Below are 113,800 nucleotides of genomic sequence, written 5' to 3' on the forward strand. Positions count from 1 at the left end.
CCATCTGGCTGCACGAGGGCCTGGCCAAGTTCCTGGAGTCGCGCTGGCGCGGCAAGGGCGGCCTGGCCATGACGCCATCCACGCAGGCGCTCCTGGGCAAGCGCGTGAAGGAGGACAAGCTCATCCCCTTCGAGAAGATGCACCCCTCCATCGCCATGCTGCCCACGGCGGAGGACGCGGCCACCGCGTTCGCGGAGGTGTTCTACGCCATCGACTACATCCACGGCACCAAGGGCACCGCGGGCCTGCGCACGCTGCTCCAGGAGCTGAAGGCGGGCCAGCCGGACAAGAAGGCGGTGGAGGCGGCGACGGGCATGCCCTTCCCCCTCTTCGAGAAGACCTGGCTGTCCTACGTGAAGAAGCAGCCCTTCCCGCAGGAGCTGGTGCCGCGCGACGACCGCGTGGTGCTCAAGGAGGACGCCAAGGGCGCTCAGAAGGACAGCGAGAAGAAGGGGCGTGAAATCTCCTTCGGCGGCTTCTCCGAGGTGACCGAGGTCCCCGCGCGCAAGTTCGCGCACCTGGGCGAGGTGCTGCGCGAGCGCAACCGGGTGAAGGCCGCCGCGGAGGAGTACGCGCGGGCGCACAAGCTGGTGGGCGACAAGTACGAGTCGGTGTCCAACAAGTTCGCGCTCGCGCTGCTGGAGCTGCGCCGGCTGGATGAGGCGGAGTCCGTGCTGCGCGGCTCGCTGCGCATGCACCCGGGCTCGCCCTCCACCAACGTGCACCTGGGCCGCATCCTGCTGTTCCGCAAGGACTACCCGAAGGCGAAGACGGCGTACCTGGAGGCGCTGGCCTCGGATCCGTTCGACCCGGAAATCCACGTGGCCCTCACGCGCATCCACGGCGCGCTGGGGGAGACGGCGCTCGCGTCGCGCACGCGCGTGGCCGCCGCCAACCTCACGGGCCTCAAGCCCGACGACGTGGACCGCGCCGCCCAGGCCTTCCTGCGCGCCGAGGACGAGCTGTCGGAGACGAAGAACGTCCCCGCCGGCACGCCCGACGCCCCGAAGCCGGCGCCGGCCCCCGAGCAGAAGGCCGCGCCGAAGCCCGCGAAGTAGCCCTCCTCCCCGGCTGCCAGCCAGCCAGGGCCCTACCTCCGTTCCCTTCCCTCCCTCCCGGGATGCCTAGCTTTCCGGGCACGAGGAGGACGGGATGGCGTTCCCAGACAGTCGTGCGGTGCTGAACGTCCGCTCCCGGTCCCGGGGTCAGTGGCGCTGTCCACTGGCGCACCGGTCCGCGGGCGCAACGTGAATTGGCACACGTCCTCCTCCCCACCCACTGGGTCCAGCGTCGCGCCCTGCTCCAAGGTGCGCCGCGCGGACCGGGTGTGTCCGGTCCACCGACTTGTCCCGCCTCACTCACGAGGCCCTGAAAAGGAGCTGCACCCATGAAGCGCACCCTGCACGGAGTCACCCTCGCCGCCGTCCTCTTCACCGGCGGCGTCTCGCTGGCCCAGAGCGCCACGCCCGCCACCCCCGCGCCCGGCGCCAAGACGGCCACCGCGCCCAAGGGCATGGTGGAGTTCAAGGGCTTCATGGCCCCGTCGGATCCGAAGGCCTTCCTGGAGCGCCTGCACCACATCAACCAGACGGAGATCAAGCAGGCCGAGCTCGCACAGAAGAACTCGCAGAACCCGGACGTGCAGAGCTACGCCAAGATGATGATCGACTCGCACACCACGGCCGACCAGAAGGTCATGGACTATGCGAAGTCGCAGAACATGAAGCTGGCGGAGATGCCCAAGCCCGCCAATGACATGGAGAAGAAGGCCATGGCCGCGGAGAAGGCGGACATGGACAAGCTCCAGTCGCTGAAGGGCGCGCCGTTCGACTCGTGTTACATGGCCGGCCAGGTGGGCGCGCATGACATGGCCATCGGCAAGGTGATGGCCGCGCAGCAGGGCATGAACGCCACGGGCGAGCTGGCCACGATGCTCACCAACCTCACCCAGGAGCTGCCCAAGCACCGCGACATGGCCTACCAGACGCTGGGCAAGCTGGATGATGCCATGGGCGTGGGCGGCGCCGGCATGCAGGGCGGCACCATGGACCACGGCTCCATGAACCACGGCGCCACCCCGCCGAGCACCACGCCCCCGAGCGGCTCCATGGGCGGTGCGACGAAGACGAAGTAATGCAGCAGCGGTGAAGCGTGGAAGCGCCTCCCCTGAAGTGCATTCACGGGAGGCGTCCTCCACGTGCATAGTGCCGGGCCATGTCCCGACTGATTGCCCTGGCCTCCTGTGTCTCCGTGCTGCTCCTCACCGGCTGCTCCAACGACGCCGACGCCATCTGCGACTACCGCAAGACGTGCTTCGACTCCGACCTGGATACCGGCAAGTGCGCCGAGAAGATTGGCGCCTGGGAGGACGAGAAGGAGAGCGAGCAGGACGACCGCCGCGAGCGCACCGCGGAGTGCTCGCAGTGCATCGCCGACCGCACCTGCGCGGAGGTCATCTCCAGCTGCATCGACGACTGCTTCGGCATTCCCTGATGCCTGGGTGAAACCCTGGGGCCTTGGGCCCCAGGGCTCACCTTCCGCCGGACTTCAAGCTACTTGCGCGTCCAGCGGTCCAGCCAGCCCAGCACCTCGTCGTGCCACTGGATGCTGTTCTGCGGCTTGAGCACCCAGTGGTTCTCGTCCGGGAAGTACAGGAAGCGGGACGGGATGCCTCGGCGCTGGAGCGCGGTGAAGGTGGCGATGCCCTGCGTGTCCACCACGCGGTAGTCCTTGCCACCGTGGATGACGAGCATGGGCGTCTTCCACTTCGCGACCTGGTTCACCGGGTTGAACTTCTCGTACGACTCCGGCTTCTCCCAGGGCAGCCCCTTGTGCTCCCACTCGGGGAACCACAGCTCCTCGGTGTCGTAGTAGGCGGCGCGCTCGTCGAAGATGCCGTCGTGGTTCACGAGGCACTGGAAGCCGTCCGCCCAGTTGCCGGCGATCCAGTTGATCATGTACCCGCCGTAGCTGCCGCCCAGCGCGCACCGCTTCGTCTTGTGGATGAAGGGGTACTTCTGGAGCGCGGCGTTCAGGCCCTTCTGCAGGTCCTCCAGCGGCTTGCCGCCCCAGTCTCCGGAGATGGAGTCCGTGAAGGCCTGGCCGTAGCCGGTGGAGCCGTGGAAGTCGATCATCACCGCCACGTAGCCGCGGCCCGCGTACACCTGCGGGTTCCACCGGTAATGGAAGTGGTTGCCGAAGCTGCCCTGCGGTCCGCCGTGGATGAGGAAGGCCAGCGGGTACTGGCGCTTCGGGTCGAAGTCCACGGGCTTCACCACGTAGCCATGCACCGTCTCGTTGTTCCAGCCCGGGAAGTTGAACTGCTCGAAGGCGCCGAACTTCAGGCCCGCGAGCGCGTCCTTGTTCACCTGGGTAAGCTGCCGCGCGCCGGTGCCATCCGCCTTCACCGCGTACAGGTCCGCCGGCGAGTCCAGGTCATCCATCGCGTAGACGACCTGGCCGTCCGCCGCGGGCTGGGCGCCGTCCGCGCTGCCGCCCTTCGTGAGGGCGCGCGGCTTGCCGGTGGCCACGTCCAGGGCGAACACGGTGCCCTGCCCCACGTCATTGGCCGTGGTGTAGAGCGTGGCGCCGTCCTTGCTCCACGCGAGCGAGCCGGCGGAGCGGTCCCAGTCCTGGGTCAGCACGCGCTCCTGGCCGCCCGGCCACGTGCGCAGGATGACGCGGTAGCGGTCGGCCTCGAAGCCGGGGCGGGACATGGCCACGTACGCGAGCGTCTTGCCGTCCGGGCTGAACACGGGGCTCGTGTCCGTGGCGCGGTTCTTCTCCGTGAGCTTGCGCGGCTTCGTCTTGCCGTCGACGGGCGCGAGGAACAGGTCCAGGTCGGTGGACCACGACTCGGTGGGGCCCACGTCGCGCGCGGCGAAGACGATGCCCTTGCCGTCCGGCGTGAAGGTGAACTCCTCCGCGCCGCCAAAGGGCTTGCTGGGCGCGTCCGCGTCCATGCCCTTCATCACGTCCACGGCCGTGCCGCCAGCCACGGGGACGACGAACAGGTGCGAGCGCGTGCCGTCCTTCCAGGTGTCCCAGTGGCGGGCGAAGAGCTGATCATACGCGCGGCCGGTGGTCTTCTTCTTGGAGGCCTCCGCGGCGCGCTGGGTGTTGCACGCGAGGTCCGCGCAGTCAGGGCGCGCGTCCAGCGCCACCGCGAGCTGCTGGCCGTCACGCGACAGCGCGAAGCTGTTCACGTCCAGCGGCAGCTTCGTGACGGGGAGCGGCTCGCCGCCGTCCAGGGGCAGGCGCCACACCTGCGAGGAGCCGCCGCGCGACGACAGGAAGAAGAGGCTCTTGCCGTCCGGGACCCAGACGGGGTCGCTGTCGCTGCTCGGGTCCGAGGTGAGCTGGCGCGGCGCGGAGCCATCCAGATTGACGAGCCACAGGTCGGTGCGGCCGCGGTTCGCCTCCAGGTCGGTGGAGCGCAGGACGTAGGCGACCTGGCGGCCGTCGGGAGAGACGCGCGGGCTGCTGAGCCGGCGCAGCGTGACCAGGTCCTGTTGATTGAACGGATGCGGCGCGGACGCGGGATTCGCGCCGAGCGCCAGGGCCGCGAGGAGCGACAGGGGCACGGGTGGATTCCTCCGGAGAGATGGAACCCGGACCGTGCCCTCGGCAGGACGCACTGTCCACCGATGGATGCGGGCCCGGGTGGAATGGGTGGAAGGCCCTGACGCGCGGTGCTAGAGATTCAGCCCATGAGCGCACCCATCGTTGTCCACATCTGGTCCGACTTCGTTTGACCCTGGTGTTACGTCGGCCTCGGTGAGGTCGAGAAGCTGAAGAAGGAATACGACGTCCAGGTGGAGTGGCACCCCTACTTCCTGCGCCCGGAGACACCTCCGGAAGGGCTGCCGTTGCCCGAGTACGTGCGCCAGGGGATGAAGGACCCCAACAATCCGCTGAAGCTCCGAGCCGCGAAGGCCGGGCTGACGATGGTGCAGCGGGACATCATCCCGTCCACGCGCCGGGCGCACGAGGCGGCGGAGTACGCGCGCGCTCAAGGCAGGCTGGAGCCCTTCCAGGCGGCCATCCTGCGGCGCTACTGGAGTGAGGGTCAGGACCTCTGGCAGTGGGACACGCTGCGGGCCGCGGGCGTGGAGGCCGGGTTGGATCCGGACGAGCTCCAGCGCGTGGTGGAGGAAGGCCGCTACCGGCAGGTGGTGGAGGAGTCCGTGCGCGAGGCCCAGGAGATGGGCATCCGCGCGGTGCCCACCTTCATCCTGGGTGACCGGCTGGCCATCCAGGGCGCGCACGAATACCCGTCGTTCCAGCGGGCCATGCAGCAGTTGGGCGCGAAGCCGAAGCAGCAGGGCTGACGGGAGCTACAGGCCCTTCACCAGGATGAGCAGCCGCGCGAAGGTCTCCGGACCTTCGCCGGCCAGCCCCTTCGCGAAGTCCAGGAACGTGGGCGCCTGCTCCACGTGCTTGGCGACGACCTGGAACGCCTCCACGGCGGCGGCGTCCAGCGCGGCCACGGGTGTGCCAGGAGCCTCCAGCAGTGCCACCACGGCCGGGTGCCCGAGCAGCACCCAGCGAACGACAGAGGCGCGCAGCACGAGCAGGAACACGGCGTTCAGGAGGCTGTCGGCCTCGGTGAACGGGTGGCGCAGGACGTGGTTCAGCGCGTGGTGCAGGAAGTACTGGTGCACGCGCTCGCCATGCAGGGACTCCAGTGCGGAGCGCCGCGCGGCATGGAGTTCCCACGCCTGGTCGGGATGCGTCTCCGCGCCACCGTAGGACGCGCGCACGGCGTCCATGAGCGAGAGGAAGCGCGGGCTGCTCACGGCGGCCTCGCGTGAACGGAGCACGGCGGCGCAGATGCCGGCCCACGGGCCACCGGGCAACTCCAGCGCTTCGAGCTGCGCGCTCAGGGACGCGAGCGTGTCCGCGGATTCGTACTCGCGCAGGACATGCGCGAGCCGCTCTGTCTCCGCGGAACCGAACGCCGTCGTCCCCGGGAAGTAGAAGTCGCCCAGGTCCAGGGCCATGCGGCCCAGCGCGTACAGCCTCGCGGCGTACGGGACCTCGCGGCGGTTCAAGAGCCGCAGCATCGCTTCGCGCACGGTGTCCGCGTGGGCCGTCCACGCGTCGTCTCCGGCCGCCACCTGCCGCGCGACCTGTGGGCGCAGGGCCTGTTCCTCGGGCACGGGCTCGCGCACCAGCGCGTCCTCCGCCAACAGGCACAGGCGCGCTGTCTCCGGACACGCGAGCGACCCGGCCATCTCCACCTGCGCGCCCCAGCGCGTGAGCACTCGCGGGAAGACGGAGCAGCCGTCCGGCAACACCGCTTCACCGTACCGGCGCTGGAGCGAGCACAGCTTCGCTTCGTCCAGGAAGGCGCAGTGTCCGTCCGCGCGCTTGCCCAGGATGCCCGCCTGCTGGCCCGTGGCGCCGTCCGGGTTCGGCGCAATCAGCGCCGCGACGCGCGCTTCGTCCGGTGTGCCCGCGACCTTCTGGCGCAACAGGCTCCAGCGCGACTCGCTGATGGGCACCGTCAGCCCCGCGCAGCAGGTGTCCTCGCACGCTTCCGCGATGCAACGGAAGCGCGCCATGTAGCGGGGGGCGGAGGCGGTCATGAGGCCCAGTCTACTTGCGGCCCAGCGCCTTCTTCACGAATCCCCAGAAGCGGCCCGCGCGATCCTTCAGGTCCGCGCCCCGGCGCTCCTCGGCGGCGCTCACCGCCTCCTTGCTCACCTGGAGCTGCCTCTGGAGCTCCTCCGGCGAGTAGCGCGTGGCGAGCGTCGCCTTGACCTCCTTGCGCGTCGAATACTCACGCGCCTCCACGTGCAGCACGCATTCGGAGTCGAGCTTGAGCGTCACCGCCACGCGCACGGAGCCCTTGGGGCCCTTCGGCAGGCCTTCCATGCGCACGGTGCCCAGGTACTCGTTGGCGGAGATGTGGTTGTCCTCGCCCTGGAAGACGGACAGCTCCATCCGCTCTTCGTTGTCCTGCGACGTGCTGATGGCGAACGAGCGCTGCGTGGGCAGCGGGCTGTTGCGCTCGATGACGCGCTTGAAGCCGCCGCCGGGCATGGCCACGCCAATGGTCATGGGCAGCACGTCGATGAGCACCACGCTGCTCACCTTGTCCACCGAGCCCGAGTACAGCGCCGCGCCCAACGCCACGGCCTCGTCCGCGTTGACGCTCGCCTGCGCGTTCTTGCTGAACAGGCCCTTGAGCTTGTCGCGCACCAGCGGCATGCGGCTCATGCCGCCCACCAGGATGATGTCGTCCACCTCCGAGGCCTTCAGCTTGGCGTCCAGGAGCACGTCGCGCACCACGTCGATGGTGCGGTTGAGCAGCGGGTCGCAGATCTTCTCTAGGTCCTGGCGCGACATGGTCACGCGCAGGTCCCGGGGGCGTCCGCGTCGTCCATCATCAACATGGGGATGTGGACTTCGAACGTGCTGCGCTCGGACAGCGCCATCTTCGCGCGCTCGGCGGCGTCGCCCACGCGCGACAGGGCGATGCCGTCTCCGTTGAACGCGATGCCTTCCTTCTCCTGGAAGCGCTCCAGGAGGAAGTCGACGATGAGGTTGTCGAAGTCGATACCGCCCAGGAAGATGTCGCCGCCGGTGCCCAGCACCTCGAAGACGTTCTTCTCGATGCGCAGGATGGTCGCGTCGAAGGTGCCGCCGCCCAGGTCGTAGACGAGCACCTTCTTGTTGAGCTCGCGGTTGAGGCCGTACGCGAGCGCCGCGGACGTGGGCTCGTTGAGGATGCGCTCCACCTTGAGGCCGGCCATCGCGCCGGCCTTGCGGACCGCTTCACGCTGGGGCTCCGAGTAGTAGGCCGGCACCGTCACCACGGCGCGCTCCACCTTCTGGTTGAGGTGGGTTTCGGCCATCTCCTTGCACTCGCGCAGGATGATGCCCTGCACCTCTTCCAGCGACAGCACGTCGTTGCCCAGGCGCACGGCGGCGCGGCCGGCGGCGTCGGGGGTGATTTCGTAGTGGAAGCGCTCGCGCACCTGCTTCACCACGGCGCTGTCGTAGGGGCGGCCCACCAGGCGCTTCGCGCCGTAGATGGTGTGCGTGGGCCGCAGCACGAGCTGGTTCTTCGCGCGGTGGCTGACGAGCAGCTTGTTCTGCGCGCTCAGCGAGATGACGGACGGGATGGTGTTGTAGCCCTCGCGCGAGCGGAGCACGACGGGACGGCCGTTGGACAGGAGCGCCACGCAGGAGTTGGTGGTGCCCAGGTCGATGCCGATGACCGGCCCCGTGCCGGCCAGCGTCTGCGGCGGCGTGAGGTAGATGGGGCGCACCTGGCCGTTGGCGTCCAGGGCCGGGGGCGTGGGTGCCACCGGCGCGGCGGCGGGCGCGAGCGTCGCGGGGGCTACCGGAGCAGCGGGCGCGGGCGGGGCTTGGCGCACGGAGGGAGGAAGCACGCTCGGCGGCGGCTGTGGCGGCGGAGGGGCCACGGGCCGCGCGGCGGGACGTCCCACGGAGGACACGGGCTCGCGCGCGAGCTCCAGCGGTCCGTCGTCGTCGATGGACAGGTCCAGGTCGAACTCGGCGCTGCCGCCGGACGGACGCTGCGGCGCGGGAGGCTGCGGCGGAACGGCGCGGCCCCAGGACGACGCCGGTTCCTGGGAGAGGCCGGGCGCCGAGGGACGGTTGGCGAAGGAGCCGGGCTCCAACGGCAGCTCACCGGGAGCGTGTGCCGAGGGACGGCCCGCCACGGATCCAGGTTCGCGGCCCAGCCCCGGAGCACGGCCCGCCGCGGATCCAGGCTCCAGTCCCAGGCCCGGCACGGCAGGACGTCCGGCGGCGGATCCGGGCTCACGCCCCAGGCCCGGCGTGGCGGCACGACCGCCAGAGGAGAGCGGCTCCAGTCCCAGGCCTGGCGCGGCGGGGCGACCACCAGAAGAGCGAGGCTCAAGCCCCAGACCCGGCGCGGCGGTGCGACCTCCAGAGGAAAGCGGCTCCAGGCCCAGACCCGGCGCGGCAGGGCGACCACCAGAAGAGCGAGGCTCAAGGCCCAGGCCCGGCGCCGCCGGACGACCGCCAGAAGAGCGAGGCTCCAGGCCCAGGCCCGGCGCGGCGGAACGGCCAGCGGCGGATCCCGGCTCCAGCCCCAGCCCCGGCGCGGCACGGCCGGTGGCGGAGCCAGGTTCACGCCCCAGCCCCGGCGCACGTCCAGCGGCGGAGCCCGGCTCGAGTCCCAGACCCGGCGCGGCACGGCCCGCCGCGGATCCAGGCTCGCGCCCAAGTCCAGGCGCGCGACCGGCGGCGGATCCAGGCTCGCGCCCAAGTCCCGGCGCACGGCCAGCAGCGGAGCCAGGCTCACGCCCCAGCCCCGGCGCGGCGGCACGGCCGGGCGAGGACGCGGGCTCACGCCCCAACGGACGCTGACGGCCCGGCGAGGACGTGGGCTCGCGCGCCAACTCCAGCGGCGCGTCGTCATCCAGGGAGGACAGGTCGAAGTCGAACTCGGCGCTGCCGCCAGAGGGCTGCGCGGGTGCCACCGGTGGCGCCACGGGCATCGCGGCGGGCGGAGGCGGAGGGGCCGCGCGCTGCACGGGCACCGGAGGCACCGGCGCGGCGCGAGGCGGCGGCTCGGGGGAGACATCCGAGAAATCCAGCTCGAACCCACCCGCGTCGCCCGAAGCCGCGCCGTCCTCCACGGAGAGCCCCACTTCGATGGGCACCTCCTCCAGCGGCTCGCCCATCGCGATGGGCTCTCCCACGACCGGAGCCTCGAACTCGAAGTCGAGCCCCGGCAGCGGCTCGTCGCTTCCCGACAGCACGCCCTGCACGGTGGGCGGAGGCGTCCCCGCGATGAGCTCATCCAGCGGGATGTCCACGTCGTTCGCGGAGTCCGCCTGCGCCAGCCCCATGTCCTCGTCGGGCGAGCCCAACGAGAACGGCTCGTCCGCGCCGCCCAGGGATAGCGGCTCGTCCGCGCCAGGCGCGGGACTGGACGGGGCATCCAGATCATCGAACAGCGAATCGAGCGCGGCACCACCCGCCGCGGGCTGCGCGGGCGGCGCGACAGCCGCGGGACGCGCGGGGGCAGCGGCGGGCCGGGGCGCGGCGGCAACCGGCGGCGCGGCCACGGGCGGACGCACCGGCGCGATGCCCGGCGTCGTCAACGGCGCGATGCCTGGCGCTGCCAACGGCGCGATGCCCGGCGCGACCACCGGAGCAATGGACGGCAGCGGCGCGGCCGGCGCGGCACCGCCACCCGGCTTGCGCTGGAGCATCAGGTCCACGAGCGCGCGGCTCGCGGTGTCCAGCTCCTGGAACTGCAACCCCATGCCCGGAGGCCCCGCGGGGTCGTTCACATCGCGCACCCAGCGCACGGTCGCGGTGCCCTGGAGCACGCGCACGCCGTTGGCGATCTGAACATCGAAGCGCACGGGCGTGCCCACCGGCTGCGGCGTGCGCGAGCGGATGAACATGCCCCCGGGGCTGATGTTGGTGGCGAACTCCTCGGTGAAGCTCCCCACGGTCTCATGCTTGAGCTTCACCAACAGACCGACCGACTTGCGGTCCGAGGTACGCCGACCTTGATCCATGGTTCAGCACTGTCGCGTCCGGGGGCCATTCCCTCAAGGGGGTTCTGGCCCCCTGCCCGTCCGGCCGGTGCCCGTTCGAGACCTCCAGGTGCGCATCTGACTTACGTGTATGTCCCCGCTATCCTGGGACTTCGTTTCCCCCAGGAAGAAGTCCGGGTCCACCGGACGGGAGTCCCCCGATGAACGCGGTCCCCCATTTCGCCCCGGCTCCCCTGCATGCGCGGTGGTTGGTGGACCGACGGCATGACCTGCTCTCCACGGTGGGCGGACTGGGCGCGAGCCTGGCGCTGATGGCGTTGCACGTGCTGGGGGGCGTGAGCGGGCCGCCGCTGTGGTGGGCGTGGGTGCTGCTCTTGGACGGGCCGCACCTGTTCGCGACGGTGTCGCGCACGTACCTGGACGCTCGGGAGCGGAAGGCGCGAGCCCGGCTGCTCTGGGGCAGCCTGGCGTGGTTCGCGGCGGGGCCGGCGGTGTTCGCGGCGTCGGTGCTGTCCGGGCAGCGGTGGCCGTTCGCGGTGTTCGTGACGCTGGCGGCGCTGTGGGCGTACTGGCACGTGGTGCGGCAGCACTACGGCATCATGGTGCTCTACCAGCGCAAGGCCGGAGAGCGGGACGCGTGGGACCGGCGGCTGGACAGCGTGACCCTGTACGTGGGGCTGCTCGCGCCGTTCGTGGCGTTCGCGCTGACGCATCCGGGAGCGCGGCGCCGGTTGGGGCTGATGGCGGAGCCGACCTGGGAGGTCGGGGTGGCGCACGCGTGCTTCGCGTTGGTGCTCGCGGTGGTGGGGGTGCTGGCGGCGAGGCAGGTGTGGCGGTGGCGCCGGGGGCTGGGGGTGAACGGGCCCAAGTTGTTGATGCTGGGCGCGGCGCTGGGGCTGACGTCGCTGGTGTTCTGGCCGTCGGTGTCGCGGCGGATGGACTTCCTGATGTTCACCGTGGCGGTGACAGCGTTCCACAACGTGCAGTACCACGGCATCGTCTGGTTCTTTCACCGCAACCGCTACCACGCGGAAGGTGTGGACCGGACCGCGTTCGGCTGGGCGCCGAAGGTGAGCCAGCGCTTCATCCTCTACGCGCTCTGCGGGCTCGCGTTCACGCTGGTGTACCGGACACTGGGCTGCGGCATGGGCGTGCACCCGGGCTGCGGCGCGTTCGACACGAAGCTGGCGCTGGGAAGCAGTGGGCTCACGCTGCGCGACCTGATGGAAGGCTTCATCTGGGGCTTCGCGCTGCACCACTACTTCCTGGACCAGTACATCTGGCGCGTGCGCAAGGACGCGGGGCTGAACCAGGACCTCAAGCTGGGGATGGCGCCCGCTGGGTCGGCGCACGGAGCGCACGGGTGAGCGCGTCGTTCAGCTCGCGCTTGAAGCTCGTGGTCATCCAGGCGTTCGGGATGGCGTCGAAGCCGTGGATGGCCCCGGGGTAGACGTGGAGCTCCACCGGGACTCCCGCGCGGGAGAGGCGGCGGGCGTAGTCCATGGACTCGTCGAAGAAGACGTCGAGCGAGCCCACCGCGATGAAGGCGGGAGGCAGGTGCGAGACGTCCTGGCCGAGCGACGCCGAGAAGTGTCCGGCGCGGGAGTCGGTCGGAACGTAGTCCCCGCGCAGGGACTCCCAGCCGAAGCGGGTGTGCGCACGCGTCCATGAGAATTCGCCCGTTGTCGGGTTGGGGTCCACTTCCAGGGCCGTCCCCGTACGGGCGTCGAGCATGGGGTAGATGAGGATCTGCGCCGCGGGCCGTGGCCCGTTGTCATCGCGAGTGAACTGCGCCAGCGAGGCGGCCAGCCCGCCACCCGCGCTCTGCCCCATGAGGACGATTCGCGACGGGTCGATGCCGAGCGACGCGGCATTCGCGTGGACCCAGCGCAGCGCCGCGTAGGCGTCTTCGATGGGCCCCGGGAACGGCACTTCCGGCGCGAGGCGGTAGTCAACCGAGACGACGACGGTGTCGTGCGCGAGCGCGAGCTCGGCGTCGAAGCCCTCGCCCATGGCGGCGGTGCCCATCACCATGCCGCCGCCGTGCAGGAACAGCACGGCGGGGCGGGGCGTCGTGCTCTGGCCCGGCGGCGTCTGGATGACGAGCCGGACGTCGGGCGCTCCGTTTCGCCCGGGGATGCGCACCTCGCTGCGGAGCGCGGTGCTCTGGGGCGCGATGGACGAGATCATCTGGTCCATGAACGTGCGGCCGTCCGCGAGGTTTTCGCGGGAGAGCCCCGGGAGGAACGGGTGGGCAATGAGAGGGAGGAGGGACGGATCGACGAGATGACGCGTGGACATGGGTGACTCCTGGATGCGGCGGTGTGTGGGGTTGCGATGGGTTTTCAATGCGAGGAGGCCGCGCGGATGACGACCTTGCCGATGACGCCCCCTCGCTCGGACCGCTCGAATGCGCCTCGGGCGTCGGACAGCTCGAACACCTCCACGGGAGGAGGGAGGAGCTCCCGGGTCTGGAACTTCTCCGCGAGCTCCGCGAGGTCCTTGGCGGACGGCCTGGTGACGAGCAGCAATTGCTTCTGGCGACGAAAAGGACCGAGCAGGGTGGAGGCGAGGAGCGACGCGGGGGACGGCTCGAATCCCACGTGCCTGCCGTGAGGCGTGAGGAGGCCACGCGCCTCGGTGAAGGACAGCTTCGTGCTCAGGTCGAAGACGACGTCGAAACGCTCACCGAGCATCGAGAGCGGCCGGGCGCGATAGTCGTGGACCACCTGGGCGCCGTACTGCCGTGCCACGGCCAGGCCGGCGGCGGACGTAACGGCGGTGACGTGCGCGCCCCGCGCCCGGGCGAGCTGAATCAACATCAGCCCCACGCCACCCGTCGCGCCGTTGACGAGGACTCGCTCGCCGGGAGCGACACGCGCGACGTCACGCAATGCTTGAAGCGCCGCGAGCCCCACCATCGAGACCGCCGCGGCCCCGACGTCATCGAGCCCTGACGGAACCCTGGCGACGGAGTTCGCCGCGACCGTGATGAGCCCGGCGAGCGTTCCCTCCCGCATGCTTCCGGGGAAGCCGAACACGCGGTCTCCGACCGAGAAACCCTCGACGCCCGCGCCCACCTCCTCGACGACGCCAGCGAAGTCCGAGCCGGGGGACTTCGGGAAGCGAGCACCGCTGAGCAACTTCAGCGCGCCACGCCGGATCTTCCCGTCGATGGGGTTCACCGAGACGGCTCGGACGCGGATGAGCAGGTGGTGGGCGCGGACGCGGGGCGCCGGCTGCTGGGTGTGCTGCAGGACTTCGGGACCGCCGAAGCGGCTGTAGGTGAGTGCGTTGTTCATGGCCCTCAAGCTACGGGGCGGCATGAATTCGCGGAACTTGATGGTGGGAAGCCCTATTGTTCATGCCGTGAAACTCTCAGCCTTCGACCTGAACCATGTGCGCGCGCTCCACCACCTCCTCGAGGAGGCTCACGTCACACGCGCTGCGAAGAAGCTGGGAATCACGCCCGCGGCGGCGAGCAATGCCTTGCACCGGCTGCGCGTCGACTTCGACGACCCGCTCCTGGTCCGCAACGGAAGGTCGCTCGTGCGAACGCAGCGGGCCGAGGAACTTCGCGCGCCTGCCAAGGAGGTGATGCTGGCGGCCGGGCGGCTGTTCGACCAGGGGCGTCCCTTCGACCCGGCGACCGCGACCTGGGACATCTACGTGACGACGTCAGACCGCGTCGCGGAGCTGCTCCTGCCGACGCTCGACCGTCTTCTCTCCGCGCGTGCTCCCGGGGCTCTGCTCACGCTCCGGACGCAGACGCCAGACGTGGGGGCGTTCCTGCGTGAACACGGTGGGATCGCCATCGTCCCGGATATCGCCAAGGAGCGGGACCTACGCTCGCAGCGCCTGTTCGTCGACGACTTCGTCTGCGTCATGCGCGGGGCGCATCCCCTCGCCACCGGGCGCATGTCCCTGAAGCGGTTCACCGAGTGGGAGCACGTCCTGGTTGCCCCACTCGCGCAGTCGCGCCGTGGCGGCATTGACGTGCTCTTGGAGAAGGAGGGGTTCTCGCGTCGCGTGACGCGCGTGGTGACCACGTTCTCCCTGGCACTGCCGCTCGTTCTAGGCTCGGACCGGCTCGCCGTCCTTCCGCGCAGCTTCGCCTCCGCGCACGCGAAGGCACTCGGGCTCGCGCTTCGGCCTCTACCTGTCCCCATGCCTCCCATCGAGATGCTCCTGGCCTGGCATCTGGGGAACGAGGGTGACCCGAAGCACGCATGGCTCCGCGGACTCGTACAGGACTCAGCACGAGCCGCGGGCCTGGCGACCGCGTAACCTCAAGTTCAGGGCGTCACGAGCCGCAGGAACGCATCCTGGTTCCAGGTGTTCCCCGCGCCGTCGCGCTGCCAGCCGGACACCACCAGCCCGGACTCCGGCGCCGCCACCAGCGTGGTCGTCGCCAGCGAGCACGTGCCACTCTCGCACGACTCCGGCGCCAGCGACTTCGTGCCCAGCAGCGCGCCGTCCGCCGCGTAGCGCGTGACCGTGTTGCCGCACGCCGTGGCCACCGGGCCCGAGGGCTCCACCGCCGCCACCGTGCCCACGGACGTCGCGCCGCACGTGGGCTGCTTCACCCAGCGCTCCTGCCCATCGGCCGTCGCCGTCAGCACGAACGGACCGCCCTCATCCAGCGCCACGCTGTTCCACACCAGCAGGCCCACCGCCTCGCCGGCCACCGCCACCGTGCCGTCCGCGCCCACCGACACGGAGCCCACGCGCCCGTTCACGCCCGGCACCTCGCGGCCCCAGGCCAGCGCTCCATCCGCGCCGAACGCCAGCACCACGAAGCCGCCCGTGCCCTGCGCGTCGAACGTGCGCCCGTCCACCGTCACCGGGCCCACCAGCCGCCCGGCCACCACCGGCGTGCCCGTCCCCGAAAGCGCCACGGCCGACAGGAGCGTGCCCTCCTTCGCGCCGTCGAACGTCTTCGTCCAGGCCACCGTGCCGTCCGCCGCGTAGCGCACCAACTGCGGCGTGTGGGCCTCCGGCGTCCACTCCTCGCCGAGGGCCACGACGCCGCCCGCCGCGTCCGCCGCCACCGCGTAGACCTTCTGGCCCACGCGGCGCTGCCACTCGGGCTCACCGGCCTGCGTGAACTTCACCAGGAAGCCGTCCTGCGCCTCGCCCAGCCCGAAGTCCGCCGAGTACAGGAACGCGTTGCCGGACAGGAACACCGCGCCGTCACTTCCCGTGGAGCCCGCCACGCGCAGGTCCGACAGGCGGTTGCGCTCGAACTCCTTCGCCCACTGCTTCGTCCCGTCCGCCGAATAGCGCGACAGCGTCAGCACCAGCCGCTCGCCGTCCACCTGCTCGCGGTCCTCATCCGAGCGCGGCGTGCCGGACGTCACCCACAGCACATCTCCGCCCTTGCCCACCGCCAGCCCCGCGCCCGTGTCGTCCTGCGGACCGCCCTGCGTGAGGGACCAGGGGCTCGCCGCCGGGGCCGCGGGCTTGGGCGCCTCCGCCGCGGGGGCCTGCGTGGGAGCCTGGGTCCCAGGCGAGGGAGCGGCCGCCTCAGGGGCCGGCGCGGGGACCGGGGTGCCCTGGGCTTCCGCACTGGCGGTCACATCGCCAGTTTCCTCCGCCGAAGCACCACCACAGGCAGTGCTTCCCAGCCCGAGGAGTCCCGCGCCCAGAAGTGCCCACCCGCCCCAGATGACTCGCCGTGCTGAACGCATGCCGTGCTCCCATGCCTGCCCTGCCCCATCGCAGGTGCCTTGGGAACGTAAGCAGTGTGTCCACGGTCCGGCATTCCCCCCTGTCCAGGGGGCATCGAGACAGGCCGGGGGGCAGGCACGGGGCCAGGCGCGGGGCCGGGCGGACCCGTAGGCGTTCCCAGAGGAATACCGGAGCCCTGGAACGGTTGGCACCCCACGCTCGGGGCCCCAGGGCGACGGAAACCGTTGGTCCGCCCCCGCCGCGCCGATTAAGAGAACCCTTCCATGGAAAGCGCCGCCCCCGCCCCTCTTCCCCCGTCCGACGCCACCCCCGAGGACCTGCGCGCCGTCGAGGAGCTTGCCCAGGCCCGCAACGCCATCGTCGAGCAGATTGAAAAGCGCGTCGTCGGCCAGCGGGACGTGGTGGAGCACCTGCTGATTTCGCTCTTCAGCCGCGGCCACTGCCTCTTCGTGGGCGTGCCGGACCTGGCGAAGACGCTGCTCATCTCCACGCTGGCGGACGTGCTCAACCTGTCCTTCAACCGCATCCAGTTCACGCCGGACCTGATGCCGTCGGACATCACCGGCACGGACATCCTGGAAGAGGACAAGACCACCGGCCGCCGCGCCTTCCGCTTCATGCAGGGCCCGCTGTTCGCGAACATCATCCTCGCGGACGAGGTGAACCGCACGCCGCCCAAGACGCAGGCCGCGCTCCTCCAGGCCATGCAGGAGTACCGCGTCACCGCCGGCGGCCGCACGTACCCGCTGGAGCTGCCCTTCCTCGTCTTCGCGACGCAGAACCCCATCGAGCAGGAGGGCACCTATCCCCTCCCCGAGGCGCAGCTGGACCGCTTCATGTTCCTGGTGGACGTGGGCTACCCCACCGCCGAGGAGGAGGTGCAGATCGTCAAGAGCACCACCGCCGGCGCGCCGCCGAAGCTGGAGAAGATCCTCTCCCCCGAGCGCATCCTCGCCCTCCAGGAGCTGGTGCGCCGCGTGCCGGTGCCGGACCACGTGGTGCGCTACGCGGTGGAGCTGGTGCGCCACACGCGTCCCAAGGAGCCCGGCGCGCCGGACTTCGTGGCGAAGAACGTGGGTTGGGGCGCGGGTCCTCGCGCGAGCCAGTACCTGGTGCTCGCGGCCAAGGCGCGCGCCATCCTCAACGGCCGCTTCGTGGCCACGGTGGAGGACGTGCGGGCGCTGGCGAGGCCCGTGCTGCGCCACCGCGTGCTGCCCAACTTCACCGCGGAGAGCGACGGCATCACGTCCGTGAAGCTCATCGACCAGCTCCTCACGGTGGTGAAGGGCTAGGGACCTCCATCCCATGTCGCTGCTCGACGCCCAGACGCTGTCCCGCCTCCAGGGCGTGAAGCTGCGCGCCCGCGCCGTGATGGAGGGCGTGCTGTCCGGCCTCCACAAGAGCCCCCATCAGGGCCAGAGCGTGGAGTTCGCCGAGCACAAGGAGTACGCGCCCGGCGACGAGCTGCGCCACCTGGACTGGAAGGCCTACGGCAAGTTCGACAAGTACTACGTCAAGCGCTTCGAGCATGAGACGAACCTGCGCTCGGTGATGGTCGTGGATGCGTCCGCGTCCATGGGCTACCAGAGCGGCGCGATGTCCAAGCTGGAGGTGGCCAAGACGCTCGCGGGCGCGCTCAGCTACCTGCTCGTGCGCCAGCAGGACGCGGCGGGCCTGGCCGTCATGGTGGGCGGCGCGTTCAAGGACGTGCCGCCCCGCGCCTCCGCCGGTCACCTCAACGTGCTGCTGGACACGCTGGAGCACACGGAAGCGAAGGGCCCCACGGACCTGGGCAGCGCGGCGGATCACCTCGCGGAGGTGCTGCCCCGGCGCTCCACGGTCATCGTGCTGTCGGACCTGTTGGATGAGCGGCAGGAGTCGCTCAAGCGCATCCTGGCTCTGCGGCAGCGCAAGAACGACGTGGCGGTGTTCCACCTGGTGGACCCGGCGGAGCTGACGTTCCCCTTCGACGACCCCACGCTCTTCCTGGACATGGAGGGCGAGGGCCGCATCGAGGTGAACCCGCGCGAAATCAAGCAGAGCTACCTGGAGGAATTCGGCGCGTTCCTCGCGGACGTGAAGGCGAAGTGCGCCGAGGCCGACGTGGACTACGAGCTGGTGCGCACGGACGAGCGGCTGGATGAAGTGCTGCTGCGCTTCCTGGGACGCCGAGGGAGGCGCCGGTGACGTTCGGCAACCCGTGGTTCCTGCTGGGCGCGCTGGGTGCGCTCATCCCCGTGCTGGTGCACCTGTTCGACCGGCGCCGGCCGAGGGCGCATCCGTTCGGGCCGCTCGCGTTCGTGCTGCGCAGCCAGAAGCGCACGGCGAGCCGGCTGAAGCTGAAGCGGCTGCTCCTGTACGCGCTGCGCACGCTCATCCTGCTGGCGATTCCCATTGCGCTGGCGCGGCCGGAGTTCACCCGCGACGCGCAGGCGGCCACGGTGACGCGCGGTCCGGCGGCGACGGCGGTCATCCTGGACGCGTCGCTGTCCATGCGCTGGTCGGACGGCACGTCGAACTTCGAGAAGGGCCGTGACGAGGCGCGCGACGCGCTCAAGGACCTGCTGCCGGAGGAGCCCGCCACGGTGATGGTGTGCACGGGCACGCCGGAAGCGCCGCCGCCGCCGGGCTTCGACCGGGCACGGCTGCGCGCGATGGTGGACGAGGCGAAGCCCACGTACGGCACGGCGGACCTGTCGCGCTGCCTGGACATGGCCGCTCGGTCGCTGGAGGAGAACCCGATGCCGGGCAAGCGCCTGGTGGTGGTCTCCGACATGACGGGCTCCGGCTTCCGGCTGGAAGCGCCGCCGCCCACGGTGAAGGGGCCCACGGGCGCCATGGTGAAGCCGGAGGTCGTGCTGCGCGACGTGGCGTCCGGACGCGAGTCGCTGGACAACCACGCGCTGGTGGACCTGCGGGTGGAGCCCGCGCTCCAGGCGGGGCCGCGCGCGTACCAGTTCACGTTCACGGTGCGGAACTTCGGCACGAAGCCGGCCAAGGACCTGGAGGCCGCGGTGCGCGTGGGCGAGTCCACGCTGGCCAAGGGCTTCGTGGACGTGCCCGCGGGCGGCACGACGCAGAAGACGCTGACGGTGCGCTTCCCGCAGGGCGGCACGGTGGTGGGCCAGGTGACGCTCGCGCCGGACGCGCTGGCGGAGGATGACCGGCGCGCCTTCGTGCTGCCGGTGCCGCGCGGATTGAAGGCGTTGGTGGTGAACGGCTCGCCGCACGCGACGCGCTACCGGGACGAGGCCTTCTTCGTGGACGCGGCGCTCACGTCGCCGGGCTCGCCGGTGGACGTGGTGGTGCGCGACGCGGAGGTGGGGCTGCGCGAGGACTTCAGCGCGTACGACCTGGTGCTGCTGCTCAACACGACGGCGCCGTCGGAGGACGAAGCACAGAAGCTGGCGGCCTTCGTGGAGAACGGCGGCGGACTCTTCGTGAGCGTGGGCGACCACGTGAACCCGGAGGCGTACAACTCACGGCTGGGCAAGCTCCTGCCGCGCCCCCTGCGCCTGGTGCGCACGAGCGCCGAGCGCGAGGATCCGGACGCGGAGACGAAGACGGCGAAGCTGGCGCAGGTGAAGGTGGACCATCCGCTGTTCGCGCCCTTCACGGGCCGCGCGGAGGAGGGGCTCATCGGGGCGCGCTTCTACAAGTACATGCTGCTGGAGGCGGACAGCCCGTCCGCGCCGGGCACCAGCCAGGTGCTGGCCACGTACGAGGACGGGGCGCCCGCGGTAGCGGTGGCGCGCCGGGGCAAGGGGCGCGTGGCGCTGTTCACCAGCACGGTGGACCGAGACTGGAGCGACTTCGCCATCCGCACGAGCTTCCTGCCGCTGATGCAGCGCTTCGCCGCGTACCTCACGGGCTCGCTGGAGGAGCGCGAGGAGGTGCGCGTGCGCGTGGGCGAGACCGTGACGCTGCGCCCGGAGGGCACGCAGAAGGTGGCGGGAGTGCGCGCGCCGGATGGCAGCGAATTGCCGGTGAAGGCGCAGCCGGACGGGTCTTTCGTGGCGGGGCCCACGGTGGAGCCGGGAGTGCACGCGGTCCTGGGCGCGGATGGGAAGCCCGTGGCCGCGCTGGACTTCGCCGCCACGCTGGACCCGGCGGAGAGCGACCTGACGCGCGTGCCGCCGGACACGCTGACGGCCTACTTCGGCGAGGACACGGTGAAGGCCTCCACGGGGGACGCGGACAAGCCCGCGGTGCCGCTGTGGACGTGGCTCATCCTGGCCGCGTGCCTGGCGTTCTTCTTCGAAGGCACCCTGCTCCGGAAGTAGCCCTGCCCGCCCCGGCGGAGCCTCAGCAAAACCTGTCCGACTGTCGGACAGGTTTCCGCAGCTCGGGGCGGACGGCCCTCAACCACGGTCTTCATACCTGTCCGACTGTCGGACTGGTTTTCGCCGCCCGGCTGGACTGGAGCCCCTTCCCGGCCACGCCTCCTCAAAACCTGTCCGACTGTCGGACTGGTTTTCGCCGCCCGGCTGCGGCGGGGACCTCTCCGGCCACGGCGTTCAAACCTGTCCGACAGGTTTCCGCCGCTCGGCGGGAGCGACAGCCCCGGATACGGGTTTCAAACCTGTCCGACTGTCGGACAGGTTTGGACGGGGCTCCGTTGGCGGGGGGCCCAACCTGGAAGTTTGAGGGCAGGCCTGCACCGTGCCCTGACAGGCAGCCGACGCTCGGCATGCGCTCGCAGTGCCCCATGGGCGGCGGGCTCTGCCACACTGCGTGGCCGTGAGCCCTGCTTCCGCCCTGTACCGCGACTGTGCCCGCCTCTTCATGGTGGGCTTCCCTGGCACCCGCATCGACGCCGACCTCGCGGCGCTGATGGACGACGGCATCTACGGCGCCATCCTCTTCAAGCGCAACGTGGGCACCGCGGCGGAGACCGCGGCGCTGTGCCGTGACATCAAGACGCGCGCGGGCCGGCCCTTCATCCTCTCCGTGGACCAGGAGGGCGGCCGGGTGGCACGCCTTCGCGGTGAGCCCTTCACCGCCCTGCCCCCCATGCGCGAGCTGGGACAGCGCGGCGACGAAGCCCTGGCCGAGCGCGTGGGCCGGCTGCTCGCGCACGAGCTGCGCGCCGTGGGCTTCGACTGGGACTTCGCCCCCGTGCTCGACGTGGACACCAACCCGGCCAACCCCGTGATTGGCGACCGCAGCTTCAGCCGTGACCCGGTGGAGGTGGGCCGGCTGGGCGTGGCGCTCGCCAGGGGCCTGGAGGCCGGTGGCGTCGCGTCCTGCGGGAAGCACTTCCCCGGCCACGGCGACACGACGACGGACAGCCACCTCACCCTGCCAAAGCTGCCGCACGACCTGGAGCGCCTGCGCCGCGTGGAGCTGGTGCCGTTCCAAGCCTTCGCGAAGGCAAAGCTCGCGTCGCTGATGACGGCGCACGTGCTGTTCGACGCGCTGGAGCAGGGCGTCCCGGCCACCATGAGCCACCGCGCGCTGCATGACCTGCTCCGCAAGGAGCTGGGCTTCGACGGCGTGCTCGTCAGCGACGACCTGGAGATGAAGGCCATCGCGGACCACTACTCCGTGGCGGAGGCCGCGGTGCAAGGCACGCTCGCGGGCGTGGACCTGTTCCTCGTGTGCCACAAGGCGGACGTGCAGCGCACCGCCATCGAAGCGCTGGTGAAGGCGGTGGAGTCCGGCCGCGTCCCGCGCGAGCGCATCACCGAGGCGCACCGCCGCCTGGACGCGCTCGCCGCCCGCTTCGCGCACCCCGCCGAGGACCGGCTCGCCACGCTGGGCGACGCGGAGCACCGCTCGCTGGCCCAGGGCCTCGCCAGTGCCTTCACCGGCAAGGACCCCACGGAGGTCATGCTCGCGTCGCGTTAGTGGGTGGCGTGCCTGGAGCCCGGATCCGACCCCTGCCCCATGGGCCCCTGAAAGCGGTCCGCGCCGCCCCGGTCCCCGGGCACCGGCTCCTGGGGCGTGGTGAAGCCAGGAGCGCCAATCTGGTTCTGCTGGCCCATGTGGGCTCCGGCTCCGGCGGGCTCGGGCTTCGCCGGTGACCCCTTCGCGTCCGTGGGCGTGGTCGCACCCGAGCCACCCGTTCCCGGCGGCGCGGGCTGCTGCGTGTTGGCGACGCCCTCGTAGGGGCCTCCCGTGCGCGGCATCGTGGGCTTGTCGCGGTTGCAGCCGGGGCCGACCAGCGCGGCCGTCGCGGCGCACACCGCCACCAGCGTCCAGTAATGAAGTCTCTTTGAGTGCATGGCCTGCTCCCTCCAGAAGCCGTCATGGCCTCGACAGAAGGAGTGGCCACCCCGATGCCCGGCCGGGAGTGGCGGGACCTGGGTCCGGACGCCCGCTGGCACGCTGGCCGGCGGGCATCCCTGGACCTGCGTCCAACTACCGGTTCTGCAGGTAGACGGGCGGGCTGACGTAGGTGTACGGCACTTCGAAGCCGCGCGTGCCCTCGTTCGCGGTGGAGACGTTCCAGCCGCCCAGCCCCTGGGCCGCGGGCGAATAGGCCGCCCCGCCGAGCACGCCGTAGCGGTGCGCCATCATGCCGCCCGCGTCGTCCGACTTGGAGTTGTTGGACTTGCCCGCCTTGGCCGGCGTGCGCGGGTCGATGCTGGAGCCGATCTTCTCGATGGTGGAGTTGTAGCCCCGGTCCACCGTCAGCACGTGGGCGGGCAGCTTCGCGGCCGCGTCACCGTGGTGCGCATCCGCGGGGTTCTCGTGGCCCTGCTGCTCGGCCACGTTGTAGACGGCCTCCGGCTGCGTCCCACGCTGCGCGAAGGCATTGCCCCGCGACTCATCCGGCTGCTTGCCGCCCGTCTCCGGCAGCCCGCCACAGGCCGTGCCCAAGAGCACGCCCGCCGCCAGCGCCGCCGCTCCCATCCACCGCTGAATGCCTCGCTCGCGCATGTTCATCGTCTCCGCCATCCCCGAGGAATGGTCATGCCGTCCTCGCCCACCACCGGGCATCCACCCGAGGGCAGGCCCTGCCGGCCGCCCGCTGTCCGGCCCGAGGGCCGACAGGGCTTCATCGTGAACGGCCAGCCCCGCTCGGGAAGAGAGGAGCCAGCCACGGGCGCAGGCATACACGGTCCCGGCCTCCCTGTCCCGCCAGGAGTGCACCGGCGCCCACCCCGCTTCAGGCGCGAGCACCCCTGCGGGCCGCGCCCTTCGCCGCCGGGGCCTTCTTCGCCGCCGGTTTCTTGACAGTCTCGGGCTTCGCCTCGGCCGCCGGGGCCTTCTTCGCCGCCGGAGCCTTCGCCGGAGCCTTCTTGGGAGCCGGAGCCGCGTCGGAGGACGACCCGCCCTGGAGCGTGGCCAGGACCTCCGCGACGTGCCCGGCCACCTTCACCTTGGGCCACACGCGGACGACCTTCGCGTCCGGGCCGATGAGGAAGGTCGCGCGGATGAGGCCCATGAACTTGCGGCCATAGAGGGACTTCTCCCCCCACACGCCGTACGCGTCCGCCAGCGCGTGGTCCGGGTCCGCCAGGAGCGAGAACGGCAGCCCCTGTTTCGTGGCGAACTTCTGGTGGGACGCGACGCTGTCCGGCGACACGCCCAGCACCACCGCGCCGGCCTTCACCAGCGCGGAGTGCTCGTCACGGAAGTCACACGCCTCCGTGGTGCAGCCGGGGGTCGCGTCCTTCGGATAGAAGTAGAGGACGACGTGCCGCCCCTTGAACTGCGAGAGGGAGACGGTGGCGCCGCTCTGGTCGGGGAGCGAGAAGCCGGGGGCCTTGTCACCTGCTTGGGGCATGGGCATGCGTCGGCTCCATACCCAGACCCCGGGGGCTTCTCAACTCCACGCGTGCGTCAGCGACGTCAGTGCGCGCCCTCGCCCGCCGGATGGACCTCTTCGCCCGGCGGGTGGTCGTGGGCCTCCAGCTTGACCAGGTCCGCCTGGCAGTTCTCCAGCACCTTGCGCAGCATGTTGCGCGTCGCGTCCGTGTGGGCCTCGCCCATCTTCTTCGCGAGCGACTCGCACGCGGCGCGCTTGGCCTCCACGTCGCTGGCGCCCTTGCCCGTCGCACCGGGCCGGGCCAGGGGGCGCGGCGGAACCTTCTCCTGGGCGGCCTTCAGCGCGGCCAGGCGCTTGTCGGCCTCCGGACGGGCCTTGGAGTCCTTGGGGACGGCCTCGAACTGGGCGGCGACCTCCGCCCACGCCGGGTCCTGGGCGGCGAGGTTCTTGTTGATCAGCTCCTGGTAGCGATCCTCGGCCTTCTTCAACTGCTCCGGACCGGGGTCGTTGGAGCAGCCCGAGAGCGCGAGCAGACCCGCGAGCAGCAGCGCGGCGGAAGTTCGGGGATGGGCAATGCGCATGGTGTGGGACGTCCTCCTGCTGGCCACAGGGTTAAACCACGGCTAGGGTGCGCCGTCGTGGCTCCCATCCTGCTCGCCTTCCTGCTCGGCCTGACCCAAGGCATGCTCCATGCCCTGGGGCCGGACCACTGCGCCGCCATGGCCACGCTCGGCACCCTGGGCGGCGGCCGGCGCCGCGTCGCCCTCATGACGGCGCTGCGCTTCGCCCTGGGCCACGCGGCCATGCTGGGCGGCATCGCGGCGGTGTGTCTCTTCGCGGGCGTGGGCCTGTCGGAGACCTTCGAGCGGTGGGCCGAGGTGTTCGGTGGCGCGGTGCTGGTGGCGCTGGCCGTCACTGCCCTGCTCTTCCCGCACAGCCTGGACCACGGCCACCCGCACCTGCCCGGCCACGACCGCGAGCCGCACGAGCACGTGCACACCGTGAGCACCGCCGCCGGAGCCTTCATGGCCGTCAGCGGCGTGCGGTCGCTGCTCATCGCGCTGCCCCCGCTGCTGGTGGGCGGAAGCATGAGCCTGTCGGCGTGGACGTACCTGCCCGGCTTCGCGCTGGGTATCCTCATCGGCATGGGCGCCGTGGGCCTGCTGTTCGCGGAAGGCCTGTCGCGCGCCAACGCGCGCATCAGCCTGTGGATCCAGCGCGGCGTGGCGCTGGGCTCCGGCGCGCTGGGCCTGTTCTGGATCGGCTCGCGGCTCGTCTGAGAGAGCCGAGAGCGAGCCGCGCGGCACCGCGAGCGCTTATGAGCGCTTGTCCAGGATGCCCAGCGCCATCATCGACACCAGGAAGCCGTAGACGACGTGCTCCGGGCGGTTGGCGAACGCGAGCAGCTCCGCCACCACGCGGTTGCCGTCAATCTTGGGCAGCAGCTCCGCCTCCCAGCGCTCCAGCTCCACCTCGTTGAGGCCGTAGGCGGGAGCGACGGCGGGGATGAGCCGGTCCTCGGGCTGGAGCAGGCGGCGCAGGCGCTCCGGCTTGTAGAGCTTCTTGATGCCCCGGACGATGAGGTTCGCCGGGTGCACGTCCAGCTTGATGGACTCCGAGGAGGCCTTCTCCTTGAAGCTCATCACATACGTGCCCTCCTCCCAGGAGAAGACCGAGTAGATGATGGCCTTCACCTGCTGGCCCACGTAGTACAGCCGCTCGGTGTCCTTGAGCAGGCCGCGCTCCACCAGCACGTCACCGGTGCGCCGGTGGCTCTGCGCGGCGACGGCGGACGCGTCCTGGAGCTGCTCGGGTTTGATCTTCCCCACGCGCACCAGGAACTGCCCGAAGCGGTCCGCCAGCAGGTTGGAGAGCGCGAACACCGGGGTGCCGTTCTCGAAGTAGACGACCTTCTTCACCTTGCCGCGCTGCACGCCCAGCTCGCCCGTCTCGCGCGACAGGTAGAAGGCGGTGAGCAGCGAGGGCAGGTTGTCCCTCAGCTCGCCCCGGCGGCTGCCCGGCGCGCCCGCGCCCACGGGCAGCGGATCCGGCGGACGGCCCGGCGTGGGGGGCCGCACCTGGGTGGTGGGCACCTTCTGCATGGGCGTGGCGGTGAGGTTGGCGCCGCGGATTTCGGCCGTGAGGTTGCCGCCGCCGGTGACCTTGATGCGGCCGGTCAGCTCCATGGCGTCCTGCGGGCCCTCCTCCTCCACGTCGATGTCCAGCTCCACCTCGAAGGCGTCCTGCATGGAGGCGGCGGGGACCTTCTTCTCCGCGGGCAGGACCTTGGCCACCGCCTCCAGCAGCTTCTGGGCCTCGAAGGGTTTCTCGAAGTAGCCGGCGGCCTGGTACTTCTGGCGCGCCTCGGTGGCGTGCTTGCCGCCCTTGAAGACGCCGGTGATGAAGAGCAGCGGCAGCTGGGGGTTGTCCTTCCGCAGCGTGTCCGCCAGGTGGTAGCCCATCATGTCCGGCAGCAGGATGTCCAAGACAGCACAGCCGGGGGGCTGGGCGCGGGCGGCCTCGATGGCCTGCTTGCCACGGCTGGCGCCCACCACCTCGTACCCGGCGTCCTCGAACAGCTGCGTGAGGAGGGAGAGGAGCTCCTGGTTGTCGTCCACGACGAGGATTCGAGGCGCCATCGCGGGGGGACCGTAGCAGATTCGGGCGCCGGGGCGGCCAGCGTTTCCAGGGAACCCCGGAAGGCCGCCCGCTTCAGAGGATGGATGCAAGCGCCCCGCTGGGGCGTTAGGGTGTCGCCCGCCTCATGCCCTCCCTCTTCTCCCGCATCCCCCCGGCAGGGCTCCTGGCCGGGCTGCTCCTGTTCTCCCCCCTGACGGTCCTGGCCCAGGAGGGCCCGCAGCAGGACGCGGGCCAGCCGGACGATCCGAACTCCCCGGAAGGGGATGACAACACCGGCCGCGTGCCCACGGACTGCCGCAGCACCAGCGACTGCGCGCCGCGCTTCAGCTGCAACGCGGGCAAGTGCAAGTACACCGGCATCCGCCAGGCGGAGACGCAGGGCTGTCTGTTGGGTCCACAGGCGGCGCTGATGGTGCTGGGCGTGGCCGCCGTGGCAGGCTCGCGGCGCCGCCGGTAGCCGGCAGGCCCACTCCCCCCACTCCAAGGAGCGACGCGCGATGCGGCTGGGCCTGAAGGCAAGCAACCTCCTGGAGCGGGTGGCGGACTTCCTCAACCTGGCGCCGCAGCCCCTGGCGCACGCCTTCTTCGGGATGATGGCGTCGCGGACGCTGATGGCCGGGGCCCGGCTGGGCGTCTACGCGGCGCTGGCGGACGGCGCGGCGACGGCGGAGGCGCTGGCGGCGCGGCTCAAGACGAGCACGGAAGGGATGCGAGCGCTCCTGGAAGCGCTCATCGCCTGCGAGGTGGTGGAGCTGAACCGGGGCCGCTTCCGGCTGGCGCCCCGGGCGCGGCGGTGGTTGGACCCGCGCTCGCCGCAGTCCATCAATGCGTTCCTGGAGTTCAACTACGCGCAGTGGGACTGGTGGGGGCAGCTGGAGACCGCGGTGAAGAGCGGGCAGTCGGTGGACATCCACCAGTTCGCTCCGGACGACCCGCGCTGGCGCGACTATATCCAGGCCATGTACCAGTTGGCGCGGCTGGCCTCGCCGGAGGTGGCGGCGGCCATTCCCCTGCCCCGGGGCGCCAGGCACCTGCTGGACCTGGGCGGCGCGCATGGCTGGTACGCGGCGGAGCTGTGCCGGATGCACCGGGGGCTGAAGGCCACGGTGGTGGACCTGGAGGGCAGCGTGCGCGTGGGGCGGGACATCATCGCCCAGGCGGGGCTGTCTCACCGGGTGACGCACAAGGAAGGGGACGTGCTGCACGCGGAGCTGGGCGGGCCGTATGACGGCGTGCTGCTGTTCCAGGTGATGCACCACCTGACGCCCGCGCAGAACGTGGCGCTCCTCAGGCGCGTGCGAGGGGCCATGGTGTCCCGGGGCACGCTGGCGGTGCTGGAGTACCTGCGCGAGGAGCGGGAGACCGAGAGCACGTCCGCACCGCTCATCGGGTTGCACTACTTCCTCACGTCCGGAGCGGCGTCGTACACGCCCGCGGAGGTCGAGGGCTTCCTGGATGACGCGGGTTTCAAGGTGCAGAGCACGCGGCCCATCCGGCATCTGCCCTTGCAGACGTTGATCATCGCGCAGCCGGACTGACGACCCGGCGGTCTGCTTGTCAGACGGTGCTGCTAACCCCACACTTCGGGCATGGCCTATGGCGCGAAACCACTCGAAGGTCCGGCGACCTTCGCTGACATCGAGGCCCTGCCCGAGGGCGTGGTGGGCGAGATCATCGATGGAACGCTGTATACGCAGGCACGGCCGCGTGCCGCGCATGGACACTTCGAGTACAGGCTTCACCGTGAGCTGGATGACGCACTCCAGTTGAGCGGTGAAGAGATGCCGGACGGCTGGTGGATCATGACCGAGCCTGGCATCCGGGTCGGCGGATCTCCTGAGTTCAGTCCGGATCTCGCGGGCTGGCGGCGCGACCGGGTGCCCACCTTTCCCAAGGGGCAGTGGACGGACGTTCCCGACTGGGCGTGCGAAATCCTATCGCCGACCACGCGGGCCTACGACACGCGCATCAAGCGGCCGTTCTACTCACGCATCGGCATCAAGCACCTGTGGTTCGTGGACCTGGACGCGCGCACTCTCACCGTGAGCGAGTTGCGGGATGGCCTCTGGGTGGAGGTGGGCGTCTACGGCGAGGACGATGACCTCATCCGCGCTCCGCCCTTCGAGGAGCGGGACCTGCGGTTGGGCTGGCTCTGGAAGTCGCTTCCGCCTCCGGGCTAGCGCGGCTTCGGCTTCGCCAGGGGTGGAGGCTTCGGCCTGCGCGCGGCCCGCTCGCGCTCGAGTTGCAGCTCGCGTTCGACGACCTCGCGGTGGAACTTCGCGAAGCTCACGGGCTCCAGCAGACGCCGTCCCGGGTTCGGGCCCGCGTGTTCGAGGATGGCGTCGAGCGCGCCCAGCGCCTCCGGGAGGAACTCCTCCCGGAGCAACACGAGGGCGCGGCCCATGAGCGCGGTGGAAACCAGGGCGCGCATCCTCGGGTCCGTGTCCTCGCAGTAGCGCACGTCCACTTCGTCGAACGCCTCCAGCGCTTCGTCCACGTGCCCCAGCCCCTGGAGCGCGATGGCCCGCCCCAACATCGCCGACGCGGTCTGCTCCACCAGGAACGGCTCGGTGTTTCCGTCGTACTCCTTCAGCAGCGCCTCGGACTGGCTCAGCGCCTCCTCGAAGCGCAGCCCCTGGTTGTGGGCGGCGACCACCGCCGTTCGCGCCATCTCCACCGGGATGCGCAGGTCGGGCCGCTGCGCGAACGCCTTGAAGCGGCTCAGCATCCGCTCCAGCCAGTTGCTGCTCATGTCCTCCCGGTCCATCTCCAGGAGCACGCGGGCCCGGTACAGCATCCCCCACGCGACGCCCTCCCAGAGCTCCGGCCTGCGCGGGCTCCAGAAGCGGCGCTCCACCTCGTCGAAGTGGACCAGCGCCTCGTTGAACATCCCCTGCTCCGAGATGGCCGCGCCCCGGTGCCCCAACGCCCGCGCCACCTGGAGCTGGAGCGCCGGCACCTTCGACAGCGTGAAGCGCCGATACACCTCGTCGCAGAGCGGAATCGCCTCCTCCAACTCGCCCGCGCGGATGCACGCGCGCGCCCGGTCCATCTTCGCCTTCGCCTCCACCTCCGGAGGCACCGCGTCTTCAGCGTCCGGCATTGGCGCGCCCGTCAGTCCCCGGCGCCAGCGGCGGCACGTCCCGGCCCTCGCCGAAGCCGAGCGCCCAGAAGCGCGGCCGCACCTCCTCCTTCAAGAGGAGCCGCAACAGCAGGTACTTCGCCTCGTCCTGGCCGTCCCACGCCATGGGGAAGGTGCCGTAGTGCATCGCCACGGACGTTCCCGAGCGCAGCACGTGGTGCGCCTTCAGCGCGTCCTCCGGCCCCATGTGCACCGGGTGCAGGACGCGCGGACGGAAGGCGCCAATGGGCAGCACCGACAGGCGCATGGGCCCGAAGCGCTCCGAGATGCGGTCGAAGTGCGGCCCCAACCCCGTGTCACCCGCGAAGAGCACCGGACCTCCGGACGTCTCCAGCACGTAGCCCGCCCACAGCGTCTCCTCCTGGTCCGTCAGCCCCCGGTTCGAGCGGTGCTGCGCGGGCACCGCCCATACCTTCAATCCCGGGGGCCCACTCTTCGCGGACTGCCACCAGTCCAGCTCCTCCACGCGCTGGAAGCCCTCGTCCAGGAGCAGCTCGCGGTTGCCCAGGCCCACGAGGAAGAGCGGGTGGTGCGCGGCCTCCAGTTGCCGCAGCGTGGGCAGGTCCATGTGGTCGTAGTGGTTGTGGCTCACCACCACGATGTCGATGGGCGGCAGGTCCTCGAAGCGGATGCCCGGGGGCCGCACGCGCTTGGGGCCCACGAAGGACACGGGGCTCGCCCGCTCCGAATAGATGGGGTCCGTCAGCACGTTCACCCCGTCCGCCTGGAGCAGCACCGTGGCGTGGCCGATGAACGTCACGCGCAGCTCGCCCGGGTCCACGCGCTCCGGCGGCTTCGGGCCGGCGGGCTCGTCCGCGTAGTCGCGCCAGGGGCCGCGCTTCTCCTCCATCACGGCGGATATCAGCGTGAGCGGGGACAGCTTCGGCGCGTCGCCGATGTTCTGGAACGACTCGCCGTCGAAGTGGTCCGTCACCGGGCCGCGGTGCACGGTGCCGGCGAAACAGCCGGTGAAGAGCGACAGGGCCAGCACGGGCCACAGCCGCGTCACTTGATGACGATGGTCCAGTCGCATTCGAAGGGCTCTCCGTCGAGGGTGGGCAGCACGTAACGCGAAGCCTGGATGCTGGCGAGCGCCTGCGCCAGCAGGTCCGGGGGCAGCGTCGCTTCCCGCACCTCGCATTGCTGGGGCACGCCGCCCTGCACCAGCCGGCACGTCACGCGCACGTGGTGCTTGCGGCCCTCGCGCCAGTGCTCGAAGGCCTCCTGGAACACCGGGTCATCTGGCGGGCCGCCGCGCACGCGCCGGGGCTCCTTCACGTGCTGGGACAGCCAGGAGCAGGCGTCCTTCACCTGCCCGTCACAGGCCTTGCCCATCAGGGACAACGCGCGCAGCCGCTCGGGGCCCTTCGCGTTCGTGGCCAGCAGCGTGAGTGCCTGGTCGAAGCACTGCTTCGCCGTGCGCACCGTGCAGGCTTCCGTGGAGACCGGAGGCGTGCCCGCGGCGAAGGCGCCCATGGGCGCGGGGCGCATCAGGTCCTCCGCCACGCGCGCGGGGTCACTGCGCCGCTGCCCGCATGCGGACAGCAGCACCAGCGAGAGGAGGAGGGAACGCCAGGTCATGGTGCCATCGTAGACGGCTCGCGCCCGGGAAGGGACGTCAGGCCAACTGGATGGTGGCTGGGGCCTCGTAGAACCAGGTGTCCAGCGCCCCCAGCATCTTGGACCAGCCCTTCTCGGTGCTGTCCTTCCACTTCTCGCCGTCCGGGCCCATCTCGTGGGTCAGGGTGAGGACGCAGTCCTCCCCCTCGGGAACGATGTCCACCGTCACCCGGTCGTAGTCCGGCGAGTACTTCGGCACCGCGAAGGTGAACACCAGCCGGCGCGGCCGCTCGACCTCCAGGTACTCGCCCTCATGCGCCACCGCTTCGCCGTCGCGCAGGTCCGAGAGGCAGAACCGGCCGCCCACCCGCGCATTGATCTCCGCGCGCACCAGCGGCTTCTCGGGCGCCGTGACGAAGAGCCAGCAGCGGGCCTTCCCGGGATGGGTCCAGGCACTGAAGACCTGTTCGGCGGAGGCCTTGAAGCGGTGCGTGACGGTCAGCTTCACGGGGCGGTCGTCGCTCATCGGGGAGGTCCTTTCGGGTGGGGTTGAGAGGTTCAAAGGTCGTGGCGGCGCGCGGCTTCGATTGCCCGTGCCAGGGCGCGTGTCCCGGTGCGCATGTCGTCCGGGCGCACGCCACCAAAGCCGAAGACGAGGCCGGACTCGCGGCGGCGGCCGAGGAAGTAGCCAGACAGGGCGGCGACCTCCACGCCCTTCCGGGCGGCTTCATCGCGGACACCCAGGTCGGACAGGGGGGCGGCCAGGGACGCGCAGACCTGCATCCCGGTGTCGCAGGGCCGGGGCGTCAGCACGTCCGGGCAGTCGGCGCGCAGGGCTTCGAGCAGGGCTTCACCGCGCTCGCGATAGGCCGCGCGCATCCTGCGCAGGTGACGGGCGAAGTGCCCCTCCGCGAGGAACGCGGCGAGCGCGGCCTGCTCCAGCGTGGAGGCGGGCGCGGGCGCGGTGGCGCGCGAGGCGGTGAAGACCTCCACGAGCGAGGGTGGCACCACGAGGAAGCCCAGGCGCAGGCCGGGGAACATCGACTTGCTGAACGTGCCCACGTAGACCACGCAGCCGGCGTCATCGAGCCCCTGGAGCGCGGTGAGCGGACGGCCGCGGTGACGGAACTCGCTGTCGTAATCGTCCTCGATGATCAGCGAGCGGGTGCGTTCGGCCCACTGGAGCAGCGCCATCCGCCGCGCCAGGCTCAGCGTGACGCCCAGCGGGTATTGGTGCGAAGGCGCCACCAGCGCGACCCGTGCCCGAGGCGCACGAGTCAGGCCCGCGCCCACGTCGAGCCCATCTCCATCCACGGGGATGGGCACCGGACGTCCTCCCGCGGAGAGCACGGCGCGCCGGACGCCGGGGTAGCCAGGGTCCTCCACCCAGACGGAGTCCCCCGGGTTCAGCGCGAGCCGGAGCACTTCATCGAAGGCCTGCTGGGTGCCCGCCGTGATGAAGACCTGCGCCGGAGAGCAGCGCACGCCACGAGACACGGACACATGGGTGGCGATGGCGTCACGCAATGGTGCGATGCCCGCAGGGTCCCCCCCGTCGAGCAACCCCGTGCTCGCGCGAGCATGAACGCGAGACACCGTGCGGGCCCAGAGCGCGGTGGGGAACAGGTCCAGCGCGGGAACACCGGGCCGGAACGCGCGAGGCGCGGCCCCGAGGCGCGGAGCACCGACCGGCGTGGACCTCAGCGCCTGCGCGGACGCAGCAAGCCGAGGCCCCCGCGAAGCACTTCGCCCCCGCTCCCCGAAGCCAGAAGCGCGTGTGGCGGCGAGCCGGGAACCCGGGTCCCGCGCATCGGAGCTCGGCCCGCGTGTGGCAGCAGCGAGCCCGGGTTCACGGCTCCGGTCTCCGGCGAGGATGGGCAACTCGGGCGCGACGCGCGTGCAGGAGCCCGCCTGGGCGACGAGGTAGCCCTCCGCCGTGAGCGCGTCCAGCGCTTGGAGGACGGTGCTGCGGGCCACGTCCAGCTCGGTGGCGAGCTGACGGGAGGAAGGAAGCCGCAGGCCGGGTGCCAGTGCCCCCGCGAGGATGCGCGCGCGGATGCCCTCGAAGAGCTGCTCATGGAGCGGCGTGGGGCTCCGTGAGTCGAGCCGCAGGATGAGCGATGACGCGACGCCGATGGAGGTCTTCAACTGGTATGGCCGGTTCTGACGGAAGTGGTCTTCATGACCCTACCAGTTCCCTGGCAAGGATGGCCTCCGCACTCGCACCCCGGAAGCCCTCATGCCGTCCTCTTGCTGCTCGGTCCTCGAACTGCGCCAGTACACGCTGCATCCCGGCCAGCGGGACGTCCTCATCTCGCTCTTCGAGCGGACCTTCATCGAGTCGCAGGAAGCCACCGGCATGCACCTCATCGGTCAGTTCCGCGACGAGGACCGTCCGGACCGGTTCGTCTGGCTGCGAGGCTTCCGCGACATGGCCTCACGGCGCGAAGCGCTGAGCGCGTTCTACGGCGGCCCGGTGTGGAAGGAGCACCGCAACGCGGCGAACGCGACCATGCAGGACTCCGACAACGTCCTGCTCCTGCGACCCATCCAGGGCCTCGCGCATCCGGGCACACCCCGCGCTTCTCCAGGCACGGAGACACGCCCCCCAGCACGGGTGGAGGTGACGCTCTGCCACCTGAAGGCCCCCGCCGCCGAGGCACTCACGGCCAGCTTCGACCACCACGTGCGCCCGGTGCTCACGGAGCTGGGAGCACCGCCCCAAGGGCTGTTCCAGACCGAGTCCGCGGAGAACACCTTCCCTGCCCTGCCCGTGCGCACGGGCGAGCACGTCTTCGCCTGGCTCACCGTGTTCCCGGACACGGCACACCACCGCGAGCACCTTCGCCGCCGAGCCGCCACGAAGGGTTGGGCGGAGCCGCTCCAACCGTGGCTGAGCGCACCCATCGAACACCTGACGCTGTCCCCCACCGCGCGCTCCGAGCTGCGCTGAAAGGATTTGCCCCATGAAGCCCCTTCCCCCCTTGCCCACGGGCGACGTGCACGACTTCGACTTCCTCATGGGCGAATGGACGTGCGTGAACCGGAAGCTCAAGCAGCGGCTGACGGGCAGCAACGACTGGGATGTCTTCACGTCCAGGATGCGCTGCCAGCCCCACCTGGGCGGGCTCTCCAACGTCGAGGAGACCGTCTTCGAGCGGGGCTTCTCCGGCATGGCCCTGCGCCTGTTCGACGCGAGGGAGCGCCGCTGGTCCATCCACTGGATCGACAGTCGCCACGCGGTGCTCCAGCCCCCCGTGCACGGAGGCTTCACCGGAGACCACGGCCGCTTCTACGGAGAGGACACCGAAGGAGGCCGCCCGGTCCAGGTCGTCTTCCACTGGACGCGCCTGGGCAACGACCGGGCCCGGTGGGAACAGGCCTTCTCCCTCGACGGAGAGACCTGGGAGACCAACTGGGTGATGGAATTCACCCGCGCGACGGCCAACGGCTGAACGCCTCCGTGGCTGGATTTCCCACCAGGACGTCCGCTTGAATGCGCTCATGACCCGACTGCTCGCCGTCGTCTCATTGTTCACCCTGGCTGGCTGCTCCTACGTGGGAGTGGGCGCGACGCCCAGGAGCCCGTTCTCGCCCCAGCCCATTGTCTCCAGCCCGGTGGCCATCCAGGTGGGCAAGTCGGAGCCCGAACCTCTTGAAGCACCCAAGGCGGAGGAGGAGAAGCCCTCCACCGCCGAAGCCTCCGACGCTCCCGGCGCGACGCAGTAGCAGCTCGCGGGATTGTGAACGGACCGGCGCGGAATCGGTTCGACAGGCTGGGGCTCCTCGGGAACCATCCTCGCTCCGCCGCCCGCCGCCTGAAGGCGGGCCGTGCTCCGGAGCCACCCGATGAAGCCCCATGTCATCTGCCACATGATCTCGTCCATCGACGGGCGCATCGTCGTCAAGCACTGGCCCGACCCGGCGTCGATGCGCGGTGAGTACGAGCGCACCGCCGATACCTTCGACGCGGACGCCTGGATGTGCGGCCGCATCACCATGGAGGACTTCGCCGCCGAAGGCTCCGTATCCAAGCCCGCTCCCGCGTCGCCCCTGCCCCGCACGGACTTCGTCGCTCGCAAGGACGCGGAGTCCTACGCCATCGCCCTGGATGCCCACGGCAAGCTGAGCTGGGATTCCGGCGCCATCGATGACGACCACCTCGTCGTCGTGCTCACCGAGTCCGTCCCCGACGCCCACCTCGCCCACCTGCGCGAGCGCGGCGTCTCCTATGTCTTCGGCGGCAAGCAGGACATCGACTTCGCCCGCGTGCTGGAGAAGCTCGGAGACACCTTCGGCATCAAGACCGTGCTGCTGGAGGGCGGCGGTGGCATCAATGGCTCCTTCCTCTCCGCGGGCCTCATCGACGAGGTGAGCCTCCTCGTGCACCCCTCCGCCGACGGCCTGCCCGGCACGCCTACCCTCTTCGACCGCCCCCAGGGCTCCACCGGCGCGGGCGCCTCGCTGGAGCTCACCCACGTGGAGCGCCGCGACTCCGGCATCGTGTGGCTCCGCTACCGCGTGCGGCGCTGAGCCCTCACCGGTGCACCCTGCCGAGGAAGTCCCGCGACAGCGCGACGACCTCCTCCAGGTTCGTCTCCAGCGCCCAGTGCCCGCCCTCCAGCAGGTGCAGCTCCGCGTCCGGCAGGTCGCGCAGGTATGCCCTTGCCGAAGCCTCCGGCATGTAGCCGTCCTGCGGGCCCCAGACGATCAACGTCGGCGGCCGGTGCTCGCGCAAATACGCCTGATAGCGGGGGAACCAGTCCAGGTTCTCCTTCAGCCCCTCCATCAGGCCGACGGCGATCTCCCGGCGCTTCGGCGTCCGCATCAGCGGCCACGACAGCTTCCACAGGTCCGGGCTGATCCGTGACGCCAGATGTGGCGCCACCTCACCCAGGAACTCGTCGCGGAAGCCCTCCTCGCTCACGGTCCCGGCCAGCTTCTCGCGCGCCGCCGCGCTGGGGTTCGCCCAGTACGCCTTCAGCGACTGGTACTTCGGCCCGAGCACGTCCTCGTAGATGTCCCCGTTCTGGAGGATCAACGCCGCCACCCGCTCCGGCGCGCGGATGGCCAGCCGCAGGCCGATCTGCGAACCGTAGTCGTGCAGGTAGAGCGCGTAACGCGTCAGCCCCAGCGCCTGCGTGAAGCGCTCCAGGAAGCCGGCGTAACCGTCGAACGAATAGTCGAAGTCGTCAGGCGTGCCGCTGTACCCGAAGCCCGGGTAGTCCGGCGCGATCAACCGCCAGCGGTCCGCGAGCGCGGGCAGGTAGTTCCGGTACTGGAACGACGAGGACGGATAGCCGTGCGGCAGCAACACCACCGGCGCGTCCTCGGGACCGGCTTCCCGGTAGAAGACCTCGACCCCGTCCAGGTCGAGCGTCCGGTGATGGATGGGCGGCAGGGCCATGGGCGTGCGCTCCTTCAAGAGGCACGGCCATGCTCATCCGGGAGCGCGCGGCGCGGCGGTCAAAGGCCGCCAGCGTGTGCGGCCCCCGACAGATGCTTCAGGGGGCGCGCAGCAGCGTGGCGGACTCGTAGAGGCTCTGCTGCTGGAAGACGCCCGCGGCGGAGGTGTCCTTCTCCAGCGTGTCCTGCACGCTCTTGGGCAACTGCGCGTAGAGGTCCTGGCCCAGCAGCCCTTCAATCTGGTCCACCGGCACGCGCGACTCCTGGAGCAGCGGGAGGATGTCCTCCTTCTTGGACGGGCCCTCCTTCGCGTTGGGCACCATGTACGCGAACATCGACAGGTTGCCGTTGGGCAGCTCCAGCAGGACCGTCTTGAAGTTGTGCGTGGGGACCGCGATCTGCCGGTCGGCCTTCGAGCCCGTCGTCTGGAGGGACTCGGGCGGCAGCGGCTTGCCCTTGTCGTCCAGGTACAGGTTGCCCGTGACGATGTAGGCCTTGCCGCCGGTCTCCTTGATCATCTCCGACACGCCGCGCTCCAGCGTGCGCCACACCTGCTGGTTGTGGTTGCCGTGCTGGGGCGCGATGTTGCTCATGTAGTGGCTTTCGTTCATCGCCGCCTGCGTGGGCGAGTCCTCGGCCGGCTTCATGTGCCCCCGGTCGAAACCGGTGTTGTTGTAGTCGGAGTCCACCACGCCACCCTGCTTCAGCTCCGGGTCGCGCACGAAGGTGCTGTCCAGCCGGCTGACATCCGCGGGCGTCTCCTTCACGTCCGCCGCGGACAGCATGTAGCTCACGAACGTGGGCACGTTCTTGTCCGTGTCCATGAGCGTGCGCGAGTACTCCTTCACCATGTTCAGGCCGGGCGTCGCGCCGCTCCCGCCCACGCCCTGGAGCGGATCCACCTCGCCGGCGACTTCCGCCACGCGGCTCTGGAAGGCGGCCATCTGCTGGTCCGGCACCCACTGCGTGTTCGCGGCCGTGCCCGTGCCCTTGGCCTGGTTCGCCTTGGACGCGTTGATGTAGGCCGTCAGCTCGTCGGCGGAGAGCTCCCCGTCGCCGTTGCCGCCCAGGAGGTCCGCGCGCTTCGCCACGGACTGCTGCCAGGGGCTGTCGAAGCTGTCCACCTTCGCGGACTGCGCGCCGCCCTGAAGCTTCGCGTCGAGCGCCGCGCGCTGCTGCTGGAGCGCCGTGGACGTGAGGAACTGCGCGTCCGTGGGCGCGGAGAGGTACGACTCCAGCTCCGCCGCGGAGACCTGGCCGTTCGAGGCGCGGCTTCCGTCAGTGCCCTCGTCCGCCGCGTGCAGCAGGCGCCCCTGCCAGCTTTCGTCCGTCCAGCCGAACTTCTGCTGGAGGTCGGAGATGGCCACCTCCTTGGTGGCGGAGCGCTTCCAGCTACCCCCCGTGGGCGCCACGACATTGGATGCGGGCGCATTGGCGGGGAGGTCCGCCCCGGCGGGCACCGCGGTGTTCGCGGGCGCGGCGGTGGGGGCGGCGGCATTCGCGGGCGTGGGGCGCGGGGTGGAGACTCCCGTCGGGATTCGCAGCGACATGCGGTGAAAGTCCTCGGGGCCGGCGGGGGAGACGATCGGGGAGGGCCCCTCCCTTCCATCGTCGGTGTGACGCGGCGCCCGGTTGCGTCACCCCGCCTTTTTTCTCAGGGGACAGGGCGTTTTTCGGTCCGGCTGGACCCGGCTGTCACTTAATGCCGGACTTGGAGGGGGGCGGAGGGCGGTGTCCGTCGGGCCGGGCGTGCTGGACGGCGTGGACGATGCGGGCCTCTGCCTGGAGTTTTTCGACGACGGCGGCAGGCAGGCGGGCGCGCTCGGCGGCGACGGCGAGGGTGATCAGGAAGGCCTCGCTGACGGGCCCCTGCGTGGAGGCGTTGCGCGCGGCGGGGGTGAAGGCGTGGGCGTCCACCACGGTGCCGGAGGCGGTGCGAACCTTCACCGGGCGCTCCTCGGAGGCGAAGGCGAGCGCGGTCTCCAGGCGGGCGAGGACGGGCCAGGCTTCGGTGGCCACGGGGCGCAGGCGCCCGGACAGACGGTGTCCGGGCGCATCCACCAGGCGTGCGACCCGGCCGCCCCAGTTGGGCACGTGCACGTCATAGACGACGTCCACGTCCAGGGCCTCGGCGAGCTCGCCCTCGGGGAAGTCGGGCACGGGGGGCAGGCCGTGCAGGTGCCGGCTCGCCGCGGCCGGAGCCAGGTCGAGGGAGAACGCGAACCAGGGACGCGAAGCCGCGGGGCCAGATGCCATGGGGACGAGTGTCCCCGGCGCGCGGCGGTGGAACAAGGGCCGGGTCGTGCGGATCCGCGTCCGGGTTCCAGGTGGCTCCAGGCTTTCCGGGTCAGCTCACCACGGCGGCGAGGATGCGCTCGAAGAGCCAGGGCGCGCGGCCCAGCAGGCGCACCACGGGCCTGCGCAGGCGCGGGCGGCGCGCGAGCATCAACAGGCCGTGCGTGGTCCAGGCGTACTTTCGGAACACCTGCTGGAAGGTGCGCTCGTAGGGCAGCAGCGTGTCGCGGCCCGCGCCCTTCGCCAGGGCGTCCGGGAGCAGCGCGCCCAGGGACTCCGCGCAGGCGAAGGCGAGCGTGAGTCCTTCGCCGGTCACCGCGTCCACGTAGCCGGCGGCATCACCGACGAGGGCGAAGCGATCCGCGATGCGAGTGTGGGCCACGCGGGCCAGGGGGCCGGCGCCGCGAGGCTGGGAGTCCGGCTCCGCGCCGGTGAGCTTCTCCGCCAGCCGGGGGAAGCGCTCCAGCATCGAGTCGAAACCCACGCGGCCCGGCACCGTGCCGTCCTCCCAGAGGAACGCGATGCCCACGCGCTCCGCTCCGGCGGGCGTCACGTAGGCCTCGACGCCAGAGGCGAAGTGCACTTCCACATAGGGGGTCCAGGGCACGCGCCGGAAGTGGCGACGCAGCCCGTAGCGCCGGGGCATGTCCTGCTCGACGTCCAGGCCCTCGGCCTTGCGCAGCGGTGAGTTCAAACCGTCCGCCGCGACGAGGAAGCGCGCGGACACGCGGCCCACGGGCGTCTCCAGCGTGACGCCGTCCGGCGTGCGCACGTGCGACACGACATGTGTGTGCTCGCGCAGGTCCACGCCCACCTCGCGCGCACGGGTCGCCAGCGCGTGGGACAGGGCCAGTCTGCGGACGCCCAGACCACCGGGCGCGGGCAGCAGTCCCTCCGCCGTGCTGCCGTCCTCCTGCACGTAGCGGATGCCCACGAAGGGCGAACTGTCACTCCGGTCCAGGTGCGCGAGCGCGCCCAGTCGCTCCAGCGCCGCGAGGCCGGAGGGCATCAGGCCCTCACCGCACGCCTTGTCCACGGGCGTGGATGCACGCTCCACCACCACCGTGTCCAGTCCACGCCGGGCCGCGGTGATGGCCACCGCGAGCCCAGCAGGGCCTCCACCCACCACGACCACGTCATGCTGCTTCACGTGCTTGGACCTCGTCGGGTCACAGGGCGCGGCATCAGCGTACGCCGTGCCCCGAGCCTCAAGGTGGCCACGCGGAGCACCGCATCGCGACGCATCCCGCTCCGTGCGCTCCGGGCTCCATGTACCGAGGCAGTCACGCGAGCACCACCAGGCTCACGAGTCGTGCTCCGCGCGCACCATCGCCAGCGCGCTCTTCGCCATCTCCACCGCGAGCCCCACCGCGCCCACCTTCTTCGGCGCCGTCAGCTCTCCGGCCAGGTAGCGCCTCAACGCCTCGCTTCTTCGCAGCTTGCCGCTGGACGTGCGCGGCAGTGTCCCCGGCTCCAGCAGTCTCACCGTGTGCGGCTGCACGCCCGTCGCCTCCACCACCGCGGCGCGGATGTCCGCCTCCACCGACGCCACGTCCGCGCCCCGCTCCGCGCGCTCGGCCAGGATGAGCAACGCTTCGTCCTGGCCACCCTCGGGTGTGAAGCCCAGCGCCACCGCGCAGCCCGTGCGCACTCCGTCCACCTTGAGCAGCGGATCCTCGAAGACCTGCGGCGCGTGGTTCGCGCCCCGGATGATGACCAGGTCCTTCGCGCGGCCCGTCAGGTACAGCTCTCCGTCCGCGCTGAAGCCCAGATCTCCCGTGTCCAGCCAGCCCTCCCCCACCAGCGCCCGCCCCGTCGCCTCCGCGTCCTCGAAGTAGCCGCGCATCACCGACGGCCCCTTCGCGAAGACGCGCCCCACCTGGCGCTCCGGCAACACCGCGCCGTCCTCGCCTCGCACCTGCACCTCGAAGCCCGCCACCGGCGCGCCCACGCTCACCAGCGTGCGTGCCCCGTCACGCGCCTGCCCCTCGCGCGCCAGCACGTCCGCATCCACGCCCAGCTCGCGCGGTCCCCGGCCCGCCGGTGGGAACGTCACCGCCAGCGACGCCTCCGACAAGCCATACACCGGCCGCAGCGCCCGCGCGGAGAAGCCCCACTTCTCGAACCGCTCCGCGAAGCGACGCAGCGTGTCCGCGGACACCGGCTCCGCGCCGTTGAGCGCGTGCAGCCACCCGGACAGGTCCACGCCCTGCAGGTCCGCGTCCTTCACCCGCTTCAAGCACAACCCATAGGCGAAGTTCGGCGCGGGCGACACGAAGCCCCGGTGCCGTGACAGCGCGCGCAGCCACAGCGCCGGCTTCACCAGGAAGGTCTCCGGCGGAATCAGCACCAGGCTGCCCGGGTAGTACAGCGCCGAGAGCACACAGCCGATGAGCCCCATGTCGTGGTACAGCGGCAGCCAGCTCACGCCCACCGGCGTCACGCCCGGCGCCACCGGCATCGCCGCCTCCAGCGCAGCCACCTGCGCCACCAGCGCCCTGTGCGTCAGCGCCACCGGCTTCGGCTCCACCGTGGAACCGGAGGAGAACTGGATGAGCCCCAGCGCGTCGGGGGACACCTCCACCTCCAGGTCCTCGTCGCCGTGCAGCACCGCGTCCACCGTGTGACATCCCAGCTTCGGCCGCGCCAGCGCCATGCTCGGGCCCAACAGCAGCCGCACGCGCGTGTCCGTCAGCACCACCACCGCGCCCGTCAACTGAAGCATGCGCGCCGTCGAGCGGTGGTACTCGTCCAGCCGCCCCAGCCGCACCGGCGGATACAGCGGCACCGGCACCGCGCCCGCCAGGAGCGCGCCGAAGTACGCATCCATGAACGCGGGGGACGTGGGCAACAGCAGCGCCACCCGGTCTCCCGGACGCACGCCCAGCCGCGCCAGCCCCGCCGCCGCGCGCTTCGCACGCCGGTAGACCTGCGCCCACGGCAGGGACGTCTCGTGCTCGGAGGCGTCCACGAACACCAGCCCCAGCGACGTGTGCGACGTCGCCTTCAGCATCGCGTTCACCGTGGCGTGCTTCAGCGCCGGCAGGGGCGGCCCCTTCACGGGTGCGCTCCTACGTCCGGCTTCGAGGCCTCGACCCGCGCCGCCACCAGCCGCGCCAGGTCCTCCACCGTCCGCACGCCCTGCGCGTCCTCCTCCGACAAGAGCACCCGGAAGCGGTTCTCCAGCCCCACCGCCAGCACCGTCAGCCCCAGGCTGTCCAGTTGCAGGTCGCGGAGCAGGTCGTGCGCGGGCTCCACCGCGCCCTCGAACTCCAGCTCCTCCCGGGCGATGCGGCGGATCTCCGCCACCGCCTCCGTCACGATGTCAGCCACGGCGAACCTCCGGAATGAAGCGGGGACGGTGGGCGAAGGCCTCGGAGTACATCGCCCCGAGCGCCGCCTCCTCCGCGCGGATGCGCACATAGAGCAGCGCCGCGTTGCCCACCGTGAACACGACCGCCGTCACCCACGCCCCGTGGATGAGCGGCACGCAGAACAGCTCCAACACCACCGCCACGTAGTTCGGATGCCGCAGGAACCGGTACGGCCCGCCCGTCACCGGCGCCAGCCCCGGCACCACGATGATGCGCGAGTTCCACCGGTCGCCCAGCGTCCCGATGGCCCAGTACCGCAGCCCCTGCGCCACCCCCGCGCCCGCCAGCGCCGCCCAGCTCCACGCGCCCCAGAAGGGCCGCTGGAGGCCGAACACCTCCGCGACGCACGCGACGAGGAACAGCGTGTGGAACACGACCATGAACCGGTAGTGCCCCTGCCCCGTCTCCACCCCGCCCCGCGCGAAGGCCCGCGCCGCGTTGCGCTTGGAGAGCACCAGCTCCAACAGCCGCTCCGCGACGAGCAGCCCCATGAAGCCCGCGAACAACGCCTGGGTGCCGGTCACCATCGCACCAGCACCATCTCCGCGCAGAAGCCCGGTCCCATGGCCATCACCACGCCCCAGTCGCCCGGCTTCGCGTCCACCTCCTCCAGCGTCTCCCCCAGCACGAAGAGCACTGACGCGCTGGACAGGTTGCCCACCTGCTTGAGCGACTTCCACGAGCGCTCCAGCGCGCCGGGCTCCAGCTCCAGCGCGGACTCGAAGCCCTCCAGCACCTTGGGGCCGCCGGTGTGCGCCACCCAGTGCTTCACGTCCTTGCGGCTCAGCCCGTGCTCCGCGAGGAAGCCATCCACGTTGCCCCGGATGTGCTCCTTCACCAACTGCGGCACCTTGGCGGACAGCACCACCTTGAAGCCCGTGTCCACCACGTCCCAGCCCATCACCCGCTCGGTGTCCGGATAGAACACCGACCGCGAGCCCACCACACGCGGGCCCGTCGGGGCTCCGGAACCCGGGGCCTCCGCGCCGCGCAGCACCACGCACGCCGCGCCGTCACCGAAGAGGCCGGAGGCGATGATGTTGGGGATGGACAGGTCCTCGCGCTGGAGCGTGAGCGAGCACAGCTCCGTGGCGATGAGCAGCGCCGTCTGCTTCGGGAACGCGCGCAGGTAGTCCGACGCGCGCGCCAGGCCCGCCGCGCCCGCCACGCAGCCCAGACCGAAGATGGGCGTGCGCTTCACGTCCTCGCGCAGGCCCATCCGGTTGACCAGCCGCGCGTCCACGCTGGGCGTGGCGATGCCCGTCACCGTGACGAAGAAGATGTGGTCCACGTCCTTCGGCGTGAGCCCCGCGCGAGACAGCGCCTCGCGCGCCACCTTCTCCGACAGCTCCGTGGCCACGCGGATCCACGCGTCGTTGCGCTGCTGGAACGTCGCGAGCGCCGGGTACTCCTCCAAAGGCAGCGCCAGGTGCCGGCCGCCCACCTGCACGTTGCGGTGCAGATCCTCCAACCGCTCCAGGTTGAAGTGCTTCGTCGCCCACAGGTCGCGCAGCGCCGCGATGAGCTGCTCCTGGCTGGCGTAATGCGGAGGAAGTGCGCGTCCCACCGCGCTCAACGAAGGGGATGGCGAGGGGGCGTGATGGGTCGTGCTGGGCATGAAGTCCTGGAGGGTCCCACCCGGGGAACCGAGTCCTCAGGCTTAATCCCCCGCAGGGCAGGATGCGACGGTGTATCGCCGGACCTGCACGCCCTTGAACCTCGGCGGAGGCCCACACTGTTGCACACGCGACGCCCCGCTCGGCCCCTGGAAGGGCCCTGCATCACCCGAAGGGATAGCCCAGCACGCAGTAGTAGCCGCGGACGTAGATGGTCAGCGCGGCGAACATGTCCGGTGCGAACGTGGTGATGGCCAGGGTGCCGAACATCAGGGCCATCAGCAGCAGGGTGAACTCCGCCGCGGCCTGGCCTCGCGAGCGGGGTCTGCGCAACCAGCGGTAGCCTCTCCACACCCAGCCGTTCATTCGTCTTCTTCCTTGCTCTGGAAGCCGGTGCAGGCGTCGTTGGCTTCGTGGAAGTAGCCGCGCTCTCCCGTCTTCACGTACTCGGCCTCGGGGAAGCCGGTTTCGCTCGCGCCCTGGAAGTACGGCCCACGGCAGCGGTAGGCCCGCATGGGCCAGTTGGCGCCGTAGCCGCTGGACGGGATGAGGCCGCGCTTCATCTGGATCTCCCGGGGCTCGCAGGAGCCGAGGCACCAGTTCGTGTCATCCAGCCAGTACGCCGCCTCCAGCACGTCCCCCGGGGTCATCCGGGTGGCGGTGACGGTGGGAACGCCGGGCTCCTCCACGTGGCGCAGCCGGATGGAGTCGCGGATGTACGCCGCGTCGAAGGGAGAGTCGAGCTGGAGCACCTGCAGCGCGTTGCTGATGGCGTTGACGACGCCCGAATCGGCGGCGCCCGCGTAGACGATGGGACGGACGCGGTCGCGCGTCAGCTGCTCCACCCGGTCGTAGCTCTGGGACGGCCGGTCCCCGTGGCGCCAGGCCCTCCAGGTGTCGTGGTAGACGTAGAAGTTCTCCCGGAAGACCAGGTCCAGCCGCGAGTCGCCGAAGCCCGTGGTGTAGAGGCCAATCGCCTGGGGGATGATGTGATTCACCAGGCGGACCTCCACGTCGACCTGGACCGCGCCGGTTCGGGTGTCCAGCCCCATCCGCCGCGCCATCTGCTCCGGCGTGCTGCCCAGGGCCGCGAGCGTCCCGCCCACCGACCCGGAGGCACCCGCCGCGGCCGCGATGTCCGCCAGTCCCAGGCGCTTCAAGGGTGCGTCCGCGTCCTGCATCCTGGCGGAGAGGGTCACCTCGTTGCGGTAGGCGCTTCCCAGCTCGCCATCCTCCGTGGCGCCGTCCAGGTCCTGGAAGCGCCGAAGGGCATCGCCCGTGATGCCCGTCAGGTCCGAGCGCGCGACGCGCTCGAAGGCGATGAAGCGCGCCAGCTGCGCGGCCTTGAGGCGCGCGCGCTGGACCTCCCAGAAGTAGTTCACCCACAGGAGCAGCGCCACGAAGAGGGGGGCCAGCAGCGCCAGCTCCACCGTGGCGGAGCCCCGCCGGCTCCGGGACATGGAACGCATCAGCCGCCCCTTCCTCAGTACGTCACGCCGTTGAACAGCCATTTCGCGTCCCGGTAGGAGGGGATCAGCCACCCCAGGTTCTCCTCGTCCCAGTGGGTCTGCACGGGCGCCAGGCGCGCGGTCCAGACGGGGTTGAAGAAGTTGGGCTCCTCCTTCCATTCACCTGGCCGGTGGTAGATGGCGCGTCCCACGGACATGGCCATCATTCCGCCGGAGTACTGCCGGAAGTCCTGGGCGAAGGCATCCTGCTTGCCCCCGACGTACTTCCAGGTCATGTCCAGCACGGACTCCTGGATGCCCTCCTGCTGGTTCGTCGTGCCTTGCGACTCGGCGATGCCGGAGTTGAAGCGGCCGGTCCCCTGCTTGCGCAGGAAGTGGTTCCGGCTGAGGTTGTCCAGTTGGAAGACCTCCTTCTGGCTCCCGTCCCCGCCATCGCCACGCTCCGCGCCCATGTCCTTGCTCAGCACCACCATGTTGCAGGGGTAGCCGAAGTGGTTGTGCCAGGGGTCGACGAAGCTGGTGTCGGAGGTGACGAACGGCGTGATGCCCTGCCATGGATGGTGGGCGGACACCTTCTGGTTGCCATACTCCTGATGGAAGCCATTGCGCGCGTCCGCCGCGACGCGGAAATGCAGCTCGAAGACGGTGGCCCAATCGAGGAAGCCCAGGCCGCAGCCGGGGCGCACCTCCATCTTGATGTCATCCGCCGCGAAGAGCTGGTCGTTGCGGTTGCCCTCGAACCGCTCGGAGTAGCTCTTGATTTGACTGTCGGCGGTCTTCTGGACGCGCAGCTCTCCCACGATGAGGCACAGCCGCAGGCTCCACTCGCGCCCGATGAGCACCGGGCCCTCCCCGGTGGCGGTCCAGTCCCTGCGCACCGCGTTGGCCATGCTGCCCATGAGCAGGCGGTACTTGGCCATGTCCGGGTCGGACAGTCGGTTGCGGTTGCGATTGAGGAGCCTGCCTCGCGCCTGCATGCCCGTGGGGTCCGGCCCCATGGTGGGACTGCTGCTGCGGGGACCGTCGTCCAGCACGTGGGTGAAGTTCTTCGCGTTGGAGTGGTTGATGGTGCTGATGTCCGAGTACAGCGCGGGCAACGGCACGTCGCGGAAGCTGGCATTGCGGGCCATGGAGAACTCCACCTCCGCCCGCGGGTCCGTCACGTGGATGCTCTTGTCGCGTTTCGCGTCGCTGTACAGGTCATACAGCGTCGAGGACAGCATCCCCTCCTGGGCAATCCAGAGGGCGATGTTCAACTGGGTCAGGACATTCACCAGGGTCGGGGCGATCTTCTCCACCGTCTTCACCCAGGCCTTGATCATCGCGGAGACGGCCGCGAAGACCGGTCCGATGCCCGGGAGGAGCTTCAGGAACTTCGCCGCGGCCCCGATGGTCCGGTCCAGGTACACCGCGTGGCTCACGTAGGACATCACCGTGAGCATGGCGTTGTAGTGAACGATCATCGCGCGGTTGGTGTACGCCAGGAAGTTGTACGCGCGGGCCTCCTTCACCGCGAGCGTGTAGGCCTGCGCGTCCGCCGCGTCCTGGAGCTTCATCTTCTCATACACGCCATGGCCGATGCTGACGGATGACATCACCGCCACGGCCACCACCAGCATGCACACGGCCCCGAGCACCAGGGCCTGTCCCCGCTCGTCCCGGCGCATCCGCCTGACCATGCCAAACATCCGGTGCCCCTTTCCTAGCCGTCCACCGCGCAGGACACGGGCCCCCGGCCCTCGTCGCCCCGGATGAGGTTGGATTGCATTCGCATGGTGGAGGTGGCGATCACCGGAATCGCGTACGTGTGAGCACTGGCCAGCCTGGCGAGTTCCTTGAAATAGGCCTGCTTGCGCCTGGCCCCTTCCGCCTCCAGGTACTGGGACGCGGAGCCGCCTCCGGGGGCCCGCTGGGTGAAGAAGGTGACGCCCTCCAATTGGCCCAGGGCCTCCCGGCCCATGTAGAAGGTATGCAATTGCCAGTTCGCGAACGGGATGCGCAACTCGTAGAAGTACGTCACCCGCACCGACAGCAGGTTGGCCGCCACGATGGTGGCGTCGCGGTAGTCATCGAAGTCGATCTCCCTGCCGCCCAGGTGCGAGCCATAGGAGGCAAAGAGGCCGCTGTAGGGGCCGGCCCTGGGGTTGAGCACCTCCACGCGCACCCGCTCCAGGGTCGAGTCGGGAAAGCGCTGGTTCCGTTGCCAGTGACTCCCAATCGTATAGGCGTCATGGACCTCCATGGCGTTGAGGAGCGTGTCCGTCCGCCCCCGCCCCCCGGACTCGGGCGGCCCCAGCGTCGGCACGAGCGCCATGTACGCGGCGCTCTTCATGGTCTCGCAATCACCATGATTGACAATGCCTGTCCGGACCGCGCGATAGGCGGCGTACTCGGTCATCAACCTGGCATGGTGCAGCGTGGTGAGCTGGAGGGTGCCCAGGATGAGGAACACCATCAACGGCACCACCAGCGCGGACTCCACCGCGGCCTGGCCCGACTCCCCCCGGCTGGCCGAATTGACCGTTTGCATTTGACCTCCCAGCCTCACACGGGCCGGGAGGGATTGACCAGTCCTTGCCATCAATGCCTGCCTGAAAGGGCAAACCCCAGGCAGACATCTGTCAACTGGCGGAAGCTTGTCTGTCCATGACTTCCAAAACCAATCACCGCCAGGACATGTGGGACTTCAGGCGATGGAGTCCACCACGCCGCCGTCGACCCGCAGCGCGGCGCCGGTGGTGGCGGAGGCCTGGGGTGACGCGACGTAGACGATCATGTTCGCCACCTCCTCCACGCTGGACGGACGGCGGAGGATGGAGCTGGGCCGGTTCGCCTGGATGAAGTCCACGGCGAGGTCCTCGAAGGACCGGCCGGACTTCTCGTGCTCCTCGCGGAACATCCCGCGGACGCCCTCGGAGAGGGTGGGCCCCGGCAGCACGGAGTTGACCGTGACGCCCGTGCCCGCCATGCGCTTGGCCAGGCCGCGCGCGACGGACAGTTGCGCCGTCTTGGTGACGCCGTAGTGGATCATCTCCGTGGGGATGTTCAGCGCGGACTCGGAGGAGACGAACACCACGCGGCCCCAGCCCTGCTTTTGCATCCCCGGCAGGTACGCGCGTGACAGCCGCACGCCGGACAGCACGTTCGCCTCGAAGAAGTGGCTCCAGTCCTCGTCCGTCACGTCGAAGAAGTCCTTCGGCCCGAAGATGCCCAGGTTGTTGATGAGGATGTCGCAGTGGGGGTGCGCCGCGACGAGCGCCTTGCAGGCCTCCGCCGTCCCCAGGTCGCCCGCGAAGCCCTTCACCGTGGCGCCCGGGGCCGCCTCGCGCACCGCCGCGATGGCCCGGTCCACCGACTCCTGCTTGCGGCCGTTGACGATGACCGTGGCGCCCGCCGCCGCCAGCCCCTTCGCCGTGGCCAGGCCGATGCCGGCCGTGGAGCCGGTGACGAGTGCGGTCCTTCCAGTGAGTTCGATGCGCATGGGGTGTCCCAGGAAAAGAGGAGTACGGCTTGAGACCCGTGGGTATGCGGTCCGCGAGCCTCCGAAACAATGGCCACGCCGTGCAAACCAGTGTTCGATGGTTTCGAACAATGGATCGCTTCGACGAGATGGAGCTGTTCCTGGACATCGCCCGGCGGGGAAGCCTGTCCGCCGTCGCGCGGGCTCGGGGCGTGGCGCCTTCCACGGTGACGCTGGGGCTCCAGCGGCTGGAGGCCCGGCTGGGGGTGCGGCTGCTCGCCCGGTCCACGCGGCGGCTGTCGCTGACCCCCGAGGGCGAGGGCTACCGCGCGGACTGCCAGCGCATCCTGGCCGACCTGGCGGAGAGCGAGGCGGGCGTGGGCGGACGCGAGGGTCCCCTCACCGGACTCCTGCGCGTCACCGCCACCAACGACTTCGGCCGCGAGCGGGTGGCCCCGCTGGTGGACGCGTTCCTCCGGCTCCACCCGGGCGTGCGCGTGGAATTGGTGCTGAGCGACGGGGTGCTGGACCTCATCGAGGAGGGCATCGACGTGGCGCTGCGCTTCGGGCCGCTGGCGGACTCGCGGCTGACGGCGCGGCGAATCGTCTCCGGCCGGCGCGTGGTGTGCGCGGCGCCCGCGTACTGGGCCCGCCACCCGCCACCGCGCAAGCCCGCGGACCTGACGCGCCACAACTGCCTGGTGCTCGCGCGTCCGGGCGCGCCGCAGACGAGCTGGGCGTTCCGCGACGACGACGGCCGCGTCTTCCACGTGCGAGTGTCCGGGGACCGGACCGCCAACGACGGCGGCGTGCTGAAGGACTGGGCCCTGGCGGGCGCGGGCGTCGTCCTCAAGTCCACCTGGGACGTGGAGGGCCTGCTTGCCTCCGGCCACCTGGTGTCCGCGCTGGACCGCTTCACGCTGCCGGACATCGACCTGCACGCGGTCCACACCGCCGGGCGCGGACCGGGCCGCCGGCTCGCGGCGTTCCTCGCGTTCCTCGCTGAACACCTTCCCCCATCCCCGGGGCCCGGAGGCGTGGGCCGGCGGCGCGCGGGCCGGAGCCGCTGAAGCCTCTTCTGTCCTGCCAGCAACGGCGGACAGCGCTTCCGACCAGCGTCGATTTCCCAGACAGGCCGGTAGCATCCGGGCCGTTCGCGCGCTGGGGGGATTCGATGAAGATGGTCTGTGTTGGTGGAGGCCCTGCCGGGCTCTATTTCTCGATCCTGGCGAAGCTGTCCAACCCGAGGCACGACGTCACCGTCGTCGAGCGCAACCCCGCGGGCGTGACGTATGGCTGGGGCGTCGTGTTCTGGGATGACCTGCTGGACGACCTCTTCCGCAACGACCCGGTGAGCGCGCAGCGCATTGCCCAGGCCGCGGCGCGCTGGGACACGCAGGAGGTGCACCTGCGGGGCCGGTACGCGACGCACATCGGCGGTTACGGCTTCGCGCTGGGACGGGACCGGCTGCTGGACATCCTCATCCGGCGGGCGAGGGGGCTGGGCGTGGACGTCCGCTTCGAGCACGACGTCACGGACGTCTCCGGGTTCATGGACGCGGATGTCGTCGTCGCCTGCGACGGCGTCAACAGCCGGCTGCGCCAGCGCCACGCCCATCACTTCCAGACGCACGTGGAGGAGGGGCGCAACAAGTACATCTGGCTGGGCACCAACAAGGTGTTCGACGCCTTCACCTTCGCCTTCGAGGAGACGCCCGCCGGCTGGCTCTGGTTCCACGGCTACCGCTTCAACAGTGAGACCAGCACCTGCATCGTGGAGTGCCAGGAGGCGACCTGGAAGGCCTTGGGCTTCGACACGCTGGGACCGGATGAGACGCTGCGGAAGCTGGAGGGCATCTTCCAGAGCCGGCTCCAGGGCAAGTCGCTGTTCAACCAGTTGAAGGGCATGGGCCGGGCGCCGTGGCTCAACTTCAAGCGCATCACCAACGAGCGCTGGTACCACGACAACCTGGTGCTCATGGGCGACTCCGCGCACACCACGCACTTCTCCATCGGCTCCGGGACGAAGCTGGCCATGCAGGACGCCATCGGGCTGGCGCGGCAGCTGCGAACGCAGCCGGACGTGCCTGGCGCGCTGGAGGCGTATGACGAGGAGCGGCGCGCCGCCCTGCTGGCCATCCAACTGGCGGCGCGCAGCAGCTCCGAGTGGTTCGAGAACGTCCCCAGCTACGTGAACCAGGACGCGACCCAGTTCGCCTATTCGCTGTTGAACCGCCGGGGCAGCTCCGTGTGGAGCTACCTGCTGCTCATGGCCAGCCAGCAGCCCTCGCTGCAGGGAATGCTGCGCAAGATCCACCACTCCAAGCAGTGGGTCCGCGAGCAGCGCCGGGGCCGCGGCGCGGTGGTGCTGGGTGCTCCGCCGCCAGCCTAGGGGGCCGTCGCGGCGTCCGGCGGGGGCGGCGTGGCGACGAGCAGGCCGTGGCCCGCGTTGAACTTGAAGACGAACTCCCCCTCGACTTCGGTCGAGGGCACCAGCCCGCCGTTCTTCCCCCAGGACTCCTCGAAGTCATCCCAGGAGTAGATCTCCTCGCGGTTCTCGAAGGGGTTGTAGACGCGCACCGTCCAGTCGCCGTTCCCGTTCTCTTCCACCGCGCGCACGTTCACCCAGTGCGCCACCGCCTTGGTGCTGTCGTCAAAGAAGGTCAGCATGCCGTCCGCGCCCTTCGTGTCGATGTTCACCAGGGCGATGAGCGCCTTGCCGTCATCGAGCATCCGCGCCATGTCCTCCGGCGCTGGCATCGACGCCTCCCCCGACGTGTAGCCCGTCGTCCACCCCCGGGCCTCGTAGACCGTCTCCAGGGGGGTCGCCGTGGTCGTCCCTCCGCCATTAAGGATGCCCGCGCTCGTCGCTCCGAAGGCCGTCAGCGCCTCCTTGGGTGACATGCCCAGGGAGGCGCCCACCGCCAGGGGGCCGCACAGGTTGTAGTGGACCTGGCGCCAGCCCGGGCCCAGGGCCTTCTCCAGGTTGATGTACTGCGCGGCGGAGCCCACCTGCAGGGCGTTGTCGAGCCACTCCCCCACCTGGCCATTGCCCAGCGAGCTGTCCACGCCGAGGAAGGGGTGCTCCGCCACCGCGCCGCCTTCGGGGACACCATTGAAGATGAGCGCCGTCTGTTCGCGCACGGCGGCCTGCCATTCCTGACGGAAGAGGGACTCCCTGCCCTCGGGCGGCAGGTGGTCCCACACCAGGGAGTCCACGGAGGCCGGCGGCGGGCCATTGACGTCGAACTCCGGCATCGGCCAGTTCTCCGCCACCAGCTTCTCGCGGGCGGTCTGGATGATCTCCGCGCGGCTCTCCTTGGGCAGCTTGGTCCAGACATGCATCTCGATGTCGGGCGGACACGTGCCGTTCGCCATCCAGCTGGGAATGGGGGACTCATACGGCGGCGGGGGCGGTGGAGGGGCGGCGGTGGGCCCGGTGAGGGACTCGAACACCCAGGCCTGGGTTCCGTTCTCCAACTCCACGTTCAACCAGGTGCCGTCCTCGGTCTGGCCAAGCACCTTCAGCTTGTCGCCCGCCTTCACGTCCCCGACGTCCGCGAAGTTCGTCCCCGGACCGCTCCGGATGTTCATGCCATCGTTCGGCGTGACCCAGCGCTCGCCATCCGCCACCTGCCGGTCCGCGACGCCAGACAGGCCCAGCTTCTGGATGAGGGCTTCGCGCTGGGGCCCCGGAGGCGTGGAGAGGACCTGCTGCAGCTTGCTCGCGGGCACCGGGACGGGCTGCGAGTAACCCGGGTGCGTCGCCTGCCACTGGCCCAGCGTCTCGTAGCGCACCGTGGGGTGGTTGGGGTCCACCACGGAGCCGTCCGGCCTGCGCACCAGTGCATGGCCCACGCCGTCGCTCGCGTCCCGCATGAGGACGATGGAGTCCCCCGGCCGCGCCAGCCCCATTGCCTTCTCCAGGCAGTTGGCGCTGCCGTCTCCCAACCGCTCCGTGTGCAGGTTGCTCGCGGGCGCGGGCGTGGCGTCGAACGAGGACATCGAGCCGAACGGCTGGGGCTGGGGCGCCGGTTGCCCCTTCCCCGCCGGAGCCGGCAGGGGCTGCGGGCGAGGAGGGACGGCCAGGGGCATGAAGCGCGAGAACTGGATCATCGGGAGCGGCCTCGGAGATGAAGACGTCGTTTCCCCAAGTCACGCGGAGCCGGACCCGAATTGAATTAAGCCGAGTTAAACGTGACGCGAGGCCTTCGACAGACCCTGTCAGACCTGTCTGCTAATTCAGATTCAACTCGAATCAGCCCAAGCCACTGAGGAGCACGCGTCCATGCGCCGTCCCGTCACGGATTGGTATCGCTGGAGCATCCCCTTCGCTGTCGGATTCATCCTGTTCGCGACGGGCGCGCTCGCCCGTCCTGGTACCCCCCCGCCCGCCGGGGCCTCCTGGCGGAGCCACGGATTGGAGCACACCCATCAGCGCCTCCAGCCCGACGAGCGCGAGCCGGATCTCGCCCCCGAGCCACCGCGACAGCAGCGCTCCCCTGACGCCCGGTCGCAGTCCCTGGTGGCCTGTGAGCCGGCTGCCTTCGCGTCCGCCAGTGGCGGCGAGCTGGTCTCACTCGTGAAGGGCTCCGAGGAGGGCTGCCTCAACTCGCTGTTCTATGTCACGGCCCCCCAGTCCGGTCAGATCTTCAACGAGAGCAAGATGGTCACCCTCTCGAACGCTCTCACCGTCAGCGCCTGGCAATACGTGGGCAACAACTCCGCGCGGACGCTCCAGCTCATCCTGTTCCTGCGCGCCGGCTACTTCGTGCAGTTCTACCAGTCAGGCACGGTGGGCGGTTATGGCGCTCCGCTGCGCGACGCCATCCGCCCGGCGCTCGCGGCCTTCGTCGCCAACCCCCACTTCACGGACGTCAACGACGCGCACGGCGTGGTGCTGCGGGAGTTCGTCACCCTCATCGACAGCGCTGGGGAGACCGCCGGGCAGCTGGGCACGCTCCAGGGCCTGCTGGACCGCTTCAACGCCAACGCGGAGCCCTTCTATTACATGAAGGGCGCCATCAACGGCGTCTACCAGGGCCTCTACCGGGGCCACTCCAACGCGGACTTCCTGGCGGCCGTGCAGGCGGACCCGTCCATCCTCGACTCGCTCGAAGCCTTCATCCCCCGCACGGAACACCTGTTGGGCACCTCCAACCAGTACCTCACCCTGAACGCGGCGCGCGAGCTGGCCCGCTTCCTCAGGCACACCGGAACGCTCCGGGACCTGGCGCGCCCCAAGGTGAAGGCGGTCATCGACAACCACTCGATGACCGGGCCCTCGGCGGGCCTCTGGATGGGCGCGGCGGAGATGGTCGACTTCTACGACAAGGCCCACTGCGCCTACTACGGCACCTGCGACTTCCGCCGGACGGTGGAGCAGACGGTGCTCGGCATCACCCACACCTGTGGCGCCACCCTGCGCATTCGCGCGCAGGACCTGACGGCGCCCCAGCTCACGCAGAGCTGCGACCAGCTCGCCACGCAGGAAGCGGACTTCCACGACACGCTGAAGACGAACCGCGTGCCCGTGGCCAGTGACAACAACACGTCCCTGGAGGTGATCGTCTTCGACAGCAGCGTCGACTACCAGAACTACGCTGGCGTGCTGTTTGGCATCAACACCAACAACGGCGGCATGTACCTGGAGGGCAACCCCGCCGCCTCCGGCAACCAGGCCCGCTTCATCTCCTACGAGGCGGAGTGGCTGCGGCCCGCCTTCGAAGTCTGGAACCTGCGCCACGAGTACGTCCATTACCTGGATGGCCGCTTCAACATGAAGGGCGACTTCAACCTGAGCATCAGCCAGCCCACCGTCTGGTGGATCGAGGGACTGGCCGAGTACATCTCCAAGAAGAACGACAACGCCAGCGCGGTGACGCAGGGCAAGACCCAGGCCTTCCAGCTCAGCGAGGTCCTGCGCAACGACTACAACAGCAGCACCGACCGCGTGTACGCATGGGGCTACCTGGCCACGCGGTTCATGTTCGAGCGGCACCCGGCTCAGGTGGGCACCTTCCTCGAGCAGTTCCGCACGGGCAATTACACGGCGTACCGCCAGTCGCTGGATGCGCTGGGCACGGCGAACGACGTGGAGTTCCACCAGTGGATCGACTGCGTCGCGAGGGTCACGGATCCGGGTCTCTGCGTGCCGCCCGGCCCTGGCCCCGGCCCCGGGCCGACTCCTGCCTGCACGGCGTCCAACCCCCAGCAGCTCGACAACGACTGCTACCGGGGCCCGCTGGCCTCCACCGGCACGGTGCTCTACTTCTATCTCTATGTGCCTCCCCGCGCGCGCAACCTGCGCTTCGTGGCGAGCGGCGGCACGGGCAACGCGGACCTGTATGTCCGCGCCGGCACCTGGCCCACGAAGACCGTGTATGACTTCCGGCCCTCCCTCCCAGGCAATGACGAGACGGTGGAGATCCCCTCCCCCACCACCGGCGGGTACTACTACCTCATGCTCGTGGCCAGCACGCCCTACTCGGACGTGAAGCTGGAGGCCCACTTCGACAGGGCGCCCTGACAGGGCCGGGGCGGGCTCCCAGGTGGACCCGAAGCCACCTGGGAGCCCTCCACGGGCGCTACGGAACGACGTACAGGTCGCCGTTCGTCTGGGTGATGGCCCCACCCACGACGTTGTAGACGTCGAAGAGGTCGGCGCTCTTGAAGCTCGCGCCCGCCGGCACCGGGGCCAGCAGGGGCGACGTCGTCAGCTGCGACTGCGTGGTGCTGACGAAGGCGTTGCCAGCGACCATGACCAGGCTGTCCGCGGGCAGGGTTCCGCTGTTCACGCTGGTGTCGGGCCGCAGCCACATGCCGGCGAGCAGCTGGTTGAAGGCGGCCGAGTTGTGCAGCGGCGTGCTGGTGATGTTGACGCTGAGCGACGTGTCACCGGCATTGGCCGCGCTGCTGACCGTGCCCGCGAGGGAGACGAACGGGGTGTAGCCGCCCGTGGCGTAGTGCGTCTGGTTGTTGTTGTTGATGATCAACTGGCCGTACGCCACGCCGCCGTGCTTGAGGAACACTGTGCCCGCGCCACCGTCGGTGTACGTGGCGTTGATGCCCGTGCCACCCCGCGCCTGGAGCTGCGCGCTGGTCGCGGGGTACGGGTAGCCCACGGCCCCCACGAAGCTGGAGGCATCCCCCGTGCTCACCAGCGCGATGCGCCCGCCGCCGCCCGCGCGCGTGGAGCCGACCGAGCTGGAGTTGTACGCATTCGCCCCGTTGGCGGTGAGGGTGCCGTTCCAGCCCGTGGTGTCGAAGCCACCGCAGCGCAGGGAGATGGAGCCTCCCGCCGCGCCGTACTGGGCGCCCGTGGTCACCGCGCCCGCCTTGATGAGGGACGTCCCGCCCAGCGTGCAGACGCCCGCGGCATTGAGCCGGAAGACACCGCCACCGGGGCTGCGGAAGCCCAGGTACGACGGCGAGGCGCCGACCGTGGTCCCCGCTCCGCCCGGATACCGGGGGTCGCGATAGTCGTCGTAGACCATGCCCCGGACCGAGCCGGCCGCGTACCCGCCGCCGACGCCGCCATGGCCCGCGCCGTACCCACCCGCCGAGCCCGTTGCCGACGAGGGACCCGTCGCGCCAAAGCCCCACATCGTCAGCGGAGAGCCCTGGGCATCCATCGCCGCCGGGTAGCCCAGGCCCGCGACGTCCACGGCGCCGCCCGTGAGGCTGAAGGTCTGCGCGAGCGTCATCTGGAGGCTGGACACCTGCGCGGCGGCCGGCGAGGTCTTGAACACCGGCAGGTAGTGCTTGAGGGTGCCCGCGCTCTGCGCGTAGCGCGCCGCCTGGAGCGAGTTGGTGACCAACGTGCCGCCGCTCAAGGTCACGTCACCGGACGCGATGATGGCGGGCACGGTCACGGAGCCCGCGGACACCGTCACGTTGTCCGCGACGAGCGTCCCGCCTCCGATGGGCGGCATGGCCTGCGTGGACTGCACGACGTTCACCGCGCCGGCCGCGTACTCGATGCGGCCCGTCCGGCCGCTCGTCGTGTCGAAGAGCACCAGGCCGTTCACGGTCATCGTGGGCGCGCCGGAATTCGTCGTGTTGCCGGAGAGGACGTGGATGTCGCCGTTGGTCTCCAGGATGGCGTTGCCGAGCACATCCAGGTGGTCCAGCACGTCCACGCTGCGGAAGAACGCGCCGGACACGACGTCGGCGGGTACGGCGCTCGTGGTCAGGGTGCCCACGGCGTTGGTGGTGACGCTCACCAGGTTGGACGGATCCAGCAGCGCCCCGCCCGCGGCGGTGATGTCCGGCCGCAGCCAGCCGCCCGCGAACACACCGTTGTAGATGGAGGACGACGACGGGGTCGTGACCTGGGTGAGCGCGGGGTTGAAGTTCAGCGGCGCGCCCGCGTTCTCGTAGTAGGTCGCGTTGAACATGGTGCTGGCGACCGAGACAGGGATGGCGGTGGCGCCCGTGGTGACGTTCGCCGTGACGGTGCCGGCCAGCGCGGGGAGCCGGGTGGTGCCCTCGTTCTGGTAATGCGCGGGCGAGTTGTTCGCGATGATGAGGTCGCCCCAGGTCAGCCCGCTGTGTTTCAGGTAGAGGGTGCCCGCGCCACCGGCGCCCACCACGTAGCTGGAGTTGGCAGGCGCGCCTCCGAAGGCGTGAACGCGCGCGGTGAGGTTCGTGGGCGGGTAGCTCACCGTGCCCGTCATCGTCGCGGCATCACCGGTGCTGACCAGCGCGATGCGGCCACCGCCGCCCGCGCCCAGCGGAATGGAGGAGTTCCCCGCGCCCTGGCCGCCGTCCGCGACGAGGGTTCCCGTCCAGCCCGTGGAGACGATGGCGCCGCAGCGGAGGTTGATGGAGCCGCCCGCCGCATTGAACGTCGCGGACGCCGCGATAGTGGCCGAACCCCCCAGCACACAGGGCCCCGTGGATGTGATGCGCACCACGCCACCGCCATGGGTGCCCGAGTAGGTGTCATTGGTGGCGCCGGGGAACTTCGGGTCGCGGTAGTCGCCGTAGGTCGTCCCCGCGTTGCCCGCCTGGTTGTTGTTGGCCTGCGAGATGTTCATCCGGTAGTTGCCTGAGCCCATGCCACCGTGGCTGGCACCGTAAAGCTTGCTCGTGCCCGCGAGCGAAGCCGACGGCACGCCGTTCGGACCGAAGCTGACCAGGCCGTTGCCGCTGCACGAGCCATTGGCGAAGCAGGTCATGCCGTAGCCCTTGTTGGTGGTGTTGATGGAGCCCCCCAGCAGGTTCCAGGAGCCGGTGAGCACGTCCAGCTTGAACATGGCGGCGTTGGTGGCCTGGAGGTGCGTCACGGTGCCGCCGGTGATGAAGACGTCACCAAAGGTCTGTCCCACCGTGCTGGCGTCGAACGTGACGGTGCCGCCGGTGATGTAGAGGTTCCGGCCGCCCGCGTTGCTGGACGTGAGGGTGACGGCGCCGGTGGTGATGGTGGTGCCCGCGCTGCCACTGAAGAGCGCCGAGTCGAACGTGACGGAGGCCGTGTCCGGCAGCGTGGTGGTGCCGCTCCCATCCGTGACGGTGGCGGAGAAGGTCGTGGGCACGGTCAGCGCCGTGGAGCTGCGCGCGGTGACGACGTAGCTCCCCGCGCCGGAGTCCACCGCCGTGAGGCACGTCGCGCCCGGAGCGTTCACGGAGCACGCGGAGGTCCCCGTGCCGCCCAGCGTGACCGCCCCATCACTGCTCAGGACCTCCACATGGAGTCCCGTCCCCAGCGGTTCACCGTTCGCATCGCGAGGCGTGACGGTGAGGGTCACATAGGCCAGCCCGTCCGAAGGGGCATTGATTGCGGATGCAAGCAATTGAGGCTGTGGTGAAAGCAGACCCGCGCGCGAGCTCGCGGAGGCCGGCCCACTCTCTTCCAGCGGCGGAGGGGAACAGCTGATCAACGCGGCAAGCGCGAGCGGACCTGCGAATGGCAGACGCATGGGGAATCTCCCTTTGAGTTGGAACAGCAGCCGGCTGGCAAAGCTTCAGCGCGGGCCGCTGGACGTCCGTATGCTTCAGCGGGGCTGCGTGATGGAAGGACCCACTGGAAACATTCTTCACGCAATCGAGTCTTTCCTGACCTGTCCGCAACGCCTGGAGACACGGAACGCACTTGCTTTGAGCCTCGTCCCGCGCGGGTAATGCAAAGGATTAAGGTGCCGCCCCATGCGCGAGTCGTGGACAGGTGGGACGAAGCTCCTGGCGGCGGCGGGCCTCGCGGGCGCGGTGGGCTTCCTCTTCGTCATGGACGTGGGGCCCCGGGAGGCGCGGCTCGTCACCAAGGCGCTGCCCATGGTGTGCCTGCTGCTGTGGCTGTGGCCCGCGCGGGGGCGCCATGCGCGGCTCATCTTCGCGGGGCTGGCGCTGTCACTGCTCGGAGACGTGCTGCTGGAGGTGGGCCCGGACCTGTTCCTGCCGGGACTGGGCGCGTTCCTGCTGGCCCACGTGGGCTACGCCGCCGCGTTCCTCTGCGTGACGCGGCGTCTGGCCCTGGTGCGTGCCCTGCCCTTCCTGCTGCTGGCGGCGGGAGCCACCGTGGCGCTGTGGCCCGGCCTGGGCGGGATGGCTCCGCCGGTGACGGCCTACGTCGCCGTCATCTGCACCATGGGCTGGCGCGCGGCGGCCATGATGGGAGACGTGGCCCTCTCGCGTCGCGAGCAATGGCTGGCGTTCCTGGGCGCGCTGCTGTTCACCGCCAGCGACGGGCTGCTCTCCATCCGGCTCTTCGTCGCACCCCTGCCCGGCCTGGGCTATGCCGTCATGCTGCTGTACTGGGCCGCGCAGTTCTGTATCGCCGCATCCACGCGGGTCGCGCACGCTCCGGCCGCGATGCCTATCGCCTCCAACAGTCCCACCTGACTCCTGGCGGCGCGCCGTACTGCAACAGCTTCTGCTACTGATTCCCCAACCCACCGGCGACGGAGCGCCCCACGACGCTCCGCCTCCGGCGGTCACTCCGGAACTACTGGATCACGCCGATCGTCTCCGAGCGGTCCACGGCCTCACCCTTGGTGGTGTAGCCGGAGTACCAGCCGGTCAGGTTGCTGCCGGACTGGTCATACTGCACGTGGACGTGAGGACCCGTGGCGTTGCCCGTACCGCCCTCGTTGCCCACCTGGCAGCGGTTGCACGTGCGGTCATACGAGTCCGACGTCTTGATGAAGTGCCACAGACGGAACGTCCGGCCGTTGGAGAAGGCGTGCTTCGCCTCGTTCTGCGTGCCGCTGCCCGTGCCGTTGCAATAGACGCCCGACGTGCGGATGGTCACGTTCCAGGACAGCGACGCCATCACGCCCGTCTCCACGCCCCAGTAGTTGCAACGGCCGCTGGAGATGTCCAACGCGCCGTGGAACGTGCCGCTGGAGTAGTACGTCGTCGCCGTCACCGTGCCCGGAAAGGGCGACTTCACCGTGTACGAGTACGCAGCCGCGACCGAGGGAACCGCGAGGGCCAGGATGGCCGCGAAGGCCTTCTTCTTCATGTGACGCATCGGGGGTGTTCCTTTCGGGCCGGCGGGTCCGGCCCCATGAGGTGCCGCTCAACGGACCTGTTGCAGCCGCTGCTTCTCTCTCAGGAGCAGGCCCCACTCCTGAACACCTGATTCCAGGGCGCGGATCCACGCGTCGATCTCCGGCGCCATGCTCGGGTCCACGCTCCGCAGCTTGCGCAGCTCCGGCACGGCGTCCGCGTAGCCCAGCTCCGCGATGCCCTGCACCAGCGCCTTGCGCACCCCCGCGTCCCGCTCGCCCCGGTACATGCCCACCAGCGCCTCGCGCGCGGGTCCCATCTGCGCCGCCGGCACGCCGCCCAGCGCGAGCGCCGCCGAGCGCCGCACGTCCGCGCTCTCGTGGCCCAGCATCCCGAGCAGCTTCTGCCCCGCCTCCTGCCCCATCCTCCGCGTGTCCAGGGACTCCAATATCTTCGCCGTCACCTTCGGATCCGTGGACGCCGTCGCCGCGTTCACCGCCATGTCCGTGGCCGGGCCGTGATGGCCGGAATAGACAAACGCGTTGTCCTCGATGAGGTTTTGCGCCGCCTCCATGCGGACCTCCGGCGAGCCGTCCCGCATGAGCCGCTCATACATGTCCCCCGTCTTCTCCAGCGCGCCCGTACGGCGCATGGCACGGACGGTGGCGGCGCGGACGGACGGGTCCCGGTCCTCCAGCGCGCGGCGGGCCACGGCCTGGATGGCGTCCTTCTCCGCCTCGCGCTCGCTGCGCGCCACCAGCGCCGCGGCCAGTTGCTCCACCATCATCGGGTCCGTCTCCCGGTCGAACGCCGCGTGCAGCTCGCCGGAGGGCAGCGACACGGCGGCCTCGCGCAGCACGGCCTGGAGGTATTCGCGGTAGGCCTTGGAGCTGGAGCCCATCCCCTGGCGGAGCTGATCCATCAGCCCCCGGACCGAGCAGCTCTCCCCATTCAGCGCGGGCTTCGCGGCGGAGGGCGTGGACTGCGCGGTGACCACCGGGGACGCGAGCATCAGCGTCAGGCCACCGAGCGCGCGAAGACCTTTGAGGATGCGAGGCATGCGTCAGGGCTCCTAGTTGTGGCGGTCCATGCAGCCGAAGGGGTTCTGGTCCGGCAGCTCGTTCCAGACGCGGATGAAGTCGACGTTGCCCTGGGCGTAGAGCGTCTCGAAGATGCCGTAGAGGGGCTGGAAGCGCGGATCCACGGTCGCCATGCTCGCCATCACCGGCAGGGCGTCCCGGCCCGCGACGCGCGCGGAGAAGCGGAACAGCGCCCAGCGCACGCACACGGACTGTTCGCGCTGGAAGGCGTCCGTGAACGTCTTCAGCACGTGCTCCTTGTCGGAGGACATGGCCAGCACCTGCGCCGCCGCGTCGCGGCCGTCCTCGTTGCCCTCGCTGCGCAGGATGCGCTCGAAGCGGGCCGAGGCCTTCGCGTCCAGCACGGGCGAGTTGTGCAGCGGCGCCGTCTGCGCCAGGTGGCGGATCTGCTCGTCCGGCGCGTCCGTGGCGATGGTGATGAGCCGGTCGAGATACGGCGACGCGTCCCCCAGGTTCTCCGACTCGCGCGCCATCACGCGGCCCAGCGTGCGCGTGGCGGCCCAGCCCGCCTCGGTGGACGCCGGGTCGCGCGCGAAGTCCGCCATCCGGTCCATCGCGTCCGGCGTCAGGTGCTTCTGCGTGTCGAGCGCGGAGAGCATGCCCGCGCGCCGCTCGATGGACAGCCCCTTGTCCATCCCCGCCTCCAGGAGCCGCGCGGCGACCTGCGGCTTCTGCACCGCGTCCGACCCGCGCAGCCCGGACAGCAGCACCTGGAACTCCGCGCCCTGCGCCTCCCGGGCCCAGTCCATCACCTGCACCGCCTTCTTCGCGTCGTCGCCAATCAGCTCCGCGAGCTTCGACTTCAGGTAGTCGCGGACAATCGGGTCCTTCGACGCAAGCAGCGGCGCGGCCCAGTCGCGGAACGTCTCCAGCGTCACCCCGTCGTTGAAGCGCGCCAGCTCCGGGAAGCACGTCTGGTCCGAGAAGCGGCGCGCCGCGGCCTCCGCCTCCCCCGCGCCGGCTGGCGCCGCCGCCGCGCCCCCACCGCCGCCATGAGCCCCCACGGACTGTGTGGCTTTGACGGGGGCCGCCACCGCGGACGGCGCCTGTGTGCCGTCACCGCCGCGCCACACCAGACCCACGGCCGCCAGAACGGCCACCAGGCCCGCGCCCGCCAGCACCCAGGGCATCCCACGCCGTCTCGAAGGGCCGGATTCGGGCGTCTGGGTCGGAGTGGAAGGAACCATGGGAACCCAAATAACCATGGATTCCTTGTTTCAATCAAGGAAAACAGATTGATTGGATTTTTGCTGGATTTGGCCTGCTCTCCCTCTGGAGAAACCCTCCGCTGACCGCCTGCGTCACCAGAACAGTTCCCCCATTATGGAACGACGCATGAGGCCGAGACACTTCGTGTCGCGGTGACGCAATGACTCTCCGAGTGCGTGTCCGGGGGGATGTCACAAGGCGTTGCACCCTGCGCCCGTCTGCCTTCCTGCCCCCCAAGGTCAAAACAGACACGCCTCTGATGCAAGGGCGTGAAGTGTCCGCGATTCAGTGACCGTGTATGATTACGACCCGTGGTGGCAGGGCCGGGGGGGCTGTAGCCAGCGCATGGATGCATCGGGCGGAGGTGCCCGGGTCGCGCCATGGCTGTGAATGCGTCGCGGGAAAAGTGGCCGGACATGATGAAGAACGAAGCTGGTGCCGTGCGGCGGGAGCCTCCCGCGGTGGGCGTGACGGGTGTGTCCTCGGACCTTTCGGACCGGACACAGGCCGCGGACGTGGAGTCGCTCTTCGGAGCCGCTCCCGCGCCCGTGGAGCCGCCGTCGCGCTCCAACACGGGTTCGTCCACGTGGGACGGGCCGTCGCGTCCGGGCACGGGTGGTGGCACGGGTGACACCGGCAACAACACAAGCCCCTCCATCCAGGGCCACGCGCTGCGCCCGGGCATGCGCCTGCAGCACTACGAGCTCATCCGTGAGCTGGGCTCCGGCGGCATGGGCACGGTGTTCCTCGCGCGCGACGTGCGGCTGGGACGCCGGGTGGCCATCAAGTTCCTGCACAGCGAGGACGCCGACATCACCCGGCGCTTCATCCTGGAGGCGCGCGCCACCGCGCGGTGCAGCCACGAGAACATCGTCATCATCTACGAGGTCGGCGAGTTCACCGGCGGCCCGTTCATGGTGCTGGAGTACCTGCAGGGCAAGCCGCTGACGAAGGTGCTGGGCAACCAGCGCCTGCCGCCCGCGCGCGCGGTGGAGCTGATGGTGCCGGTGGTGAAGGCGCTGGTGTGCGCGCACGAGCAGGGCATCGTCCACCGCGACCTGAAGCCGGAGAACATCGTCGTGACGGACTCGGGCGCCATCAAGGTGCTCGACTTCGGCATCGCCAAGGTGCTCCAGGGCGACGATCCCGCGGAGGCCGCCCCGGGCGGCCCCCAGGTCCAGCCGCGGCTGCACTCGGTGGAGGGCATGGGCGAGGACGTGTCCAACCTCACCCGCAAGGGCGCCATCATGGGCACCATGGCCTTCATGTCCCCGGAGCAGTGGGGCATTGGCGTGGCCGTGGACAACCGCACGGACATCTGGGCCGTGGGGTTGATGCTGTTCCGCATGCTCGCCGGCAAGCACCCGTTGGATCCGCTGCGCGGTCCGCAGCTGATGGTCACGGGCATGCTGGACGAGCCCATGCCGCTGCTCAGGACCCTGGCGCCGGACGTGCCGCAGGAGCTGGCGGCCGTCGTGGACCGCTGCCTGCTCAAGCGCAAGGAGGAGCGCTACCCGGACGCGGCGTCGCTCCTGCGCGCGCTGGAGCCGTTCCTGCCCGGCCGCATGAGCCGCGAGCTGCGCGTGGACGAGAGCCCCTACGCGGGCCTCAGCTCCTTCCAGGAGGCGGACGCGGACCGCTTCTTCGGCCGCACCCGTGAAATCGCCGCGCTGGTGAACCGCATCAACGACCGGCCGCTGCTGGCCGTGGTGGGCCCGTCCGGCACGGGCAAGTCGTCGTTCGTGCGCGCGGGCCTGGTGCCCGTGCTCAAGCGCTCCGGCACGCCGTGGGAGGCGCTGGTCATCCGCCCCGGCAGAAGCCCCCTGTCGGCGCTGGCCAGCATCGTCACGCCGCTGATGAGCTCGTCCACCACCATCGAGGACGACCTGGTGGAGCAGCAGCGGGTGGTGGAGCGGCTGCGCGCGGAGCCCGGCTACGTGGGCAACGTGCTGCGCAGCCGCGCGCGGCGGGAGAAGCGCCGCATCCTGCTCTTCATCGACCAGTTCGAGGAGCTCTACACGCTGGTGCCGGACGTGCAGGAGCGGATGGCCTTCACCGCGTGCCTGTCCGGCATCGCGGACGACGCGACCACGCCCATCCGCGTCATCCTCTCCATCCGTTCGGACTTCCTGGACCGCGTGCCGGAGGACGAGCGCTTCATGGCGGAGCTCAGCCAGGGGCTCTACTTCCTCACCGCGCCCGCCCGCGAGGGCCTGAAGGACGCGCTGGTGCAGCCGGCGGAGCGCGCGGGCTACCAGTTCGAGAGCCCCGCCATGGTGTCCAGCATGCTGGAGCACCTGGACGCGTCCCAGGGCGCGCTGCCCCTGTTGCAGTTCGCCGCCACGCAGCTGTGGGAGGCGCGCGACGTCACCAACCGGCTGCTCACGGAGAGCGCGTACCAGGCCATGGGCGGCATCGCGGGCGCGCTGGCCAGCCACGCGGACAGCGTGCTGGAGAGCCTGTCCACGCAGGAGCGCACGCTGGTGCGCGCGCTCTTCCTGCGGCTCGTCACCCCGGAGCGCACGCGCGCCATCGTGTCCCTGGACGAGCTGCGCGAGCTGACCAAGGACACCGGTGAGATGCAGCGCCTCATCGACCACCTGGTGCAGGCGCGCCTGCTGGTGGTGCAGACCGGCGGCGGCGCCACGGGCGCCACGGTGGAGATCGTCCACGAGTCGCTCCTGCACAGCTGGCCCACGCTGCGGCGCTGGCTGGACGAGGGCCAGGAGGACTCCGCGTTCCTGGAGCAGCTGCGCAACGCGGCCCGGCAGTGGCAGGGCAAGAACTTCGACGCGCACCTGCTGTGGCGCGGTGAGCTGGTGGAGGAGGCCCAGCGCTTCCAGCGGCGCTACCGGGGAGAGCTGCCCCGGTTGCAGCAGGACTTCCTCACGGCGGTGTTCGCGCAGGCGAAGAAGGGGCGCCGGCTGAAGCGGGCGCTGCTCATCGGCAGCGCGACGTTCCTGGGGCTCCTGGTGGTGGCGGCGGTGGTGGCGCTCGTCGTCATCCGCAACGCGCAGCAGGAGGCGGAGAAGCAGGCCCAGGCGGCCCAGGCGGCGGAAATCATCGCGCGCGCCGCCGAGACCAACGCTCGCGGCGCGGAGGCCGAGGCCAAGCAGCGTCTGGCCGAGGTGCAGGCCAAGGAGCTGGAGCGCCAGAAGGCGCAGCAGGCGGCGGAGTCCGCCAACGCGCAGGTGGCCCTGGCCAACCAGGAGCTGCTCAGCAAGAACGACGAACTGGTGTCCGCGCTCAAGCGCGCCCAGGAAGCGCAGCTGCGCGCCCGGAGCGCCAAGAAGCGCGCCGAGGAGAGCGCCGAGTCCGCGCGCGACGCCCGCGAGGAGGCCCTCCGCGCGGCGGAAGAACTCTCCACGTTGCTCAAGCGGGAGAAGGAGCGCGTCTCCCGTCTGCAAAATCAGCTCGGCAGTCCGGTCATCGAGGTCCTGAAGTGAGAAGCATCTTGAAGAACAGGGTGATGAGCAGGTCCGCGTTCGCGTTGTCCATGCTGCTGGCGCTGGAGTCGGTGCCCGCGCTGGCGCAGGAGCCGGCGCCACGGACCCGAACCACGAAGACGTCTCGGGTCACGAAGAAGAAGACCCCCGCGCCGAAGGCCACGGGCAAGACGAAGCTGTCCGGCACCGGCACCTCGAAGCGCAAGCGCAAGCCCGCCGCCGCCGAGGCCACGCCGGCTCCGTCGGACACGCCCCTCTCCGAGTCCCTACCCCTACCCCCGCCTCCCACGCCGAAGGCCGTGGAGTCCCAGCAGGAGCAGGCCAGCAGCACGCTGGAGGGCTCGCAGCCCGGCTCGGACGAGCGCCCCTGGGCCAAGGGCATCTCCAAGACGGACCAGGACGCGTCGCTCGCGCTGTTCGGCGAAGGCAACGCGCTCTTGAAGGAATCCATCTTCGTGCAGGCGGTGGAGAAGTACCGCCAGGCGCTGGCGCGCTGGGACCACCCGGCCATCCACTACAACCTCGCGCTGGCGCTGATGAACCTGGACCAGCCCGTGGAGGTGCACGAGCACCTGGTGGCGGCGCTGCGCTTCGGACCGGCGCCGCTGGAGAAGGAGAAGTACGAGTACGCCCGCAACTACAAGACGCTGGTGGAGAAGCAGCTCGCGCGGGTGGACATCACCTGCGCCACGCCCGGCGCCACGGTGACCCTGGACGGCCAGACGCTGTTCGTGGCCCCCGGCCGCTACGAGGCGCTGGTGCGCCCCGGCGCGCACAGCATCGTCGCGACGATGGCGGGCTACGTGCCCAGCGACCAGAGCCGCACGCTGTTGCCCGGCGAGACGACGACGCTGGATTTGAAGCTCTTCACCTCCGACGACCTCATCCGCTACAAGCGCCGCTGGTCCGGCGCGATGCCCTGGCTGGTGATGGGCGCGGGCGTGGCCGTGGCGGGCGGCAGTGCCTTCCTGCACCTCCAGTCCCGCGACCACTTCCGCGCCTTCGAGTCCGGCATCGCCGAATGCGGGGGCTGCGTGCCGCCCACCCCCGTCGCCGACGAGCGCTCGAAGGGCAACCTGATGCAGACCGGCGCCATCGCCGGGTACGCCGTGGGCGGAGCCGTCATCGTCACCGGCGCGGTGCTCGCCGTCCTCAACCAACCCAAGCCGTATCGCATCGAACCGGGCCAGGAGGCGGCGACCGTGCAGGTCACGCCGCTCCTCGGCGCGGGTTCGGGCGGTGCCGTGGCCACCTTCCGTTTCTAGAGGCTCTCGCATGACACGCGTCTCCCCCTCCTCCATGGCGCGCGCCCTGCTGCTCCTGGCCGCGCCGCTGTTACTCCTCTCCTCCTGCTTCCAGCCCACCACGGTGGACTGCCCCGCCGGCCTGGTGTGTCCGGATGGCCTGAAGTGCGCCGCGAACCAGGCCACCTGCATCTCCACGGACTGCGGCGACGGCGTCATCCAGGGCTCCGAGCAATGTGACGACGGCAACGTCGTGGACGGCGACGGCTGTAGCCGCGACTGCAAGTCCACCGAGACGTGTGGCAACGGCGTCGTGGACCAGGTCACGAAGGAGAAGTGCGACGACGGCAACACCGAGGACGGCGACGGCTGCAGCGCGGACTGCAAGTCCAACGAGCTGTGCGGCAACGGCGTCGTGGACACGGCCGTGGGCGAGAAGTGCGACGACGGCAACAACGCCAGCGGCGACGGCTGCAGCGCGGACTGCCTCTCCTCCGAGGTCTGCGGCAACGGCTACACCGACCCCTCCAAGGAGGAGCGCTGCGATGACGGCAACACCGTCAGCGGCGACGGGTGCAGCGCGGACTGCCGCTCCCAGGAGAGCTGCGGCAACGGCTACGTGGACGTGGCCAAGGGCGAGAAGTGCGACGACGGCAACAACATCAACGGCGACGGGTGCAGCTCCGACTGCAAGTCCAACGAGACCTGCGGCAACGGCGTGCTCGACACCATCAAGGGTGAGATCTGCGACGACGGCAACAACGTCAGCGAGGACGGCTGCAGCGCGGACTGCCGGTCCGCGGAAGGCTGCGGCAACGGCGTGCGCGACGGCGAGGAGCAGTGCGACGACAAGGGCGAGTCCGCCACCTGCAACCTCAACTGCACCGTGCGCGTCTGCGGTGACGGCATCGTCAACCGGACCGCGGGCGAGCTGTGCGACGACAAGGGCGAGTCCGCCTACTGCAACGCCAATTGCACGCTGCGCGCCTGTGGCGACGGCGTGGTGAACACGTCCTCCGGCGAGCAGTGCGACAACCCCGGCCCCGTCAACAGCAACACCTGCGACGCGGACTGCACCATCGCCTTCTGCGGCGACGGCTTCACCAACATCACGCGCGGCGAGCTGTGCGACACGGCGGGCAACTCCCGCACCTGCAACGCGGACTGCACGCCCGCGGCCTGCGGCGACCGCTACCTCAACACCGCGGCGGGCGAGCAGTGCGACGACGGGCCCAACTCCGCCATCTGCGACGTGGACTGCACCCCCACGGCCTGCGGCGACGGCGTCACCAACACGGTGGCGAAGGAGCAGTGCGACGACGGCAACACGCGCGACGACGACGACTGCCTGGGCACCTGCAAGCCGAACCTCTGCGGCGACAGCGTGGTCAACGTCAACGGGCCGGACCGCCCGGAGGCCTGCGACGACGGCAACACCCGGACGGAAGTCGCGTGCGACTACGGCACCGCCAGCTGCGACGCGTGCAGCAGCGACTGCAAGACCGCGCTCGCGCTCACGGGCAACGTCTGCGGCGACAACCTGCGGGACGCCACCAACGAGGCCTGTGACGACGGCAACACCGACACGGAGGACGCCTGCCCCTACGGCACCGCCAGCTGCAAGGTGTGCCGCTTCGACTGCAAGGAGAGCCTGTCGCGCACGGGCAACATCTGCGGCGACAACGCGAGGGACGCGGACCACGAGGCCTGCGACGACGGCAACACCAAGACGGAGACCGCGTGCGACTACGGCCAAGCGAGCTGCGAGAAGTGCCGCGCGGACTGCCAGCAGACCCTCACGCTCCAGGGCAACATCTGCGGCGACAACGTGAAGGACGCCACCCACGAGGTCTGCGACGACGGCAACACCGCCACGGAGACGGCCTGCGCCTACGGCCAGGCCAGCTGCCAGGTGTGCCGCGGTGACTGCAAGGAGCTGGTGTCGGTTCGCGGCAACGTCTGCGGCGACAACGCGAGGGACGCGGACCACGAGGCCTGCGACGACGGCAACACCACCACGGAGACGGTCTGCCCCTACGGCCAGGCCAGCTGCCAGAAGTGCAGCGGTGACTGCCAGACGGTCCTCCCGCTCCAGGGCAACGTCTGCGGCGACAACGTGAAGGACGCCACCAACGAGGTCTGTGACGACGGCAACACCCGGACGGAGACCTCGTGCCCCTACGGCATGGCCAGCTGCCAGGTGTGCCGCGGCGACTGCAAGGAGCTGGTGCCCGTCACGGGCAACGTCTGCGGTGACGGCGTGGCGGATTTCACCCACGAGGTCTGCGACGACGGCAACACCACCACGGAGACCACCTGCCCCTACGGCCAGGCCAGCTGCCAGCGGTGCAGCAGCGACTGCCAGACGCTCCTGGCGCTCGGCGGCAACGTGTGCGGGGACGGGGTGCAGGACCCCAGCGCCGCGAACGAGGTCTGCGACGACGGCAACACCGCCACGGAGACGGCCTGCCCCTACGGCCAGGCCAGCTGCCAGGTGTGCCGCGGCGACTGCAAGGAGCTGCGTCCCCTCACGGGCAACGTCTGCGGCGATGGCGTGCTGGACTCGGCCCACGAGGCCTGTGACGACGGCAACACCAACACGGAGACCGCCTGCGCCTATGGCACGGCGAGCTGCAAGCGCTGCAGCAGCGACTGCCAGACGGTCCTCTCGCTCACGGGCAACGTGTGCGGGGACGGGGTGCAGGACCCCAACCCGGCGAACGAGGTCTGCGACGACGGCAACGCCCTCATCTGCGGCTCGTGCAGCGCCACCTGCAAGGCGAAGACGCTGACGGCGGCGACGGGGACCATCACGGCGACGTCCGGGTCGAACCTGGGCGACGAGGAGACGTTCACCATCAGCGACGGCATCAACACGCCGGTCACCTTCGAGTTCGATCGCAACAACAGCCTCAAGAACCCCGCCAACCAGCGGGTGGCTGTGACGAGCGGCACGTCCGCGGCGCAGGTCGCCCTCCTCATCCGGGACGCCATCACCGCGGTGGATGAGTCGTTCGAAATCCAGGCGTCGGTCGTCGCCAGCTCCATCACCGTGAACGTCTCCCACAAGCTGAAGGGCTCCATCGGCAATCAGGCGATGACGGAGAAGGTCACCAACAACAACTTCAAGGTGAGCGGGATGACCGGCGGCAGCGGCTACGACTGCCCCCAGGGCACGAAGTGCGTGGGCGACGAGGACTGCGCGCTCGACCTGGTGTGTGGGGCCAGCAAGACCTGCGTCGCCCCTCCGGCGCCCACGCCCTGAAGCGGTCTTCCAGCGTGTGACCTCCCTCGTGAAACAGGGAGGCCACACACCTTGACGCACCGGGCCATGTCCTGCGTCACACGCGAGCGGGCCCGGGTGCGCGAGTGGGGGAACGTGCGGTTGACTTCACCGTCGTGGGGGTGGTGAACCGGATGGGCCCCGGGCAGTCGCGGGCCCGGTGGCCCCGCAGCGGTCGTGAACCTCGCTTGCCGCGTCTGGAGCCACATCCATGATGACCCCTCCCCGTCGTCACCGCCGGAGCCCCTGGCTCACGCGGTGGCATCCCCTCGTCGCCGTGGGCTTCGCCTCGGCGCTGGTCTCCTGCGCCTCCCCGGAAACACCTGACGAAGCCCCCGCTCCCGTTCCTTCCGCGCCCGCCGTGGAGGACATCGCGCAGCGCGAGCAGGAGCTGCTCACCTGGACGCTGGGCGCGAAGTACGACGCCACGCAGGCGAACATCACCTTCAACGTGTACTCGTCGCGCGCCACGCGCATCGAGGTGTGGATCTACAAGACGGCCCAGGGCGCGCAGGAGGCCGTGAGCTACGTGATGACGAAGAACGCGACGACCAACGTCTGGTCGAAGACCGTCTCCGTCTCCACGTTGAAGAACAGCTACGGCGTCACCGGCACCGTCTACTACGGCTACCGCGCGTGGGGTCCCAACTGGACGTACAACTCCGCCTGGAGCAAGACGAACAACACGGTGGGCTTCATCGCGGACGTGGACTCCGCAGGCAACCGCTTCAACCCGAACAAGCTCCTGTGGGATCCGTACGCGCTGGAGCTGTCGCACGACCCGGTGAACCCCAGCAACACGGACGGCACGGTGTTCGCGTCCGGTCCGTTGCACCGCTACAAGGACAGCGGCCCGTTCGCGCCCAAGGGCATCGTGCTGGCGCCGGACACCACGGCCACCGGCACCAAGCCCACGCGCGCCTTCAAGGACGACATCGTCTATGAGGTGCACCTGCGCGGCCTGACGAAGCAGGACACCGGCTCCGGGCTGGATGCCGCCTGTCTGGGCACCTACAAGACGGCGGGCCAGAAGGCCGCGCAGCTGGCGGCGCTGGGCGTGACGGCGGTGGAGTTCCTGCCGCTGCACGAGACGGACAACGGCAACAACGACACGGTCGCGAGCACCGCGGGCGACAACTACTGGGGTTACATGAACCTCAGCTACTTCGCGCCGGACCGCCGCTACGCGTGCGACCAGACGCCGGGTGGCCCCACGCGCGAGTTCAAGGCCATGGTGAAGGCGTTCCACGACGCTGGCATCAAGGTGCTGGTGGACGTGGTCTACAACCACACCGGCGAAGGCGGCGGGTGGATCAGCGGCGACCCGAGCACGTACAACGTCATGTCGTACCGGGGCCTGGACAACCCCACGTACTACAGCCTGACGAAGGACATGAAGTTCAACTGGGACAACACGGGCGTGGGCGGCAACTTCAACACGTTCAATCCCACGGCCCGCAACGTCATCCTGCATTCGCTGTCGTACTGGAAGGACACGCTGGGCGTGGACGGCTTCCGGTTCGACCTGGCGTCGGTGCTGGGCAACATCTACGAGCACCAGACGGACACCCACGACGGCTACTTCTTCGACCGTGACAACCCGAACACGGCGCTCAACCAGATCACCACGCAGTTGGATCCGCGGCCGGAGGCGGGTGGCGCGGGCACGGACTTCATCGCGGAGCCGTGGGCCATTGGCGGCAACTCCTACCAGGTGGGCAACTTCCCGGCGAAGTGGCGGGAGTGGAACGGCGCGTTCCGCGACACCTTCCGCAAGGACCAGAACCAGATGGGCGTGGAGAACGTGACGCCGGGGCAGCTGGCCACGCGCTTCGCGGGCTCGTCAGACCTGTATCAGGATGACGGCCGCAAGCCGGCGGCGTCCGTGAACTTCATGGTGGCCCACGACGGTCTCACCCTGAAGGACCTGTACTCGTGCAACAGCAAGAACAACAGCCAGCCGTGGCCCTACGGCCCGTCCGACGGCGGCGAGGACAACAACCACAGCTGGGACCAGGGCGGCAACGCGGCGCTCCAGCGTCAGGCGGCGCGCAACGGCATGGCGTTCATGATGATGAGCGCGGGCGTGCCCATGATCACCGGCGGTGACGAGTTCCTGCGCACGCAGTACTGCAACAACAACGTGTACAACCTGGACTCGAACAAGAACTGGCTGGACTACGCGTGGAGCGCGGACCAGTCCAACTTCCGCCTGTTCGCCAAGAACCTCATCGCGTTCCGCAAGGCGCACCCCGCGCTGCGCCCGGCGTCGTTCTACGCGACGACGGACGGCAACGGGAACGGGCTGGTGCAGCACGCCTGGTTCAAGCCGGACGGCGCGACGCCGGACGCGTCCTACTTCAACAACGCGAGCAACCACGCGCTGGCCTACCGCATCGACGCGTCGGAGTTCTCCGGTGAGACGGTGAACGCCATCTACGTCGCGTACAACGGCTGGTCCGGCACGGTGAACTTCCTGCCGCCCTCGCCCGGCGCCGGCAAGCAGTGGTATCGGGTGACGGACACGTGCTCGTGGATCGAAAGCCGGGGCGCGGATCAGGTGCTGCTCAACCCGGGCAGCTCGGAGCTGATCGCCGCGGGCTACGACCTGTGCGGCCGTGGCGTGCTGGTACTGGTGGCCAAGTAGTCTGAAGTCCCTGGAGGGCCCGGTGCGCTGTCGCCGGGTCCTTCGCGGTGGAGTGGACGGGGAGGCGAACGCTGGCGGGCCCTGATGCCCGTGGCGGGCCCCGCCGGGGACGGAGCGCCATCCTCCCGGGATGGAACGCCACTTCAAGGACGGACGGTTCGAGTTCGCCCGCCTGGGAATGCTGGGCGCCGCGTACCGGGGGCTCTCCGACGCCGGAGAGGTCCTCGTCACGTTGGACCGGATTCCGGACGGGGACCACGAAGCGTGGGTGCGGGAGTTCACCGCCCTGGCCGAGCGGCTGGAGCGACAGGCCCACGCCAGCGCCGCCGACGGGCACCGCGCCAGTGCGCGCTCCGCGTTCCTGCGCGCGAGCACCTACTTCCATGAAGCCTCCGCCTGCGCGCCCGGCACCTCGCGGCCGGAGCGGTTCCGCGCGCTGTGGCTGCGGCACCGGGCCTGCTGGGACCGAGCGGCCGCGCTGTTCGAGCCGCCCGTCGAACGGGTCTCCATTCCCTACGAAGGCACGTCGCTGGAGGGGTACTTCTTCCGGCCAGTGGCGGGTGATGGCGAGCGGAGGCCCACCGTCATCCTGAACAACGGCAGCGATGGGCCGGTGACGTCAATGTGGAAGGACGGCGGCGCGGCGGCGGTGGAGCGCGGCTGGAACGCGCTGACCTTCGACGGGCCGGGTCAGGGCGCGGCGCTGCACCGGCAGGGGCTGCCCTTCCGCGCGGACTGGGAGCGCGTGGTGGCGCCGGTGATGGACTGGCTGCTCACCCGCGCGGACGTGGATCCCCAGCGCATCGCGCTGATGGGCATCAGTCAGGCGGGCTACCAGGTGCCTCGCGCGGTGGCGTTCGAGCACCGCGTGGCGGCGGCGGTCGTGGATCCCGGCGTGATGCGGGTGGGAGATTCGTGGCGCGAGCACCTGCCTCCGGAGATGACGCGGTTGCTGGACGCGGGAGAGCGGGAGACCTTCGATGCATTCATGGCCGAGGGACTGAAGGAGTCCCCCACCGAGCGGGCGGAGCTCCAGTGGCGTATGGCGCCCTATGGAACGCGCTCGCCGTTCGACGCGTACAAGGCGGCGGAGGCGATGCACCTGGACGCGGCGATACTCGCGCGCGTCGGTTGTCCAATGCTCATTACTTCGCCGGACCATGAGCAGTTCTGGCCGGGCCAGTCCGAGGAGCTGCACGCCGCGCTGAAGGACTCCACGCTGCTGCGCTTCACGGAGTCAGAGGGCGCCAGCTGGCACTGCGAGCCCGCGGCGCCAGCGCTGCGGGACGAGCGCGTCTTCGACTGGCTGGAGCGGACGCTGCACACCGCGCGCGTGTGACGGCGGGCCGGTATAAGGCCGCCATGGCCCAGGACGACAGCGCGGTGGTGAAGCGGCTCCAGCAGGAGGACTCGTTCGAGCGGGAGACGTTCGAGGGGCTGGACCTCCAGAACGTCGACCTGGGTGACAAGGAGTTCTACCGGTGCACCTTCGTGAACTGCGAGTTGCAGGAGAGCCGGTGGAAGGAGGCGCTGCTGGAGGCGTGCGCGTTCCAGGGCTGCAACCTGACGCGCGCGAACTTCAACGCCATCCGGCTGCGGGACGTGCGCTTCGAGAGTTCGAAGCTGATGGGCATCGACTGGACGGGCGTGGCGGCGAACCCGGAGGTGAACTTCGAGGAGTGCGGCATGCCCTACAGCTCGTTCGTGGGGCTGGGCCTGCGCCAGACGTCCTTCGTGCGCTGCGTGGCGCGGGAGGCGAACTTCTTCGACATGGACCTGACGGACGCGGACTTCACCGGCGCGGACCTCACCGGCAGCAACTTCCGCGGCTGCACGCTGACCCGGACGGACTTCTCCGGGGCCACGGGCCTGGTGCTGGACCCCGCGCGCAACAAGCTGAAGGAGACGCGCATCCCGCAGGACACGGCGATGTCCGTGGTCCATGAGCTGGGCATGCGCGTGGAGGGCTACCACGCGAAGTCGGGCGGACGCGGCGGGGCGAAGAAGACGGGAGCGAAGCGGTGAGGGACGGCACCCCGTTCGACCCGGTCGCCGTCGCGCGCGTCGCGGTGATGGTGAGGACGGGGCTCGTCGGGCTCCAGCGGATCATCGCCTGGGCGGATGCGTGGGTGATGAAGCTGGACACCCCACCGCTGTGGTTGCTGGAGCTGTGCACGGTGCCCGATGTGGACAGGGCGCTCGGCTTGCTCTTCGACATGCCGGGCTTTCCGTCCCTGACCACCGTCGAGGAGAAGGACGCGTGGGACGCGGACCACCTGGCGGGCCTGCTCCTTCGCCACCGTGACGGAGCCATCTCCTGGGGAGACTTCCTCCAGCGGGCAGGTGAGTACCTGGATGGCGCGAACAGCTCACGGACATGCGAGGCGTTCTTCATGCAGTTGGACCTGCTGGAGCGCATGGGGTTCCCGGAAGACCTGGTGCAGGCCCAGCGCGAGGACATCGAGCGCGGCCTCGTGGACGCACTGAAGCGGATGGAGGCCGCCCATCTGCGGTTCGAGGCGGAGGCGCGCGGGCACTGAAGCCCCAGTGCTCCGAGCACGAAGCAGGTGGCCCCAGGGCATGGACCATGAAGCGCCAGAGTCGCGCAATCCACCCGTCCGGGCGGCCTCCGGTCTCATGAAGCGATTTCACCCAACAGTTGGACAGGGGCTCCGAGGCCGCGGCCTGCTCGTCCGCCCCGGTGCCATCACCCACGGGCTCGTTGAGAACGGGCCCTGGGACGGCTGAAGGCTGCGCTGGCACGCGCTGGCCAAGGTCTCTCTCGCCCACGTCAGGCCGTGCCTTCGGAGCGCTGCACGGCGCGGAAGCGCCAGGCGGCGCTTCCTGAGGGCCCGCGGATTCGGAGGAGGCCGGCTCCTGGCGGACGGGAGCGAAGGCCTCCAGCACGCGGGCGTCGCACGCCTTCAGCAGCTCCGGCAGTTCATGCTGAAGCGTCCGCGCGTCGCGCTCATCCAGAGCCCCCAGCGCGCACCAGGCCCACTCGCGCAGCAACGCTCCGCCCATGAGGGGTTGCAGCCGGGCCGCGCCGCCCAGGAAGGCCCGTTGCAGGGACTGGACGAGAAGCATGTACCCGGGACGCTCGGCCACCCGAGCCGCCACCCGCAGCAACTCGAACTCCATCTGCGCGCACCAGGCCCCCGACTCCCATCGCGCCGCGTCCTGCAACTTGAAGCAGGCATCCTTCACCTGTCCCAAAGCCATCGGGGAGGCCTTCGCGCAGCAGTCGACCAGGAGCTCCACCAACACCTGCCGCTTGAGACTGAAATATCCATCCAGGTGCCACCGGGCATCCGGCGAGCGCGCGTCATGCAGCGCCACGCCCAGGTTCTCCAGCGTCAGTGATTCATCCAGCGCCACCGCGCGCGTCTTGCGCCCGGGGCGCTGCACCACCAGACCCCGTGCCGCCAACCGCCGCAGCGCCTCGCGGATGGTGCCCCGGCATACCCCATAGCGACGTGCCATCTCCGCTTCGGAAGCGAATCTCCCGCTCGGGTGACACCGCCCCAGCGCGATATCGCTCTCAATCAGCGCTTCCACGTACGCAACCAGCCCGCCCCGGTTCATCCCCCGTCCCCCTCTTCGCCTCAGCATCGCCATCCAACCATGGGGGTCTGACATGGTCGCCTGCTGGCAGAGGGCACCCTCCGGCCCCGAGCAATGCAAACCTGTCCGACTGTCGGACACGTTCGCGGGTTCAGGTGTCGTGCGGCGAAAACCTGTCCGACTGTCGGACAGGTTTTGAGTCAGCGCGCCCGGCGGGCCGCCTCCGCCGGTGACGCCGCCTTGCCGTCCGCGAAGTCACCTTGGGCTGGCACGGCTCTCCGTTGGACTCCGAGAGACGCGTATCTCGCGAAGTCCTTTCAGGTCCCTGACCTCCTCGGCGGGCCTCTTGCCAACTGCTCAGGAAGTCCGTCCCGCCAGGCGGCGGCAGGCGGAGGACTTCACCGCGAGGAACACGCGCAGGCCCGGTGTGATGTGGAGTTCGCGCACGGCGGCGTGCGTGAGACGGACCACCCAGTGCACGCCCGTGACGTCCACGTGGGTCGCGCACTCCCCTGCCCCCGCGTCCTCCAGCTTCGTCACCGTGCCATCGAGCACGTTGCGCGCGGAGACGCCGGTCAGCGGTCCGGTGGACAGGAGAATGTCCTCGGCGGGCACGGCATAGGCGGCGCGGATGCCGTGGGGGAGCTCCGGCGCGTCCGGTACCCAGAGGGACAGGCCTTCCGTGACGCGCAGCCGCGTGCCCCCGGACTCGGGATGTTCCAGGGTGCCTTCGAGGATGTTCTCCTCCGGCTCACCGGTGAGCAGGCCTCGCGCCACGGTGCCCAACACCGTGTCCGCAGGGCCCACGGCCTTCACCGCACCGCCGTCCAGGAGCAGCGCCTCGCGGGCCAGGGCCCGTGCCTCACCAAGTTGGTGGGTGACGTAGAGCAGGGGCACGCGGGCTTCGTCGCGCACGCGCAGAAGGTACGGCAGCACGCGTTCCTTCAGCGCGACGTCCAGCGCGGCCAGGGGTTCGTCCAGCAGCAACAGCGCAGGGTCGGTGGCGAGCGCCCGTGCCAGGGCGACCCGCTGTTTCTCACCTCCGGACAGCGTCACCGGATAGCGGTGCAACAGCGGCTCCAGCTCCAGCAGGTGCACGGCTTCGTCCACGCGCGACGGTCGTCCGGCTCGCACGCCGAAGCGGATGTTCTGTCCGGCGGTGAGGTGCGGGAAGAGCAACGCGTCCTGCGGCACGTAGCCCATGCGGCGCGCTTCGGGCGGTACATCGACACGAGCGGCCGAATCGAGGAGCACGCGGTCATCGACTACGACACGCCCTGTTGCTCCTCGCCGCAGACCCGCGAGCACCTCGAGCAGTGACGTCTTCCCGGAGCCCGAACGCCCCAGCACCGCCACCGACGCGGACGTGAAGCGCGCTTCGACCTCCAGCGTGAAGCGCGCCAGGGGCAGCCTGAGTGACAGCTCCATCACGGACGCGCGCCTCCTGCTCGCGTGGCGCCCCGTATGGCCTCCGCGGACACGGGCTCCTTCGAAGCAGGCCCTGCCCTTCCGGGCACACGCGATGCCAGCCCGTGGCTCACTTTCGTGGCGCTCCGCGTAGGCCTCGTCGAAGCAGGCCCTGCCCTTCCGGGCACAGGGGACGGTGTCAGTCCGTGGCTCATGCGAGCCCCCGGGCTCCGCGCCGCCGCGTCACCACTTCGGTCACGTACATGGCCCCGAACGCGAGCACCACCGAGACACCCGCGAGCTTCAGCGCCGCCGCGTCCTGCCCCACCTGCGTGCGCTGGAAGATGGCCAGCGACAGTGTCTGAGTGCTGCCTGGGATGTTGCCTGCCACCAGCACCGTGGCACCGAACTCACCCAGCGCCCGTGAGAACGCGAGCAGCGCGCCCGTGAGCACCCCGCGCCACGCGAGCGGCAGCGTCACCCGGAAGAAGGCGCGCGTGCGCGTGTCCCCCAGCGTGCGCGCCACGGCCACCAATCGTGGATCTACCTCCTCAAAACCCGCGCGTGCGGAGCGCACCAGCAGCGGGAACGCCATCACCGCGCTGGCCAGCACCACCGCCTTCGGCGTGAACACCACCTCCACGCCCAGCGCATCCAGCATCCGTCCCAGCACCGAGTCCCGTGCGAGCAACTCCAAGAGCACCAGGCCCACCGCCGTCGGAGGCAGCACCAGAGGCAGGGCCAGTAGCGTCTCCACCACGCCGCGCCCCGGGCCCTTCCAACGCGCGAGCGCGTACGCCGCCGCCACGCCCGGCACCAGGATGAGCGCTGTGGACAGGGCCGCCACCGCCACCGTGAACAGCACCAGTCCTGTCAGCCCCTCGTCCATCACGGCGAACCATGCCCCTTGGATGAAGCCAAGCGATGCTCCACCCTGCCCGGCTCCAGGCATCGCGGCGAGACACTGAAGCGCGGGAGTTCACGCTCCGCATTCCCTGCAGCCCACGCCGGACCTGGCACAACCATCACAGTACGTCCTTCTGTGTGTCCACGCCGTCCGACATCACCCTCGCCAGCGGCGGAAGCCATGGCGTGACCTTCCGCGTCTACACACTGGCCACATCCCCCGCGCCAGCAGCAACTGTCATGGCGCGACCTTCCGCGTCCGAATGCTGGCCGCATCACCCGCATCAGCAGCAACCGTCACGGAGCATCCTTTCGCGTCCACATGCTGGCGACATTGCGCATGCCAGCAGCAATCGTCACGGAGCATCCTTTCGCGTCCGAATGCTGGCCACATCATCCGCGTCAGCAGCAACCGTCCTGGCGCGACCTTCCGCGTCCGCACGCTGGCGACATCACGCACGCCAGCCACGGACGTCACGGCGCACTCTTTCGCGTCCGAATGCTGGCCACATCACCCGCATCAGCAGCAAAGGTCATGGCGCAACCTTCCGCGTCCGCACGCCGGCCGCATCGCACACGCCAGCCACGGACGTCACGGCGCATCCTTTCGCGTCCGCACGTTGGCCGCATCGCGCACGCCAGCCACGGACGTCACGGCGCATCCTTCCGCGTCCGCACGTTGGCCGCATCGCGCACGCCAGCCACGGACGTCACGGCGCATCCTTCCGCGTCCGCACGTTGGCCGCATCGCGCATGCCAGCCATGGACTTCACGGCGCATCCTTTCGCGTCCGCACGCTGGCCGCATCGCGCATGCCAGCCACGGACGTCACGGGGCTTCCTTCCTCGTCCCGGCTCCGGACTTCGGCGTCGGTACGGTTCGCGGCACTCCTGCATCCAGCGCCGTGCCCGTCACTCCCGCGTCTGGCGCGGCCTTCGCCGTGCTCGCGTCCAGGAAGCCCAGCCTGCGGAACTCCTTCCGCGCTTCTTCGGTCTGGAGGAAGCGCACGAACGCGAGCCCGCCTTGCGGCGACTTGCCCTGCGTCAGCGCCGCCGCCGGATACGCGATGCGCGGCGCATCCTCCTCCGGCACCGTGAACACCACCCGGACCTTCTTCGATTGCGCCGCGTCCGTCGCGTACACCACGCCCGCGTCCGCCCTCCCCGCCTCCACCGCCGCCAGCGCGGCCCGCACGTCCACCGCCGGCACCACTCGCGGCGCCACGTCCGCCCACACGCCCGCCTTCGTCAGCCACGCCTTCGCGTACACGCCCGCCGGCACCGCCGCCGGCTCCGCCAGCACCACCCGCTTGAGCCCCTTCAGGTCCACCGGCCCGGCGACCTTCACCGCCGACTTCACCGGCACCACCACCACCAGCCGGTTGGACAGCAGGTCCACCCGCGAGCCCGCCTGCACGAGCCCTGCCCGGTCGACCGCGTCCATCTTCGCCTCGTCCGCGGAGAGGAACGCATCCGCGGGCGCCCCCGCCACCACCTGACGTGACAGGTCGCTGGACGCCCCGAAGGCGAACCGCACCCGGTGCCCCGACGCCTGCTGGAACGCGGGCGCCAACGCCTCCAGCGCGTCCGTCGTGCTCGCCGCCGCGAACACCAGCACCTCCTCCGCCCGCGCCGACGACACCGTCACCCACACCAGCAGCAATCCCCACCACGCACGCCGCATCGTCCGCTCCTCCCGCCCCCGACCCTCCGGAAGCCGTTCCCGAGCCTACAAGTTGACCTGCCCGCACCCCGCCGCTAATGAATATTCTGTGTCACGGAATATCCATAAAGAGGATGAAGCGCTCTCGAAGGACATCGACCGGATGCAGGAGTTGATGTTCTCGCTGGGTCGTCGCCGTTCACTCCGTGATCCCATCGCCAGCACCTGCGAGCAGCTCCAGTTCACGCCGCCCCAGGTGCATGCCCTGCTGTGGCTGGGCCTGGACGGCTCGCTCACCATGGGCGAGCTGGCCCGGCGACTGGGCGTCACCGAAAAGACCGTCACGGGCGTCGTGGACCGCCTGGAACGCGAAGGCCACATCGTCCGCGAACGCGGAGAGACCGACCGGCGCGTCGTGCGCTGTCGCCTCACCGACAAGGGCAAGCAGACCTTCGGCAAGCTCGACCGCTCCATGCACCGCGCGATGGGCGTGGTGATGGGCATGCTCGACCCCGACGACCGGCAGGCCCTCTTCCGCGTCCTGGAGAAGGTGCTCAGCAAGCTGGACGCGCCCGCGCCGGACACCGCGTCCGGGACCTGAGGCCCTTCAGCGCCCGTCCGGCGCCCGCGCCCACAAGAGGCGCGGGTGCAGGAGCAGCGCGAACGCCTCCCGCACCGTCCAGTACGCCCGGTCCCACGCGCGCATCCGCCCTTCGATGGGGGCGGGGCTCGTGGCGACCTCCAGCCCCTCGCGCCGGAAGCACTGCCTCGCGCGCAGCAGGTGATACGGGTCGGAGACCACCACCACCCGGCGCGCACCCCGCTCGCGCAGCACGCGCGCGCTGAACCGCGCGTTGGCTTCGGTGGAGTGGCTGTCCTCCTCCAGCACGCACGCGGACGCGGGCACGCCCGCCGCCACCGCCAGCTCGCGCATCACCCGCGCCTCGGACGGCGGATGGGCGCCCGCGCCTCCGGACAACAGCAGCCACGGCGCCACGCCCCGGCGGTACAGCGCCACCGCCTGCTCCATGCGCGCCACCAGCGCGCCGGACGGCACACCGCCCGGCAGCACCCGCGCGCCCAGCACCACCAGCGCGTCCGCGTCCGTCACGCGCTCGCGCCGGCCAAAGCGGTCCACCCACCAGGCCAGCCCGAACACGCCGCCCGTGAGCACGCCCGCGCACAGGAGCAGCGCCCGGCGCGCACGTCCGGGTCTGGGAAGAAGGGCAAGGGGCCGCACCGCCGGGAACCTAGTCCTGCACCGGACATCCCGTGGCCCTGTAAACACCTTCAGCAAGGCATTGTGTCCGCGATAACAGGTTTCGCGGAGTGAAGCGGCCGGACAACCCGGTGAATTGTCGCGATGCGTATCGCCCCGGGGTGGGTCTCAAGACACAATGCGCAATATGACCCGGCCGGGGTCCGAGGCGAACCCGGAGCGGCCGGTGGGAGGCATACGGATGGATGTCAAAGGCGTCGCATTCCTGGCACGGCAGACCATGGCGGTGCAGGCCTTCGGCGAACCGGCATGGAAGGCCTTCCTCGCGGAGCAGGCGAAGCGGGACCCCATCTTCGGGCAGTTGATCATGCCCGTCTCACGCATCCCGGCGGACGCCTTCCTGCGCTTCAACGAAGCCATGACCCAGCGCTTCTACGGCGGCGACACCAAGGCCTACTGGCAATACGGCGTCAAATCCGCCGAGTACGCGCTGAGCCAGGGCCAGCTCAAGACGATGTTCGGCAAGGACGACTTCCGCCGCTTCGCCCTGTTCACCCCCGGCATCTGGAAGGGCTACTTCACGGAAGGCGAGCTGACCGCGCAGTTGCAGGGCGACACCGTGGAGCTGCGCATCACCGGCGTGCCCCGGCCGCACATCTACTTCGAGCTCGCGGTGATGGGCTTCGCCGCCGGAGGGCTCGCGTACCTGAGCGGCCGCAAGGAGATCCACCACGAGGTGGTGAAGGGCTTCAGCAAGGGGGACATGGAGGTCCTCTACCGCTTCACCCTGCCCACCCTCGCGTGAGCCTTCAGGGCGCCGAGGCGGCCGTGGCCGTGCTCGCGGGCGCGGCTCCAGCCGGAGCCACGACGACCGGCGCCTCCGCCGGGGCAAGCTTCAGGTCCGCCACCACCGGGTAGTGGTCGGACACGCCCACGCGCAGCACGCGCGTGGACACCGGCGTGAACGCGCCGCACGCCATCACGTAGTCGATGCGCAGCGACTTCAGGAACAGCGGCATCGGGTAGGTGCCCGTCCCGTCGGAGCGGGTGACGCGCGCCACGTCCTGGAGCTGGCGGCGCAAGAGGCGCACCGGGCGCGAGTCCGGGTCGTCGTTCAGGTCCCCCATCAGGAGCCGGGGCCGGGTGTCCTTCGCCAGCAACCGCGAGATGAAGACGCTCTGGCGCACCCGCGCCGCGCCGTTGAAGGGCCGGCGGATGAGGTGCGTGGCGTAGACGCTCACCTCGCGCCCGTCCACGTCCAGCACGGCGTGCGCCAGCGTGCGCGGCTCCGCGCCCTTCGGCGTGGGCAGCGGGTACTGCGCCAGGGACTGGAACGGATGGCGCGACAGCAGCGCGATGCCGTACGCGCCGCCGTACAGCCGCGTGGTGCCGAAGTGCGCGCGGTACTTCAGGCCGGTGAGCGCGGACAGCCGCTCCACCTGGTCCTCGCCGTGCGCGCGCGTGGAGCCCACGTCCACCTCCTGGAGCGCGACGACGTCCGGGTCCTCCTGGCGGATGACCTCCGCCACCTGCGCCAGCCCCTTGAGGCCGGACTGGATGTTGAAGGTCATCACCCGCAGGGCGCCCGGGTCGCGCGCGGGGGCGGCGGCGACGGGGGTGGTGCCCGAGGACAGGGTGGGACGCACGGGACCGGAGGCACAGGCCAGGGTTCCCGCGACGAACAGGGCGGTGAGGAGGGGGCTCGTTCGCGTCATTCGCATCAGGGGGGGCGATGGTAGGCCGCCCGCCCTCATGCTGTCGTCCCGCCCCCCGGGCCAGGCCGGAGGGCAGGCGGGCTCAGGCCTTGCGGCGGCGGCGCGCGGCCAGCGCCGCGAACACCGCGATGAGCACCGCCGGAGCGCCGCTGGTGGCCGCGGAGCAGCCGCCCTCGTCCTCCTCGACGGGCTTCGGGTCGCTGCCGCCGGTGACGACGACGTCCAGCGTGGCGTTGGCGTGCGAGTCACCCGTGGCGGCGTTGTCGCCGTTCACGGAGTTGCCGGCGGCGTACACCTTGTAGGTGCCGTTGGTGGCCGGGGCCACCAGCGAGAAGTCGAAGCGCGCCGAGCCATCGGTGAAGGTCTTGGGCAGCGAGTGCGTGAGCTCACCGCTCAGCAGCTTCGTGCCCGAGCCCGCCGTCAGCGTCGCGCCGTCCACTGCCACGTTCATGCCGGCCTTCGTGCCAGGACCGCCGGTGATGATCAGCGAGTACTGCCCCGTCTGGCCCGCCGTCAGCGCCGTGGGCCCCTCCAGCGTCACCGAGGGGGCGCTCGAACCGCCGCCGTGGCAGCCGGACGCGGTGCAGGACACGCTCTGCTTGCCGCTGCGCCCGTTGATGCCGGTGGAGTTGGCGAACGCGGAGCCCGCGACAAGGCACACCGCGATCGCGCCCACGGACGGAAGAATGGACCGCATGGAATGAACCTCCTGGGGGGAACTCAGGAAAAAGAGGAGGTTCCCTTGTAGCGCAGCGCGGCGTGGAGTGCAGCAGGCGACACTCCCCTGTGACGCGGAGGCAGGGCGTACCGCGACCTACAGTCGGGAGAAGGCGTCGTGGAGGGCCTTCTGGCCGCCGTGCTCCAGCACCTGGCCGTGGCAGACGACGACGCGCTCCACGTCCCACTTCAGCGCACGCCGGAGGGAGGCGCGCACGGCCTCCGGGTCCTTGGTGAACAGGCGCAGGAAGCGCGGGGCGGCGAACCTCCCCAGGACGCCGTCCAGCCACAGGTACGCGCGCAGCTTCAGGCCTTCCGCGTGCGCGTAGTGGAAGGCCAGGTCGGTGACGATGGCGGTGCGGGACGGGCGGTGGAAGAAGAGGAACTCGTTGAGCTGGGGCATGCCGCGCACGTGCATCTGGTCCACCACCGGGACCCAGGCGGGGTCGGGGGTGTCCTCCAGCTCCAGGTCGATTCGCAGCGCCGGCTGCTTCGCGCGCAGCCCCGCGGGCGCCACCACGCGGGCGTCGGGGAAGGCCGCGGCCCAGTCCGGCAGGTGCAGGTGGTGGAAGAGGTTGGGGGCCACGAGGAAGCGCACGGGGCCCAGGGCCTCCACGGCGGCCCTCCGCTCCGGCGTGAAGGCGACGGGCGAGTGCACCCACAGCCCGCCGTCCGGCAGGCGGAGGACCGTCATGCGGCCGCCCACGGGGACGCCGAAGAGGGAGAAGGGGGCGTCGAACACGTGGACGTCGTCGGCGAGCTGGCGGGGCGCGGTGTCAGGGGTCGTGGGCATGGCGGGTCGTTTTCCAAGCACGGACGGCGTTCAGGGGACGAGTCCGGCCTGTGTCCGGCGTTGATTTCCGGAACATCCCGGCGTAGGCAACCCCCACTTTCCATCCCCTAGCAAGGTTCCCAAGCACATGGCCGAGAAGCTCACGCCCCGCGAGAAGGGCTTTTCCGAGTGGTACGTCGACCTGGTCCAGAAGGCGAAGCTCGCCGACTACTCGGACGTGAAGGGCTGCATGGTCATCCGCCCCAACGGCTACGCGCTGTGGGAGAACATCCAGCGGACGATGGACAAGATGTTCAAGGACACGGGCGTGAAGAACGCCTACTTCCCGCTGCTCATCCCGGAGTCCTTCCTCAAGAAGGAAGCCGAGCACGTGGAGGGCTTCAACCCGCAGCTGGCCGTCGTCACGCACGCGGGCGGCGCGAAGCTGGAGGAGCCGTACGTCATCCGGCCCACGTCCGAGACCATCATCAACCGCAGCTTCTCCAAGTGGATCCAGAGCTACCGCGACCTGCCCCTGCTGGTGAACCAGTGGGCCAACGTGATGCGCTGGGAGATGCGCACGCGCCTGTTCCTGCGCACCACGGAGTTCCTCTGGCAGGAGGGCCACACCTGCCATGAGACGGAGGCGGACGCGGAGGAGCGCACGCTGCAGATGCTGGAGGTCTACCGCACGTTCGCGGAGGACTACATGGCCATGCCCGTGCTGCCGGGGCGCAAGTCGGAGTCGGAGAAGTTCGCCGGCGCGCTGCGCACGTACAGCATCGAGGCCATGATGCAGGACAAGAAGGCGCTCCAGGCGGGCACCAGCCACAACCTGGGCCAGAACTTCGCCAAGGCCTTCGACACCACGTTCCAGGGCCGCGACGGCAAGGTGCACCACGTGTGGCAGACGTCGTGGGGTTCCTCCACGCGCCTCATCGGTGGCCTCATCCTCACGCACTCGGATGACGCGGGCCTGGTGGTGCCGCCGCGCATCGCGGCCACGCACGTGGTCATCATCCCCATCGCCGGCAAGGCGACGGACGCGGAGAAGACGCAGGTGATGGAGAAGTCGCACGCGCTCGCCGCGGACCTGCGCAAGGCGGGCCTGGGCGTGGTGGTGGACGACGACGAAACGAAGGGCCCGGGCTTCAAGTACAACGAGCACGAGCTCATCGGCACGTGTCTGCGCATCGAGCTGGGGCCCAAGGACCTGGCCAAGGGCTCGTGCGTGATGGTGCGCCGCGACCTGCGCCAGAAGGAGTTCGTGTCGCTGGACGAGGCCGTCGCCAAGGCCCAGGCCATGCTGGACCAGATGCAGAAGGACCTGTTCCAGAAGGCGAAGGACTTCCGCGACTCGCACACCTTCGAGGTCAACTCCTACGAGGAGATGAAGGCGCGCGCCGAGGACGGCTTCCTGCTGGCGCACTGGGACCTGGACCCCAAGACGGAGGCGCGCATCAAGGAGGAGACGGGCCTCACCACCCGCTGCCGTCCGTTCAGCGTCAAGCAGGAGCCGGGCAAGTGCGTGATGACCGGCAACCCGTCGCCGGGCCGCATCGTGTTCTCCAAGGCGTACTGAGCCCGGGAACGCGTGCGCTGCATCCGCGGGGCTGGGAGGCGACTCCCAGCCCCGTCGTCTTTTCAGCTCGCGGCGAGCAGGCCGCGCTTCCTGGGCAGGAAGGTGGCCACCGGCTCCGGCTTGCCCGCGACGGGCAGCGGGGCGGCGGCCTCGAAGTCGAAGGTGTCCCGGCAGCGCTCGCGCGTGGCGTGGGAGACGAGCACCGGGGCGCCGACCTTCTTTGTCAGGCCCTCGATGCGGCTGGCCAGGTTCACCGCGTCGCCGATGACGGTGTACTCGCGGCGCTGCTCGCTGCCGACGGCGCCCACCACCACGCGGCCGGTGTGGATGCCCACGCCGATGTCGAGCGTGAACTCCCCCCGCGCGGCGCGCTCGCGGTTGAGGGACTCCAGCGCCTCCAGCATGGCCAGCCCGCACGCCACGGCGGCCTCCGGGTGGTCGGGCTGCTCCAGGGGCGCGCCGAAGTACGCGAGGATGCCGTCGCCGATGAACTTGTCGAGGGTGCCGCCGTGGCGGAACACCACCTCCACCATGCGCGACAGGTACTCGTTGAGCAGCGCCACCACCTGCGGGCTCTCCATCCGGTCCGACAGCGTGGTGAAGCCCCGGATGTCGGAGAAGAGCAGCGTCACCTCGCGGTGCTCGCCGGCCTCGCCGTCGGTGCCGCGCTCGGAGATGCGCCGGGCGACCTCCGGGGAGAAGAAGCGGCCCAGCCGTTCGCGCTGCATCTCCTCGCGCACCACGTCCGTCACCAGGCCCATCACCGTGCGGCTGATGAAGAAGGCCACGGACGACGCGAGCACCATCACCAGCACCATGCCGGGCAGGAACTGCGAGGGCTCCAGGCCCGCGCTCAAGGTGAGCAGGGCCACCGCGACGATGCCCAGCGCCGTGGCCCCCGCGACGATGAGCCGCGACAGCGTCACCATGGACACGATGACCACCAGCACCAGGTACACGCCCATGGTGAGCAGCGCGGTGGGCACGCCGTTGTCGGTGGCCGGGATGGCCTGCGCCTGGAGGAAGTAGATGAGCGGCATGTCCAGCAGCGCCACGCCCAGCGCGGGCCGCCGCAGCAGGGCCGGCACCTTGCGCGCCGCCGCCCACAACACCGCCGCGAGCGCGATATAGGCCCCCAGCACGCCGCGCGACACGCTCCAGTCGTCCGCCAGGGCCAGCAGGAGCCACGCGGTGGTGGCACCGACGCGCGTCATGTTGAGCCAGGAGCCGACCTCGGCCCGCCACTCCTCCAACCGGCGTTGCAGGGTGGCTTCGACTCGGGCGCGTGAGAACAGGAACCGCATGTATCAACGGAGGCTACCCCACGCATGGAGCGCTCTCCAGGCGGGGCTCCCTGCGTTAGGGTCCGGGCCCAATGGCGAGCATCGGGCACGTAGCGGTGGGCATGGCGCTGGGGCGTCATGAGACGGGGCCGGGCGCGCCCTGGCGGCGGCGGGTGGCGGTGATGGCGTTCCTGTCCCTGCTCGCCCTGCTGCCGGACGCGGACGTGGTGGCGTTCGCGCTGCGCATCCCCTACGCGGCGACGTGGGGACACCGCGGTGCGTCGCACTCGTTCGTGTTCGCGGCGGCGGTGGCGCTGGCGGTGGCGGCGCTGGCCCGGTGGAAGGGGGAGTCCGCCACGCGCTGGGGGCTCCTGACGTTCGCGGCGGTGGCCAGCCACGGCATCCTGGACACGCTCACGGACGGCGGGCTGGGCGCGGCCCTCTTCTGGCCCTTCTCCCACGCGCGCGTCTTCGCCCCGGTGCGTCCGCTGCCGGTGGCGCCCATTGGCGCGGGCATGCTGTCCGCGCGGGGCCTGTACGTGAGCGGCGTGGAGTTCCTCGTGTTCCTGCCCGCCTGGGTCTACGCGCTGTGGCCCCGGAAGAAGGCGCGCGCGGTGGGGAGCGTCCAGGTTCCCTGAAGGAGGTCTTCACGATGCGCCTGTTCACCGCCGTGACGCTGGGAGAGGTCCTCACCGCCGAGACCGAGCGGGGCATCGAGCGCCTGCGCGCCCTGGCTCCGGACGCGAAGTGGGTGCGGCCGGAGGGCGTGCACCTGACGCTGCTCTTCCTGGGCGACGTGGACGACAGCCGCCTGCCGGAGCTGCGCGACGCGCTGGAGCCGGTGGGGCTGTATCACGCGCCGTTCGTCCTCTCGGTGGCGGGCGGAGGGACGTTCGGCCCGCCGTCCCATCCGCGCGTGCTCTGGGCGGACGTGCGCGGAGACACCGCCGCGCTGAAGGCGCTCCAGGCGGACGTGGCGCGCGCGCTGGAGCCCCTGGGCTTCACGTCCGAGCACGGCGAGTACATCGCGCACCTGACGCTGGCCCGGGCCCGGCCGCCGCGCGGAGACCCGGCGCTCGCGGCGTGCGCGCGCGAGCTGCGGAGCGCGTCATGGGGCGAGGGGCGCGTGGACCGGCTGGTGCTGTTCGAGAGCACGCGGGGCCACTATGTTCCCCGGCTGGAGGTGATGCTGGAGCGCGGCTAGCAGGCGCGCAGGCCTTCCGCCACGGGCACCGCCGCCGGCAGGGTGACGGTGAGCAGCGTGCCGCGGCCCTCGCGGCTCTCCGCGCGCAGCGTGCCGCCCAGGCCGGTGACGATGGTGTGGCTCACGGACAGGCCCAGGCCGGTGCTGTTGGGGCGCGCGGTGGCGAAGGGCTCGAAGATGTGCGCGAGCGCGTCCGGGGACAGGCCCTTGCCGGAGTCCTGCACCTCCACCACCACCTCGCCGTCCTCGCTGGTGTAGGCCGCCACGCGCAGCACGTTGTGCGCGGCGTCCTGGGTGTCCATCTGCTGCAGTGCATTGAGCAGCAGGTTGAGGAAGAGCTGGGTGAGGCGCGCCTCGTCCGCGTCCACCGTGGGCATGTCGTGGAAGTCCCGCTCCAGCCGCGCGCGGTGCTGCAACTCGCCGCGCAGGAGCTTGAGCGCGTTCTCCAGCACCGGCTGCACGGCCACGCGGGCGCGGTGCTCCGGCGGCTTGCGCGACAGCGTGCGCAGGTCCTGCACGATGTGCTTGAGCCGGGTGGCGCCCTCCACCGTCTCGCCCAGCGCCTCCAGCAGGTCGTCCAGGTCCGCGCGCGGCACGGGCTTGCCGTCCAGCAGCGGCTGCTTCAGGCGGTCCATCTCCTCGCGGATGTACGAGAGGTTCGCCAGCACGAAGGCCAGCGGGTTGTTCATCTCATGGCCCACCGCCGCCGCGAGCGAGCCCAGCGCGGACAGCCGGTCCGCCTGGAACAGCCGCGCCTCCAGTTGCTTGCGCAGCGTCACGTCGCGCGCGAACACGCGCAGGCCCGGCGGGTCCCACAACTGCGCGACGGTGAGCTCCCAGTAGCGCCCGTCCAGGTGCACCGTGGGCGGCGGCTCTCCGGGGGGCGCGCCCCGCCACGCCCAGACGATGGCCGCCTTCACCAGCGGGTGCTCGGCGCCCTTCTCCACCAGGTCCTGGAAGGCCGCGTGGGTGGCGGGGTTCGCGTACCGCAGCTCCCCGTCCATGCCCAGCTCCAGCAGCGGCTCCGGGTGCAGCAGCGGGAACGACGCCAGCCGGTACAGCGGGTCTTCCAGCGCGCGCAGGCCGCTGACGTCGCGCACCAGCAGCCCCAGCCGAATGCCCGTGTCCCCGGGCGAGGGCTCGCAGGGGGTGATCTCCGCCGCGTAGACGCGCTCGTCGCCGTTCACGTTGAGCCGGTACTCCAGCCGTCCGTCGGAGCCGCCCTGGAGGACGACCTGGAGCAGGGACATGAGGGGCTTGCTCGCGGCGGCGCCCAGGACCTCCTCCAGCTTGCGCCCCTCCGCGCCGCGCATGCTCAGGCCGAAGGCGCGGCCGGACGGGGACCACAGCCGCAGGCAGCGGCCCTCCGCGTCCAGCTCTCCGGCCAGGTACTCGGCGGTCCCCGTGGGACGCGGGCCGGACGCGGGCGCGTCCAGGCCGGGAGACCGGACGAAGGTCTCCACCCGGAAGGGGCCCATGAGCATCTCCAGGTCCGCGCCGTCGGTGTTCATCCGGGTGAGGACGGAGATGAGCGCCTGCGCGTCCGCCTCCGGCATCCGCTTCGTGAGGATGAGGCCGTCGGCGAGCGTGGGGATGGTGAAGAGGAACGGCGTGAGCTTCGGCGCGTCCGCTCCCAGGTACGTCGTCAGCGTGGCGCGCATCGCGTGCGCGTCCTTGTGGTTGCAGAAGAGCGCGCACAGGTCGGACTCGCCGCGCAGCACCGCGTCCAGCGCCTTGCGGTAGGTGCCCAGGAAGCGCTGCTCGGAGAAGAGCGTGTCCGGGCGCAGGCCCAGCGACTCCAGGTGGCGCACCGGCAGCAGGTGCCCGCCCGTGGAGCGCGGCGCCACCCACGCCACGCGCTTGCCCGCCAGCGTCTCCAGCGTCAGCGGCTCGTCCGCGCGGCAGATGAAGGCCGCGTGGTAGTAGCAGCTGCCGGAGCGCACCGCGCGCAGCACCGCGCGCGCCTGCGGCTCGAAGGCGTTGCACTGCTCGGCCGTGCCCCAGGCCATCTCCACCCGGCCCGAAGCGAGCTCCGCCTCCAGGTACTCGTAGGTGGGCGCCATGGACATCACCACCGGGCGGCCCATCCGCTCCGACAGCGCCCGCGCGAACAGCTCCACGCGCACGTGCTCCCGCACCTCACCGAGGGTCGGATAGAGCAGGCAACGGATGGGCGAGTTCGATGCGGTCACGACGAATTCCTCCGATGAGCCCCCTCTCCCGCACGCACGAATCGCCGGCGCGCGAGTGCCCCGTAACTACCTGAAAATTTCCGGCAATGCCACACTATTCTGGGTTCGCTGTAATAAGTAGATTCCCCAGGTTTACCACGCTCTGACCCAGGGTCGGAAGCGACATCCACGTACCACGAGTGAACCCCGCTCTGAAATGGCTGGCACCCGCGCTGCACTGGGGGTGGGTGGACGGGTGCAACCCATGGAAGGGACGGACGGATGCGCTGGATCGTGAGGGGATTGTGGCTGCTGGCCCTCGTGGTGGTGGGGGCGGCGTGGCTGGTGGGCCGCGGGACGCAGGCGGCGCCGCGACAGGCGGAGGGCGTGGCGGCCAAGGTGCGGACCGGGGACGTGGTGTTCCAGACGTCTGGATCACGCCAGTCGAAGGCCATCCAGGTCGCCACGCACAGCCCGCTGTCGCACGTGGGGCTGGTGGAGGTGACGCCGGAGGGGACGTTCATCGTGGAGGCGGTGCAGCCGGTGAAGCGCACGCCGTTCGCGCAATGGAAGGCGCGCGGGGTGAAGGGGCGGCTGCTGGTGATGCGCCCGCAGGGAGTGGATGACGCGGCGAAGGCGCGGGCGGTGGAGGAGGCGAAGCGTCACCTGGGCAAGCCGTACGACGCGCTCTTCGGGTGGGGCGACGAGGCGATGTACTGCTCGGAGCTGGTGCGCAAGGCGTACGCGGCGGGCGCGGGCGTGGAGTACGGGAAGATGGAGCGGCTGGGCGACCTGGACGTCGCGGGGCTGCGGCGTGAAATCGCGGAGCGCTACCGGGGTCCGGTGCCGGTGGACCTGGAACTGGTGACGCCCGCGAGCCTGGCGGCGGATGCCAGGCTCGCGGTCGTGTACTCGGATTTCCCTCGAGCGCACTAGCGCTTCACGCGCAGGACCTGGAACCCCTTCCCTCCGGTCCCGAAGCCCTTCAGGTTCTCCGCCCGCACCACCAGGTCGCCGTTGGACAGCACGCCCCAGACCTCGGCGCGGGCGAGGACGCCGCTGGTGGTCCGCTCGTAGCTCCGGGCCTCCGTCCACGTCACGCCGTCCGTGCTGGTGAAGAGCCGCGCATAGAGGTCCGACGCGGGCTGCACGTCGCCCACGTCCGCCCTCGCCGTTCCCAAGACGAAGCCGCCTCCCGTCAGCGCCTCCAGCGAGTACGCCGGCCCTGGCAACGTCATCAGCGCGTCCACCCGTCCGCTCGCGTACACGCGCAGGAGCTTCGGGTGCTCGGGCTCATAGAGCGTGGACTGCCCCAAGAGCAGCTCGCCTCCCGACAGCACCGTCCCCGTCACCGCGTTGGCCCCGTAGCCGCCCATCACCTTCGTCCAGGCGCGGCCGCCGTCCGTCGAGCGCAGCACCGCCGCCTGCGCGCTGCTGCTGCCGAACGTGGCCCACAGCACGCCGCGCGTCGCGTCCGCGTGCAGCGCCGTGCCGTGCCGGTGGTCCTGGAACGTCGCGCGCGTAGCCCACGTCGCTCCGCCGTCCGTGCTCGCCCACAGCCGCAGCGGCGTGTTCGCGGAGGTGAACGTCTGGTGCTCCAGGAAGAACACCGTGCTGCCCAGCTCCGCGAAGCTCGCGGGCGACATCGCGCGGTAGCTCCCCAGCGAGGCCACGTCCGCCCACGTGCGCCCGCCGTCCGTGGAGCGCTCCAGGTGGTAGCTGCCGCTGCGGCTCATCTGCGCCAGCAGCGTCCCGTCCTTGAGCGCCGCCATCACCCAGAACGACGCGCCGCCCACGCCCTGCCCTCGCGCGCTGAAGGTGCGCCCGCCGTCCGTGCTCGCCAGCAGCTTCGAGCGGCTCCCGTCCAGCGCCAGCGCGTACACCGTGCCCGCGCCGTCCACGGCCAGCACCTCGTGGGTGGTGTTCGTGAACACCGGCTCCAGCGTCACCGGGCCCTGCGTCCCGGCATCCACCGGAGGCGTGCCCGCGTCCACGCCGGCATCCGTGCCCGACCCTGCATCTGGCGTCCCCGCGTCCACGCCGCCATCCGTGGTGCCCGAACCCGCATCCGGCGTCCCCGCGTCCACGCCGCCATCCGTGCCCGAGCCTGCATCCGGCGTCCCGCCGTCCTGACCGGAGCCGCCGCCACCTTCCGGCTGGCGCGCCAGCGCCACGCGCATCACCCGGCCACTGGAGTTCGCGTCCACCGCGTCGCCGTAGAAGCACGGCACCTCCGTGACGCTGTCCGGCAGCACGTCCAGGGTGCTCAGGTAGCCCTTGAAGCTCGTGCGCGAATCCAGCGTCACCGGGTCGCTGAACACGCCGTCGCGCAGCACCCGCACGCGGATCTCGTAATCCGTCGCCGTCTGGAAGTGATTGTAGAAGACATACAGCGCGTCCCCGATGCGCGTCACCGCGGGCTGCAACGCCCAGTCCGGCGTCCCCTCCACCAGGATGCGCGAGCCGAACGACGTCCCGTCGAAGCGCCGGTAGTACAGCCGCTCCGTCTCGTCCTTGTAGACCAGGTGGATGCCGCCCTTGCCGTCCTCCACCGCGCTCAGCGCCGCGCCATGGTAGATGCCGTCGGAGAACGCGTCCCGCTGCGGCCCCCACGTGTCCAGCGGATCCGCCGCGTCACGCACCCGCATCCGCGTGGGCTCGAAGCCGTCGTGCATGGCCCAGAAGAAGACGAGCTTGGACCCCACGCTCAAGAGCCGTCCCCCGCCCCGCTTGCGCGTGCGCCCCAGGTCCGGCTGCCTCTGGAAGGTCGCGCCGCCATCCGTGGACACCGCCACCACCGCCGTGGCGCCGCCGTCCGACTCCAGCCGGAACGCCTGCACCCACAGCCGTCCCTTCGAGTCCCTCGCCAGCAGCGCCCGTGAGTACGCCGTCGAACTGTCCGCGTTGAACACCCGCACCGCCGGCTCCGGCGTCCAGGTGTCCCCCTCCGCGTCGTAGCGCCACCACTGGAAGTACACGTCGTGCCGCGACGACGCCGCCAGTGAAGGGCCTTCGTACGCGTAGACCATCGCCACGTCGCGCCCCACCGCGACCAGCTCCGCCCGGTCGTGGTGCGACGCATCCGGCTGGATTTCCGCCAGCTTGGAGAAGCCCTGGAACCCGTCCTCGGAACGGAACAGGTTCAGCCCCTCGCCCTCCGCCCCCTGCTGCTGGATGGCCAGGAGCCACGTGGGCTCATGCCCGTTGCCTGTTTCGATCCGCACCGCGTGCCGATGCGCCGGCAGCGTCAGGGCATTGCCCCCGCCGGCCGGCACCATGGGCACTCCTCCCGCCGCCACCACCGTGGTCAGCAGGGCCCCCACCCAGGACATCATGTGATTGTGCGCCCCCTGTCGTATCCCCGCCCGAAAGGTAGGGACGGCAGACCCGGGAGCAATCCGGCGGAGGCGGACCCGGAGGGCCCGGCAATCTCCGCGCGGACAGGTGAACACACCCACCGCGCGACGCCCCCGGGAGTGTTGGGAGCGTCGCGTCGGCGCCCTGCGACTACTTCGCCTTGCGGCGGCGCGGGGCGGTGGTGCCCGCGTCGGTCGTCGTGCCCGCGTCCATGCCCTCGAGCGTGCCCGCGTCGGCGGCCGTGCCGGCGTCCGGCGTGAGGGTGGCGATGGCCGGGGGCGGGTTCACCAGCTTCAGCGAGGTGAGGAACGCGTCCGCCGTGGTGTTGGGGTGGTTGGGGTTGTAGATGACCAGCAGCGTGTACAGGCGCGGGCCCACCAGGAAGTTACGCGCCTTCACCGCGCCGTGGACCGGCGAGCTGACCGTGTAGGCCTTGCCGGGGTAGCCATCCAGGGTGATCTCCGCCTCTTCCTTGAGGGTGCCCTGGACCTCCTTCACGATGCCGTCCCGGCCCTCGTTCAGCAGGGCCTCCGGGGGACGGCTCGCCACCAGCCGCTCCGGGTAGTCCGCGGTGCTGACCGAGTAGATGGTGCCGTCATCGGTGCGCACGGAGAAGGCCGCGGTGTTCACCGTGCTGGAGCCCAGCGGAATCTGCCGGCGCGCCACCTGGGGCTCCATCGGCATCTCGATGGTGAAGCCTTCCGCGGCCTCGTAGGGCTTGAAGGCCGGGGCCGCGGCGGCGGTCTCGGCGCCACCCGCCGCGCCCGGGGTGGGCTCGTTGGGCACGTCCTCGATGGTGGAGGTCGCCTGGGGACCGCCCGACGAGGAGCCGTCGGTCTTCTGCTGGTTGGCGCACGCGCCAGCGATGAGCGCGAGGGTGGTGAGCGACGCGAGGAGGAGGCGGGACAACGGGCGCATGGGCACGCTTCCTGAGAGGGAAGTGGAAGAAAACCAACTGTCTTGTCGGACGCTAGACGAAGTCCTCCGCCGCTGACTACCCGAGTTTCGACGCGGCGCGAGCAACTGCCCGCGCCCCGCCCCCGGAAGCGTCCGGGGGCGGACAACGCGCAGCAGGGCCGGAAACTCGGCGCGGGAGGGCTATTCGCCCAGGTACGCGCGCCGCACCTCGGCGCTGTCCAGGAGCGCCTTGCCGGGACCGGCCATCACCACCTCGCCCGTCTCCAGCACGTAGCCGTAGTGGGCGGCGTTGAGGGCCAGGTGCGCGTTCTGCTCCACCAGGAGCACGCTGACGCCGGTGGCGTTCACCTCGCGCAGCGTGCGGAAGATGGTCTCCGTCACCTGCGGCGCCAGGCCCAGGGACGGCTCGTCCAACAGCAACAGCTGCGGCTTGCTGAGCAGCGCCCGGGCGATGGCCAGCATCTGCTGCTCGCCGCCGGACAGCGTGCCCGCCAGCTGCTTCTGACGCTCGCGCAGCACCGGGAACAGGCCGAAGCCCTTGTCCATGTCCTGGCGCACCTGGGCGGTGTCCTTGCGCAGGTACGCGCCCAGCTCCAGGTTCTCGAACACGGTGAGGTTGGGGAAGATGCCCCGCCCCTCCGGCGCGTGCGCCATGCCGCGCGGCACCAGCTGGTGCGCCTTGAGGCCGGTGATGTCCTGCCCCGCCAGCGTGATGCGGCCCGCGGACGGCTTGAGCATGCCGCTCACCGCGCGCAGGGTGCTCGTCTTGCCCGCGCCGTTGGCGCCGATGAGGGCCACCATCTCGCCCTTGCCCACCGTCAGGGACACACCCCGCAGCGCCTGGATGGCGCCGTAGCGGACCTGGATGCCCTCCACCGACAGGAGCGGCTCGAACGCGCGCCGCTCGCCCAGCACCTTCACCGGCTCGCTCACGCCGCGCCTCCGTGGGACTCCAGGTAGCTGTCGCCCAGGTACGCCTCGATGACCTTGCGGTCGCTGCGCACCTCCGCCGGAGCGCCGCGGGCAATCGTCTCCCCGTGGTCCAGCACGGTGATGCGCTCGCAGATGCCCATCACCAGCTTCATGTCGTGCTCGATGACCAGCACCCCCAGCGAGAACTCGTCGCGCAGCCGGCGGATGAGCACCATCAGGTCCGCCTTCTCACGCGTGTTCATGCCCGCCGCGGGCTCGTCCAAGAGCAGCACCTTGGGGCGCGTGCCCAGCGCGCGGGCGATCTCCAGCCGGCGCTGCTCGCCGTAGGGCAGGTTCTTCGCCTCTTCATCGCGGCGGTGCGACAGGCCCATGACCTCCAGCAGGTGCTCCGCCTGGCGCGTCAGCTCGCGCTCCTCGGCCTGGAAGCCGGGGGTGAGCAGGAGCGCGCGCCACCAGTCGCGGTAGTTGCGCATCGCCGTGCCCGCCTTCGCCAGCGGGCCCATCACCACCGGGTGCAGGGAGCCCTGCGCGCGGCAGGCCACCTTCACGTTGTCCAGCGCCGTCAGCGCGCGGAACAGGCGGATGTTCTGGAACGTGCGCGCGAGGCCCAGGTGATTGATTTGATGCGGCACCCAGCCGTTCACCCGCTGCCCGGCCACGCGCACCTCGCCCTCGGTGGGCTGGTACACGCCGGTGAGCACGTTGAACGCGGTGGACTTGCCCGCGCCGTTGGGACCAATCAGGCCCAAGAGGTCGCCCTGGCGCACGGTGAGGTTGAAGTCCGTGAGGGCCTTGAGGCCCCCGAAGCGGATGCTCACCCCGGACGCCTGGAGCAGCGCGTCCCCAGTGCCCGAGGCGGAGACAGGAGTCACGGCGGCGCTCATGTCAGCCCCTTCTTCTTCCGGGGAAGCCACCGGGGCAGCACGTCCCAGAGCTCCTTCGTGCCGAACAGGCCCTGCGGCCGGGCCAGCATCAGCACGACCAGGAGGATGCCGTACACAGGCATGCGGATCTGATCCACCTTCTGCGCCAGGCTGCCTCCCGCGCCCAGCGCGCCGAACAGCGAGCGAAGCCCTTCGGGCAGCAGCGTGAGGAAGATGGCCGCGACGATGGCGCCCGTGCTGGAGCCCAGCCCGCCCAGCACCACCATGACGACGATCTCCATGGACTTCACGAAGGTGAACGAGCCCGGGTTGATGATGGGCACGAAGTGCGCGAACAGGCCGCCGGCGATGCCCGCGAAGAACGACGAGATGACGAACGCGCGGACCTTGTAGCCGGTGGTGTCCACGCCCATGGCCTCGGCGGCCACTTCATCCTCGCGGATGGCCCACAGGCTGCGGCCGTGGCTGGAGCCCGCGATTCTCCGAGCCACCAGCACCACCAGGAAGACCCAGAAGTACACCATGGCCACGCTGGAGTACTGCGGGATGCCGGAGAGGCCCAGCGCGCGGCCGAAGGCCTCCGTGTTCTGCACCACCACGCGGATGATCTCACCGAAGCCCAGCGTCACGATGGCCAGGTAGTCCCCGCGCAGCCGCAAGGACGGCAGGCCCACCAGGAAGCCGCACAGCGCGGCGGCCACGCCCCCCGCGAGCAGCGCCACGGTGAAGAGCACCTGGTCGCTGGCGGCCACCGGCAGGAAGGACAGCGCCACCTCCTTGAGCGACAGGGACGTGACGCCCGCGATGTACGCGCCCACGGCCATGAAGCCCGCGTGGCCAATGGAGAACTGGCCCGTCATGCCGTTCACGATGTTGAGGCTCACCGCGAGGATGATGTTCACCCCCACCACGGACAGCAGGTACGTGGCGAAGGGCGAGGTGTTCAGCAGCACGTCCGCCAGGACCACCACCGGCACCGCGATGAGCACGGGCAGGATGCCGCGCAGGGCCGGGGGCACGCGGCCCACGTCCACGTCGGTCAGCGTCGTCACGCCTCCAGGCTGGGCCGCCATCAGACCTTCTCCGCCGCGACGCGGCCGAACAGACCACCCGGCTTCACCAGCAGCACCAGGATGAGGAAGCCGAAGGCCACCGCGTCACGCCAGGTGCTGGCCGCGTAGCCCACCACGAACTCCTCCACCAGGCCCAAGAGCAGCGCGCCCACCACGGCGCCCGGCACGTTGCCGATGCCACCGATGACCGCCGCCACGAAGGCCTTGAGGCCCACGTACAGGCCCATGAGCGGGCTCACGGACGTGTCCTTGATGGCGTAGAGCAGGCCCGCGCCCGCCGCCAGCGCGCTGGAGAGCATGAACGTCAGCGCGATGATGCGGTCGGTGGGGATGCCCATCAGCGCCGCGGTGCGGTGGTCGAAGGACACCGCGCGCATCGCCTTGCCGAAGCGCGTCCGGTACACGAGGAACTGGAGCCCGGCCATCAGCGCCACGGCGATGAGGAAGCTGATGACCTGCCAGTTCCACACCACCACGTCGCGGTCGCCAATGATGAACCACTCACTGGGGACGATGACCTCCGGGAAGACCCGGGGAGACGCGCCCGGCAAGAAGCCGATGTCCAGTTGGAAGCCGTACGACAGCGCGAACGAGATGCCGATGGCGGTGATGAGCGCGGTGAGGCGCGGCTTCTCGCGCAGCGGCCGGTAGGCGAAGCGCTCGATGAGGAAGCCGAGCAGCGCGCACCCCACCATGGCCACCGCGAAGATGAGGACCACGCCCCACATGGAGCGCTGCGCCTGCCGCCCGAGGGCGAAGGCGGTCGCGTAGCCCATGTAGACGCCGACCATCATCACGTCGCCGTGGGCGAAGTTGATGAGCTTGAGGACGCCGTACACCATCGTGTAGCCCAGCGCGACCAGGGCGTAGATGGTGCCGGCGGCCAGACCGTTGATGAGGTGCTGGATGAGCTGCGACATGTGCCGGGGTGGGCCCTGGGGTTAAGGCGAGATGGTGGTGACGTAGGTGGACTTGCCGTCCTGGACCTTCAGCACCACGGCGGATTTCACCGCGTTGCGCTTCTCATCCAGCGTGATGTTGCCCGCCACGCCGGGGAAGTCCTTCGTCTTCGCGATGGCGGCGCGCACCGCGGGGCCGCTGGTGTCCGGGGCGTTCTTGAGCGCTTCAATCGCGACGCGCGCGGCGTCGTAGCCCAGCGCCGCGAGCGCGTCCGGCACCGCGCCGTTGTTGTCCGCCTTGTAGTCCGCGATGAACTTCTTCACGCGCGCGTCCGGGTTGTCCGGCGAGTAGTGGTTGGAGAAGTAGCTGCCCTCAATGGCGCTGCCGCCCAGCTCGAAGAGCTTCTCGGAGTCCCAGCCGTCGCCGCCCATCAGCGGCACCTTCAGGCCCAGCTCACGCGCCTGGCGGGCGATGATGCCCACCTCGCTGTAGTAGCCCGGCACGTAGATGCCCTCCGGCTGCGTCTTCTTGATGGCGGTCAGCTGCGCGCGGTAGTCCGTGTCGCCCTGGCTGTAGCTCTCCGTGGCGGTGATCTTCCCGCCCATCTCCGCGAACTTCTGGCGGAACACCTCCGTGAGGCCAATGGAGTAGGCGCTCTTGTTGTCCTGGAGCACCGCGACCTTGTTGAGCTTGAGGTTCTCCCGCGCGAACTTCGCCATCACGAAGCCCTGGAACGGGTCGATGAAGCAGACGCGGAAGATGTTGTCGCCCTTCTCCGTCACGGAGGGGTTGGTGGACGACGGGGTGATCATGGGCACGCCGGCCGCCTGGGCCTTCTCCGCCATGGCCAGGGAGCTGGAGGACGCCACCTCGCCCAGGATGAGCACCACCTTGTCCTGGGTGATGAGGCGGGTGACGGCCTGCGCGGCCTCCTCCGGCTTGCTCTGGTCGTCGTACACGCGCACGACCAGCTTCTTGCCCTTCACGCCGCCAGCCGCGTTGGCTTCCTTCACCGCCAGCGCCACGCCGTTGCGGGTGGAGATGCCGAACGTCGCCTGACCGCCCGTCAGCGCGCCCACTTCGCCCAGCACGATGACGTCGTCACCGGCCGGGGGAGCACCGCCACCCTGCGCGGTGGCCGGGGCCTGCGCCGCGGGGGCGCCTCCCGCCTCTCCCGTGGGCTGCGTCTTCTTCTCGCAGGCGGCCGCCAGGACGGCGAGCGCGGCGAGGAGCATCGGGGCAAGTCGTCGCATGCGGGGGCTTCCTCCGGGGGAGATGACGGGCAAAGCCCCGGTTTTCTAGGGGAGCCCTCCCCATGGGTCAAGCGCACAGCTTGGCTCCGGAGTCCCGCCAACACCCCGGAACATCGCTGTCGCCAGCCCCCGCCCCGACCCTGAGTGCGCGCCCTGCCCGCTCAGGGCTCCAGCCAGAAGTGCTCCCGGCCCGACGGTCCCCGGCGGATCCTCGGGAGGACCTGGGGCCCGGCCTCCGGCGTCTCGGCGTCCTCCCAGGCCGGCATGTCTTCATGCGTCAGCGACCACCCGGCGGAGGGAGGGTCGTCGGCGTCCGGCAGCGCGTCAGGCGTCCAGGAGACGGGCTCCAGGGCTGACGCCTCGTCTGGGGCGGACTCCGGAAGAGCCGCCTCCGCGCGACGGCGCAGGAGTCGTCCCGCCACCAGCAGTCCCACCGCGCCGGCCATCCACCCGAGTCCCCGGCCAGGTCTCGTGGCTCGCATTGAAAGACTCCTTCTCGCGCGGACCGGCCCTCCGGACCCGCGCCCTCACAGTGAGGTGTGGGGACGCGCGCGGCCAGCGTGAAGCCCGGGGGTTCTGCTCCTGCATGCCTGCCCCTCGGACAGGAAGCGGGGAGGCGTGTGGCGCGGCGTTGCCAGCGGCGTGCGGCGTACCGAGCCCCTGGAGCATCCAGCACCAGGGGTTTTCTTGGGCGTCATTGAACCCACTTTTCGGGTGATGGCCGTGGCGGACACGTCGGCGTCCACTTCCCCCCAGGAAACCCACTCCAGCGCGCTGGACGGCCCTGGCGCTCCGCTCGCGACCACACCCGACCCGACGTGAAGGCACAAGGAGCCAAGTCCATGATGATCAAGCGCAACGACATCAAGGAAGGGATGACGGTCCGCAGCAGCGACGGCGAGAAGCTGGGCAAGGTGTTCGCCGTGAGTGAGGGCGAGTTCCACATCGAAAAGGGGATGTTCTTCCCGAAGGACTACCTGGTCCGCTACGCGGAGGTGAGCGACATCCGCAACGGGGAGATCTACCTCAACCACGGCCGCGAGGCCCTGCGAGGGCTGTCCGACTCCGGCGCGGTGGGCGCGACGGCGGCGACGGCCACCGGCGCCACCATGGGTGGCATTGGCGCGGGGCTGAAGACGGGCACCACCAAGGTGGAGGAGGTCCCCCGGACCGGCGCGGAGAAGATCGGCTTCAAGGACCGGGAGAAGGACCGCGAGCTGCGCCGCGAGCTGCGCACCGACCTGCGGGCCGACGCGAAGGCCGCCGAGCGCATCGCGAACGAGGACGTCACGCTGCGCACGCACCATGAGGAGCTGGGCGTCACCAAGCACCAGCGCTCCGCGGGCGAGGCGCAGGTTCGGAAGATCGTCGTCGAGGAGATGAAGACGGTGGAGGTCCCCCTGCGCCACGAGGAGGTGGAGGTGGTGCGCCGCGCGGTGAAGGGGAAGGACACCATTCCCGGCGACGTGGCGACCTTCCAGGAGGAGACCATCCGCATCCCCCTGAGCGCGGAGGAGGCGGAGCTGACCAAGCGCGCGTACACGGACGAGGAGATCACCATCCACAAGCGCCCCATCGAGGAGCGCCGCAGCATGGAGGGCCGCGTCCGCCACGAGGAGCTGGGCGAGGTGACGGTGGTGCGCACCGAGGGCGACGTGGACGAGGAGAAGCGCCGCACCGGCTACGTCGCGAACCCAGACATCGATCCACTCAAGCGCTCGTAGCGTCCGCCGGCAGGAAGCCTCACGGTCCTTGTGCTCCGCCCCCCGCATGCCGCGCCTTCACGCGCGCGGTGTGCGGGGGAGGCGGAACTTCCGCGTGTCAGCTCGGCGCGCGGGTGGGCGGCGTCGCGCGGGTGGGAGCCTCTCGCTGGTGGTTCACGGCGGTCTCCAGCCGCTGCGAGTCGCGCAGCCGCTCCGGGAAGAGCCGTCCCGCCAGCGCCGCCAGCGCCGTGTCGCGCGCGGGAGGGCTCGCGGCCATCAGCCGGTCCGCCATGGCATGGGCGTTGGGGAAGCGGGCCGAGGGGTCCTTGGACAGCGCCACCGACAGCACGTTCCACAGGACCGCGGGCACCTCCGGAGGCTTCGTCAGCTTCTCCTGGCAGATGGCCTTCATGGTGTCCAACTCGTCCTCGCGCTCGAAGGCGCGCCGTCCCGTGAGGGCCTGGTAGAGGACGAGCCCCATGGCGAACAGGTCGCTTCGCGCGTCCAGCTTCTGGCCCAGCGCCTGCTCTGGGGACATGAAGAGCGGCTTGCCCTTCACGATGCCCGGCAGCGTCACCGTGCGCTGGGCGCGCACCTTGGCCACGCCGAAGTCCAGCACCTTCACCTGGCCGTCGAAGCCCACCATCACGTTGTGGGGGGACAGGTCGCGGTGCACCAGTTCCATGGGCGCGCCGTCCTCGCCCTTGAGCGAGTGCGCGGCGTGCAGCCCCAGGAGCGCCTGCGACACGATGGCGGACGCCACCGGCGGCTCCAGCGGGCCCTTGTTGGCGCGCAAGAGCCGGTCCAGGTCGATGCCGTTCACCAGCTCCATGGCCATGTAGTACGCGCCCTGCGCCTCGCCGAAGTCGTAGACGTGCACCAGGTTGGGGTGCGACAGCCGCAGGCCGATGCGCGCCTCGTCCAGGAACTGCTGCACCATCTCCGGCTGCGCCGTCAGGTGGGGCAGGATGCGCTTGAGCGCCACCAGCCGCCCCAGTCCCTCCGGCCCGCGCGTGCGCGCGATGAGCACCTGCGCCATGCCGCCCGTGCCCAGGGGCTTCACGACCTCATAGCGGCCAATGCGTCCGCGGTTGACGGGCGTGCCCTCCACGTCCAGCTCGTCCAGCCGCTCCAGCGGGCCCCGGCCGTCCGTCAGCGCCAGGAAGGACAGCACCGCGGAGTCCAGCTGCTCGCCAATCGCCTCCACCAGCCCCATCACCCGCTGGCCGCCGTCCGCGAAGTCCCCGTCCACCACCAGGCCCAGTCCGCCCAGGTTCAGCTTCCCCAGGGTGAGCTGCTGGCAGAAGAGCATCCGGCCTTCACGCAGCTTCCGGGGGCCGCTCCAGTGGGCCGCCTGGAAGACGTCCACGCCCAGCTCGCCCAGGACACGCGTCAGCACGGGCCCTCGCGTGCCCCTCAGCGACACGAAGCCCGCCTTCGCGTGCACCATCCGGGCGCACTGCGTGAGGAACACATCCAGGCCGGTGTCGAGGTCCAGCCCCCGCTCCAGGCAGTCCTCGAGGATGTCGTCGGCCATCCGGTTCACGGCCATCAGGCCGCGCAGGAAGGCCAGCTCTTCTTCCGGGGATTGGAACGCCACGCGTCCATCAATACCCGAAAACCCGGCGGGGATGGAGCGCCCACCGGGTGGGACGTCAGACGCGCTCGCGGTCCACGCGCACCACCGGCGCCAGGCGCTCCGGCAGCTCGGGAGACGCGCGGGTGACGGGGTGCTCCAGCATGCCGTGCCGGTCCAGCATGTGCTCCAGGTGCGCCACGCGCGCGCGCAGCCCTTCCAGCTCCCCGGCGGACACCTGCCCGCGGGCCTGGACCTCGCGCACCCGCAGCCACGTCTCAATCACGGGCTTGAGGGCGAAGCGCAGCGTGAGGCCGAGCAGGGGAATGCCAACGGTCATGCCGGTGACCATGACGATCATCACGGCTTCGGTCAGTTCCATGGGGAGGCTCCGGGGAAAAGAGAGGCGGTCCCCCGGGCCTACGAATGGGGGGACCGGGCGATTGCACCGCCCGGCCCGCGCCCGGGGCGGGGCATCAGCCGGACTTGGCCTGGTCCGTGTAGATGGCGTCCGCGATGCGGTACGCGCTGCCCTCCAGCCGCTGGAAGGCCTCCTTCAGGGCGCCCGCGTCGGAGGTGTTGAGCACGGAGCGCAGGCGCTCCAGGTCCGCCTGGATTTCGCCGCGGTCCTTCTCCGACAGGAGGTTGGCGTACTCCTCCAGGCTCTTCTCCGTGGTGTAGATGAGCCCGTCCGCGTTGTTGCGCAGCTCCGCCAATTCCTTCTTCTTCTTGTCGTCCGCGGAGTGCGACTGGGCGTCGCTGATCATCGCCTGGATTTCGGCTTCCGACAGGCCGGAGTTGCCCACCACGCGCACCTGCTGCTGCTTGCCGGTGCCCAGGTCGCGCGCGCTCACGTGCACGATGCCGTTCGCGTCGATGTCGAAGGACACCTCGATCTGCGGCACGCCGCGCGGCGCGGGCGGGATGCCGACCAGCTCGAAGCGCGCCAGCGTCTTGTTGTCCGCCGCCATCTCGCGCTCGCCCTGGAGGACGTGCACGGACACGAGCGGCTGGTTGTCCACCGCGGTGGAGAACACCTGGCCCTTCTTGCAGGGGATGGTGGTGTTCTTGTCGATGATCTTCGTGAAGACGCCGCCCGCGGTCTCCACGCCCAGGGACAGCGGCGTGACGTCCAGCAGGAGGACGTCCTTCACCTCGCCCTTGAGCACGCCGCCCTGGATGGCGGCGCCCACGGCGACGACCTCATCCGGGTTGATGCCCTTGTGGGGCTCCTTGCCGAAGAACTCCTTCACCTTCTGCTGCACGCGCGGCATGCGCGTCATGCCGCCCACCAGGAGGACCTGGTTGATGGCCTGCGCGGTGATGCCCGCGTCCTTGAGCGCGATGCGGCACGGCTCGATGGAGCGGTCGATGAGGTCCGCGACCAGGGCCTCGAAGGTGGACCGGTCCACGGTCTCCGTGAGGTGCTTGGGGCCGGACGCGTCCGCGGTGATGAACGGGAGGTTGACCTCCGTCTCCGGCGCGCTGGACAGCTCGTGCTTCGCGCGTTCGGCGGCTTCCTTCAGGCGCTGGAGCGCCATGCGGTCCTTGCGCAGGTCCAGGCCGTTGTTCTGCTCCGCGAAGCGCTTGGCCAGGTAGTCGATGAGGCGCTGGTCGAAGTCCTCGCCGCCCAGGAACGTGTCGCCGTTGGTGCTCTTCACCTCGAACACGCCGGCGGTGAGCTCCAGGATGGAGATATCGAACGTGCCGCCGCCCAGGTCGTAGACGGCCACGCGCTCCGTGGTGGCGTCCTTCACCTTGTCCAGGCCGTACGCGAGCGCGGCGGCCGTGGGCTCGTTGATGATGCGCAGCACGTTGAGGCCGGCGATGCGGCCCGCGTCCTTCGTGGCCTGGCGCTGGCTGTCGTTGAAGTAGGCGGGGACGGTGATGACGGCCTCGGTGACGGGCTCGCCGAGGTAGTCCTCCGCCGTCTGCTTCATCTTCATCAGCACGATGGCGCTGACTTCCGGCGGGCTGTAGCCCTTGCCGCGGATCTCCACCCAGGCGTCGCCGTTGGGGCTGGACGCCACCTTGAAGGAGGAGACGCCAATGGCCTTCTTCGCCTCCGGCGAGTCGAACTTGCGGCCGATGAGGCGCTTGGCCGCGAAGACCGTGTTCTCCGGGTTGGTGATGGCCTGCCGCTTGGCAATCTGGCCCACCAGGCGTTCACCGGAGTCGGTGAAGCCCACCATGGAGGGCGTGGTGCGGCTGCCTTCGCTGTTGGGGATGACCACCGGCTCGCCGCCTTCCATCACGGCGACGCAGGAGTTGGTGGTGCCCAGGTCGATTCCAATCACCTTCGCCATGACTACTGACTCCCCCCGGAGGAACTGTCGGACGGCGCGGAAGTCTGGGGCTCCGCGCTGCTTTCTTCAGAGGCCTTCGGTGCTTCCGTGCCGGCCGCGGGCGCGGCGGCTTCCGGCGCCGCGGCGACGGGCTCCGGCGCCGCGACGACTTCCGGCGCGCGGGCGACGACGACCATGGCGGGACGCACCAGGCGGTCGTTGAGATAGAAGCCGCGCGTCACCTCGAAGAGCACGTGGCCCGCCGGGACGTCCGCGGACTCCACCTGCTGGATGGCTTCGTGCAGGCGCGGGTCGAAGGGCTGGCCCTTGGCGGAGAAGCCCTTCACGCCGTGGCGGGCGAGCGAGTCCTCGAAGGACTTGCGCGTCATGGCCACGCCCTTCTGGAAGCTGTCGAAGTCGGGGGACTTGCTGGCGGCGTCGAGCGCGCGGTCCATGTTGTCCACGACGGGGAGTAGGTCCTTGAGGAGCTTCTCCACGCCGAACTTCTGGACGTCCTCCTTCTCCTTCTGCGCGCGCTTCCGGTAGTTCTCCAGGTCCGCGGCGGAGCGGATGGCCCGGTCCTGGAAGTCCTTGGCGCGCTCGTGCGCCTCCTTCAGGCGCTCCAGCGTCTCGCGGGCCTTGGTCTGGCTGAAGTCCAGCTGCGCGCGCAGCGACTCCACCTCCTGGCGGAGCGCGGCCGCGTCCTCGGTGGGGGGAGTGACCTCGGGGGTGGCGGCGTCCGCTTCAGCGGCCGGGGCGGAGACGTCCAGCTCCACCTCCGTGCCCGCGCTGTCCGCGTCTCCGTCCATCCGACGCTCGACGCTGCGAACCGCCTCGTCGATCACGTCCTGCCCGATGTCCGTCTGGATGCTTTCCTTGTCCTTGGTACCCGACACGGCGCGCACTATCTCACGCGACGCTGAGCGATCCAACAGGACCCAGGGCGGTCGCGCATGCCCGGCGTGCGGGCAGGCGCGACTTCATACGCAGCGGAACTTCACGTCCCGGGCGCGGGTTTCTTGCGTCCCAACGTTTTCTTGGAAGCTGGTTTCTTCGGGGCCCGGGCGCCCTTGGGGGCGGCGGGAGCGCTCGCGGTCTTCTTGCGCCCGATGGACTTGTTGCCGCCCTTGGACGCGCCGGCGCTCTTGGCGCGGGGCGGGCGGCTGGGGGCGGCCTCCTCCTCCGGGGCGGCCCTGGCGGCCCTGGCCTCGGCGGCGGGCGGAGGGGTGGAGGCGGCGCCGGGGGTGGAGCCGGGCTTGAAGGCCTCCTCGACGGAGGTCTCCACGCGGCGCACGGCGGTTTCAATCTTCTCCGCGGCGGTCTTGGTGGTGGCGGCGGCCCAGGTGCGCAGCTGCACGAGGCCTTCCTTCACCTTGGCCTGCTTCTCCGGGTCCTTCACTTCCTTGAGGAGGCGCTCGGCCTCGCCGCGGAGGTCGTCCGTGGTGCGCTTGAGGTCCTCGCCGGTGCGCTTGAGGAAGTCCATCAACTGCCTGTCCCACTTCTCGGCCATGACGCGTCTCCTCCGTCGTCTGCTCGAAGCCATCCAACTGCACGTATCGACCGTGCGCAAAGCCTTCCGCGCTGTCCGTGTAGGACGGCGGAGCGCGCCATCGATTGCCGTGTGGCAGTGCGTCAGGGGCTCCGCCGGGGTGCAAGTGGGGGGGCTCGCGACAGTCGGATGGCAGACACGTTAAGGTGCGTGCCCTCTTCCGGGAAGGCCGCGTTGGGGCGGGCCCGGTGCTGGAGCGTTCCTCTATGTCGTCCCGGTCCTTCCGAGCGCTGTCATCGCTCGTGGTGTTCACGTCCCTGTTCGCGCTGGTGGCCTGCGGTTCCAACGAACCGGGCTCCGAGGGGCCGGTGTTGCCCCAGGTGACGCTGCAGGCGGCGACGGTGGGCGCGGCCTACGAGAAGACGCTGACGGCGACGGGCGGCACGCCGCCGCTCACGTATTCGGTGGACCAGGTGCCGCCGGGCTTCTCCTTCTATGGAGACAGCGGGCGGCTGGTGGGCCCCGCGACGACGGCCGGCGAGTGGGCGATGACGGTGGTGGTGCGCGACGCGAAGGGCGCCCAGCACACGCGGGGCTATGCGTTGCGCGTGTGGCCGGCGCCGGTCATCACCACGCCGTCGCGGCTGCCGAACGCGCCCGAGGGCAGCGCCTACACCTTCACCTTCAGCGCCACGGGCGGAGCACCGCCCCTGACCTGGACCCAGGTGAGCGGGGCGATTCCGGACGGCCTGGATTTGACGGAGGACGGGGTGCTGACCGGCACGCCCTTCGGGCCGGCGCTGTATGAGTTCACGCTGCGGGTGGAGGACGCCAACGGCGCCCACGCGGAGGCGGTCATCCAGGTGCCCGTGCCCACGTCGGGCGGGGAGCTGCCCGACGGCGGCCCGGTGACGGACGGCGGGACGAAGCCGGACGGTGGGACGAAGCCGGATGGCGGCACGGATGGCGGCACGCAGCCGACGGCGGTGCCGCTGAAGGTGGGCAACTGGAACATCGAGTGGTTCGGCTCCACGGCCGAGGGCCCCACGGACGAGGCGCTGCAGCTGACCAACGCGACGGCGGTCATCGCGGACGCGGGGCCGGACGTGATGGGCGTGGCGGAGATCGTCGGCGTGGAGGCGTTCAACTCGCTGACGGGCGGGTTGTCCGGATATGGCGGTCTGTTGGCCAACGACTCCAGCCAGGTGGGCGGAGCGACCTGGTACTACAGCTCGACGAACCAGAAGCTGGGCCTGCTCTACAAGACGAGCACGGTGCAGGTGGTGAGCGCGAACGTCGTGTTGGAGGACTGCGCGCTGGACTTCGCGTACCGGCCGCCCTTGCGCGTGGACCTGAAGGTACTCCGGGGCGGTTCGCCGGTGGACCTGACGGTGATGGTGCTGCACATGAAGGCGTACGCGGACTCGGATTCGTACCTGCGGCGCAAGGGCGCGGCGGTGTGCCTCAAGGACTACCTGGACACGACCCTGCCCACGCAGAACGTGATGGTGCTGGGCGACTGGAACGACGACGTGGACGCGTCCATCTACACGCCCTACGAGTCGCCGTACCTGAACCTGGTGACGGATTCCGCGCGCTACAAGTTCCTCACCCAGGCGCTGTCGGAGTCCGGGGAGCGCTCGACGGTGAGCAACAGCCAGTTCATCGACCATCAGCTGGTGACGAACGAGCTGGCGGCGTACCACGTGGCGAACACCACGAAGGTGCTCAAGCCGAGCATCGTCAGCTACAAGAGCACCACGTCGGACCACTACCCCATCTTCAGCCAGTTCAACTTCGGCTCGGCGGCGCAGTCCGGCAGCGTGCGGGTCACGGCGCCCAACGGCGGTGAGACGCTGAACGCGGGCCAGACGTTCAACATCACCTGGACGTCCAGCAACGTGTCGCAGGTGAACATCACGTACACGCTGGACGGGACGGTGTGGCGCTCGGTGGCGTCGGGCCTGACGGCGTCCACCGGCCGCTACACGTGGACGGTGCCGAGCGAGTCCTCCACGGCCGTGAAGGTGCGCGTGGCGGACGCGGCGCGCGCGGACGTGGCGGACGTGAGCGACGGCGCGTTCACGCTGACGCGGCCGGTGCCGCAGGTGTTCATCAACGAGTACCTGGCGCAGCCGTTCAACGGCCCCGCGGGGACGCCGAACTACGACGAGCAGTTCGTGGAGATCTACAACTCCGGGACGACGGCGGTGGACCTGAGCGGCTGGAAGATCCACGACGCGAAGTCGTACTCGGGCGTGGAGGCGGCGCGGCACACGTTCGTGTCCGGCACGGTGCTGCCGGCGGGCAAGGCGTACGTGGTGTACTCGGGGCCGTCCGCGGTGCCGGTGGGGGCGCAGTACGCGACGTACGCGAACAACAACGGCTACGGGCTGCGGTTCGACCGGGGCGTGAACCAGCAGGGCGCGGGTGACATCGTGTACCTGGTGCGCGCGGACGGGACGGTGCAGGACAGCCACTCGTACCAGAGCGCCGACGTCTACGTGTACCAGGGGTATTCGTTCAACCGGACCCCGGACCTGAGCCCCACGGGATACTGGGACCTGGGCTACAACCAGTCCTATTACTATTACGCGACCCCGGGCATGAAGGCGGACGGCACCGCGTTCTGAAGCGGTTCGCTCTTTCCTCTCTGGATGCGGTCTCCGAATGGGCCCGGCGCAACCAACGCGCCATCCTGGTGGGCAGCGTGGTGGTCATCGCAGGGGTCGCGTTCGTCGTCGTCTCAGCGAGCGTGGGGCTTATCGTGCTCGCGCCCGCGCTGCTGCTCACGACATCATCCGCTGCCCCGGCGCAGCATCTGGTGGAGAGCGCACCATGATGCACTTCTTCGACAAGCTGGAGGTGCTGGGACGGCACTACTCGGAGAGCACCTCCGAGGAGGAGAAGCAGGCCTTCCTCTTCGCGATGGATGCCATCTACTTCATCCTGGGCACCGGGCAGGGCACCGAGTTCGAAGCCTATGTCCAAAGCCAGGAGTCCTCCGCGCCTCCGTTGGTCATCGCCCGGTTCAAGACCCGAGAGGAGGCGGAAGCCACCATGAACGCGCGAAAGCCCCCAATCGATTCGGCACGCGTGCTGATTGGAGACGACTACTACTCCGCCATGTTCGTTCCAGCCACGGGACGGACCCATCTGGTCTTCATGCCCCCCTTCATGGAGCACTACCTCCAGGAGATGGCGGATGAGCGGCGCCAGCCGTCGGGCCTGTCCTTCGCCACGAAGGTGGAGGCGGAGGCGTGGATGAACCAGCAGCCCACGCCTCCCCAGCAGGTGGTCATCGACATCGCGGGGGCGCCGTATCTGGCCGCCTACCATCACCGCATCGACTACCGCGTCCTCTATCCCCTGCCTGCCCCCACGCCTCCATCTCAGGAGACGTGAGGACGGTGAGGCGGTGATTACAGCCGGAACTGCACGCGCACGCCCGGCTGAATCCAGACGTGGATCTGCTTCTCGTCGTCGGACAGGTCGTTGCTGACTTCCGCGGCGTCGCCCAGGCGGATCGCGCCCTTGTTGTACTGCCCCACGGACGCGGAGATGTAGGGCCCCACCGCGATGGAGCGGGTGAGCTGGAGGTCCACGCCGAAGTGGGCATGGCCCAGGTCATAGCCTTCCAGCTTGAACCAGGCGCTGTTGGAGCCTTCGCCCACTTCCAGCGAGCCGATCTCATAGCCCACGCCCACGCCCACCCACGGCGAGACGAAGCCGTCCGGCCGGAAGTGGTAGTCCAGGTCGATGCCGAAGCGCAGGACCTTGCTCTTGCAGTCCACGCCGTCCGCGCACTCGTCACCGGGACCAGAGCCGATGCCGTACTGGAAATAGGCGCCCAGCGAGAGCTGCCGGTTGAAGAAGTAGGAGACGTCCACCTGCGGCGCCAGGGTGCTGCCGAACGTGTCCTTCAGCGAGAGGTCCGTGCCGGAGTCGCCCACCGGAATGCCATAGGCGCCGCGCACGCCCAGCGCGAGCCCGGAGTTCGAGGGTTCCTGCGCCGCCGCCGGCAACGCGCCCAGGCAGGTGGTCAGCGCCAGCGATGCGATGATGTGTCGAGCAGTCATGTCGTCCAGGGTGAAGGGGCCGTCGTCCAACGGCGGTGGAGTAACGGCGCGCCACGATGCAAGCCCACGGCCAGGACCTCTCCCATGCGGGGGCACGGATTCCGCCGCGTGGGAATGGCCCCGGAACACGACAGGAATGTCAGTCTTTCGTTTCAGGACATGGCAGGTTCGCGTCCTGCCAGCGCCCTGGAGCAAGCCATGTCCTCCCTCCCGACCGAAGACTCCGACCTCGTCCGCTGGCTGCGCGCCGAGCGCGAAGCCCGTGGGCTGGCCCGCATCGAGCTGTCCGCTTCGTTGAAGCACCAGGGAGAGCTCCTGGATGACACGCTGCTCTTCACGGCACCGGACGGGGCGCTGACGTTCGGTTCGCTGCCGGCGGCACCGCGCGCCCAGGTCCAGGGACTGATGCGGCGGCATCACGCGTCGGCGCCCGGGCTGGGAGACATCGCGCTGTCCATCGTCTGCGACGCAAACGCGGCGCCGCGCATCCGGATGACGGACTCGGCTACGCGGGAACAGGATGCGAAGGAGCAGGCCTGCGCGGAGGCCCACTTCGATTCGCGGAAGTACGGACGCGCGCTGGCGCAGCGGGTGGCGGAGCTGCTGGACGCGGGAGCGGACCTGTCCATCACCGTCGACCCGCGCGAGGGCGTGTCCCGCGCGCTGTGGCGGTCCGGGGATGGCACCTACGCGCAGGGGCTCCGGTACATCCAGGGGGACTCGCGGGCCCAGCGGACCTTCGCTTCGCGGGACGAGTTCAGCCGCTGGCTGGCGGAGCAGAGCGATGAGTCCCTGGCGAAGGAGGACTTCCCGGATGACCCGCGCATGTGGGGCGTGGCGACGTTCAACCGCGAGTTCTTCGCGCGGAAGACGGGCCGACGGTCCTAGGTAGGGCTTTTCACTCAGGACTCTTGAGGTAGGCTGGGTTTTTGCTTCCCAAGCCCGTGCATTCCCATGCGTGTCACCCCTATCTGTTAGGTTTGAAGGATGGAGGTGACCCATGATGTCGCTGTCCACTTCGGTCATTCCCCTGGTGCTGACGGTCCTGCTGGGCACCACGGCGGTGGCGCAGTCCCGCACTCCGGGGGTCCGGGAGCGCAAGGCCCGGCAACTCACGCTGCGCACGGAGGAACCGCCGGTGCTGCATCCGCTGCATGTCGCGGCGCATGAATTCACCACCGTCACCTTCGATGCACCCATCGTTCCGGAGTCCGTGGACCGGAGCGTGCTCGCGCCCTATTTCTCCCGCGTGGCGGTGCATGAGGACGTGCTCGTCCTGAAGGCGGCCATGGATGTTCCCGCTGGGAAGGAGCCTGTGATCACCGTGCGCTTCGCGGGGCCCGGTGCTCCAGCGCAGGTGGGGTTCGTGCTCACGACCGTGGCGGCGGAGGTGGATTCACAGGTGGAGGTGTTCCGGCAGGGGCGCACCGCGCAGGACCTGGGGAAGGAGCTCGCGGACCTGCGGGCCCGGTGCGTCGCCACCGAGGCGGGGCTCGCGACGCTGCGTGCGCAGTGTGCACTGCGTGGACTGGGGGGCGCGGTGTTGATGGGGGATGTCACCCAGGAAGGCGTCGCCGTGACCTACTTGCCGGAGCTTCCCGTGAGCATGGGCATGATCGCCATTGGCCCACATGTGCTCTACCGCGCGGCGAACACCCGAGTCCTGTCGACCTCGCTGCTCAACCCCGAGGGTTCAGCCCCTTGGCTCCCGGGCTTCGCCCGGATGACACCGCGCGGGCCCGGCGCATTGCCGGTCCGTGAGATTCCCCTGCTCATGCAGGTGAAGCAGTTGGCGCCCGGGGAGCGAGCCACCGTGGTGGTGGAGTGGCGCGCGCTTCCGGAGCTGCCCGAGGGCACGCGCTTCTCATTGGAGCTGCTGGACGC

97 protein-coding genes and 2 pseudogenes (2 of these 99 running past the window's edge) are annotated in these 113,800 nt (G+C 70.2%); 40 read left to right on the forward strand and 59 right to left on the reverse strand.

Going from position 1 to position 113,800, the window contains the following annotated elements:
• From ACX114_RS35730 to ACX114_RS35740, 3 genes are all read left to right on the forward strand, one after another.
• A protein-coding gene (locus tag ACX114_RS35730) for a peptidase MA family metallohydrolase (RefSeq protein WP_459291839.1) crosses the window boundary here: on the forward strand, positions 1–1,058 show its 3' portion. Its footprint begins 721 nt before the window's first position; 1,058 of the gene's 1,779 nt are visible here — the last part of the coding sequence; its start codon lies off the left edge, out of view; the stop codon is at positions 1,056–1,058.
• A gap of 329 nt (positions 1,059–1,387) precedes the next feature.
• On the forward strand, positions 1,388–2,134 hold the full coding sequence (locus tag ACX114_RS35735) for a DUF4142 domain-containing protein (protein ID WP_459291841.1): 747 nt from the start codon (positions 1,388–1,390) through the stop codon (positions 2,132–2,134).
• An 80-nt stretch (positions 2,135–2,214) separates the two neighbouring features.
• On the forward strand, positions 2,215–2,493 hold the full coding sequence (locus tag ACX114_RS35740) for a hypothetical protein (RefSeq protein WP_459291843.1): 279 nt from the start codon (positions 2,215–2,217) through the stop codon (positions 2,491–2,493).
• A 59-nt stretch (positions 2,494–2,552) separates the two neighbouring features.
• Here the strand turns inward: ACX114_RS35740 and ACX114_RS35745 are convergent, their stop codons facing one another.
• Positions 2,553–4,583 carry a S9 family peptidase gene (locus tag ACX114_RS35745; protein WP_459291845.1) on the reverse strand — a complete coding sequence of 677 codons (2,031 nt, stop codon included), beginning with the start codon at positions 4,581–4,583 and terminating at the stop codon, positions 2,553–2,555.
• Between the two features lie 183 nt (positions 4,584–4,766).
• On the opposite strand from ACX114_RS35745, the pseudogene ACX114_RS35750 reads away from it, so the two are divergent.
• Positions 4,767–5,330, forward strand: a pseudogene (locus tag ACX114_RS35750) (DsbA family oxidoreductase); the annotation flags it as partial.
• Between the two features lie 6 nt (positions 5,331–5,336).
• Here the strand turns inward: ACX114_RS35750 and fliB are convergent.
• The 3 genes from fliB to ACX114_RS35765 are packed head-to-tail and all read right to left on the reverse strand — an operon-like array spanning position 5,337 to position 10,535.
• The gene (gene fliB / locus ACX114_RS35755; RefSeq protein ID WP_459291847.1) at positions 5,337–6,590 is read right to left on the reverse strand and encodes a flagellin lysine-N-methylase; all 1,254 of its coding nucleotides are present in this window, start codon (positions 6,588–6,590) and stop codon (positions 5,337–5,339) included.
• A 10-nt stretch (positions 6,591–6,600) separates the two neighbouring features.
• Entirely contained in the window at positions 6,601–7,353 is a 753-nt protein-coding gene (locus ACX114_RS35760; RefSeq protein ID WP_459300373.1) for an Hsp70 family protein, read from the reverse strand.
• Positions 7,354–7,355: 2 nt separating this feature from the next.
• Positions 7,356–10,535 (reverse strand): TIGR02266 family protein, encoded by a 3,180-nt coding sequence (locus ACX114_RS35765; RefSeq protein WP_459291849.1) that lies wholly within the window; start codon positions 10,533–10,535, stop codon positions 7,356–7,358.
• A gap of 179 nt (positions 10,536–10,714) precedes the next feature.
• Here ACX114_RS35765 and ACX114_RS35770 point away from each other — a divergent pair, with 179 nt between their 5' ends.
• On the forward strand, positions 10,715–11,881 hold the full coding sequence (locus ACX114_RS35770; protein WP_459291851.1) for a hypothetical protein: 1,167 nt from the start codon (positions 10,715–10,717) through the stop codon (positions 11,879–11,881).
• Here the strand turns inward: ACX114_RS35770 and ACX114_RS35775 are convergent.
• Entirely contained in the window at positions 11,832–12,815 is a 984-nt protein-coding gene (locus ACX114_RS35775) for an alpha/beta hydrolase (RefSeq protein ID WP_459291853.1), read from the reverse strand. The two genes, ACX114_RS35770 and ACX114_RS35775, sit on opposite strands and share 50 nt — an antisense overlap.
• Before the next feature lie 44 nt (positions 12,816–12,859).
• Positions 12,860–13,816: an NAD(P)-dependent alcohol dehydrogenase gene (locus ACX114_RS35780; protein ID WP_459291855.1), complete on the reverse strand. Its 957-nt coding sequence runs from the start codon at positions 13,814–13,816 to the stop codon at positions 12,860–12,862.
• On the opposite strand from ACX114_RS35780, the gene ACX114_RS35785 reads away from it, so the two are divergent.
• Positions 13,815–14,801: a LysR family transcriptional regulator gene (locus tag ACX114_RS35785; protein ID WP_459291857.1), complete on the forward strand. Its 987-nt coding sequence runs from the start codon at positions 13,815–13,817 to the stop codon at positions 14,799–14,801. The genes ACX114_RS35780 and ACX114_RS35785 overlap by 2 nt on opposite strands.
• A gap of 8 nt (positions 14,802–14,809) precedes the next feature.
• On the opposite strand, the gene ACX114_RS35790 is transcribed toward ACX114_RS35785, so the two are convergent.
• A complete protein-coding gene (locus ACX114_RS35790; protein WP_459291859.1) occupies positions 14,810–16,093 on the reverse strand; it encodes a hypothetical protein in 1,284 nt (427 codons plus the stop codon).
• Positions 16,094–16,468: 375 nt separating this feature from the next.
• On the opposite strand from ACX114_RS35790, the gene ACX114_RS35795 reads away from it, so the two are divergent.
• The 4 genes from ACX114_RS35795 to nagZ all read left to right on the forward strand — a co-directional run bounded on the left by ACX114_RS35795 (position 16,469) and on the right by nagZ (position 22,055).
• Positions 16,469–17,497, forward strand: a complete 1,029-nt coding sequence (locus ACX114_RS35795; RefSeq protein WP_459291861.1) for an AAA family ATPase — start codon at positions 16,469–16,471, stop codon at positions 17,495–17,497.
• 13 nt (positions 17,498–17,510) lie between these two features.
• The gene (locus ACX114_RS35800) at positions 17,511–18,392 is read left to right on the forward strand and encodes a DUF58 domain-containing protein (protein ID WP_459291863.1); all 882 of its coding nucleotides are present in this window, start codon (positions 17,511–17,513) and stop codon (positions 18,390–18,392) included.
• Positions 18,389–20,488: a BatA domain-containing protein gene (locus ACX114_RS35805; RefSeq protein ID WP_459291869.1), complete on the forward strand. Its 2,100-nt coding sequence runs from the start codon at positions 18,389–18,391 to the stop codon at positions 20,486–20,488. The genes ACX114_RS35800 and ACX114_RS35805 overlap by 4 nt, the downstream gene beginning before the upstream one ends.
• A 502-nt stretch (positions 20,489–20,990) precedes the next feature.
• A complete protein-coding gene (nagZ, locus tag ACX114_RS35810) occupies positions 20,991–22,055 on the forward strand; it encodes a beta-N-acetylhexosaminidase (protein WP_459300375.1) in 1,065 nt (354 codons plus the stop codon).
• Here nagZ and ACX114_RS35815 read toward each other — a convergent pair.
• From ACX114_RS35815 to ACX114_RS35830, 4 genes are all read right to left on the reverse strand, one after another.
• Positions 22,052–22,432: a hypothetical protein gene (locus ACX114_RS35815; RefSeq protein WP_459291871.1), complete on the reverse strand. Its 381-nt coding sequence runs from the start codon at positions 22,430–22,432 to the stop codon at positions 22,052–22,054. The two genes, nagZ and ACX114_RS35815, sit on opposite strands and share 4 nt — an antisense overlap.
• A gap of 136 nt (positions 22,433–22,568) precedes the next feature.
• Positions 22,569–23,090 carry a hypothetical protein gene (locus tag ACX114_RS35820; protein ID WP_459291873.1) on the reverse strand — a complete coding sequence of 174 codons (522 nt, stop codon included), beginning with the start codon at positions 23,088–23,090 and terminating at the stop codon, positions 22,569–22,571.
• A gap of 229 nt (positions 23,091–23,319) precedes the next feature.
• The gene (gene bcp / locus ACX114_RS35825) at positions 23,320–23,946 is read right to left on the reverse strand and encodes a thioredoxin-dependent thiol peroxidase (protein WP_459291875.1); all 627 of its coding nucleotides are present in this window, start codon (positions 23,944–23,946) and stop codon (positions 23,320–23,322) included.
• Positions 23,947–24,005: 59 nt separating this feature from the next.
• The gene (locus ACX114_RS35830) at positions 24,006–24,503 is read right to left on the reverse strand and encodes a hypothetical protein (RefSeq protein WP_459291877.1); all 498 of its coding nucleotides are present in this window, start codon (positions 24,501–24,503) and stop codon (positions 24,006–24,008) included.
• Between the two features lie 57 nt (positions 24,504–24,560).
• Here ACX114_RS35830 and ACX114_RS35835 point away from each other — a divergent pair, with 57 nt between their 5' ends.
• Entirely contained in the window at positions 24,561–25,202 is a 642-nt protein-coding gene (locus ACX114_RS35835; RefSeq protein WP_120549386.1) for a hypothetical protein, read from the forward strand.
• 36 nt (positions 25,203–25,238) lie between these two features.
• Here ACX114_RS35835 and ACX114_RS35840 read toward each other — a convergent pair whose 3' ends face one another.
• On the reverse strand, positions 25,239–26,561 hold the full coding sequence (locus ACX114_RS35840; protein ID WP_459291879.1) for a response regulator: 1,323 nt from the start codon (positions 26,559–26,561) through the stop codon (positions 25,239–25,241).
• A gap of 125 nt (positions 26,562–26,686) precedes the next feature.
• Here ACX114_RS35840 and ACX114_RS35845 point away from each other — a divergent pair, with 125 nt between their 5' ends.
• Genes ACX114_RS35845 through ACX114_RS35855 form a run of 3 tightly spaced genes read left to right on the forward strand, consistent with a single transcriptional unit; the run spans position 26,687 to position 28,742 of the window.
• Complete coding sequence (locus ACX114_RS35845; protein ID WP_459291881.1) at positions 26,687–27,019, forward strand: MXAN_6627.5 family MYXO-CTERM protein; 333 nt, start codon at positions 26,687–26,689, stop codon at positions 27,017–27,019.
• 40 nt (positions 27,020–27,059) lie between these two features.
• Positions 27,060–28,100, forward strand: a complete 1,041-nt coding sequence (locus ACX114_RS35850; RefSeq protein WP_459291883.1) for a class I SAM-dependent methyltransferase — start codon at positions 27,060–27,062, stop codon at positions 28,098–28,100.
• A 51-nt stretch (positions 28,101–28,151) separates the two neighbouring features.
• Positions 28,152–28,742 carry a Uma2 family endonuclease gene (locus ACX114_RS35855; protein ID WP_459291885.1) on the forward strand — a complete coding sequence of 197 codons (591 nt, stop codon included), beginning with the start codon at positions 28,152–28,154 and terminating at the stop codon, positions 28,740–28,742.
• Here ACX114_RS35855 and ACX114_RS35860 read toward each other — a convergent pair.
• From ACX114_RS35860 to pdxR, 5 genes are read right to left on the reverse strand one after another with little or no spacing between them, the layout of a single operon-like run.
• Positions 28,739–29,665, reverse strand: coding sequence for a tetratricopeptide repeat protein (locus tag ACX114_RS35860; RefSeq protein WP_459291887.1), 927 nt, complete (start codon positions 29,663–29,665; stop codon positions 28,739–28,741). The genes ACX114_RS35855 and ACX114_RS35860 overlap by 4 nt on opposite strands.
• Positions 29,652–30,737: an MBL fold metallo-hydrolase gene (locus tag ACX114_RS35865; protein ID WP_459291889.1), complete on the reverse strand. Its 1,086-nt coding sequence runs from the start codon at positions 30,735–30,737 to the stop codon at positions 29,652–29,654. The genes ACX114_RS35860 and ACX114_RS35865 overlap by 14 nt, the downstream gene beginning before the upstream one ends.
• Entirely contained in the window at positions 30,710–31,285 is a 576-nt protein-coding gene (locus tag ACX114_RS35870; RefSeq protein ID WP_459291891.1) for a hypothetical protein, read from the reverse strand. The genes ACX114_RS35865 and ACX114_RS35870 overlap by 28 nt, the downstream gene beginning before the upstream one ends.
• Positions 31,286–31,322: 37 nt before the next feature.
• Complete coding sequence (locus tag ACX114_RS35875) at positions 31,323–31,790, reverse strand: SRPBCC family protein (RefSeq protein WP_459291893.1); 468 nt, start codon at positions 31,788–31,790, stop codon at positions 31,323–31,325.
• A gap of 32 nt (positions 31,791–31,822) precedes the next feature.
• A complete protein-coding gene (gene pdxR / locus ACX114_RS35880) occupies positions 31,823–33,412 on the reverse strand; it encodes a MocR-like pyridoxine biosynthesis transcription factor PdxR (protein ID WP_459291895.1) in 1,590 nt (529 codons plus the stop codon).
• A gap of 91 nt (positions 33,413–33,503) precedes the next feature.
• Between pdxR and ACX114_RS35885 the strand changes: the two genes are divergently transcribed.
• From ACX114_RS35885 to ACX114_RS35900, 4 genes are all read left to right on the forward strand, one after another.
• Positions 33,504–34,217, forward strand: coding sequence for an NIPSNAP family protein (locus ACX114_RS35885; protein WP_459291897.1), 714 nt, complete (start codon positions 33,504–33,506; stop codon positions 34,215–34,217).
• Positions 34,218–34,230: 13 nt separating this feature from the next.
• Positions 34,231–34,719, forward strand: coding sequence for a hypothetical protein (locus ACX114_RS35890; RefSeq protein ID WP_459291899.1), 489 nt, complete (start codon positions 34,231–34,233; stop codon positions 34,717–34,719).
• 49 nt (positions 34,720–34,768) lie between these two features.
• Positions 34,769–34,993, forward strand: coding sequence for a hypothetical protein (locus tag ACX114_RS35895; protein ID WP_459291901.1), 225 nt, complete (start codon positions 34,769–34,771; stop codon positions 34,991–34,993).
• Between the two features lie 120 nt (positions 34,994–35,113).
• Complete coding sequence (locus ACX114_RS35900) at positions 35,114–35,797, forward strand: dihydrofolate reductase family protein (protein WP_459291903.1); 684 nt, start codon at positions 35,114–35,116, stop codon at positions 35,795–35,797.
• Positions 35,798–35,801: 4 nt separating this feature from the next.
• On the opposite strand, the gene ACX114_RS35905 is transcribed toward ACX114_RS35900, so the two are convergent.
• The 13 genes from ACX114_RS35905 to ACX114_RS35965 all read right to left on the reverse strand — a co-directional run bounded on the left by ACX114_RS35905 (position 35,802) and on the right by ACX114_RS35965 (position 48,905).
• Positions 35,802–36,671, reverse strand: coding sequence for an alpha/beta fold hydrolase (locus tag ACX114_RS35905; RefSeq protein ID WP_459291905.1), 870 nt, complete (start codon positions 36,669–36,671; stop codon positions 35,802–35,804).
• 97 nt (positions 36,672–36,768) lie between these two features.
• Complete coding sequence (locus ACX114_RS35910) at positions 36,769–38,220, reverse strand: DNA/RNA non-specific endonuclease (RefSeq protein WP_459291907.1); 1,452 nt, start codon at positions 38,218–38,220, stop codon at positions 36,769–36,771.
• Between the two features lie 145 nt (positions 38,221–38,365).
• The gene (locus ACX114_RS35915; RefSeq protein WP_459291909.1) at positions 38,366–38,926 is read right to left on the reverse strand and encodes a gamma-glutamylcyclotransferase; all 561 of its coding nucleotides are present in this window, start codon (positions 38,924–38,926) and stop codon (positions 38,366–38,368) included.
• Positions 38,927–39,017: 91 nt separating this feature from the next.
• Positions 39,018–40,115 (reverse strand): NAD(P)/FAD-dependent oxidoreductase, encoded by a 1,098-nt coding sequence (locus ACX114_RS35920; protein ID WP_459291911.1) that lies wholly within the window; start codon positions 40,113–40,115, stop codon positions 39,018–39,020.
• 153 nt (positions 40,116–40,268) lie between these two features.
• Positions 40,269–41,978 (reverse strand): fatty acyl-AMP ligase, encoded by a 1,710-nt coding sequence (locus ACX114_RS35925; RefSeq protein WP_459300377.1) that lies wholly within the window; start codon positions 41,976–41,978, stop codon positions 40,269–40,271.
• Positions 41,979–42,022: 44 nt separating this feature from the next.
• Positions 42,023–42,298 (reverse strand): acyl carrier protein, encoded by a 276-nt coding sequence (locus ACX114_RS35930; RefSeq protein ID WP_459291913.1) that lies wholly within the window; start codon positions 42,296–42,298, stop codon positions 42,023–42,025.
• Positions 42,291–42,866, reverse strand: coding sequence for an isoprenylcysteine carboxyl methyltransferase family protein (locus ACX114_RS35935; protein WP_459291915.1), 576 nt, complete (start codon positions 42,864–42,866; stop codon positions 42,291–42,293). The genes ACX114_RS35930 and ACX114_RS35935 overlap by 8 nt, the downstream gene beginning before the upstream one ends.
• Positions 42,860–43,957: a type III polyketide synthase gene (locus ACX114_RS35940; RefSeq protein ID WP_459291917.1), complete on the reverse strand. Its 1,098-nt coding sequence runs from the start codon at positions 43,955–43,957 to the stop codon at positions 42,860–42,862. Before ACX114_RS35940 ends, ACX114_RS35935 begins: the two co-directional genes overlap by 7 nt.
• Positions 43,958–44,120: 163 nt before the next feature.
• The gene (locus tag ACX114_RS35945) at positions 44,121–44,321 is read right to left on the reverse strand and encodes a hypothetical protein (RefSeq protein WP_459291919.1); all 201 of its coding nucleotides are present in this window, start codon (positions 44,319–44,321) and stop codon (positions 44,121–44,123) included.
• Positions 44,318–45,424, reverse strand: a complete 1,107-nt coding sequence (locus tag ACX114_RS35950; protein WP_459291921.1) for a pilus assembly protein — start codon at positions 45,422–45,424, stop codon at positions 44,318–44,320. Before ACX114_RS35950 ends, ACX114_RS35945 begins: the two co-directional genes overlap by 4 nt.
• A gap of 14 nt (positions 45,425–45,438) precedes the next feature.
• Entirely contained in the window at positions 45,439–47,112 is a 1,674-nt protein-coding gene (locus tag ACX114_RS35955) for a pilus assembly protein (protein WP_459291923.1), read from the reverse strand.
• A gap of 14 nt (positions 47,113–47,126) precedes the next feature.
• Positions 47,127–47,954: a TadE/TadG family type IV pilus assembly protein gene (locus ACX114_RS35960; protein ID WP_459291925.1), complete on the reverse strand. Its 828-nt coding sequence runs from the start codon at positions 47,952–47,954 to the stop codon at positions 47,127–47,129.
• Positions 47,955–48,110: 156 nt separating this feature from the next.
• A complete protein-coding gene (locus ACX114_RS35965) occupies positions 48,111–48,905 on the reverse strand; it encodes an SDR family NAD(P)-dependent oxidoreductase (protein WP_459291927.1) in 795 nt (264 codons plus the stop codon).
• Between the two features lie 110 nt (positions 48,906–49,015).
• Between ACX114_RS35965 and ACX114_RS35970 the strand changes: the two genes are divergently transcribed.
• Together ACX114_RS35970 and ACX114_RS35975 are read left to right on the forward strand one after the other, a co-directional pair.
• Positions 49,016–49,954, forward strand: a complete 939-nt coding sequence (locus tag ACX114_RS35970; protein WP_459291929.1) for a LysR family transcriptional regulator — start codon at positions 49,016–49,018, stop codon at positions 49,952–49,954.
• 104 nt (positions 49,955–50,058) lie between these two features.
• The gene (locus tag ACX114_RS35975; RefSeq protein ID WP_459291931.1) at positions 50,059–51,276 is read left to right on the forward strand and encodes an FAD-dependent monooxygenase; all 1,218 of its coding nucleotides are present in this window, start codon (positions 50,059–50,061) and stop codon (positions 51,274–51,276) included.
• On the opposite strand, the gene ACX114_RS35980 is transcribed toward ACX114_RS35975, so the two are convergent.
• The gene (locus ACX114_RS35980) at positions 51,273–53,000 is read right to left on the reverse strand and encodes an SH3 domain-containing protein (RefSeq protein ID WP_459291933.1); all 1,728 of its coding nucleotides are present in this window, start codon (positions 52,998–53,000) and stop codon (positions 51,273–51,275) included. The genes ACX114_RS35975 and ACX114_RS35980 overlap by 4 nt on opposite strands.
• Before the next feature lie 172 nt (positions 53,001–53,172).
• Between ACX114_RS35980 and ACX114_RS35985 the strand changes: the two genes are divergently transcribed.
• Positions 53,173–55,413: a M9 family metallopeptidase gene (locus ACX114_RS35985; protein ID WP_459291935.1), complete on the forward strand. Its 2,241-nt coding sequence runs from the start codon at positions 53,173–53,175 to the stop codon at positions 55,411–55,413.
• A gap of 58 nt (positions 55,414–55,471) precedes the next feature.
• On the opposite strand, the gene ACX114_RS35990 is transcribed toward ACX114_RS35985, so the two are convergent.
• The gene (locus tag ACX114_RS35990; RefSeq protein WP_459291937.1) at positions 55,472–58,636 is read right to left on the reverse strand and encodes a beta strand repeat-containing protein; all 3,165 of its coding nucleotides are present in this window, start codon (positions 58,634–58,636) and stop codon (positions 55,472–55,474) included.
• Positions 58,637–59,033: 397 nt separating this feature from the next.
• Between ACX114_RS35990 and ACX114_RS35995 the strand changes: the two genes are divergently transcribed.
• Complete coding sequence (locus tag ACX114_RS35995) at positions 59,034–59,726, forward strand: lysoplasmalogenase (RefSeq protein ID WP_459291939.1); 693 nt, start codon at positions 59,034–59,036, stop codon at positions 59,724–59,726.
• A 103-nt stretch (positions 59,727–59,829) separates the two neighbouring features.
• On the opposite strand, the gene ACX114_RS36000 is transcribed toward ACX114_RS35995, so the two are convergent.
• From ACX114_RS36000 to ACX114_RS36010, 3 genes are read right to left on the reverse strand one after another with little or no spacing between them, the layout of a single operon-like run.
• Positions 59,830–60,357, reverse strand: coding sequence for a hypothetical protein (locus ACX114_RS36000; protein ID WP_120621651.1), 528 nt, complete (start codon positions 60,355–60,357; stop codon positions 59,830–59,832).
• A 48-nt stretch (positions 60,358–60,405) separates the two neighbouring features.
• Positions 60,406–61,395, reverse strand: coding sequence for a HEAT repeat domain-containing protein (locus ACX114_RS36005; protein WP_459291941.1), 990 nt, complete (start codon positions 61,393–61,395; stop codon positions 60,406–60,408).
• Positions 61,396–61,407: 12 nt separating this feature from the next.
• Positions 61,408–62,565, reverse strand: a complete 1,158-nt coding sequence (locus ACX114_RS36010) for a hypothetical protein (protein WP_459291943.1) — start codon at positions 62,563–62,565, stop codon at positions 61,408–61,410.
• A gap of 495 nt (positions 62,566–63,060) precedes the next feature.
• Here ACX114_RS36010 and ACX114_RS36015 point away from each other — a divergent pair, with 495 nt between their 5' ends.
• The 7 genes from ACX114_RS36015 to ACX114_RS36045 all read left to right on the forward strand — a co-directional run bounded on the left by ACX114_RS36015 (position 63,061) and on the right by ACX114_RS36045 (position 75,804).
• On the forward strand, positions 63,061–66,090 hold the full coding sequence (locus tag ACX114_RS36015) for an nSTAND1 domain-containing NTPase (protein ID WP_459291945.1): 3,030 nt from the start codon (positions 63,061–63,063) through the stop codon (positions 66,088–66,090).
• Positions 66,091–66,113: 23 nt separating this feature from the next.
• A complete protein-coding gene (locus ACX114_RS36020) occupies positions 66,114–67,355 on the forward strand; it encodes a peptidase associated/transthyretin-like domain-containing protein (protein ID WP_459291947.1) in 1,242 nt (413 codons plus the stop codon).
• Positions 67,356–67,365: 10 nt separating this feature from the next.
• The gene (locus ACX114_RS36025) at positions 67,366–70,599 is read left to right on the forward strand and encodes a DUF4215 domain-containing protein (protein WP_459291949.1); all 3,234 of its coding nucleotides are present in this window, start codon (positions 67,366–67,368) and stop codon (positions 70,597–70,599) included.
• A gap of 229 nt (positions 70,600–70,828) precedes the next feature.
• Positions 70,829–73,264 (forward strand): alpha-amylase family glycosyl hydrolase, encoded by a 2,436-nt coding sequence (locus ACX114_RS36030; RefSeq protein WP_459291951.1) that lies wholly within the window; start codon positions 70,829–70,831, stop codon positions 73,262–73,264.
• Between the two features lie 130 nt (positions 73,265–73,394).
• Positions 73,395–74,603: an alpha/beta hydrolase family protein gene (locus ACX114_RS36035; protein ID WP_459291953.1), complete on the forward strand. Its 1,209-nt coding sequence runs from the start codon at positions 73,395–73,397 to the stop codon at positions 74,601–74,603.
• Between the two features lie 23 nt (positions 74,604–74,626).
• Positions 74,627–75,289, forward strand: coding sequence for a pentapeptide repeat-containing protein (locus ACX114_RS36040; protein WP_459291955.1), 663 nt, complete (start codon positions 74,627–74,629; stop codon positions 75,287–75,289).
• Entirely contained in the window at positions 75,286–75,804 is a 519-nt protein-coding gene (locus ACX114_RS36045; protein WP_459291957.1) for a hypothetical protein, read from the forward strand. Before ACX114_RS36040 ends, ACX114_RS36045 begins: the two co-directional genes overlap by 4 nt.
• Before the next feature lie 904 nt (positions 75,805–76,708).
• On the opposite strand, the pseudogene ACX114_RS36050 reads toward ACX114_RS36045, so the two are convergent.
• The 4 genes and pseudogenes from ACX114_RS36050 to modA all read right to left on the reverse strand — a co-directional run.
• Positions 76,709–76,903: pseudogene (locus ACX114_RS36050) on the reverse strand (hypothetical protein); the annotation flags it as partial.
• A gap of 282 nt (positions 76,904–77,185) precedes the next feature.
• Positions 77,186–78,256 carry a molybdenum ABC transporter ATP-binding protein gene (gene modC / locus ACX114_RS36055; RefSeq protein WP_459291959.1) on the reverse strand — a complete coding sequence of 357 codons (1,071 nt, stop codon included), beginning with the start codon at positions 78,254–78,256 and terminating at the stop codon, positions 77,186–77,188.
• A gap of 190 nt (positions 78,257–78,446) precedes the next feature.
• Positions 78,447–79,124, reverse strand: a complete 678-nt coding sequence (gene modB / locus ACX114_RS36060; protein WP_459291961.1) for a molybdate ABC transporter permease subunit — start codon at positions 79,122–79,124, stop codon at positions 78,447–78,449.
• A gap of 845 nt (positions 79,125–79,969) precedes the next feature.
• Positions 79,970–80,824, reverse strand: a complete 855-nt coding sequence (gene modA, locus ACX114_RS36065; RefSeq protein WP_459291963.1) for a molybdate ABC transporter substrate-binding protein — start codon at positions 80,822–80,824, stop codon at positions 79,970–79,972.
• A gap of 142 nt (positions 80,825–80,966) precedes the next feature.
• On the opposite strand from modA, the gene ACX114_RS36070 reads away from it, so the two are divergent.
• Complete coding sequence (locus ACX114_RS36070; protein ID WP_459300379.1) at positions 80,967–81,404, forward strand: MarR family winged helix-turn-helix transcriptional regulator; 438 nt, start codon at positions 80,967–80,969, stop codon at positions 81,402–81,404.
• Positions 81,405–81,410: 6 nt separating this feature from the next.
• On the opposite strand, the gene ACX114_RS36075 is transcribed toward ACX114_RS36070, so the two are convergent.
• Entirely contained in the window at positions 81,411–82,043 is a 633-nt protein-coding gene (locus tag ACX114_RS36075) for a YdcF family protein (protein ID WP_459291964.1), read from the reverse strand.
• A gap of 220 nt (positions 82,044–82,263) precedes the next feature.
• On the opposite strand from ACX114_RS36075, the gene ACX114_RS36080 reads away from it, so the two are divergent.
• Positions 82,264–82,827: a hypothetical protein gene (locus ACX114_RS36080; RefSeq protein WP_459291966.1), complete on the forward strand. Its 564-nt coding sequence runs from the start codon at positions 82,264–82,266 to the stop codon at positions 82,825–82,827.
• 4 nt (positions 82,828–82,831) lie between these two features.
• On the opposite strand, the gene ACX114_RS36085 is transcribed toward ACX114_RS36080, so the two are convergent.
• The 3 genes from ACX114_RS36085 to ACX114_RS36095 all read right to left on the reverse strand — a co-directional run bounded on the left by ACX114_RS36085 (position 82,832) and on the right by ACX114_RS36095 (position 85,247).
• On the reverse strand, positions 82,832–83,737 hold the full coding sequence (locus tag ACX114_RS36085) for an endonuclease/exonuclease/phosphatase family protein (RefSeq protein WP_459291968.1): 906 nt from the start codon (positions 83,735–83,737) through the stop codon (positions 82,832–82,834).
• Between the two features lie 82 nt (positions 83,738–83,819).
• Positions 83,820–84,434 carry an MXAN_6652 family MXYO-CTERM-anchored protein gene (locus ACX114_RS36090; RefSeq protein WP_459291970.1) on the reverse strand — a complete coding sequence of 205 codons (615 nt, stop codon included), beginning with the start codon at positions 84,432–84,434 and terminating at the stop codon, positions 83,820–83,822.
• Between the two features lie 117 nt (positions 84,435–84,551).
• The gene (locus ACX114_RS36095) at positions 84,552–85,247 is read right to left on the reverse strand and encodes a DUF4336 domain-containing protein (protein WP_459291972.1); all 696 of its coding nucleotides are present in this window, start codon (positions 85,245–85,247) and stop codon (positions 84,552–84,554) included.
• A 127-nt stretch (positions 85,248–85,374) separates the two neighbouring features.
• On the opposite strand from ACX114_RS36095, the gene proS reads away from it, so the two are divergent.
• A complete protein-coding gene (gene proS / locus ACX114_RS36100; RefSeq protein WP_459291974.1) occupies positions 85,375–86,808 on the forward strand; it encodes a proline--tRNA ligase in 1,434 nt (477 codons plus the stop codon).
• A gap of 62 nt (positions 86,809–86,870) precedes the next feature.
• On the opposite strand, the gene ACX114_RS36105 is transcribed toward proS, so the two are convergent.
• A complete protein-coding gene (locus ACX114_RS36105) occupies positions 86,871–88,112 on the reverse strand; it encodes an adenylate/guanylate cyclase domain-containing protein (protein ID WP_459291976.1) in 1,242 nt (413 codons plus the stop codon).
• A 71-nt stretch (positions 88,113–88,183) separates the two neighbouring features.
• On the opposite strand from ACX114_RS36105, the gene ACX114_RS36110 reads away from it, so the two are divergent.
• Together ACX114_RS36110 and thpR are read left to right on the forward strand one after the other, a co-directional pair.
• Positions 88,184–88,729 carry a metal-dependent hydrolase gene (locus ACX114_RS36110; protein WP_459291978.1) on the forward strand — a complete coding sequence of 182 codons (546 nt, stop codon included), beginning with the start codon at positions 88,184–88,186 and terminating at the stop codon, positions 88,727–88,729.
• A gap of 14 nt (positions 88,730–88,743) precedes the next feature.
• On the forward strand, positions 88,744–89,295 hold the full coding sequence (thpR, locus tag ACX114_RS36115; protein WP_459291980.1) for an RNA 2',3'-cyclic phosphodiesterase: 552 nt from the start codon (positions 88,744–88,746) through the stop codon (positions 89,293–89,295).
• On the opposite strand, the gene ACX114_RS36120 is transcribed toward thpR, so the two are convergent.
• The gene (locus ACX114_RS36120; RefSeq protein WP_459291982.1) at positions 89,292–91,487 is read right to left on the reverse strand and encodes a PhnD/SsuA/transferrin family substrate-binding protein; all 2,196 of its coding nucleotides are present in this window, start codon (positions 91,485–91,487) and stop codon (positions 89,292–89,294) included. The two genes, thpR and ACX114_RS36120, sit on opposite strands and share 4 nt — an antisense overlap.
• A 261-nt stretch (positions 91,488–91,748) precedes the next feature.
• On the opposite strand from ACX114_RS36120, the gene ACX114_RS36125 reads away from it, so the two are divergent.
• Positions 91,749–92,402 (forward strand): YiiX/YebB-like N1pC/P60 family cysteine hydrolase, encoded by a 654-nt coding sequence (locus ACX114_RS36125; RefSeq protein WP_459291984.1) that lies wholly within the window; start codon positions 91,749–91,751, stop codon positions 92,400–92,402.
• Here ACX114_RS36125 and ACX114_RS36130 read toward each other — a convergent pair.
• The 8 genes from ACX114_RS36130 to ACX114_RS36165 form a co-directional block, all read right to left on the reverse strand.
• Entirely contained in the window at positions 92,399–94,801 is a 2,403-nt protein-coding gene (locus ACX114_RS36130; RefSeq protein ID WP_459291986.1) for a WD40/YVTN/BNR-like repeat-containing protein, read from the reverse strand. The two genes, ACX114_RS36125 and ACX114_RS36130, sit on opposite strands and share 4 nt — an antisense overlap.
• Before the next feature lie 172 nt (positions 94,802–94,973).
• On the reverse strand, positions 94,974–95,741 hold the full coding sequence (locus ACX114_RS36135) for a hypothetical protein (RefSeq protein ID WP_459291988.1): 768 nt from the start codon (positions 95,739–95,741) through the stop codon (positions 94,974–94,976).
• 180 nt (positions 95,742–95,921) lie between these two features.
• The gene (locus ACX114_RS36140) at positions 95,922–96,674 is read right to left on the reverse strand and encodes an ABC transporter ATP-binding protein (protein ID WP_427298605.1); all 753 of its coding nucleotides are present in this window, start codon (positions 96,672–96,674) and stop codon (positions 95,922–95,924) included.
• The gene (locus tag ACX114_RS36145; protein WP_459291990.1) at positions 96,671–97,558 is read right to left on the reverse strand and encodes an ABC transporter ATP-binding protein; all 888 of its coding nucleotides are present in this window, start codon (positions 97,556–97,558) and stop codon (positions 96,671–96,673) included. The genes ACX114_RS36140 and ACX114_RS36145 overlap by 4 nt, the downstream gene beginning before the upstream one ends.
• A complete protein-coding gene (locus ACX114_RS36150) occupies positions 97,555–98,631 on the reverse strand; it encodes a branched-chain amino acid ABC transporter permease (RefSeq protein ID WP_459291992.1) in 1,077 nt (358 codons plus the stop codon). Before ACX114_RS36150 ends, ACX114_RS36145 begins: the two co-directional genes overlap by 4 nt.
• Positions 98,631–99,551: a branched-chain amino acid ABC transporter permease gene (locus tag ACX114_RS36155; protein WP_459291994.1), complete on the reverse strand. Its 921-nt coding sequence runs from the start codon at positions 99,549–99,551 to the stop codon at positions 98,631–98,633. The genes ACX114_RS36150 and ACX114_RS36155 overlap by 1 nt, the downstream gene beginning before the upstream one ends.
• A gap of 21 nt (positions 99,552–99,572) precedes the next feature.
• On the reverse strand, positions 99,573–100,784 hold the full coding sequence (locus tag ACX114_RS36160) for an ABC transporter substrate-binding protein (RefSeq protein WP_459291996.1): 1,212 nt from the start codon (positions 100,782–100,784) through the stop codon (positions 99,573–99,575).
• A gap of 161 nt (positions 100,785–100,945) precedes the next feature.
• Positions 100,946–101,266 carry a hypothetical protein gene (locus tag ACX114_RS36165; RefSeq protein ID WP_459291998.1) on the reverse strand — a complete coding sequence of 107 codons (321 nt, stop codon included), beginning with the start codon at positions 101,264–101,266 and terminating at the stop codon, positions 100,946–100,948.
• A gap of 360 nt (positions 101,267–101,626) precedes the next feature.
• Here ACX114_RS36165 and ACX114_RS36170 point away from each other — a divergent pair, with 360 nt between their 5' ends.
• Positions 101,627–102,508: a YsnF/AvaK domain-containing protein gene (locus tag ACX114_RS36170; RefSeq protein WP_459292000.1), complete on the forward strand. Its 882-nt coding sequence runs from the start codon at positions 101,627–101,629 to the stop codon at positions 102,506–102,508.
• A 97-nt stretch (positions 102,509–102,605) separates the two neighbouring features.
• Here the strand turns inward: ACX114_RS36170 and ACX114_RS36175 are convergent, their stop codons facing one another.
• From ACX114_RS36175 to ACX114_RS36195, 5 genes are all read right to left on the reverse strand, one after another.
• Complete coding sequence (locus tag ACX114_RS36175) at positions 102,606–104,039, reverse strand: serine/threonine-protein kinase (RefSeq protein ID WP_459300381.1); 1,434 nt, start codon at positions 104,037–104,039, stop codon at positions 102,606–102,608.
• A gap of 103 nt (positions 104,040–104,142) precedes the next feature.
• The gene (locus tag ACX114_RS36180) at positions 104,143–104,445 is read right to left on the reverse strand and encodes a hypothetical protein (protein ID WP_459292002.1); all 303 of its coding nucleotides are present in this window, start codon (positions 104,443–104,445) and stop codon (positions 104,143–104,145) included.
• A 94-nt stretch (positions 104,446–104,539) separates the two neighbouring features.
• A complete protein-coding gene (dnaK, locus tag ACX114_RS36185; protein WP_459292004.1) occupies positions 104,540–106,369 on the reverse strand; it encodes a molecular chaperone DnaK in 1,830 nt (609 codons plus the stop codon).
• Positions 106,370–106,371: 2 nt separating this feature from the next.
• Positions 106,372–107,253, reverse strand: coding sequence for a nucleotide exchange factor GrpE (gene grpE / locus ACX114_RS36190; protein ID WP_459292006.1), 882 nt, complete (start codon positions 107,251–107,253; stop codon positions 106,372–106,374).
• Positions 107,254–107,345: 92 nt separating this feature from the next.
• Positions 107,346–107,858, reverse strand: coding sequence for a transcriptional regulator (locus ACX114_RS36195; protein WP_459292008.1), 513 nt, complete (start codon positions 107,856–107,858; stop codon positions 107,346–107,348).
• A gap of 245 nt (positions 107,859–108,103) precedes the next feature.
• On the opposite strand from ACX114_RS36195, the gene ACX114_RS36200 reads away from it, so the two are divergent.
• Both ACX114_RS36200 and ACX114_RS36205 read left to right on the forward strand, forming a co-directional pair.
• The gene (locus tag ACX114_RS36200) at positions 108,104–110,470 is read left to right on the forward strand and encodes a lamin tail domain-containing protein (protein WP_459292010.1); all 2,367 of its coding nucleotides are present in this window, start codon (positions 108,104–108,106) and stop codon (positions 110,468–110,470) included.
• A 205-nt stretch (positions 110,471–110,675) separates the two neighbouring features.
• Complete coding sequence (locus ACX114_RS36205; RefSeq protein ID WP_459292012.1) at positions 110,676–111,242, forward strand: head protein; 567 nt, start codon at positions 110,676–110,678, stop codon at positions 111,240–111,242.
• A 17-nt stretch (positions 111,243–111,259) separates the two neighbouring features.
• On the opposite strand, the gene ACX114_RS36210 is transcribed toward ACX114_RS36205, so the two are convergent.
• A complete protein-coding gene (locus ACX114_RS36210; protein WP_459292014.1) occupies positions 111,260–111,916 on the reverse strand; it encodes an outer membrane beta-barrel protein in 657 nt (218 codons plus the stop codon).
• A 198-nt stretch (positions 111,917–112,114) separates the two neighbouring features.
• Between ACX114_RS36210 and ACX114_RS36215 the strand changes: the two genes are divergently transcribed.
• Positions 112,115–112,804: a hypothetical protein gene (locus tag ACX114_RS36215; protein WP_459292016.1), complete on the forward strand. Its 690-nt coding sequence runs from the start codon at positions 112,115–112,117 to the stop codon at positions 112,802–112,804.
• A 112-nt stretch (positions 112,805–112,916) separates the two neighbouring features.
• Positions 112,917–113,800, forward strand: the 5' portion of a protein-coding gene (locus tag ACX114_RS36220) for a DUF2381 family protein (protein ID WP_459292018.1). 43 nt of this gene lie beyond the right edge of the window; 884 of the gene's 927 nt are visible here — the first part of the coding sequence; it begins with the start codon at positions 112,917–112,919; the stop codon falls past the right edge of the window.

The organism is Corallococcus sp. M7 (assembly GCF_054512695.1).

Bases quoted from the DNA above. Each gene is read 5' to 3' on its own strand.
- ACX114_RS35735 (WP_459291841.1), top strand. From the start codon at position 1,388: ATGAAGCGCACCCTGCACGGAGTCACCCTCGCCGCCGTCCTCTTCACC.
- ACX114_RS35740 (WP_459291843.1), top strand. From the start codon at position 2,215: ATGTCCCGACTGATTGCCCTGGCCTCCTGTGTCTCCGTGCTGCTCCTC.
- fliB (WP_459291847.1), bottom strand. From the start codon at position 6,590: ATGACCGCCTCCGCCCCCCGCTACATGGCGCGCTTCCGTTGCATCGCG.
- ACX114_RS35760 (WP_459300373.1), bottom strand. From the start codon at position 7,353: ATGTCGCGCCAGGACCTAGAGAAGATCTGCGACCCGCTGCTCAACCGC.
- ACX114_RS35765 (WP_459291849.1), bottom strand. From the start codon at position 10,535: ATGGATCAAGGTCGGCGTACCTCGGACCGCAAGTCGGTCGGTCTGTTG.
- ACX114_RS35770 (WP_459291851.1), top strand. From the start codon at position 10,715: ATGAACGCGGTCCCCCATTTCGCCCCGGCTCCCCTGCATGCGCGGTGG.
- ACX114_RS35775 (WP_459291853.1), bottom strand. From the start codon at position 12,815: ATGTCCACGCGTCATCTCGTCGATCCGTCCCTCCTCCCTCTCATTGCC.
- ACX114_RS35785 (WP_459291857.1), top strand. From the start codon at position 13,815: ATGGCCCTCAAGCTACGGGGCGGCATGAATTCGCGGAACTTGATGGTG.
- ACX114_RS35780 (WP_459291855.1), bottom strand. From the start codon at position 13,816: ATGAACAACGCACTCACCTACAGCCGCTTCGGCGGTCCCGAAGTCCTG.
- ACX114_RS35795 (WP_459291861.1), top strand. From the start codon at position 16,469: ATGGAAAGCGCCGCCCCCGCCCCTCTTCCCCCGTCCGACGCCACCCCC.
- ACX114_RS35800 (WP_459291863.1), top strand. From the start codon at position 17,511: ATGTCGCTGCTCGACGCCCAGACGCTGTCCCGCCTCCAGGGCGTGAAG.
- nagZ (WP_459300375.1), top strand. From the start codon at position 20,991: ATGGTGGGCTTCCCTGGCACCCGCATCGACGCCGACCTCGCGGCGCTG.
- ACX114_RS35815 (WP_459291871.1), bottom strand. From the start codon at position 22,432: ATGCACTCAAAGAGACTTCATTACTGGACGCTGGTGGCGGTGTGCGCC.
- ACX114_RS35820 (WP_459291873.1), bottom strand. From the start codon at position 23,090: ATGCGCGAGCGAGGCATTCAGCGGTGGATGGGAGCGGCGGCGCTGGCG.
- bcp (WP_459291875.1), bottom strand. From the start codon at position 23,946: ATGCCCATGCCCCAAGCAGGTGACAAGGCCCCCGGCTTCTCGCTCCCC.
- ACX114_RS35830 (WP_459291877.1), bottom strand. From the start codon at position 24,503: ATGCGCATTGCCCATCCCCGAACTTCCGCCGCGCTGCTGCTCGCGGGT.
- ACX114_RS35840 (WP_459291879.1), bottom strand. From the start codon at position 26,561: ATGGCGCCTCGAATCCTCGTCGTGGACGACAACCAGGAGCTCCTCTCC.
- ACX114_RS35845 (WP_459291881.1), top strand. From the start codon at position 26,687: ATGCCCTCCCTCTTCTCCCGCATCCCCCCGGCAGGGCTCCTGGCCGGG.
- ACX114_RS35850 (WP_459291883.1), top strand. From the start codon at position 27,060: ATGCGGCTGGGCCTGAAGGCAAGCAACCTCCTGGAGCGGGTGGCGGAC.
- ACX114_RS35855 (WP_459291885.1), top strand. From the start codon at position 28,152: ATGGCCTATGGCGCGAAACCACTCGAAGGTCCGGCGACCTTCGCTGAC.
- ACX114_RS35860 (WP_459291887.1), bottom strand. From the start codon at position 29,665: ATGCCGGACGCTGAAGACGCGGTGCCTCCGGAGGTGGAGGCGAAGGCG.
- ACX114_RS35865 (WP_459291889.1), bottom strand. From the start codon at position 30,737: ATGCGACTGGACCATCGTCATCAAGTGACGCGGCTGTGGCCCGTGCTG.
- ACX114_RS35870 (WP_459291891.1), bottom strand. From the start codon at position 31,285: ATGACCTGGCGTTCCCTCCTCCTCTCGCTGGTGCTGCTGTCCGCATGC.
- ACX114_RS35875 (WP_459291893.1), bottom strand. From the start codon at position 31,790: ATGAGCGACGACCGCCCCGTGAAGCTGACCGTCACGCACCGCTTCAAG.
- ACX114_RS35885 (WP_459291897.1), top strand. From the start codon at position 33,504: ATGCCGTCCTCTTGCTGCTCGGTCCTCGAACTGCGCCAGTACACGCTG.
- ACX114_RS35890 (WP_459291899.1), top strand. From the start codon at position 34,231: ATGAAGCCCCTTCCCCCCTTGCCCACGGGCGACGTGCACGACTTCGAC.
- ACX114_RS35895 (WP_459291901.1), top strand. From the start codon at position 34,769: ATGACCCGACTGCTCGCCGTCGTCTCATTGTTCACCCTGGCTGGCTGC.
- ACX114_RS35900 (WP_459291903.1), top strand. From the start codon at position 35,114: ATGAAGCCCCATGTCATCTGCCACATGATCTCGTCCATCGACGGGCGC.
- ACX114_RS35905 (WP_459291905.1), bottom strand. From the start codon at position 36,671: ATGGCCCTGCCGCCCATCCATCACCGGACGCTCGACCTGGACGGGGTC.
- ACX114_RS35910 (WP_459291907.1), bottom strand. From the start codon at position 38,220: ATGTCGCTGCGAATCCCGACGGGAGTCTCCACCCCGCGCCCCACGCCC.
- ACX114_RS35915 (WP_459291909.1), bottom strand. From the start codon at position 38,926: ATGGCATCTGGCCCCGCGGCTTCGCGTCCCTGGTTCGCGTTCTCCCTC.
- ACX114_RS35925 (WP_459300377.1), bottom strand. From the start codon at position 41,978: ATGCTGAAGGCGACGTCGCACACGTCGCTGGGGCTGGTGTTCGTGGAC.
- ACX114_RS35935 (WP_459291915.1), bottom strand. From the start codon at position 42,866: ATGGTGACCGGCACCCAGGCGTTGTTCGCGGGCTTCATGGGGCTGCTC.
- ACX114_RS35940 (WP_459291917.1), bottom strand. From the start codon at position 43,957: ATGCCCAGCACGACCCATCACGCCCCCTCGCCATCCCCTTCGTTGAGC.
- ACX114_RS35945 (WP_459291919.1), bottom strand. From the start codon at position 44,321: ATGAACGGCTGGGTGTGGAGAGGCTACCGCTGGTTGCGCAGACCCCGC.
- ACX114_RS35950 (WP_459291921.1), bottom strand. From the start codon at position 45,424: ATGCGTTCCATGTCCCGGAGCCGGCGGGGCTCCGCCACGGTGGAGCTG.
- ACX114_RS35955 (WP_459291923.1), bottom strand. From the start codon at position 47,112: ATGTTTGGCATGGTCAGGCGGATGCGCCGGGACGAGCGGGGACAGGCC.
- ACX114_RS35960 (WP_459291925.1), bottom strand. From the start codon at position 47,954: ATGCAAACGGTCAATTCGGCCAGCCGGGGGGAGTCGGGCCAGGCCGCG.
- ACX114_RS35965 (WP_459291927.1), bottom strand. From the start codon at position 48,905: ATGCGCATCGAACTCACTGGAAGGACCGCACTCGTCACCGGCTCCACG.
- ACX114_RS35970 (WP_459291929.1), top strand. From the start codon at position 49,016: ATGGATCGCTTCGACGAGATGGAGCTGTTCCTGGACATCGCCCGGCGG.
- ACX114_RS35975 (WP_459291931.1), top strand. From the start codon at position 50,059: ATGAAGATGGTCTGTGTTGGTGGAGGCCCTGCCGGGCTCTATTTCTCG.
- ACX114_RS35980 (WP_459291933.1), bottom strand. From the start codon at position 53,000: ATGATCCAGTTCTCGCGCTTCATGCCCCTGGCCGTCCCTCCTCGCCCG.
- ACX114_RS35985 (WP_459291935.1), top strand. From the start codon at position 53,173: ATGCGCCGTCCCGTCACGGATTGGTATCGCTGGAGCATCCCCTTCGCT.
- ACX114_RS35995 (WP_459291939.1), top strand. From the start codon at position 59,034: ATGCGCGAGTCGTGGACAGGTGGGACGAAGCTCCTGGCGGCGGCGGGC.
- ACX114_RS36000 (WP_120621651.1), bottom strand. From the start codon at position 60,357: ATGCGTCACATGAAGAAGAAGGCCTTCGCGGCCATCCTGGCCCTCGCG.
- ACX114_RS36005 (WP_459291941.1), bottom strand. From the start codon at position 61,395: ATGCCTCGCATCCTCAAAGGTCTTCGCGCGCTCGGTGGCCTGACGCTG.
- ACX114_RS36010 (WP_459291943.1), bottom strand. From the start codon at position 62,565: ATGCCCTGGGTGCTGGCGGGCGCGGGCCTGGTGGCCGTTCTGGCGGCC.
- ACX114_RS36015 (WP_459291945.1), top strand. From the start codon at position 63,061: ATGATGAAGAACGAAGCTGGTGCCGTGCGGCGGGAGCCTCCCGCGGTG.
- ACX114_RS36020 (WP_459291947.1), top strand. From the start codon at position 66,114: ATGAGCAGGTCCGCGTTCGCGTTGTCCATGCTGCTGGCGCTGGAGTCG.
- ACX114_RS36025 (WP_459291949.1), top strand. From the start codon at position 67,366: ATGACACGCGTCTCCCCCTCCTCCATGGCGCGCGCCCTGCTGCTCCTG.
- ACX114_RS36030 (WP_459291951.1), top strand. From the start codon at position 70,829: ATGATGACCCCTCCCCGTCGTCACCGCCGGAGCCCCTGGCTCACGCGG.
- ACX114_RS36035 (WP_459291953.1), top strand. From the start codon at position 73,395: ATGGAACGCCACTTCAAGGACGGACGGTTCGAGTTCGCCCGCCTGGGA.
- ACX114_RS36040 (WP_459291955.1), top strand. From the start codon at position 74,627: ATGGCCCAGGACGACAGCGCGGTGGTGAAGCGGCTCCAGCAGGAGGAC.
- modC (WP_459291959.1), bottom strand. From the start codon at position 78,256: ATGGAGCTGTCACTCAGGCTGCCCCTGGCGCGCTTCACGCTGGAGGTC.
- modB (WP_459291961.1), bottom strand. From the start codon at position 79,124: ATGGACGAGGGGCTGACAGGACTGGTGCTGTTCACGGTGGCGGTGGCG.
- modA (WP_459291963.1), bottom strand. From the start codon at position 80,824: ATGCGGCGTGCGTGGTGGGGATTGCTGCTGGTGTGGGTGACGGTGTCG.
- ACX114_RS36070 (WP_459300379.1), top strand. From the start codon at position 80,967: ATGCAGGAGTTGATGTTCTCGCTGGGTCGTCGCCGTTCACTCCGTGAT.
- ACX114_RS36080 (WP_459291966.1), top strand. From the start codon at position 82,264: ATGGATGTCAAAGGCGTCGCATTCCTGGCACGGCAGACCATGGCGGTG.
- ACX114_RS36085 (WP_459291968.1), bottom strand. From the start codon at position 83,737: ATGACGCGAACGAGCCCCCTCCTCACCGCCCTGTTCGTCGCGGGAACC.
- ACX114_RS36090 (WP_459291970.1), bottom strand. From the start codon at position 84,434: ATGCGGTCCATTCTTCCGTCCGTGGGCGCGATCGCGGTGTGCCTTGTC.
- ACX114_RS36095 (WP_459291972.1), bottom strand. From the start codon at position 85,247: ATGCCCACGACCCCTGACACCGCGCCCCGCCAGCTCGCCGACGACGTC.
- proS (WP_459291974.1), top strand. From the start codon at position 85,375: ATGGCCGAGAAGCTCACGCCCCGCGAGAAGGGCTTTTCCGAGTGGTAC.
- ACX114_RS36105 (WP_459291976.1), bottom strand. From the start codon at position 88,112: ATGCGGTTCCTGTTCTCACGCGCCCGAGTCGAAGCCACCCTGCAACGC.
- ACX114_RS36110 (WP_459291978.1), top strand. From the start codon at position 88,184: ATGGCGAGCATCGGGCACGTAGCGGTGGGCATGGCGCTGGGGCGTCAT.
- thpR (WP_459291980.1), top strand. From the start codon at position 88,744: ATGCGCCTGTTCACCGCCGTGACGCTGGGAGAGGTCCTCACCGCCGAG.
- ACX114_RS36125 (WP_459291984.1), top strand. From the start codon at position 91,749: ATGCGCTGGATCGTGAGGGGATTGTGGCTGCTGGCCCTCGTGGTGGTG.
- ACX114_RS36130 (WP_459291986.1), bottom strand. From the start codon at position 94,801: ATGATGTCCTGGGTGGGGGCCCTGCTGACCACGGTGGTGGCGGCGGGA.
- ACX114_RS36135 (WP_459291988.1), bottom strand. From the start codon at position 95,741: ATGCGCCCGTTGTCCCGCCTCCTCCTCGCGTCGCTCACCACCCTCGCG.
- ACX114_RS36145 (WP_459291990.1), bottom strand. From the start codon at position 97,558: ATGAGCGCCGCCGTGACTCCTGTCTCCGCCTCGGGCACTGGGGACGCG.
- ACX114_RS36150 (WP_459291992.1), bottom strand. From the start codon at position 98,631: ATGGCGGCCCAGCCTGGAGGCGTGACGACGCTGACCGACGTGGACGTG.
- ACX114_RS36155 (WP_459291994.1), bottom strand. From the start codon at position 99,551: ATGTCGCAGCTCATCCAGCACCTCATCAACGGTCTGGCCGCCGGCACC.
- ACX114_RS36160 (WP_459291996.1), bottom strand. From the start codon at position 100,784: ATGCGACGACTTGCCCCGATGCTCCTCGCCGCGCTCGCCGTCCTGGCG.
- ACX114_RS36165 (WP_459291998.1), bottom strand. From the start codon at position 101,266: ATGCGAGCCACGAGACCTGGCCGGGGACTCGGGTGGATGGCCGGCGCG.
- ACX114_RS36170 (WP_459292000.1), top strand. From the start codon at position 101,627: ATGATGATCAAGCGCAACGACATCAAGGAAGGGATGACGGTCCGCAGC.
- ACX114_RS36175 (WP_459300381.1), bottom strand. From the start codon at position 104,039: ATGGCCGTGAACCGGATGGCCGACGACATCCTCGAGGACTGCCTGGAG.
- ACX114_RS36180 (WP_459292002.1), bottom strand. From the start codon at position 104,445: ATGGAACTGACCGAAGCCGTGATGATCGTCATGGTCACCGGCATGACC.
- dnaK (WP_459292004.1), bottom strand. From the start codon at position 106,369: ATGGCGAAGGTGATTGGAATCGACCTGGGCACCACCAACTCCTGCGTC.
- ACX114_RS36195 (WP_459292008.1), bottom strand. From the start codon at position 107,858: ATGGCCGAGAAGTGGGACAGGCAGTTGATGGACTTCCTCAAGCGCACC.
- ACX114_RS36200 (WP_459292010.1), top strand. From the start codon at position 108,104: ATGTCGTCCCGGTCCTTCCGAGCGCTGTCATCGCTCGTGGTGTTCACG.
- ACX114_RS36205 (WP_459292012.1), top strand. From the start codon at position 110,676: ATGATGCACTTCTTCGACAAGCTGGAGGTGCTGGGACGGCACTACTCG.
- ACX114_RS36210 (WP_459292014.1), bottom strand. From the start codon at position 111,916: ATGACTGCTCGACACATCATCGCATCGCTGGCGCTGACCACCTGCCTG.
- ACX114_RS36215 (WP_459292016.1), top strand. From the start codon at position 112,115: ATGTCCTCCCTCCCGACCGAAGACTCCGACCTCGTCCGCTGGCTGCGC.